At 62.0% G+C, this 82,157-nt stretch carries 75 protein-coding genes; 20 read left to right on the forward strand and 55 right to left on the reverse strand.

Going from position 1 to position 82,157, the window contains the following annotated elements; all coding sequences use genetic code 11:
* Nucleotides 1-559: MFS transporter (locus K0F85_RS28515; protein ID WP_257572476.1), on the reverse strand; the 559-nt coding region annotated here is incomplete at its 3' end.
* Between the two features lie 187 nt (nt 560-746).
* On the opposite strand from K0F85_RS28515, the gene K0F85_RS02600 reads away from it, so the two are divergent.
* Nucleotides 747-1,559, forward strand: a complete 813-nt coding sequence (locus K0F85_RS02600; RefSeq protein WP_219114403.1) for a FadR/GntR family transcriptional regulator — start codon at nt 747-749, stop codon at nt 1,557-1,559.
* A gap of 11 nt (nt 1,560-1,570) precedes the next feature.
* Here the strand turns inward: K0F85_RS02600 and K0F85_RS02605 are convergent, their stop codons facing one another.
* On the reverse strand, nt 1,571-2,197 hold the full coding sequence (locus K0F85_RS02605) for a flavin reductase family protein (RefSeq protein WP_219114404.1): 627 nt from the start codon (nt 2,195-2,197) through the stop codon (nt 1,571-1,573).
* 172 nt (nt 2,198-2,369) lie between these two features.
* Here K0F85_RS02605 and K0F85_RS02610 point away from each other — a divergent pair, with 172 nt between their 5' ends.
* Nucleotides 2,370-3,125, forward strand: a complete 756-nt coding sequence (locus tag K0F85_RS02610) for a hypothetical protein (RefSeq protein ID WP_219114405.1) — start codon at nt 2,370-2,372, stop codon at nt 3,123-3,125.
* Between the two features lie 30 nt (nt 3,126-3,155).
* Here the strand turns inward: K0F85_RS02610 and K0F85_RS02615 are convergent, their stop codons facing one another.
* The 19 genes from K0F85_RS02615 to ndk all read right to left on the reverse strand — a co-directional run bounded on the left by K0F85_RS02615 (nt 3,156) and on the right by ndk (nt 21,893).
* Nucleotides 3,156-3,461 (reverse strand): NIPSNAP family protein, encoded by a 306-nt coding sequence (locus K0F85_RS02615; RefSeq protein WP_034789018.1) that lies wholly within the window; start codon nt 3,459-3,461, stop codon nt 3,156-3,158.
* Entirely contained in the window at nt 3,458-4,384 is a 927-nt protein-coding gene (locus K0F85_RS02620; protein ID WP_219114406.1) for a WD40 repeat domain-containing protein, read from the reverse strand. The genes K0F85_RS02615 and K0F85_RS02620 overlap by 4 nt, the downstream gene beginning before the upstream one ends.
* Nucleotides 4,381-4,890, reverse strand: a complete 510-nt coding sequence (locus K0F85_RS02625; RefSeq protein ID WP_219114407.1) for a GNAT family N-acetyltransferase — start codon at nt 4,888-4,890, stop codon at nt 4,381-4,383. The genes K0F85_RS02620 and K0F85_RS02625 overlap by 4 nt, the downstream gene beginning before the upstream one ends.
* 70 nt (nt 4,891-4,960) lie before the next feature.
* Nucleotides 4,961-5,506 (reverse strand): phosphoribosyltransferase, encoded by a 546-nt coding sequence (locus K0F85_RS02630; RefSeq protein WP_092795180.1) that lies wholly within the window; start codon nt 5,504-5,506, stop codon nt 4,961-4,963.
* A gap of 66 nt (nt 5,507-5,572) precedes the next feature.
* Nucleotides 5,573-6,886, reverse strand: coding sequence for an adenylosuccinate synthase (locus K0F85_RS02635; RefSeq protein ID WP_034752021.1), 1,314 nt, complete (start codon nt 6,884-6,886; stop codon nt 5,573-5,575).
* A 3-nt stretch (nt 6,887-6,889) separates the two neighbouring features.
* Nucleotides 6,890-8,062: an ATP phosphoribosyltransferase regulatory subunit gene (locus tag K0F85_RS02640; RefSeq protein ID WP_219114408.1), complete on the reverse strand. Its 1,173-nt coding sequence runs from the start codon at nt 8,060-8,062 to the stop codon at nt 6,890-6,892.
* 274 nt (nt 8,063-8,336) lie between these two features.
* On the reverse strand, nt 8,337-9,224 hold the full coding sequence (gene hflC / locus K0F85_RS02645; protein WP_219114409.1) for a protease modulator HflC: 888 nt from the start codon (nt 9,222-9,224) through the stop codon (nt 8,337-8,339).
* On the reverse strand, nt 9,224-10,513 hold the full coding sequence (gene hflK / locus K0F85_RS02650; RefSeq protein WP_219114410.1) for an FtsH protease activity modulator HflK: 1,290 nt from the start codon (nt 10,511-10,513) through the stop codon (nt 9,224-9,226). The genes hflC and hflK overlap by 1 nt, the downstream gene beginning before the upstream one ends.
* A gap of 2 nt (nt 10,514-10,515) precedes the next feature.
* Complete coding sequence (gene hflX / locus K0F85_RS02655) at nt 10,516-11,739, reverse strand: GTPase HflX (protein ID WP_219114411.1); 1,224 nt, start codon at nt 11,737-11,739, stop codon at nt 10,516-10,518.
* Nucleotides 11,740-11,853: 114 nt separating this feature from the next.
* On the reverse strand, nt 11,854-12,090 hold the full coding sequence (hfq, locus tag K0F85_RS02660; protein ID WP_008450615.1) for an RNA chaperone Hfq: 237 nt from the start codon (nt 12,088-12,090) through the stop codon (nt 11,854-11,856).
* A 241-nt stretch (nt 12,091-12,331) separates the two neighbouring features.
* On the reverse strand, nt 12,332-13,678 hold the full coding sequence (gene der, locus K0F85_RS02665; protein WP_070221915.1) for a ribosome biogenesis GTPase Der: 1,347 nt from the start codon (nt 13,676-13,678) through the stop codon (nt 12,332-12,334).
* Nucleotides 13,679-13,682: 4 nt separating this feature from the next.
* Nucleotides 13,683-14,828, reverse strand: a complete 1,146-nt coding sequence (bamB, locus tag K0F85_RS02670) for an outer membrane protein assembly factor BamB (protein WP_219114412.1) — start codon at nt 14,826-14,828, stop codon at nt 13,683-13,685.
* A gap of 85 nt (nt 14,829-14,913) precedes the next feature.
* Complete coding sequence (locus tag K0F85_RS02675; protein ID WP_219114413.1) at nt 14,914-15,582, reverse strand: tetratricopeptide repeat protein; 669 nt, start codon at nt 15,580-15,582, stop codon at nt 14,914-14,916.
* 54 nt (nt 15,583-15,636) lie between these two features.
* Complete coding sequence (gene hisS / locus K0F85_RS02680) at nt 15,637-16,998, reverse strand: histidine--tRNA ligase (RefSeq protein WP_219114414.1); 1,362 nt, start codon at nt 16,996-16,998, stop codon at nt 15,637-15,639.
* 69 nt (nt 16,999-17,067) lie between these two features.
* A complete protein-coding gene (gene ispG / locus K0F85_RS02685; RefSeq protein ID WP_219114415.1) occupies nt 17,068-18,366 on the reverse strand; it encodes a flavodoxin-dependent (E)-4-hydroxy-3-methylbut-2-enyl-diphosphate synthase in 1,299 nt (432 codons plus the stop codon).
* A gap of 39 nt (nt 18,367-18,405) precedes the next feature.
* Entirely contained in the window at nt 18,406-19,320 is a 915-nt protein-coding gene (locus K0F85_RS02690; protein WP_306982522.1) for a helix-turn-helix domain-containing protein, read from the reverse strand.
* 67 nt (nt 19,321-19,387) lie between these two features.
* On the reverse strand, nt 19,388-20,119 hold the full coding sequence (gene pilW, locus K0F85_RS02695) for a type IV pilus biogenesis/stability protein PilW (protein ID WP_257572477.1): 732 nt from the start codon (nt 20,117-20,119) through the stop codon (nt 19,388-19,390).
* Between the two features lie 56 nt (nt 20,120-20,175).
* Nucleotides 20,176-21,351, reverse strand: a complete 1,176-nt coding sequence (rlmN, locus tag K0F85_RS02700; protein WP_219114418.1) for a 23S rRNA (adenine(2503)-C(2))-methyltransferase RlmN — start codon at nt 21,349-21,351, stop codon at nt 20,176-20,178.
* A 125-nt stretch (nt 21,352-21,476) separates the two neighbouring features.
* Nucleotides 21,477-21,893: a nucleoside-diphosphate kinase gene (ndk, locus tag K0F85_RS02705; RefSeq protein WP_034752036.1), complete on the reverse strand. Its 417-nt coding sequence runs from the start codon at nt 21,891-21,893 to the stop codon at nt 21,477-21,479.
* Between the two features lie 222 nt (nt 21,894-22,115).
* Between ndk and K0F85_RS02710 the strand changes: the two genes are divergently transcribed.
* Nucleotides 22,116-22,802: a Bax inhibitor-1/YccA family protein gene (locus K0F85_RS02710; RefSeq protein ID WP_034752039.1), complete on the forward strand. Its 687-nt coding sequence runs from the start codon at nt 22,116-22,118 to the stop codon at nt 22,800-22,802.
* A gap of 112 nt (nt 22,803-22,914) precedes the next feature.
* Here K0F85_RS02710 and K0F85_RS02715 read toward each other — a convergent pair whose 3' ends face one another.
* The 28 genes from K0F85_RS02715 to K0F85_RS02850 form a co-directional block, all read right to left on the reverse strand.
* Nucleotides 22,915-23,961, reverse strand: coding sequence for a cupin-like domain-containing protein (locus tag K0F85_RS02715; protein WP_219114419.1), 1,047 nt, complete (start codon nt 23,959-23,961; stop codon nt 22,915-22,917).
* Nucleotides 23,962-24,037: 76 nt separating this feature from the next.
* Nucleotides 24,038-25,966: a glycosyl hydrolase family 18 protein gene (locus K0F85_RS02720; protein WP_306982532.1), complete on the reverse strand. Its 1,929-nt coding sequence runs from the start codon at nt 25,964-25,966 to the stop codon at nt 24,038-24,040.
* A 396-nt stretch (nt 25,967-26,362) separates the two neighbouring features.
* Nucleotides 26,363-27,706 carry a 23S rRNA (uracil(1939)-C(5))-methyltransferase RlmD gene (gene rlmD / locus K0F85_RS02725; protein WP_219114420.1) on the reverse strand — a complete coding sequence of 448 codons (1,344 nt, stop codon included), beginning with the start codon at nt 27,704-27,706 and terminating at the stop codon, nt 26,363-26,365.
* 132 nt (nt 27,707-27,838) lie between these two features.
* Nucleotides 27,839-28,870 carry an RNA polymerase sigma factor RpoS gene (gene rpoS / locus K0F85_RS02730; RefSeq protein ID WP_219114421.1) on the reverse strand — a complete coding sequence of 344 codons (1,032 nt, stop codon included), beginning with the start codon at nt 28,868-28,870 and terminating at the stop codon, nt 27,839-27,841.
* 8 nt (nt 28,871-28,878) lie between these two features.
* Nucleotides 28,879-29,790, reverse strand: a complete 912-nt coding sequence (locus K0F85_RS02735) for a peptidoglycan DD-metalloendopeptidase family protein (RefSeq protein ID WP_219114507.1) — start codon at nt 29,788-29,790, stop codon at nt 28,879-28,881.
* Between the two features lie 42 nt (nt 29,791-29,832).
* Nucleotides 29,833-30,723, reverse strand: coding sequence for a protein-L-isoaspartate(D-aspartate) O-methyltransferase (locus tag K0F85_RS02740; protein WP_219114422.1), 891 nt, complete (start codon nt 30,721-30,723; stop codon nt 29,833-29,835).
* Nucleotides 30,720-31,457, reverse strand: coding sequence for a 5'/3'-nucleotidase SurE (gene surE / locus K0F85_RS02745; protein WP_219114423.1), 738 nt, complete (start codon nt 31,455-31,457; stop codon nt 30,720-30,722). Before surE ends, K0F85_RS02740 begins: the two co-directional genes overlap by 4 nt.
* 94 nt (nt 31,458-31,551) lie before the next feature.
* Nucleotides 31,552-34,017 (reverse strand): tetratricopeptide repeat protein, encoded by a 2,466-nt coding sequence (locus K0F85_RS02750; protein WP_219114424.1) that lies wholly within the window; start codon nt 34,015-34,017, stop codon nt 31,552-31,554.
* Nucleotides 34,018-34,037: 20 nt separating this feature from the next.
* On the reverse strand, nt 34,038-34,643 hold the full coding sequence (locus K0F85_RS02755) for a toll/interleukin-1 receptor domain-containing protein (protein ID WP_035820738.1): 606 nt from the start codon (nt 34,641-34,643) through the stop codon (nt 34,038-34,040).
* A gap of 267 nt (nt 34,644-34,910) precedes the next feature.
* Nucleotides 34,911-36,947 carry an ATP-dependent DNA helicase gene (locus K0F85_RS02760; protein WP_374198632.1) on the reverse strand — a complete coding sequence of 679 codons (2,037 nt, stop codon included), beginning with the start codon at nt 36,945-36,947 and terminating at the stop codon, nt 34,911-34,913.
* Between the two features lie 61 nt (nt 36,948-37,008).
* Nucleotides 37,009-37,209 carry a YdcH family protein gene (locus K0F85_RS02765; protein WP_034752051.1) on the reverse strand — a complete coding sequence of 67 codons (201 nt, stop codon included), beginning with the start codon at nt 37,207-37,209 and terminating at the stop codon, nt 37,009-37,011.
* 158 nt (nt 37,210-37,367) lie between these two features.
* Nucleotides 37,368-38,090, reverse strand: coding sequence for a hypothetical protein (locus K0F85_RS02770; RefSeq protein WP_257572479.1), 723 nt, complete (start codon nt 38,088-38,090; stop codon nt 37,368-37,370).
* Nucleotides 38,091-38,106: 16 nt separating this feature from the next.
* Nucleotides 38,107-39,204: a cell division protein ZapE gene (gene zapE / locus K0F85_RS02775; protein WP_219114426.1), complete on the reverse strand. Its 1,098-nt coding sequence runs from the start codon at nt 39,202-39,204 to the stop codon at nt 38,107-38,109.
* Between the two features lie 70 nt (nt 39,205-39,274).
* On the reverse strand, nt 39,275-40,705 hold the full coding sequence (gene lpdA, locus K0F85_RS02780) for a dihydrolipoyl dehydrogenase (protein WP_219114427.1): 1,431 nt from the start codon (nt 40,703-40,705) through the stop codon (nt 39,275-39,277).
* Nucleotides 40,695-41,078, reverse strand: a complete 384-nt coding sequence (locus K0F85_RS02785) for a PspC domain-containing protein (protein WP_219114428.1) — start codon at nt 41,076-41,078, stop codon at nt 40,695-40,697. The genes lpdA and K0F85_RS02785 overlap by 11 nt, the downstream gene beginning before the upstream one ends.
* A gap of 94 nt (nt 41,079-41,172) precedes the next feature.
* On the reverse strand, nt 41,173-42,429 hold the full coding sequence (gene odhB, locus K0F85_RS02790) for a 2-oxoglutarate dehydrogenase complex dihydrolipoyllysine-residue succinyltransferase (RefSeq protein ID WP_219114429.1): 1,257 nt from the start codon (nt 42,427-42,429) through the stop codon (nt 41,173-41,175).
* 87 nt (nt 42,430-42,516) lie between these two features.
* On the reverse strand, nt 42,517-45,369 hold the full coding sequence (locus K0F85_RS02795) for a 2-oxoglutarate dehydrogenase E1 component (protein WP_219114430.1): 2,853 nt from the start codon (nt 45,367-45,369) through the stop codon (nt 42,517-42,519).
* A 257-nt stretch (nt 45,370-45,626) separates the two neighbouring features.
* Nucleotides 45,627-46,601 carry a LysR family transcriptional regulator gene (locus K0F85_RS02800; protein WP_257572480.1) on the reverse strand — a complete coding sequence of 325 codons (975 nt, stop codon included), beginning with the start codon at nt 46,599-46,601 and terminating at the stop codon, nt 45,627-45,629.
* A gap of 97 nt (nt 46,602-46,698) precedes the next feature.
* On the reverse strand, nt 46,699-47,238 hold the full coding sequence (locus tag K0F85_RS02805; RefSeq protein ID WP_219114431.1) for an NAD(P)H-dependent oxidoreductase: 540 nt from the start codon (nt 47,236-47,238) through the stop codon (nt 46,699-46,701).
* A 211-nt stretch (nt 47,239-47,449) separates the two neighbouring features.
* Nucleotides 47,450-47,791, reverse strand: a complete 342-nt coding sequence (locus K0F85_RS02810) for a helix-turn-helix domain-containing protein (RefSeq protein WP_219114432.1) — start codon at nt 47,789-47,791, stop codon at nt 47,450-47,452.
* A gap of 152 nt (nt 47,792-47,943) precedes the next feature.
* The gene (gene gltA / locus K0F85_RS02815) at nt 47,944-49,248 is read right to left on the reverse strand and encodes a citrate synthase (protein WP_219114433.1); all 1,305 of its coding nucleotides are present in this window, start codon (nt 49,246-49,248) and stop codon (nt 47,944-47,946) included.
* Between the two features lie 122 nt (nt 49,249-49,370).
* Nucleotides 49,371-49,652, reverse strand: coding sequence for a succinate dehydrogenase assembly factor 2 (locus K0F85_RS02820; protein WP_034752073.1), 282 nt, complete (start codon nt 49,650-49,652; stop codon nt 49,371-49,373).
* A 115-nt stretch (nt 49,653-49,767) separates the two neighbouring features.
* Nucleotides 49,768-50,478, reverse strand: a complete 711-nt coding sequence (locus K0F85_RS02825) for a succinate dehydrogenase iron-sulfur subunit (protein ID WP_219114434.1) — start codon at nt 50,476-50,478, stop codon at nt 49,768-49,770.
* Nucleotides 50,479-50,487: 9 nt separating this feature from the next.
* Nucleotides 50,488-52,269 (reverse strand): succinate dehydrogenase flavoprotein subunit, encoded by a 1,782-nt coding sequence (gene sdhA / locus K0F85_RS02830; protein WP_219114435.1) that lies wholly within the window; start codon nt 52,267-52,269, stop codon nt 50,488-50,490.
* Nucleotides 52,270-52,271: 2 nt separating this feature from the next.
* Nucleotides 52,272-52,637 carry a succinate dehydrogenase, hydrophobic membrane anchor protein gene (gene sdhD / locus K0F85_RS02835; RefSeq protein ID WP_102121570.1) on the reverse strand — a complete coding sequence of 122 codons (366 nt, stop codon included), beginning with the start codon at nt 52,635-52,637 and terminating at the stop codon, nt 52,272-52,274.
* A gap of 2 nt (nt 52,638-52,639) precedes the next feature.
* Complete coding sequence (gene sdhC / locus K0F85_RS02840; protein WP_034752080.1) at nt 52,640-53,062, reverse strand: succinate dehydrogenase, cytochrome b556 subunit; 423 nt, start codon at nt 53,060-53,062, stop codon at nt 52,640-52,642.
* An 84-nt stretch (nt 53,063-53,146) separates the two neighbouring features.
* Complete coding sequence (locus K0F85_RS02845; RefSeq protein WP_219114436.1) at nt 53,147-53,353, reverse strand: hypothetical protein; 207 nt, start codon at nt 53,351-53,353, stop codon at nt 53,147-53,149.
* 15 nt (nt 53,354-53,368) lie between these two features.
* The gene (locus K0F85_RS02850) at nt 53,369-54,256 is read right to left on the reverse strand and encodes a GntR family transcriptional regulator (protein WP_219114437.1); all 888 of its coding nucleotides are present in this window, start codon (nt 54,254-54,256) and stop codon (nt 53,369-53,371) included.
* Between the two features lie 304 nt (nt 54,257-54,560).
* Between K0F85_RS02850 and K0F85_RS02855 the strand changes: the two genes are divergently transcribed.
* From K0F85_RS02855 to K0F85_RS02875, 5 genes are all read left to right on the forward strand, one after another.
* The gene (locus K0F85_RS02855; protein ID WP_034789110.1) at nt 54,561-55,550 is read left to right on the forward strand and encodes a malate dehydrogenase; all 990 of its coding nucleotides are present in this window, start codon (nt 54,561-54,563) and stop codon (nt 55,548-55,550) included.
* Between the two features lie 111 nt (nt 55,551-55,661).
* The gene (locus K0F85_RS02860; protein WP_219114438.1) at nt 55,662-56,660 is read left to right on the forward strand and encodes a CoA ester lyase; all 999 of its coding nucleotides are present in this window, start codon (nt 55,662-55,664) and stop codon (nt 56,658-56,660) included.
* A 13-nt stretch (nt 56,661-56,673) separates the two neighbouring features.
* Nucleotides 56,674-57,228 (forward strand): hypothetical protein, encoded by a 555-nt coding sequence (locus K0F85_RS02865; protein ID WP_219114439.1) that lies wholly within the window; start codon nt 56,674-56,676, stop codon nt 57,226-57,228.
* Nucleotides 57,229-57,316: 88 nt separating this feature from the next.
* Nucleotides 57,317-60,037: an aconitate hydratase AcnA gene (acnA, locus tag K0F85_RS02870; RefSeq protein WP_219114440.1), complete on the forward strand. Its 2,721-nt coding sequence runs from the start codon at nt 57,317-57,319 to the stop codon at nt 60,035-60,037.
* Nucleotides 60,038-60,250: 213 nt separating this feature from the next.
* Nucleotides 60,251-61,504: a DUF2863 family protein gene (locus K0F85_RS02875; RefSeq protein ID WP_219114441.1), complete on the forward strand. Its 1,254-nt coding sequence runs from the start codon at nt 60,251-60,253 to the stop codon at nt 61,502-61,504.
* A gap of 143 nt (nt 61,505-61,647) precedes the next feature.
* On the opposite strand, the gene K0F85_RS02880 is transcribed toward K0F85_RS02875, so the two are convergent.
* Together K0F85_RS02880 and K0F85_RS02885 are read right to left on the reverse strand one after the other, a co-directional pair.
* Entirely contained in the window at nt 61,648-62,112 is a 465-nt protein-coding gene (locus K0F85_RS02880; RefSeq protein ID WP_219114442.1) for a CYTH domain-containing protein, read from the reverse strand.
* A 12-nt stretch (nt 62,113-62,124) separates the two neighbouring features.
* The gene (locus K0F85_RS02885; protein WP_219114443.1) at nt 62,125-63,246 is read right to left on the reverse strand and encodes a M14-type cytosolic carboxypeptidase; all 1,122 of its coding nucleotides are present in this window, start codon (nt 63,244-63,246) and stop codon (nt 62,125-62,127) included.
* A 302-nt stretch (nt 63,247-63,548) separates the two neighbouring features.
* Here K0F85_RS02885 and K0F85_RS02890 point away from each other — a divergent pair, with 302 nt between their 5' ends.
* Entirely contained in the window at nt 63,549-64,211 is a 663-nt protein-coding gene (locus K0F85_RS02890; RefSeq protein WP_219114444.1) for a TetR/AcrR family transcriptional regulator, read from the forward strand.
* A gap of 88 nt (nt 64,212-64,299) precedes the next feature.
* Here the strand turns inward: K0F85_RS02890 and K0F85_RS02895 are convergent, their stop codons facing one another.
* Nucleotides 64,300-65,796 (reverse strand): acetyl-CoA hydrolase/transferase family protein, encoded by a 1,497-nt coding sequence (locus tag K0F85_RS02895; protein ID WP_219114445.1) that lies wholly within the window; start codon nt 65,794-65,796, stop codon nt 64,300-64,302.
* A 159-nt stretch (nt 65,797-65,955) separates the two neighbouring features.
* On the opposite strand from K0F85_RS02895, the gene K0F85_RS02900 reads away from it, so the two are divergent.
* The gene (locus K0F85_RS02900) at nt 65,956-66,849 is read left to right on the forward strand and encodes a LysR substrate-binding domain-containing protein (protein ID WP_219114446.1); all 894 of its coding nucleotides are present in this window, start codon (nt 65,956-65,958) and stop codon (nt 66,847-66,849) included.
* A gap of 60 nt (nt 66,850-66,909) precedes the next feature.
* Here K0F85_RS02900 and fucP read toward each other — a convergent pair whose 3' ends face one another.
* Nucleotides 66,910-68,214, reverse strand: a complete 1,305-nt coding sequence (fucP, locus tag K0F85_RS02905) for an L-fucose:H+ symporter permease (RefSeq protein WP_219114447.1) — start codon at nt 68,212-68,214, stop codon at nt 66,910-66,912.
* A gap of 436 nt (nt 68,215-68,650) precedes the next feature.
* Here fucP and K0F85_RS29185 point away from each other — a divergent pair, with 436 nt between their 5' ends.
* Both K0F85_RS29185 and K0F85_RS02915 read left to right on the forward strand, forming a co-directional pair.
* On the forward strand, nt 68,651-68,884 hold the full coding sequence (locus tag K0F85_RS29185) for a DUF3563 family protein (protein ID WP_219114448.1): 234 nt from the start codon (nt 68,651-68,653) through the stop codon (nt 68,882-68,884).
* Between the two features lie 111 nt (nt 68,885-68,995).
* Complete coding sequence (locus K0F85_RS02915) at nt 68,996-69,523, forward strand: NADPH-dependent FMN reductase (protein WP_219114449.1); 528 nt, start codon at nt 68,996-68,998, stop codon at nt 69,521-69,523.
* A 58-nt stretch (nt 69,524-69,581) separates the two neighbouring features.
* Here the strand turns inward: K0F85_RS02915 and K0F85_RS02920 are convergent, their stop codons facing one another.
* The gene (locus tag K0F85_RS02920; RefSeq protein WP_219114511.1) at nt 69,582-69,803 is read right to left on the reverse strand and encodes a hypothetical protein; all 222 of its coding nucleotides are present in this window, start codon (nt 69,801-69,803) and stop codon (nt 69,582-69,584) included.
* Between the two features lie 131 nt (nt 69,804-69,934).
* Here K0F85_RS02920 and K0F85_RS02925 point away from each other — a divergent pair, with 131 nt between their 5' ends.
* The 8 genes from K0F85_RS02925 (at nt 69,935) to K0F85_RS02960 (ending at nt 78,464) form a co-directional block, all read left to right on the forward strand.
* Entirely contained in the window at nt 69,935-70,993 is a 1,059-nt protein-coding gene (locus K0F85_RS02925) for a diguanylate cyclase (RefSeq protein WP_219114450.1), read from the forward strand.
* An 81-nt stretch (nt 70,994-71,074) separates the two neighbouring features.
* The gene (locus K0F85_RS02930; RefSeq protein ID WP_219114451.1) at nt 71,075-72,091 is read left to right on the forward strand and encodes a YafY family protein; all 1,017 of its coding nucleotides are present in this window, start codon (nt 71,075-71,077) and stop codon (nt 72,089-72,091) included.
* 64 nt (nt 72,092-72,155) lie between these two features.
* Complete coding sequence (locus K0F85_RS02935) at nt 72,156-72,569, forward strand: hypothetical protein (RefSeq protein WP_219114452.1); 414 nt, start codon at nt 72,156-72,158, stop codon at nt 72,567-72,569.
* A gap of 239 nt (nt 72,570-72,808) precedes the next feature.
* Nucleotides 72,809-73,600 carry a TorF family putative porin gene (locus K0F85_RS02940; RefSeq protein ID WP_219114453.1) on the forward strand — a complete coding sequence of 264 codons (792 nt, stop codon included), beginning with the start codon at nt 72,809-72,811 and terminating at the stop codon, nt 73,598-73,600.
* A gap of 57 nt (nt 73,601-73,657) precedes the next feature.
* Nucleotides 73,658-75,736 (forward strand): methyl-accepting chemotaxis protein, encoded by a 2,079-nt coding sequence (locus tag K0F85_RS02945; RefSeq protein ID WP_219114454.1) that lies wholly within the window; start codon nt 73,658-73,660, stop codon nt 75,734-75,736.
* Nucleotides 75,737-75,882: 146 nt separating this feature from the next.
* Nucleotides 75,883-76,476 carry a hypothetical protein gene (locus K0F85_RS02950; protein ID WP_219114455.1) on the forward strand — a complete coding sequence of 198 codons (594 nt, stop codon included), beginning with the start codon at nt 75,883-75,885 and terminating at the stop codon, nt 76,474-76,476.
* Between the two features lie 199 nt (nt 76,477-76,675).
* Nucleotides 76,676-77,296, forward strand: coding sequence for a hypothetical protein (locus K0F85_RS02955; RefSeq protein WP_219114456.1), 621 nt, complete (start codon nt 76,676-76,678; stop codon nt 77,294-77,296).
* Nucleotides 77,297-77,435: 139 nt separating this feature from the next.
* A complete protein-coding gene (locus K0F85_RS02960) occupies nt 77,436-78,464 on the forward strand; it encodes an acyl-CoA dehydrogenase (protein ID WP_219114457.1) in 1,029 nt (342 codons plus the stop codon).
* A 76-nt stretch (nt 78,465-78,540) separates the two neighbouring features.
* Here the strand turns inward: K0F85_RS02960 and K0F85_RS02965 are convergent.
* A partial coding sequence (locus K0F85_RS02965) for a putative Ig domain-containing protein (protein WP_219114458.1) occupies nt 78,541-82,157 on the reverse strand: 3,617 nt, incomplete at its 5' end.

Below are 82,157 nucleotides of genomic sequence, written 5' to 3' on the forward strand. Positions count from 1 at the left end.
GCCAGCCGGAGAAGGTTTCCATGATCCAGCCAGACAGGGGGCCGCCGATCAGGCCCGCCACCGGAATGGCGGCCATGAAGGTGCACACCATGCGCGCGCGGCGCTCGGACGGATACCAGTAAGTCAGATACAGGATGATGCCGGGGAAGAAGCCCGCCTCGGCGATACCGAGCAGGAAGCGCATGATGTAGAACTGGGTCGGCGTGGTGACGAACATGAAGGCGCCCGAGATAATGGCCCAGGTGATCATGATGCGGGCGATCCACACGCGCGCACCGATCTTGTGCAACATCACGTTGCTGGGCACTTCGAACAGGAAGTAGCCGAGGAAGAACACGCCGGCGCCCAGGCCATACACGGTTTCCGAAAATTGCAGGTCGGCCAGCATTTGCAACTTGGCGAAGCCCACGTTCACACGATCGAGATAAGCGACGATGTAGCACAGCATGAGGAAGGGGATGATGCGCCAGGTCACCTTGCGGTAGACGGCATCGTCGATGATTTTCTGGCTGGCGGCCGCGCCAGCCGGCTGCCCGGGCAATGCTTGTGATACTTCCATGCTTGTCTCCTGATCGCTGAGGGATCGACCGTGCCGGGTTTTTATGGTCCACAGGAGGTGGCTGGCAACTTGTCTAAAATTTGTATGGATGTATATTATGTGTGTGTTTTGTGTGTGTCAAGCTGTATATTCCATATAATGGCAAGCAGGCAAGCCCCATGAGAACCGCTAGTACAAGGATGCACCGATGGACCGCACGTTCAGCTTTACCCTTCCCCCGCCGGAACCCGCCGCTGGCAGTTTCACCACCGGCACCCTGGGTGCGCGCGTGGCGGCCCGGCTGCGCCAGCAAATCCATCACGATGGCCTGGCCGGCGGCACGCGTTTGCCATCGGAGCAAGCGATGGCCAGCCACTTTGGCGTGAGCCGCACGGTGCTGCGCGAAGCCATCGCCCTGCTGCAGGCGGACGGCATCGTCGTCACGCGCAAGGGCAGCGGCACATTCGTGTGCGCGCAGGATGGCGCGAAGGCCGGAGAAAGGGGCGACGCGCTGACGGAGCAGTCGGTGCAATCGCTGCTGAACCTGATCGAAGTGCGGCAGGGACTGGAAGCGGAAATCGCCGCGCTGGCGGCCGTGCGGCGCACGCCGGGCCAGCTGGCCGATATCGAACATGCGCTGCGGCGCATCGAGGAAGCGGTGGCGGCCGGCGTCGATGGCGTGGAAGAAGACGTGCGCCTGCACCTGTGCATCGCCGAAGCGACGGGCAATCCCTACTGGCCGAAATTCGTTGCCATGTTCGCCGACCCGATCCGCGCGGCCGTCAAGGTGACGCGCGCGAATGAAGCGCGGCGCACGGATTTTTCCATCGAAGTGCGGCGCGAACATGAAAAAATCGTGCAGGCGATTGCCGACGGCGACCCGCAGCGGGCACGCCAGGCGGCCATGGAACACATGCAGCACGCGGCCGAGCGCGTGCGCCTGGCCGACCGCGAATTCTGGCGCGGCGACGGCGGCGCGCTGGCGCGCACCCTGGGGCGCGATCCCATCATGCAGAAATAGCCTGCTCCCGTTCAGGGGTAGCTTGGCCGGCGCATCTGGAACAGGCTGTCTGCACCGATTTCAAAATAATCGGCCGGCCCGCCGCCGCGCAGGATGGGCGCAGCGGCGGCCGTGTCGTACACGCCGTCCTTGAGCAGATGGCGCGCGATGTGCACGCCCACCACTTCACCGAGCACCAGCCAGCTGCCGACACCTTGCCCATTCAAGCCTTGCAGTTCGATGATCTGCGTCGTCCGGCATTCGAAGGACACGGGGCTTTCGGCCACGCGCGGCACGTTCACGATGCGCGAGGCGAGCGGACGCAATCCAGCCAGCGCAAATTCGTCGACCTCGGGTGGCGCCGGCGCGCAGCTGGTGTTCATCGCCACGGCCAGCGGACGGGTCGCCAGGTTCCACACGAATTCGCCCGTCTGCTCGATATTGCGCAAGGTATCCTTGCGCCCGATGCTGGAAAAACCGATCAGCGGCGGCGTGTAATTGAAGGCATTGAAAAAACTGTAGGGGGCGAGATTGAACACGCCCGCGCTGCTGCGGGTGGCGATCCAACCGATGGGACGCGGCCCCACGATGGCATTGAAGGGATCGTGCGGCAAGCCGTGGCCCTGAGCGGGTTCATAAAAATAGCGATCGTCGGTCATGCAATTCCTGTCGTGTAGCGTGGGAGCCGGACTGGCAGCTTAACAAAATCAGCGCATGGGCGCATTTCCCGGTACCTCGGGGGGCGCTATCCGCCTACTGCGAGAAAGCTGTTTACAGCGCTGTTGCAAATTTGCATACTGGTGTTACCTTACTTGTGGGAAACATGAACAGATGAGCACCGGCCCTGCGCAGCACCGCTTTGCTTTCCATCAACACCGTCACGGCTGGACCATCGCCGCCATCGCCGCCTTGCACCTGGCGCTGTTCTGGACGGTCACGCGCCCCGTGCACCAGAGCATGGTTCGCGATGACCGGGTCTGGCTGCAGCTGATGCCGCCACTGCCAGCAGCATCGGGCTTCGTTGCGCGCGCCAAGTCTGAGTCTGAGTCTGAGTCTGAGTCTGAGTCTGAGTCTGAGTCTGAGTCTTACCCTGCGCCGCCGCCCTTGCCGGTGCTTCCTGTCGATCCCGCTAGCATGGCCTCAGCACCCAGGACCGCACTTGCCACCACGCCGCCGGACAGGCCACAAGACGACGCCCTGCCGGCCACAACGGCGCCTGCGGCATCCAAGGCCGGCGCCCTGCCTCTGGCGCAACTGGCATTGCAGGCAGCCGGCGCCATCGACCGCCAGCTGCGTGCCGAGCATCCGCAGCAATTCGTGGCGCCGCCCGATACGGCGCAGACGCGCCTGGCGAAAGGCTTCGCCGAAGCGCATGCGGCGGTCAAGCCGAAGTGGTTCGAAGCGGCGCGCATCGAGCTGTTCAGCGCGCCCAACGATCCCAAGCGCATCTACCGCGTCATCACGGCGACCGGCGAATACTGCATCTATTTACCGGACAAAGGCAATATGACCTTGAACCTCAGCGCGCGATCCGGCTATGCCGGTTTTGGCGAAGGGACTGCGGCGCCTTGTCCCATCAGGTTTTAATGGTGGTCGATGGAGGGCAAGCGCACCGTTTCAGCCAAACACAGGCCGGAAAAAACTGCGCTCATAGCTGACGATGCAGCGCGTCTCCTCGGCGTAGCGGAAGGCAGCCTGGCATTCGGCGTCCTGCATCGAGTCGCTGCGGTACTGTTCGTACAGGGCCAGGCTGGGAAATGAGAACATGGCCAGCGCCACGTTGCTGGCGCCTTCGGACGGCAGGAAGTAGCCGTGGTGCTGGCCGCCGAAACGTTCCACCAGCGGTATCCACAGCTTGCCGTAGGCTTCGAATTCCCGCAGTTTGTACGGGTCGATGATATAGCGTAAATAACAGGTGATCATGCGGTTTCCTCGTGTACGTTCAAATCCATCAACATACCCGCTTCCCAGGAGCCGATGGCGGCCAGTGGCGAAGCTGGCAGAAAGTCCAGCGCGCAGGGATAGGTAAAAGCGTGTTGTGCCAGCACGTCGAGCCCAGGCCAGCCGTAAAACAGCAGCTTGCCCTTGCCGATGCGCCCCAGCGCGCTGCCGTCGGGCAGCCAGCGCAAGCCGTCACCCGTGCCGCCGCCCGCCTCCACGGCCACCCTGGCCAGGCAGCGGCCGTCGGCCAGCGCGTACATGGAGAGGAACTCCTCGCCGCCTGTATGGTGCAGCACGGCCAGATATTGCCCGTCCGGCGACGGCGCGCAAGACATCAAGCGTGGCAGCGACAGCACCATGCGCCCGCCGCCGTCCTGCAAGGGCCAGTCCCACACGCTGCAGTAGTCGGGCGGCTGCACTTGCCCCTCGTCCACCGATTTGACGCCATGCTGTACCAGCAAGCGCCGCCCGCCATCGATGGCATGGACAGCCCGCAACATCTCGCCCGCATGCGCCTGCGTGAAGAGCAACTCGCCCGTCGCCGCCGCGCGCATCCGCAGGCAGCCATCCCAGCCGCCGTCGGCCAGATACCGGCCGCAAGGCGACCACGCGGGACCGCAGCCTTCGCCATCCTTCCTGTTCTGGAAGTTCAGCAGCAACTGGCCCGTCTGGACATCCACCACGGCCATCTGCCCCGTGGTGCTCTTGATGGCCAGCCGGCCGCCGTCAGGCGAGAAGGCCATGCCCGACATGTGCGCGATGAATTTGCCGCGCCACAGCTTGCTGCGCGCCGCCACGTCCCACAGGACCAGGTCGCGTCCCAGCACGGCCAGACGCGTACCATCGGGTGAAAAGCGCACGCCGTAGCTGCAGCCCAGCCTCAGGGCCTTCTGCATTGCCGTCATGGGCGCGGCAGGCGGTACACGACGCTATCGATATCGTAATGGCGTTGCATGCCCACGTATTGCATGCCCAGGCGCGTCATGACCTTGATCGAGGCGGCGTTGTCCGGGTGCGCCACGGCCACCACTTCGGGCGCGCCGACGACGTTGAAGGCGTGTGCGACGATGGCGGCAGCCGCTTCGCTGGCATAGCCCTGGCCCCAGCCAGCCCGGGCGAGGCGCCAGCCGATTTCGTGCGGCTGCGCCTTGTCGCCACCGATATGCTGCAGGCAGGCCAGCCCCACCAGCACCTCATCTCCGGTACGGATCAAGGCCCACCACGAATAACCCCACTCGGTCCAGCGCCCCATGATGCGGGCAACGGCGGCGCGCGTGTGCTCTTCCGTCTCCGGCTGGCCCGCATTGAGATAAGTCATCACTTCGGTATCCGAGTTCATGGCATGCATGGCGTCGTAATGCTTGTCGGTGACGGGTTCGAGGCGCAGCCGCGCCGTGTGCAGGATGGTCATGCCAGATTCCTTCAGATGAAAAAAAAGACGATACACGATCGTCTTTTTTTCGCCAACACGCAAGCAGTGATTACTTGCTCGACTCGCCCTTCTTGATCCACGCCGCCAGCTGGTGCGGACGCAGGCCGTCGTAGTCTTCGAATGGCTGGTGGATCCACGGGTTGTGTGGCAGCTCATCGAGGAAATAGTCGGGACGCACGACGGAGCAGCCCTTCAACCAGATCACGGCCGATTTGACTTCGGTCACGCCCGGGAAGTTGTCCTTCAGGTGACGCGTGACCTTGTCCAGCGTGACGCCCGAATCGGCCAGGTCGTCGACCAGCAGGATGCGGCCGGCCAGCGGGCCCTTGGTCATGGTCATGTACTTGGCGATATCGAGGTCGCCCTGGGTGGTGCCCTTGTCTTCGCGGTAGGAGCTGGTAGACAGGATGGCCAGTGGCAGGTCGAAAATGCGCGAGAATACGTCGCCAGGACGCACGCCGCCGCGCGCCAGGCACAATACCTGGTCAAATTTCCAGCCCGATTCGTGGACCTTGAGCGCCAGGCGCTCGATCAGGCGGTGGTACTCTTCCCAGTTGACCCAGAGATGTTGATCGTTCGATTGTGGGGTAGTCATGATAGTGAACTCTTATTATTAGCGTGATTAAAAAAATCCGCCTTGCGGCGGATTGTGTCCAGCAGCTTACTCGAAGGGGTGGCGCAGGACGATCGTTTCTTCACGATCAGGACCGGTCGAAACCATGTCCACCGGCACGCCGACCAGTTCTTCGATGCGCTTGATGTAAGCGCGGGCCGTTGCCGGCAAGGCCGCCAGCGATTTCGCGCCGACCGTGCTTTCCGTCCAGCCTGGCATCTCTTCGTAGACAGGCACGCAACGGGCGGCTTCTTCAGCGCCCGATGGGAAGATGTCCGTGGCCACGCCGTCGATGGTGTAGCCGGTGCACAGTTTCAGCGTCTCGATACCGTCCAGCACGTCCAGCTTGGTCAGGCACATGCCCGTCACGCCGTTGATCTGCACGGAACGGCGCAGCAAGGCGGCATCGAACCAGCCGCAGCGGCGGGCACGGCCCGTCACGGTGCCGAATTCATGGCCGACTTGCGCCAGGTGGTGGCCGACGCCGGCATCCGTAGGCAGTTCCGAAGGGAACGGGCCGGAACCGACGCGCGTCGTGTAAGCCTTGGTGATGCCCATGATGTAGTGCAGCATGCCTGGGCCTACGCCCGAACCGGCAGCGGCATTGCCAGCCACGCAGTTCGACGAAGTGACGAATGGATAGGTGCCGTGGTCGACGTCGAGCAGGGAACCCTGCGCGCCTTCGAACAGCAGGTTGGCGCCGGCCTTGTGCGCCTTGTACAGCGCGCTCGACACGTCGGTGACCATCGGACGCAGACGCGGCACATAGGCCAGCGCGTCGTCGAGGGTCTTCTGATAGTCGACTTTCGGCGCTTTCAGGTAGTTTTCCAGCACGAAGTTGTGGTAATCGAGGTTTTCAGCCAGCTTTTCGGCAAAACGCTTCTCGTTCAACAGGTCGGCGATACGGATCGCGCGGCGCGCCACTTTGTCTTCGTAGGCCGGGCCGATGCCCTTGCCGGTAGTGCCGATCTTCGCATCGCCACGCTTGGCTTCACGCGCCAGGTCGATCGCGGTGTGGTAAGGCAGAATCACAGGCGCCGCGTCCGACACTTTCAGGCGCGAGGCGACTTCGACGCCGACCGCTTCGAGCTTGTCGATTTCGCGCAGCACGTCCGGCACGGAAACGACCACGCCGTTACCGATGTAGCAGGCGACGCCTGGACGCATGATGCCCGACGGGATCAGTTGCAGTGCGGTTTTGACGCCGCCGATGACCAGCGTGTGGCCTGCATTGTGGCCGCCCTGGAAGCGCACCACACCCTGGGCGTGATCGGTCAACCAATCGACGATCTTGCCTTTACCTTCATCGCCCCATTGGGTGCCGATGACAACAACGTTCTTTGCCATAATTTTCTTTGACATCACTCAACCTAAGTTTTTAAGAATCCAGCTACTACCATTATCGGCAAGTACCAGCACGCGATCGCACTCGAACTCGTCTTGTTCATTACTGTGACCCGGCATACTCTGGATCACGACCTCGCCCGCCTTGCGCAACTCGGCGATTTTTTCCTTCAGTTCTGGTGCGCTGCCCCACGGCGCGCGGATCGAATGCTTCCGTTCCGCGGTCGGCAACAGGCGCGCCAGTTCGCGCAAATCGAGCGAGAAGCCGGTCGCGGGACGTGCCCGGCCGAACGCTTCGCCGACGTGGTCATAACGGCCGCCGCGCGCAACCGCGTTCGGCAAGCCAGGTACATACAGCGCAAACATCGCGCCGCTTTCATATTGGTAGCCGCGCAGGTCGGCCAGGTCGATCGCCACTTCGGCGCGGCCCAGGGCCTTGGTTTCCACAGTCGCGGCAAGCGCGGCCAGTTCGGCCAGTGCCTTGAGCACGCCCGGCAGCGGCGGCAGCACTTCGCGCGCACGCGCCAGCACGTCGATGTCGCCATACAGACCAGGCAAGGCCAGCAGCGCATCGCGCGTCACGGCGTCGTAGTCTGCCGTCAGGGCGCGCAGGCCAGGCGCATCTTTCGCGCGCAGCAAGGTGTACAGCGCAGCCTCGTCGCGCACGGCGGCGGCGTCTTGCGCAATGATAGCGCGCAACAGGCCGACGTGCGACAAATCCAGGCGGACCGAGTCGAAACCGGCCAGTGCCAGCGAAGCGAGCGCCAGTTCCTGAATCTCGGCATCCGCTTCCAGGCCGGCGTGGCCATAGATTTCGGCGCCGATCTGCAGCGGCTCGCGGGTGGCGTGCAGACCCGAAGGACGGGTATGCAGCACGCTGCCGGCGTAGCACAGGCGGGTCACGGTGGCACGGTTGAGCAGGTGCGCGTCGATGCGCGCCACTTGCGTCGTCATGTCGGCGCGCAGGCCGAGCATGCGGCCAGACAGCTGGTCGACCAGTTTGAACGTGCGCAGGTCGGTATCCTTGCCAGCGCCGGTCATCAGCGATTCCAGATACTCGAGCAGCGGCGGCATCACCAGTTCATATCCGTACAGACGGAAATTATCCAGCATGAGGCGGCGCAGCTCTTCGATCTTGCGCGCTTCCGACGGCAGAACATCGGCAATATTTTCGGGCAAAAGCCAATTCGGCATGAGGGAGCGAGATACGGAAGAAAGTTGAAAAAATGCATCATGCGAGGCAGCGGCGGGCGCACCAGGCAAGAGGCCGAACCTGATATTTTACGCGAAAACATGGGGCTTTAGGGATAAGTTGTCCGAAACGCTGGCGCACAGCCCTAAAAACACCGCATTTACGCCTTCCCGCAACAGCATGGCGGGCACAAAAAAACGGGGCCGGCATTGACGCCGACCCCGTTGCTGCTGTCACCCGTCCTCGCGGACGGATGCAGCCTGGATGCTGCCGTGCTTACTTCTTGGGCGAACCGGCTGCGCCGCCGCCCTTGAAGTACTTGAAGAATTCCGAACTCGGATCGATGACCATCACGTCGCCCTTGTCCTTGAAGGTGGCGCGGTAGGCTTCCAGGCTACGGTAAAACTTGTAGAACTCCGGATTCTTGCCAAACGCTTCCGCATAGATCTGCGATGCCTTGGCGTCGCCCTCACCGCGGATCTTCTCGGCTTCGCGATACGCTTCGGCCAGGATCACCGTGCGCTGCTTGTCGGCGTCGGCGCGGATTTTCTCGGAGTCGGCCGAACCGGTCGAACGCAGCTCATTGGCCACGCGCACGCGCTCGGACTTCATGCGCTCATACACCGAGTTGTTGATCTGCTCGACGTAATCGACGCGTTTCAGGCGCACATCGACGATGCCCACGCCGATGGCCTCGGCTTCGGCCGCCACCTTGACCTTGATCGCCTGCATCACCTTGCCGCGCTCGCCCGAGATCACTTCGCGCACGGTGCGCTTGGTGATTTCATCGTTCAGGGCGGCCTTGACGATTTGCGACATGCGGTTGCGGGCGCGGCTTTCATCGCCGCCGAAGCTGCGGAAATAGGTCTTCGGATTGACGATGCGCCACTTCACATATGCGTCGACGAGGATATTCTTCTTCTCGGCCGTGATGAAGCGCTCCGGCTCCGGCGTATCGAGCGTCAGGATCCGCTTGTCCAGGTAGATGACGTTCTGGAACGGCGGCGGCAGCTTGAAGTACAAGCCTGGCTTACTGATCTCGTCCTTGACCTCGCCCAGGGCGAAGACGATGGCGTATTTACGCTGATCGACGACGAACACGGTCGAGGACAAGAGCATGATCGCGATGAAGCCCGCGATCAGGGCGGCAACGATACGGTTCATTAGCGGCTCTCCCGTTCACGCGAAGAGCGGCTGTCGCGACGCGAATTGACTTCTACTGTCTGCATGGCTTCCTGTGGCATTACGGTATTGGCTGCGGGTGTGGCCGCAGCGGCGCGCGCTGCCGCGGCCGAGGCGTCCGACGCCGCCTGCTGGGCGATCAATTTGTCGAGCGGCAGATACAGCAGATTGCTGCCCGTCTTGGCGTCAACCATGACCTTGCTGGCACTGCTGAACACCTGCTGCATGGTTTCCAGGTACATGCGGTCGCGCGTCACGGCCGGCGCCTTCTGGTACTCGACCAGCACTTGCTTGAAGCGCGACGCATTACCTTCCGAGTTCTCGGTCACCATGGCCCGGTAGGCCTCGGCTTCCTGCACCAGGCGGAATGCTGCGCCGCGTGCTTTCGGAATCACGTCATTGGCGTAGGCTTGGCCTTCATTCTTCTGGCGCTCACGGTCCTGGCCAGCCTTGACGGCATCGTCGAAGGCGGCTTGCACCTGCTCCGGCGGCTGCACGGCCTGCATCGTCACATTGTTAATCAACACGCCAGATTTGTAATCTTCAAGAATCTGCTGCATCAATTTTTGCGTGTCAAAGGCCACTTTTTCGCGGCCTTCATACAGCACGAAGTCCATCTTGCTGCGGCCGACCACTTCGCGGATCGCCGTCTCGGCGACCTGGCGCAAGGTGTCTTCCTGGTCGCGCAGGCTGAACAGCCATTCCACCGGATCTTTCAAGGTGTACTGCACCGCAAACTGGATATCGATGATATTTTCATCGTCCGTCAGCATCAGCGACTCGCTGGCCTGCTTGTTGCGCAGCGACGTGCGATAACCGACTTCCACCGTGCGCACCTGCGACACGTTGACGGTTTCATCGGTCTGGAACGGGTACGGCCAGCGCCAGTTGAGACCGGCAGGCGCCGTGCGCGTGTATTGACCAAACGTCAGCACCACGCCGCTCTGGCCCTCTTGCACGATGAAGGCGCCGCTGGCGAGCCAGATGAAGACGGCGATCACGCCGACCACGCCGGCGGTGATGCCGGCACCCTTCATGTCGGGACGCGGACCACCGCCGCCGCCATTGCCGCCGTTGTCGGGACGGTTCTTCTGTCCGAAAAAGGCGTTCAGGCGCTGATTGAAATCGCGCCATAACTGATCGAGGTCCGGCGGACCTTCGCCGGGCTTTTTGCCTTCTTGGGCTTTCTTGCCGTCGTCCTTGCGATTGCCCCAGCGGGGATCGTTCAGGGATAACTTCAAGCCTGTTTTTTTGAGTAGGGAGACAAGCATAACTATCGTGTTCCGACTTGGGAGTGGGTGGAAATCCTATCGTCCTCGCCAGGCTCTTCGTCCTGGTCCGGGGCGGCGCAATCGTGCTGGTCGTACTGACCGTCCAACTGATCTTCCTGCGGTGCTGCGTCGTGTTGATACAGGTGCGCCGAACCGGGCGCCTTCCTGGCCATCTCGACTATCGCATCGCGCAGCAGGTCGAGCCCACTGCCCTTCTGCGCACTGACGAACACGCGACTGATCGTAGCATATTCGTCACGCTCCACCGAAGGCTCCAGCCCCGCAGCATCAATCTTGTTCCACACGAGAATCTGCGGAATATGATCGGCGCCGATCTCTTTCAAGACCAGGTTGACCTGCTCGATCTGCTCCATGCGTACCGGCGACGCAGCATCGACGACGTGCAGCAGCAAATCGGCATGGATGGTTTCTTCGAGCGTGGCGCGGAACGCTGCCACCAGTTGATGCGGCAATTCGCGCACGAAGCCGACCGTGTCGGAGATCACCACATTGCCCACTTCCTGGCCCAGGTAAACCCGGCGCGAGGTGGTGTCGAGGGTGGCGAACAACTGGTCGGCGACATACACGCCGGCCTTGGTCACGGCATTGAACAGGGTCGACTTGCCGGCATTGGTATAGCCGACCAGTGACACCGAGAATGTGTGATTGCGGCCGCGCGCGCGGCGCTGTGTTTCGCGCTGCTTGTGCAGCTTTTCCAGGCGCGCGCGCAAGGCCTTGACGCGGTCGCCGATCAGCCGGCGGTCGGTCTCGAGCTGCGTCTCGCCGGGACCGCGCAAGCCGATACCGCCCTTTTGCCGCTCAAGGTGGGTCCAGCCGCGGATCAGGCGTGTCGCCAGATGCTGCAACTGGGCCAGCTCGACTTGCAGCTTGCCCTCGTGGCTCTTGGCGCGCTGCGCGAAGATATCGAGGATCAGGCTGGTACGGTCGAGCACCCGCACATTCAGGCGCTTTTCCAGATTGCGCTGCTGGGCAGGTGACAGGGCGTGATTGAAGATGACGATTTCCAGGCCATCGTTGACGACGACGTCGCCAATTTCATCGGCCTTGCCGCTGCCGACGAAATACGCGGAATCGGGACTGGAACGCTTGGCCGTGATGGTGGAAATCGGGTCTGCGCCAGCCGAACGCGACAACAGCATGAGTTCCTCCATGCTGGCGGCGAAGTCGCTGTGACCGAAGTCAACCCCGACTAGTGCCGCGCGCATGATGGCATCAAATGAGTTGCGGCGGACGCCGACGCCGATGCAAACGCATCAGCGCCGCTGGCGCGGACGGGGGCGATGGAGGGTGAAAGGCGCTGGGCCGTCAAGCTCAACGCTTTACTCCGCTTCAGATTCAATATTGAGATTGACGGCACGGGCCGGCACCACTGTCGAGATGGCATGCTTGTACACCATCTGTGTCACCGTATTGCGCAGCAATACGACATATTGATCGAACGATTCGATATGGCCCTGCAATTTAATGCCATTGACCAGGTAGATCGAGACAGGAACATGCTCTTTGCGTAATGCATTGAGGAATGGGTCTTGTAACAGTTGCCCTTTGTTGCTCATAACAGCTCCGTTGTTTATGTTGTTGTGTAAGAATTGGAGGCGACTCGCTTGATTTCAAGTGCTCTCACACCTTTCAAAGAGAGAAAGATGCGTCATAGCTACTGTAACCTGTTTTCGCGATCGCTGTCGCGCACGGCGCATTAACACTTTATTATTTTCGTGCAAAAGCCATTCAATCGGCTATCGGCGCCGCATTATCTCTGCGGCGCCTTAATATGCACTTAATTCAGCCGTTAAATTATTACTTGCTTGGCGTGCGCGCAAACGGGTTTTTACCCGTGCGCAATTCGATGCGCAGCGGCGTGCCGACCAGGGCAAACGTATCGCGGAAATGTTTTTCCAGATAACGTTTGTAAGGATCGCCAACGGCGTCGAGCGCATTACCGTGTATCACGATCACAGGCGGATTCATGCCGCCCTGGTGGGCGTAGCGCAGCTTCGGACGAATCGAGCCCTTGCGGCGCGGTTCCTGCTTCTCCACGGCCTCGATCAGGGCGCGCGTCAGCTTCGGCGTCGACAAGTCGCACATGGCGGCTGCATACGCGGCGTTGAGCGACTTCATCAGCGGACCGATGTTGGTGCCCTTCAGCGCCGAAATGAAATGCATCTGCGCGAACGACAGGAAGTCGAGCTTGCGGTCGATATCGATCTTGATTTCATCGCGCTGGTGCGATTGCAAACCATCCCATTTATTCACGGCCACTACCAGCGCGCGGCCCGATTCCAGGATGAAGCCGGCAATATGCGCGTCTTGTTCTGAAATATCCTGCTGCGCGTCGAGCATCAGCACCACCACGTTGGCTTCGGAAATCGACTGCAGGGTTTTCACCACCGAGAATTTCTCGATCGCCTCAAACACCTTGCCACGGCGGCGGATACCGGCCGTGTCGATCAAGGTGTATTGCTGGCCATCGCGCTCGAACGGGATTTCGATCGAATCGCGCGTCGTGCCCGGCATGTCGAAGGCGATCACGCGCTCTTCGCCCAGCAGGGTGTTGATGAGCGTCGACTTGCCCACGTTAGGACGGCCGACGAGGGCAATCTTGATGCCGCGGTCGGTCTTTTCCAGTTCTTCAGGCTCATCCGGACGCTGCGCGAATGCCAGGTCCAGCATCACTTCGACGAGGTCGTTGACGCCGTCGCCGTGCGCCGACGAGATGGCATACGGATCGCCCATGCCCAATTCATAGAATTCGGAGACGACGGCCGTATAGCGCATGCCTTCGCTTTTATTGACCACCAGCAAGACCGGGCGACCGCTCTTGCGCAGGAAGTCGACGATGGTCTTGTCGTGCGGGGTCAGGCCTTGACGGCCGTCCACGATGAAGACCACCACGTCGGCCTCGGCCACGGCCTGCTTGGTCTGCAGTGCCATCTGGTGCATGATGCCTTCCTTGGCGACGGGTTCGAAACCACCCGTATCGATGACCAGGAAGGGACGTTCGCCGACACGGCCTTCGCCATAGTGACGATCGCGCGTCAACCCAGGCAAATCCGCCACCAGCGCATCGCGCGAGCGGGTCAGACGATTGAATAAAGTCGATTTCCCAACATTGGGTCGACCTACTAGTGCAATTACCGGCTTCATTGTATTACTCGACCGCGAGAGCGGTCACTGTCCCTGATTGGGTTTGAAAAATCAAATTCGAACCGGCAACGACGGGAGCCGAAACAATCGGGCTACCGTCGGTACTGACACGACCTATTAATGCGCCATCTTCCCGTGACAGGAAGTGGATATAACCTTGATAGTCGCCGACGGCGACGCTGCGGCCGTAGGAGGCCGGCGTCGACAGGCGGCGGCGCGCCAGCGCCTCGTTCTTCCAGGCGCTCTGACCACCGTCGCGGCTGAATGCCACCACGGCGCCCTGGTCATCGGCAACAAACACGAACCGCTGGTCGACGGCCACGCCCACATCGGACGAGATCGGCTTAGTCCAGCGCGGCACGCCCGTGGCGGCATCGAAGCAACCTGCCTTGCCCTGGTACGTGACGGCACACACTTCGCCTTCGAACACGACCGGCGTGCCGGCGATGTCGGAGACGCGCTCCAGTTCGGTGGCGCCGCGCGGTTCGCTGACGACGATCTCCCAGCGTACCACACCGGTGGCCGCCGTCAGTGCCAGCAGCTTGCCGCCCGGCTGGGCCACGTAGATATTCGTACCGCCCAGCACCATGCCCGGCGCATTGCGCAAGGTCAAGGCCGGCGTAGCGCGCTGCACCGTCCATTTGCGCTCGCCCGTCTTGGCATCGAAGCCGACGATGCGGTTGTCCACGCTGCGCACCACGACCACGCCATCGCCTACGACGGGCGCCGTCAATACTTCGCTGGACGCCTGCGCCTTCCACAACTGATTGCCATCGACATCGAAAGCCAGCACGGCACCCTTGGCAGCACCCACGGCCACCAGCGCGCCATCGCTGCCGGCGCCGGACGTGATGTCGCTGCCGGCCTTGATGCGCCACGTTTCACGGCCGCTGGCCGCATCCAGGCGCGCCAGCGCGCCATCGGCGCTGACCACGTACAGGCTGTTGCCGGCCAGCGCAGGCGTAAAGGCGTACACACCAGCCTTGCCGATCGAATACTTCCAGGCGTCGCGCACGGCGATGCTCGATTTTAACTCGACCAGCTTGGCCGGTTCGACTTTCGGATCTTTCGAGGCGAACGGGTTCCAGGACGAGCAACCGGCCATCAGGGCCAACAGACTTGCAGCTACCAGCTTTTCAGTGACACGCATAAGTGTTATCCAACCTTTTTCTTGTACTTTTGAGGGCAAGGCAGGCGACGCAAAACGCCGCGCGGCCATAGCATCAGTGTTCCTGTCAGGCGGCAGCCTTGTCAGCCTTGGCCTTGTCTTCCGGCACCGTACCGCCGATCGCTTCCAGTTTGACCTGGATCAGTTGACGGCCTGGATTGTTCTTGTCCGTCGCGGCTATCGCGGCCAGGTAAGACGTACGCGCCTCTGCCAGCTTGTTTTGCGCCACCAGGATGTCGCCCTTGCGGTCGGCCACGGCGCCGGCAAATTGCGCCACGGACGCCGTCGCCAGCACTTTCAACGCGTCATCGTAGGCTTTTTCGTCCAGCAGGACGCCGGCCAGGCGCAGCTTGGCGATGGCCTTGTACTCTTCCGTGCCATGCTCGGCCACCCATTGCAGCTGGGTCTTGGCCGTTTTCAGGTCATTCGCGTCGAACGCCACCTTGGCAGCGGCCAGGGCGCTCATCTGCGCATACGCCGTGCCGCTGAAACGCGATTGCATGTCGCCGGCAGCGCGCATCACCTTGGCAGTGTCCTTGGCGGCGATGGCGTTTTGCAGTTCGTCGTACAACTGGCCCGCTTGCGCAGCCTGGGTGCGCTGGTAGTACTGCCAGCCAGCCCAGCCGCTGTAACCTGCCAGCGCCACGATCAGGACCCAGGAGGTCAGATTGCCATTGCGCTGCCACCAGGCTTTGAGGGTTGCCAGTTGTTCTTGTTCTTCGTGATCGTATGCCATGGGTCGTCAGTTTTAATGAGTAGTTGATCGAGGGTAGTACGGTCTTGCTGCAAATCAATGGTGGTGATGCACATGGCCGCCAGGACCGTGGTCATGGCCGCAATCGTGCTCGCCGATGATCTGGTCCACCACGTAATCGACGACATCGTCGAACGGCACCGTATTTTGCTGCGCGCCAGCATCGGCTTCGCGCATGGCTTTCACCGTCGCGACATTGTTGGCGATTTCATCGTCGCCCATGATCACGGCAAACGCCGCACCGCTGGCATCGGCCTTTTTCATTTGCGTCTTGAAGCTGCCGCCGCCGTTGCTCGCTGCGCAATGTAGCACAACGTCCAGGCCCGCATCGCGAATCCGCTCTGCCAGCACGAAGGCTTGCAAGCCTGCCTGCTCGCCCTGGTGCACCAGGTAGACGTCGCACTGGGCCGGTTGCTCCGGCTCAGCGGCATCCTTCATCAGCAGCACCAGGCGCTCGACGCCCATGCCGAAACCGACGGCTGGCGTCGATTTGCCGCCAAACATTTCCACCATGCCGTCATAGCGGCCACCGGCACATACCGTGCCTTGCGCGCCCAGCTTGTCGCTGACCCACTCGAACACCGTGCGGTTGTAGTAATCGAGGCCGCGCACCAGGCGTGGATTGATGGTGAAAGGAATATTGTTGTGGTTCAAGATCTTCTGCACGCCGTGGAAGTGGGCCAGCGATTCCTCGCCCAGGTAATCCAGCAGCTTCGGCGCGCCATTGACCAGCTCCTGCATGGCAGGGTTCTTGGTATCGAGGATGCGCAGCGGGTTGCTGTGCAGGCGGCGCTTGGCTTCTTCGTCGAGCAGCTCGCTGTGGCCTTCCAGGTAGGCGATCAGATCGGCGCGGTGGCGCAGGCGCTCGGCCGCGTCGCCGATCGAATTCAGTTCCAGGCGGATGCCTTCCAGACCCAGGTCATCCCACAGGCGGCGCGACAGCATGATGATCTCGGCATCGATATCCGGGCCCGTAAAACCGATGGCTTCCACGCCGAACTGGTGGAACTGGCGGTAGCGGCCTTTCTGCGGGCGCTCGTGGCGGAACATCTGGCCCTTGTACCACAGGCGTTTCGGACCTTCATAGACGAGGTTGTGCTCGACCACGGCGCGCACCACGCCAGCCGTGCCTTCGGGACGCAGGGTCAGGTTGTCGCCGTTCATCGAATCGGTGAACGAATACATTTCCTTTTCCACGATATCGGTCACGGCGCCGATGGCACGCGCGAACAATTTTGTTTCTTCCACGATCGGCGTGCGGATCTGCTGGAAGCCGTAGCTTTGCAGCACGGATTGCGCCGTGTTTTCAAACAATTCCCACAGCGGTGCGTCAGCCGGCAGAATATCGTTCATGCCTTTGACTGCGGTGATTTTATCGGCTTTTTTATTTTCTGACATGGTATCTACTTTTATTGGCTACGATTGCTGTTCAATTTTTGGGGTATTCAGGGGTATCGGCTTGCAAGCCTATACCGCTACGCTGGCGAGCGACATGTCGCTCGAAACCCCAGCTACGCCATAGTGACTCTGTACATACTTCAAGACGATGTCCTGGAATTCCTCGACGATGCGTTCGCCGCGCAGGGTGACGACTTTTTCGCCGTCGACAAACACGGGCGCGGCCGGCGACTCGCCCGTACCGGGCAGGCTGATGCCGATATTCGCATGCTTCGATTCGCCGGGACCGTTGACGATGCAGCCCATGACGGCCACGTTCATCGCTTCCACGCCCGGATACGATTTCTTCCACTCCGGCATCTGCTCGCGCAGATACGTCTGGATATTATCGGCCAGTTCCTGGAAAGTGGTCGACGTGGTGCGGCCACAGCCCGGGCAGGCAATCACCATGGGTGCGAATTTGCGCAAGCCCATGGTTTGCAAGATTTCCTGGCCGACGATGACTTCGCGCGTGCGGTCGCCGCCCGGTTCAGGCGTGAGCGAGATGCGGATGGTGTCGCCGATGCCCTCTTGCAACAGCACGGCCAGCGCAGCGGTGGACGCCACGATGCCCTTGCTGCCCATGCCCGCTTCCGTCAAACCCAGGTGCAGCGGATAGTCGCAGCGCTGGGCCAGTTCGCGGTACACGGCGATCAGGTCTTGTACGCCAGAAACCTTGCACGACAGAATAATCTTGTCGCGGCCCAGGCCCAGCTCTTCGGCGCGCACGGCGTTTTCAATCGCCGACGTCACCAGCGCTTCATACATGACGGCTTGCGCCGGCCATGGGTCGGCACGGCCCGCGTTTTCATCCATGATGCGGGCCAGCAAGGCTTGATCGAGGCTGCCCCAGTTCACGCCGATGCGTACCGGCTTGTCGTACTTGCAAGCGGCTTCGATCATTTGCGCAAATTGCGTGTCGCGCTTGGCGCCCTTGCCCACATTGCCCGGATTGATGCGGTACTTCGACAGCGCGCGCGCACAATCGGGGTAATCGTTGAGCAGGGTATGGCCGTTGTAATGGAAATCGCCCACCAGCGGCACGTCGATGTCCATCTTGTCGAGCTGCTCGCGGATATACGGCACGGCGGCAGCCGCCTCGGGACGGTCTACCGTCAGGCGCACCAGTTCCGAACCGGCACGCGCCAGCTCCTTGATCTGGATGGCCGTGCCAATGGCGTCGGCCGTATCCGTGTTCGTCATCGACTGCACCACGACGGGGGCGTCGCCGCCCACCCAGATCTGGCGCTGGCCATGCGAGATCAGCACCTTGCGGCTGTCGCGCCGGCCGGATGGACCGGAGCCGATCGCTGTTTTCGAGGTAGCCATAAATATTATCTTCAGAGTTTGCTTGAACGATTACTGCGTTTATTTGATGCTGACACGGGAAATCGTGCCACCGGCAACGGTCGGCAAGTCCAGCTTGGCGCCGCGCAAGGTTGCCTGCACGACACCCGGCTTACCCACCACCAGGGTGGCCGGTCCCGTGATATCGAACGTTTCCGTGCTGCCCGCCTTGACCATCCGCGAAATCAGCGGCGTGCTGCCAGGGCGGCGGATTTCCACCCAGGAATCCTGCTCCACCTTCAGCACCAGCGCATTCGCGCCCACGGCAGCGGCGGCCACGGGCGGCGTGGCGCCAGGCGTTACCGCTGCCGCAGGGGCAGCGGCTGGCGGCAAGGCGGCGGCCGGCGCCGAAGCGACAGCGGCGGCGGGTGCACCGGTCTGCGTATCGTTGCCTGGCGGCGGCGGCACGGAAATCAAGGGCACGGACGGCGACTGCACGGGCGTCAAGTCCTGGCCCGGCTTGATCAGGGTCGTTTCCACGGGCCCCACTTCAGCATGCGCCGTTTCTTTCTCGGCATGGGCAGAGAGCAGGCCTGCCGGCACATAGCCGAGCTTGTACGCGCCAAAGGCAGCCGCCACGACGACGACGACGGCACCGGCGATCCAGACGGTGGCCTGGTTCGACGAGCGCTGCGTCATCGACGGGAAGCGCGATTCGGAAAACGTGGCGGAAATTTCACGCCGCACGGGCGCTGCCGGATCTTGCGCCGGCGCCGGATGGACTTCGATCATGGCCACCAGCGGCGCCGCGTCGAGACGCACCACCTTGGCGTAGGCGCGCACGAAACCGCGCACCACAGCCACGTTCGGCAAGGCCGCCATGTCGCCCTCTTCCAGCGCGATCACCTGGCGTGGCGCCAGCTTGAGCTGGTCGGCCACCTGTTCCACTGGCCAGCCCAGCGCTTCGCGCTGCGCCTTCAACTGTGCGCCTGCCAAGGCAAGATTGCCCTGGGGCTGCTGCTGAGGCGTTTCTGCCCACTCTGAATTCATTGGTATCCCTGTCTCACTCATCAAACGCCCCATTTTGATAAGCAGCATATTCGGGGGAGCCGGCATGGTGGTTGCGCAAATGCGCCGCCAGGTCAGCTTCCGCGCCCACATCCCCGAGCTTATGCTGCACCTTGATCCCGAGCCACAGCACATCGGCCGTCTGGCTCTCCATTGTTGCTGCCTTACCGAGGCGCTGCCAATAATCAGCCGCCTGCCGGTAGTCTTGCTGTTGGTAATACACGCGCACCAGGCCGGCATAGGTGATTGCCGTAGCAGGTGCGATGCGCTCCGCCTTGAGCCAGTAGTCAGCGGCGCGCGGGTAATCTTTCATGACCAGGCTGCACGCCGCCGCATTGTGCAGCGCAAGTTCAGGCGTGCCATAGGCGACATCTTGCAATGCGGCATCGAAATACGCCAACGACTGCGCCGCGCGCCCGGTCTGGCACAGAAACAGGCCATAATTATTACTCAACTCGGGATTGTGGGGCGCGAGGCGCAATGCGTAAAGAAAATCTTTTTCAGCAGCCACGGGTTGGCGCAGGGCAGCAAAAATCAGGGCGCGCATGCCGCGCACCTGGGCGTTGCCCGGCACCAGTTGCACCGCCTGCTCTGCTTCGGCCAAGGCCACCACAAACTGCTCTTGCATATAATAGGCGCTGGCCAACTGCAAGCGCAAGGCGGCGCGCTGCTCGACAGAGGCAGCCTGCTCCTTGTCTGCGGTGGAAGCACAGCCGGCCAGCAGCACGCCCAGGCTGACAACAGCCACGGCAAGTGCGCCAGGATAAGCCATGCCTCCCCGCATCAGGAGCGGATCTCCACGATCTTGCCGAAGTTGGCGCCAAATTTCTGTTGGTACTCAGTCATCTTTTCCATGCGCTCCTGCACCCGCGTGCGATCCTTGACTTCGCCGGCCAGCTGGCCGCAGGCCGCATCGATATCGTCGCCGCGCGTCTTGCGCACGGTGGTGATGATGCCGCCATCCATGAGCACCTGGGCAAATGCCTTGATACGCGGATTCTTCGAGCGGAACAGGCCCGACTCGGGAAACGGGTTGAAGGGAATCAGGTTGAACTTGCAGTTCACGCCGAACTCGCGGTCTTGCACCAGCGCCAGCAGTTCGCGCGCATGTTCGTCGCTGTCGTTGACGCCATCGAGCATGCAGTATTCGAAGGTAATGAAGTCGCGTGGAGCAAATTCCAGGTAGCGCTTGCACGCCGCCATCAATTCCTTCAGCGGATATTTCTTGTTCAGTGGAATCAAACCGTCGCGCAAGGCGTCGTTCGAGGCGTGCAGCGAGACGGCCAGTGCCACCGGCACTTCCTGCGACAGCTTGTCCATCATCGGCACCACGCCCGAGGTCGACAGGGTGACGCGGCGGCGCGACAGGCCGTAGGCATTGTCGTCGAGCATCAGCTTCAGGGCCGTGACGGTCGGTTCAAAGTTCAGCAGGGGCTCGCCCATGCCCATCATCACCACGTTGGTGATCTGGCGCTCGCCTTTCGGGCCAGGCTCGATGCCCTTGGTGCGGCGCAATTCAAATTCGGCCATCCACAGCTGGCCGATGATTTCGCCCACGGACAGGTTGCGGTTGAAGCCTTGCTTGCCCGTCGAGCAGAAACGGCAGTTCACGGCGCAGCCGGCCTGCGTCGAGATGCACAGGGTGCCGCGATTTTCTTCCGGAATGAACACGGTTTCCACGGCATTGCCATTGCCCACATCGACCAGCCACTTGCGCGTGCCGTCAAGCGACGTGTGATCGCTGATGATGGCCGGGGCGCGCACTTCGGCGCGCGTGGCCAGCTTGTCGCGCAGCGACTTGGCCAGGTCCGTCATGGCGTCGAAATCGGAGGCGCCGAACTGATGTATCCAACGTTGCAATTGTTTCGCACGAAACGGCTTCTCTCCCAACTCGGCGCAGTAGGCGATGAGTTGCGCGGGATCGAGGTCCAGCAAGTTGGTGAGTGTCGTCGTATGCATGATCATGTCTATTCTAAAAATCCGTCCCCGCGCGCATCCGGAGCGAAAACTCCACAGCGCAGCGGGAACAGGGGGTGATAAGTTATTTCACAGATAACGCCAGGAAATAACGTTATCTAAGGCAATTAAGCCTTCAGTTCTGGGAAGAAGTAAGCGATTTCCACTTTAGCAGCTTCGACAGCGTCGGAACCGTGTACGGCGTTAGCGTCGATCGAATCGGCGAAATCGGCGCGGATCGTGCCTTTTTCTGCTTTCTTCGGATCGGTCGCGCCCATCAGGTCACGGTGGGCCAGAACGGCGTTTTCGCCTTCCAGGGCTTGAATCATGACTGGACCGGAAACCATGAAGTCGACCAGATCCTTGAAGAAGCCGCGTTCCTTGTGCGCTGCGTAGAAGCCTTCAGCTTGTTCGCGCGACAGTTGGGTCATACGCGCTGCAACGATTTTCAGGCCAGCGTTTTCAAAACGGGAGTAGATTTGACCGATTACGTTTTTTGCAACTGCGTCTGGTTTGATGATCGACAGGGTGCGTTCGATTGCCATGTGTGAAAACTCCAATAAAAAGAAAGGTTTAAAACGATAAATTGATAACTCAATCAACCTTTGATTTTACCATACTCCACCCCATATCACCCAGACAGGCTGGTTGGCATCTTGCGGCCCTGCCTGAGTTTAATTAAATCTTAAGCTGGTTTTTTTGTAAAAACCGGGGTCCATGCTATCCTTGGGGAAAGTAGTAATTTGAATTGACAACACGGAGGCACTATGAATCAGAACATGCAACGCACCTTTGACCTGTCGGGAGGCATGCAGCAAGTCCGCCACCAGGTCTTGCGCAATACCTACTGGCTGCTGGCACTGTCCATGATACCGACCGTGCTGGGCGCCTTCATCGGCGTGCAAATGCATTTGCCGATGCTGACCGGCGGCATGGGTTTCATCATCTTCATGGCCGTCGCCTTCGGCTTCATGTACGCGATTGAAAAAACCAAGAACTCGGGCCTCGGCGTTGCCGTCCTGCTGGGCTTTACCTTCTTCATGGGCCTGATGCTCACGCCTATCCTGACGCGCACGCTCGGTTACTCGAACGGCGGCATGCTGATCATGACGGCATTCGGCGGCACGGCCACCATCCTGGCCGTGATGGCGACCATCGCCACAGTGTCGAAGCGCGACTTCTCGGCCATGGGCAAATGGCTGTTCGCCGGCGTGATCGTGCTGATCCTGGCCTCGGTGGCGAATATTTTCCTGGGCCTGTCGGCTCTGTCGATCGTGATCTCCATGGTCGCCATCGCCATCTTCTCGGCCTACATCCTGTATGACGTGCAGCAAATCATCAACGGCGGCGAGACCAACTACATCTCGGCCACCCTGCGCATCTACCTGGACGTGTACAACATCTTCACCAGCCTGCTGTCCTTGCTGGGTTTCGCCGGCGGCAGCCGCGACTAATCACTTGCGATTCAACAAAAAGCCGACCCTCGGGTCGGCTTTTTTACGTCTGTGAAAAAAGCCGCCTGTACGGCTGCTGTTCGCGGCAGGTTCGCACCAATCGGCATCGCCATCAAAAGTCGTGATTCGACGGATACTTGCTGTAGAAATCGTTATCCCATTTGAAGTTGGTGAAGGCCACTGTCACCGATATATCGAGCGCTTCGACAAAATGCCAGCAGCCGACGGGCAGAAACAGGATCTCTCCCGGCGCCAACACGCATTCGCGCACTTGCACGTCGGCCATCAGCGGATAGCGCTGCAAGTCGATGTCGCTCCCGTCGACAGGCGTAAAACAGTGGCGCTGGTTGTACACGCGTGCCACCTCGCAGGCAGCCATGATGCGCAGCCGCTTGCGCCCTCTTACCTGCGCCATGAAGTTGTTGGTCAGGTCGTGATGAAACGGTGTCACCGTGCCGGCCGGGCCAAACCATAAAAAGCCCGTGGGGGCACCTTCCTGCTTCAGGTATTCAGGCAGTTGGCCGATGTCATCCCACAGCTCGCGCAGCGCTTGCCGGTTCTGCGAATTGTTATTCGCCGTCATATAGAAATCGTTGCTCACGCCGCTGTCCTCGACCAGGCTGGCGTACTCGCCAAAGGCCATCTTGCGCTTGTGCGCCACGCTGTTCATTTCGTACTGCGCGTCCGCCTCGCGGCCGAACTGCACTTCCACTTCGCGCTGCGCATATTGTGCGCGGAAGTAGGCCGGGCTCCATTTGGCCATGGCCGGCCAGTCGTCCAGCATGCCGGTGATGATCACGGGCTGGTTGGTGGAATAGTATTCGTCCAGAAACGCTTGCGCCGTCAATTTGTCGCGGCGGGGAATCTCGCTCGGACGCAACTGGTTCAGCTTGCGCTGGATATCGATCACCCAGTCGCGCTTGGCCAGGCGGTTCGACAGGCGCACGGCGCCCGCCAGGTAGGGGCTATGCAGTGCCAGTTCCACTTCGCGGCGCGCCAGGGGCTCGGCGATGCCAGCCTGTTGCAGCACCGGCATCAGCGCCGAAGGATGACTGCCCAGCATGAGGTTTTCCGCGATCCAGCTGCGCCACTCACGGCTCAGTTCCTGCTCCGGCTGCTGCTCTTTCTGCTTGACTCCGAATGTCGATACCGCCGCCATCGCCCGTCTCCTGGATTTATGTGAATAAGCGACCGGACAGCATGGCTATCCGGCCGCGTCTTACCCTACATCAACATTACCGCACCTTCCACACCTCGGTCGCCAGCACGCCATTCGCGTCGCCATCGAGTTCCCACGAGAACGCACCGCGCAAGCCCTGGTCCTTGACGTATTTCACCTTGGTGCCGATGACGGTCGGGTCATCATAGCTCCACCACTGGCCGCCCGCACCCGTGTACAGGTACAGTTGCTTGGTCACGGGATGGTAGTAGCGCGTGCCGGCCTTGGCGACGAGGATTTTATAGTCCTCGATGCCCGACTCGTACGTGCCTGGCGCCGTGCCGGTGGCCGCCTGGTACAGGCCATCGCCATTCGGTCCTGGCGCCACGCCCGTCCAGCCGCGGCCATAGAACGGTATGCCCAGCAGCAGCTTGTCGCGCGGCACGCCGGCGGCAATCATGTACTGCACCGCCTTGTCGCCCACGTATTCGCGCGCCATGCCCGTCGACGGATCGGCAGGGTCGGCAAACAGCTGGGCGTTGAAGTTGGTGCTCGTTTCCCAGCCGCCGTGGAAGTCATAGGTCATCAGGTTGATCCAGTCCATATACTGCGAGTACAGGGCCGGTTCCGTGTTGTCGATCTTGTCCTTGCCGGCGCCGACGGCCGCCGTCAACAGGTAGCGCTTGCCGTTGGCGGCACCGAGCGCATCGAGCTGGCTGCGGAATTCCGCCATCAGCAAGGTGAAGTTGCGCTTGTCGTTGGGGCTGACCGTGTTGTACGGCTGGCCGCCGCCGACCGGGTATTCCCAGTCGATGTCGATGCCATCAAAGATGTTGGCTGCCGCGCCCACGCCGCCGCGCCCGCCCTGCACCGGCAGGTTGCCCTTGATATAGATATCGATGCAGGAACGCACCATCTGCTTGCGCAGCGCATCGGTGGCCGAACCGACGGAGAAGTTCTTCGACCAGCTCCAGCCGCCCAGCGAGATGAACAATTTGAGATTCGGGTGCGCCGCCTTCAGCTTTCTCAGCTGCAGGAAGTTGCCCGACAGAGGAGCATCCCACGGGATGGCCTGGCCATCGACGGTACGCTTCGGCGTGCGGATGTAGTCGGCCTCGGCATCGCCGCCCGTGCCCGCTTCCGGCGAATTCGGATTCGTCGCGCCCGGCTCCGTCTTGGTGATCATGGCGCATTCATAGCCACCGTTCTTCGGATAGATGTTGCCGAAAGCATAGTTGATGAAGGTCAGCTTGTCAGCCACGCCGCTGGAATGCACGTTCGCCACTTCGTAGTCGCGGCCATACACGCCCCACTGCGCGAAGTAGGAACCGACTTCGCGACCCGTTGGCGTTGGCGTAGGTGTAGGCGTTGGAGTTGGAGTCGGCGTTGGGGTCGGCGTCGGAGTCGGCGTCGGCGTCGGCGTCGGCGTGATGCTGCAGATCTCCTGGCTGGTCCATGGCTTGCCCGTGCCGGCGGCGCCGCTGCTGGTGGACGGGTTGTCGCCCTGGGTCCAGTAGTTGGCGCGATAATTCGTGCCCGCGTAGCTGACGGTAGCGCCGGCGCTGTAGGCCGTCCCGGCCACCCACGCCAGCGCGCAGCTGCCACCGGTTGGCGTTGGCGTTGGCGTCGGGGTGGGCGTAGGTGTAGGCACCGGCGTCGGGGTAGGCGTCGGGGTGGGAGTAGGCGTCGGGGTGGGAGTAGGCGTTGGCGTTGGTGTGGGCGTCGGCGTGGTGCCGCCATCGCAAGTACCGCCGGCACTCCACAGGCTAGGCGTGGAAACGGGATTCCAACCCGAGCCCACGTGATCGGTCTGCGTTACCAGTGCGGTGTAGTTGGCGCCCAGGTAAGTGACCACCGTGCCAGCATTGTAAGTGCCGCCCTCTTGCCACGGCACGCACGCGACCACCGTGCTGGCCGCCAGCAATTGCGAACCAGCCGGTGCGCCTGCGTCGTCGCCGCCCCCGCACGCTGCCAGCACGCCACCGCTGGCCAGACATACCATCATGTTCCTGATCGTTTTTTTGAGTATTAAATTTTCCACGCTGTCTCCTGTTCAGGTTTGCGGAAATACCGCTCTGCTTCAATGAAAAGCTACCCTGTGATCTTGTTTTTTGCAGTTGCAAGAACAGCATGCTGCCGAAAAAATAGGCGGTCAAGTGGTTTTGAAGTGGACTCAAAGTGGGCAATACCACTTCGCGCGAAAAGCGCGGCGGCAACGGCGACTGGCGTGTTGTCCTACTGGACAATGAAAAAACACAGGGGGAGAATGAAAAAAGACGCTTGAAGAGGGAAATACAGACCAGTTTTATAACTCGCTGCAAGTGGTATTGGGGTAGCGTGCCGTGCCGTTAAATACGGCAGCGGCGGGTGCCTGCCTGGCCACCCGCCGCGCAAGGCAGACTTATTGAGGCAAATCAAATACCGCCATCGACTCCACGTGCGAGGTATGCGGGAACATGTTGACCACGCCCGCCTTGCTCAGCACATAGCCCGCTTCCAGCGCCAGGATGCCGGCGTCGCGCGCCAGGGTCGACGGGCTGCAGGACACGTACACGATGCGTTTCGGCAGCAGGTCAGGACGCACCTGCGACAGGCCGACCAGCGCCTGGCACAGGGCCATGGCGCCATCGCGCGGCGGGTCGACGAGAATGCGGTCAAACTTGCCCAGGGCGATCAGGTCGTCCGTCGTCACTTCGAACAGGTTGCGCGTCGAGAACGAGGTTTTTTCCGCCAGGCCATTGGCCAGCGCATTTTCCAGCGCCCGCTCCGTCAGGGTGGTGCTGCCTTCGATACCCACCACTGCGCTGCCTTGCGTGGCCAGCGGCAAGGTGAAATTGCCCAGGCCGCAGAACAGGTCGGCCACGCGGTCGGTCGGCTGCACTTCCAGCAGGCGCAGGGCTTTCGACACCAGCACGCGGTTGATGTGGTGGTTCACCTGGGTAAAATCGACAGGCTTGAACGGCATCTTAACGCCGAACTCGGGCAGCAAATAATGCAATTGCTTGTCGAGCGGATAGAACGGCACGGCCGTTTCCGGGCCTTTCACCTGCAACCACCATTGCACGCCGTATTCGTCGGCAAAGGCCTTCAATTTCGTTTCATCGTCTGCCGTGAGCGGCGCCATGATGCGCAAGACCATGGCGGTGACGTCTTCACCCACGGCCAGTTCGATCTGCGGCATCTGGTCGAAGATGGACAGCGAACCAATCAACGCACGCAGGGGCAGCAGCATGGCGGAGATGTGCGGCGGCAAGATTTCACAGCTATCCATGTCGGCAACGAATGCCGATTTCTTTTCATGGAAACCCACCAGCACGGCGTCTTTCTTCTTGACGTGGCGCACCGACAGGCGCGCGCGATAACGGTAGCCCCAGGTCGGGCCATACATGGGACGCATGATGCTTTGCGGACGCACCTTGCCGATATGCCACAGGTTGTCTTCCAGCACGCGCTGTTTGATCGCCACCTGCGCCGATGGCTCCAGGTGCTGCATCGAGCAGCCGCCGCAATTGTCGAAATGCTTGCACTTGGGCGTCACGCGCATGGACGATTCGCGGTGCAGCGCCGTCATGCGGGCCATTTCCCAGTTCTTCTTTTTCTTGAACGTCACAAAGCTGACGCGCTCGCCCGGCAGCGCGCCTTCGACAAACACGACCTTGCCCGGCGAGCCGTCTTCGTTCTCAATATGGCCAACGCCACGGGCGTCCATGTCGAGCGATTTGATTTCGATGATATTTTCTTGCATAGCGATCAATAGGTAAGAGTGGGCCAGGATGCAAGGCCGCGCTGGAACTTGAAAGAATAGGGGAAAGGTCAGGCGCCGCGAGCGGGGCGTATGATAGCAGATGCGGCCCCGGAAATACCGGGACAGGGTGCCTTACAGTAAGGAGTCGCGCACGACGCCGCGTGCGGCCATCGCCCGTTTGAGCTTGATCAAGGCTTCCTGCTGGATCTGGCGCACGCGCTCGCGCGTTACGCCCATTTCCTCGGCCAGGGTTTCCAAGGTGGCCGGGTCGTCATTGTCCAGGCCGAAACGGCGCATGATCACCACGCGTTGCTTGTCGGGCAGTTTGGTCAGCCAGTCGCGCACCAGCACCGTCATCTCGTGGTGTTCGGCACGCGCGTCGGGACTGTCTTCGCTGGCGCCGGGCAACATATCCATCAGCGACGATTGCGGGTCGTTGTCGAGCGGCGCGTCGAGCGAAGTGGCATGCTCGGACAGGGCCAGGATATCCTGTACCTCTTCCACGGGACGGCCCACCAGGTGGGCGATGTCTTCCGCAGTGGCATCCTTGCCATCGTGGTGCTGGGCTTCCAGGTGGTATTTGCCGCGCAAAATTTGATTCAGTTCGCGCACCATGTGCACGGGCAAACGCACCGTGCGCGCCTGGTTCATGATGGCGCGCTCTATGCTCTGGCGTATCCACCAGGTGGCGTAGGTGGAAAAGCGGAAACCGCGTTCGGGCTCGAACTTGTCGATGGCCCGCATCAGACCGATGTTGCCCTCCTCTATCATGTCGAGCAAGACCACGCCGCGGTTGATGTAATGCTTGGCGATCGACACGACCAGACGCAGGTTGTGCTCGATCATGGTTTGCCGGGCTTCGAAATTGCCCTGCTTGGCGAGGGTGGCGTAATGCACCTCTTGCGCCGCCGTCAGCAGGGGGCGCGTACCGATCTGGTTCAGATAGTGCTGCGTGGTATCGGTCGACAGCTCGGCGGCCAGCACTTTTTTCAATTCATCGACACTTTCGACCAGCACGCTGACGCTGGCCACCTCGCCGCCCTCGCCCGCGTCGACGGCATCAACGCCGTCGAGTTCGCCGGCATCGTCCGTCACGACTTCGTCGACCCCGTCTTCCGGCAGTTCCGGCTCATCGTCCAGCTGATCGTGCGGCGCGTGTGTCATTGCTTTACCTAACGGTTAGGCAGGAATTTCGAAGGATCGACAGGCTTGCCCTGCTGGCGGATTTCAAAGTGCAGCTTCACGCGGTCGGCATCGGAATCGCCCATTTCAGCGATCGCCTGGCCTTTGTTGACGTTCTGGCCTTCCTTCACCAGGATGCTGCGGTTATGCGCATACGCCGACAATAAACTATTACTGTGCTTCACGATGACAAGATTACCATAACCACGGATTCCGCTCCCGGCATACATGACTTTTCCCGCGCCGGCGGCCACGACCTGCTGGCCCGCCTTGCCGGCGATATCGACGCCCTTGTTCTTGCCTTCGTCAAAAGTGCCGATGACCTTGCCTTCGGAAGGCCACATCCAGCTGATCTTCTCGTCGCCAGGCGCCGAGGCCGCCGGGGCTGCTGCTGCTGCGGCCGGTGCGGCGGCTGCAGCCGGGGCCGGCGCAGGCTTGGCGTCGGTGCTGCCGCCATCGGCGCGCAGCTCGGCCAGGGTGGCGTCGGAATACGCGCGCTTCTCGCCGCGTGGGCCTGTTTTCTTCGGCACGACAGGTGCCGCCGGCTTGACTTCCGTCACTGGCGGCATGACGATGGCCGACGTTTGCGCGCCGCCCGTGTCTCCATTCGGCGGCAACACGCGCAGCACCTGGTCGACCTTGATGTCGTTCGGGTTGCTCAAGTCATTCCACACCACCAGGTCGCGGTAATTCTGGCCGTACTCGAGGGCGATGCGCAACAGGGTGTCGCCGCGCTTGACCGTGTAATAGGCCGGGTCGCGGTCGCGCGGATCGCTGGCGGCGGCACTGCTGCTCGATGGATGGCGTTCCACGACGGGCGCCTGGACGCCCGTGGTGCCGCAACCGCTCAACAGCGCGGCCAAAGTGATGCTACATAGAAGTACGTTACTTTTCTTAATCATTCGCATGTAATTGTATGTCCTGCTTGCTAGCTGATCCGGGGATCATATGGTGCCCGGGCGCAAAGGTACGAAATGGCAATCTTCCAGGGTTTGGCTAGTCCATTCCATTTTCCCCACCCGGGTAATGAGTTGTAAGTGTTGCAATTTAGCCCCCACCGGCGCAACCAGACGCCCGCCGGGCGCCAGCTGTTCCAGCAAGGCTTGCGGGACTTCCGGGCCGGCTGCGGCAAGGATGATCCCATCGAAGGGCGCCGCCTGCGGCAGGCCAAGCATACCATCTCCGTACTGCAAGCGCAGATTTGACACGCGCAGCGGGCGCAGATTGGCCTTCGCCAGCTCGTGCAGGGGCCGGATGCGCTCGATCGAATACACCTCTTTCGCCACCAGCGACAGCACGGCAGCCTGGTAACCGCAGCCGGTGCCGATTTCCAGCACGCGCTGCAAGCTGCCGCCCTGGCGCATCACTTCGATCATGCGCGCCACGATGTACGGCTGCGAAATAGTCTGGTGGTGGCCGATGGGCAAGGAGGCGTCGATATACGCCTGCGACGCCAGCGCCTCGTCCATGAACATGTGGCGCGGCACGGCTTGCATGGCGTCGAGCACCACCTGGTCCTTGACGCCCTGTTTCGCGACACGCGCCACCATGGCCCGGCGCACGGCCTCCGAAACGAGCGGATTTTGCCGTGGCGGCGACACCACCGCCGGCTGCGCCCGCTCATTGGCGATGGCCTGCGCGCGCGATGGCGTGATGGCCGCGTGCGTGCCATACGGCTGCGCAATCCCCCGCGCCGCGTTTTGCGCCGCATTCTGCGTCGCCGTCTGCGGCGTGGCGATGCGCGACTGGGCCAGCGACTGCCCCCCACCCGGCCTGGCGGGCTTGCCGGCCAACGAGTCGAGGGAAAGGGGAAAAGTACGCGGCTTATCGGTCATGCCAGGCCTTTTGCCAGTGCATCGAGTTGGGTGGCATGCGTCAGGTCGATCTGCAGCGGCGTGATCGACACTTGCCCATGTTCAACCGCATGGAAGTCCGTGCCCGGGCCGCCTTCCTTGGCGGCGCCGGCGGGGCCGATCCAGAAAATTTCACGACCCCGCGGATCGAGCGCGCGTATCACGGGCTCGGCCGAATGACGCTTGCCCAGGCGCGTGGCCACCATGCCTTGCAATTGCTCGTAAGGGATGGCGGGGATATTCACATTCAATAAATACGGTTTCTGCAGGGCGTCAAACTGGCGCTCGACGATTTCCCTCGCCACGCGGGCGGCCGCGTCCAGGTTGGCCCAGCCGAACTGCGACTGGGAAAAGGCGATGGCGGGAATGCCGAACAGATAGCCTTCCGTGGCAGCGGCCACGGTACCCGAATACAGGGTGTCGTCGCCCATGTTGGGGCCGTTGTTGATGCCGGACACCACCAGGTCGGGGCGCTCGATCAGCATGCCCGTGAGCGCCACGTGCACGCAGTCGGTGGGCGTGCCGTTAACAAAATAAAAGCCGTTGGCAGCCTTGTGCACGGACAAGGGCCGGTCCAGGGACAGCGAATTGGAGGCCCCCGAACGGTTGCTGTCAGGCGCTACCACGACAATCTCGGCAATGGGCGCGAGCGCGTCGGCCAGGGCCGCAAGGCCAGGCGCCAGGTAACCGTCGTCGTTACTGATAAGAATTCTCATACCGAGATTTTACCTGAAGCAATGCCAACACTGCGCGTACCGCACGCTGATAGTCGGCAATATTTGTGCCGCCGCGAGGCCATGGCATGCGGCGTCAGCGCTGCTCGATGCGCGCCTCAGATAACGCCCCTTCCAGCGCCTGCACTTCATCTTCTTGCAAGGCCAGCAAGGCATTCAGGTCGCCTTGCAATTTGTACATTCTTTTTAGCTGTGCCATGCCGCGCCTGCGCAACTTGCCTGGCACGCCGGGGCGCAGCAGGCAGGGCTTCAAATGGTCGGCCAGTTCGCCCGCCTGCGCATACTGGTCGCGCTCTATCATGCCTTGCAACATCGAGATCATGCTGGCCAGGGTATCCGGCTCGGCCCCTTCGTGCCCGTTGGCGCGGCCGGCGAGGATGGTTTCCTGCAAATGCCGCGCACCGTCCAGCACGCTCTCCACATGCCGGGTGACGGGCGCATTCAAGAGCCGGTCGCTGCCGCTGAGCACGGCGTCTTCCAGCCGGTGCGCCGCCTCGCTCTCGCCCTGCTGCTGCAAGGTGCCGGCCAATTGCGTCTTGCTGTGCAAGGTATCGAGGTGGTCTTCGCCCAGCAGACGCGCATGCACTTCCAGCACCTGCTCTTGCACGCTGCGCGCCGCATCGAGTTCACCGCGCCGCAGCAGCGCCTCGGCCAGCTTGCGCTGACTCATCAGGGTTTCCGGATGGTCGAGCCCGCGCGTGCGCTCGCGCGCCGCCACCTGGTCTTCATGCAACTGGCGTGCGCCGGCCCAGTCGCCCTGCCCGGCCACGATGTCGGCCAGCAAATCGCGCGTGGCCAGGGTGGCCGCATGGTCGCTGCCCAGGCGCCGCTCCTGTGCCTGCAGCACGGCAACGAACAGGCGCCGCGCAGCTTCCAGCTCGCCTTCGCGCCCCAGCGCCTGCGCCAGGGCCAGCTTGCTGCGCAAGGTATCGCCATGCTCGGCGCCAAACAGGCGTTCGCGCGCCGCCACCACCGTGAGCAGCACTTGCTGCGCCTGCGCCAGCCGGCCCATGCGCAGCAAGGTGGCGGCGCGACCATCCATCGCTTCCAGGGTCAGCGGATGCTCGCCGCCCAACTGGCGCGCATAGCTTGCCAGCACTGCATCCTGCAGCAGCAGCGCCGCCGCCAGTTCCCCCTGCAGCAACAAGGTTTGCGCCAGGCAGGCCCGGGCGGCCAGGGTGTCGAAATGGTCGCTGCCAAGCACGCGCTCGCGTACGTCGAGCACGTCTTCTTCCAGGAAGCGGGCTTCATCGAGCTTGCCCAGCTGGCGCAGCAGGCGCGCCATGCCACTCTTGCACGCCAGGCTGTCGGGATGCTCTTCGCCCAGCAGCTGCACGCGGATCTCGACGCTCTGGCGGAAGGCATCGAGCGCCTGCCCGCTGCGCCCATCCTTGCGGTACAGCTCGCCCAGACAGGCCAGGTCGCGCGCCAGCGGCAGGGCAACGGCGCGGCCCGGCTCGAGCAGCAAGGCCTGGCGCGCTTCGCTGATGGCGCCCAGCAAGGCGATTTCACGGCTCGACTGCCAGGGGAAATAGCCGCCCGTCAGCCAGTGCAGGAAGGCTTCGAAGGTGCGCGTGAGGGAAAAGCGGTCGCCGCCCTGGTCGATGCGTACGGCCAGCTGCTCGCCATAGGCAAAGGTTTTCGTCTGTTGCAGCTGGACTTCGTCGAAATAGCTGTCGAGGGCGATCTGCGGCAAGCCGTAGGAGGCGCGCAGCAGGCGCTCGAACAGGGGCTGAAAACCGGCGATGCCCTTGTGCGCGTCGCCGCGGCGCCACTCGGCCCGCTGCGCACCATCGCCCATTTCTATGCGCGAGGGCAAGGGGTACACGAGCAAGGGACGCTGTTCGTCTTCATGGCTGCGGCGATACTCGATGGCCCGCGTGACGAGCGCATCGACGCCTTCGAGACTTTGCCTGTTAGGCGTGAAGACCACCACCAGCTTTTTCGGCAGCAAGGTGGTGCAGATGCCGGCGCTGTCCGTGCGGCCCGTGCGCGAATCGACCAGCACATAGCGGAAATGCCGGGCCAGGGTATCGGCGAAGCAGCGGAACAGTGCCGGGCAGCTGTCGAACAGCCGATCCCAGCGCATCTGCGCCAGGCGCTCGCTGTAGCTGGCGTCGAAGCGCCCCGCGCGCATCAGATACAGTGGACTGCCCTGGTCGACGCGCACCACGTACTGCTGCCAGTCGATGGCGTCGAGCACGCGCTGGGCCAGCGCCGCATCCTCGCGCCCCGCCTCTTGCCCGCCGGCGCGCGCGCCCGCCGTTTCCAGTCGGATGCGCTCGAGCTGCTGGCGACACGCCTCGAAGAACTCGAGCACGCCAGGTCGCTCCTCGTGCTGCTCGAAATAATGGTGCAGGCCCGGCGCTTCCATGTCCCAGTCCAGCATCAGCACGGGCACGCTGGCGTTTTCGCGGCGCGCCAGCAGCACGGCGATGTTCGACAGGGCCATGGTGCGACCGGTGCCGCCCTTGTAGGAATAGAAGGTGACGACTTCGCCAGGGGCGCTCAAAGGTGGCAGGGACAGGCGCTGGCATTCCATGACAGGACCTTTTACGTGAACTAACGTGGAAAGTGCGGAGGCGGAATGGCGCGCCACTCCGGTGGAATAGCGGGCAACACGAAACGGCTGCAATCGTGGCCGGGCGGTGTTGAGCGCTTGAGCAAGTGGTAATGCGTGGCGATGCGCTGCACGATGCGTTCGATGTCGGGCAGGTATTGCGGATTCGACTTCAGGTCGCCGCTGGCCAGGGTGTAGCCGGAGAAGTCGACGTACAGGCCCGACTCCGTGATTTGCGGCGGCAAGCCGTCCGGATGGCGCGTCATGATGATGGGGATGATCAGGTGGCTGGGCAAGTCATACCAGGCGCGCCGCTCCTGTTCGATCAGTTGCATGGCGGCAAATTCGCGCCGCGTATAGCCGTGCGCTTCATATTTGGGCGTGTACAGCACGATCATGCAAACGCTCTGGCACATGGCGCGCGCCACGCGCAGGTCGATATCGTCGCCACCGCCCAGTTGCTCGCTATCGATGAACAGCACTTCCTCGCGGTCCAGGTGCGGCTCCAGATAGCAAGCCAGCGCCTCGATGAGGTCATTCTTGAACTTGTTCATGAACGCATATTGGCCGTGCGCGTAGCTCAAGAAACAGCCGTAGCGGATCTCCATGGCATCCCCCTCCCCGTGCGGCCCTGCCATCGCCGCGCCTTGATCCAGCAAGGCATGCGCTCACTGTAGACCGCTCGGCAACAGCCCTGTTTGCGCTGGCGCAAAGATGTGTCTGGTGTCCTGGAACTCCGGGAAAAAGCCAGAAACTGGCGCGATCACGCTTAGTTCTGGCATGCCAGGCGCGCAGGCAGGCGCCGCGCAAGAAGCGCTAGTGGCTTGATAACAAAGGGAAATACGCCGGCGCGCGGGTGGCGCCGGCGACGACGGCTAGGCGCCCTTGGCGGGCAGGTTGCGGAAGAACTCCACCACTTCGGCAGTATCGCGCGTGCGCTTGAACGGTGGCAGGCTTTGCCAGATACGCTTGCCGTACGGCTTGGAAATGAGGCGCGGATCGCAGATCATCAGCACGCCACGGTCGCCCTCGTCGCGGATCAGCCGGCCCGCGCCCTGCTTCAGGTTGATGATGGCTTCCGGCAGCGAATGGTGCATGAAGCCGTTCTTGCCCTGCTTTTCCATCACTTCGATGCGCGCCGCCAGCACCGGGTCGTCGGGCGGCGCGAACGGCAGCTTGTCGATGATCACCAGAGACAAGGCATCACCGCGCACGTCGACGCCTTCCCAGAAGCTCTGGCTGCCGATCAGCACACCATTGCCGGCCGCGCGGAACTGATCGAGCAATTCCGTGCGGCCCTTGTCGCCCTGCACGAACAGGGGAAAGTTCAGGCCCCGCTGCTTGAATTCGTCGGCCAGGCGCTCGGCGGCGCGCTTGACGGCGCGCAACGTGGTGCACAGGAAGAAGGTGCGCCCACCTGCCGCCTCGATGATGGGCAAGGCGCAGTCGATGACGGCATCCGTGTAGCCCAGCGAATTGGGTTGCGGCAGGTTTTGCGGCACGAACAGCAAGCCTTGCTGGCCATAGTCGAACGGGCTCGGCCAGGTGTGCGAGGGTTCGCCCGTCAAGCCCATCTGTTCGGAAAAATGCTTGAAGTCGTTCTTCACGGCCAGGGTGGCGGAAGTAAAAATCCAGCTGCGCGGCGTGCCTTCGCGCTGGTTGTTGAAAATCGGCGCAATCGACAATGGTGTTTTATGCAACTGCAAGGAGCTGGAAAACGCTTCCACCCAGAACACGGCTTCTTCGCCGGCCGCCACTTTCGCCTTCGGATCGAACTTCCAGCCGCTCAGCTGTTGCGCCAGCTCGACGCCGCGCACGCGGCACTGCTCCAGGGTTTCCGCCCGTTCCGCCTGGGTTTCCAGCACGGCCACCATGCCGTCAAGCTCATCCTTGAGGGTGTCGAGCGCGGGGAAAAAATCGCTCGAGGGGGCGATTTGCGGCAACGACAGGCGCACGATATCCTGCGGGAAGGTCAGACGCAGGTCGCGCGCCGCCTTTTCCACCACCGTGACGGTTTTGGCCCAATCGATGCCGCGCGCGTGCGCCAGGCCCTCGGCCAGCACGTCGCGGCACAGTTCCAGGATTTGCGAGGTCGACACCGTGTTACCGAAGAACAAGGTCGCCGTATCGGGCAACTGGTGCGCTTCATCGAAGATGATGGTGTTGGCCGAAGGCAGCAATTCCGCCACACCCGTGTCTTTCAGCGCCACGTCGGCAAAGAACAGATGGTGGTTGACCACCACCACGTCAGCCTGCTGGGCTTCCTTGCGGGCCTTCATGACGAAACAATCCTGGTAATACTGGCACTCGGCGCCCATGCAGGTATCGCGCGTGGACGTCACCAGGTTCCAGATCATGGCGTTTTCCGGCACCTTGGCCAGCTCGGCCTTGTCGCCCGAACTGGTCATCTTGATGAAGCGTGAGATTTCGCGCAAGTGCCCGACGTCGTCGCGCGACGTCATGCGCCCGTTCTGCAGGGTGCGTTCCAGGTGGTAATGACAGACGTAGTTCGAGCGCCCCTTGAGCAAGGCGACGGAAACGGGTGCCTGCAGCGCGGCGCGCACGGTGGGTATATCGCGCAGGAACAATTGATCCTGCAAGTTCTTCGTGCCGGTGGACACAATGGTCTTGCCGCCCCACATCAGGGCCGGCACCAGGTAGGCAAAGGTTTTGCCCGTTCCCGTGCCCGCCTCGGCGATCAGAGTCGTCTGGCTGTCGATGGCGTGGGCGATGGCCTTGGCCATTTCCGTTTGCGAACGACGCGGCTTGTAGCTGCCCACGGCCGGACCGAGCGGGCCGCCGGCGCCAAACAGGCGCTCGATGTCGGCATCGTGCTTGCCAGGCGCGGCCTGGGGTTCGGCTGGCAGACTGGCTTGCAGATCGGCAAGCTGGTCATCTGAACTGGCGGGCAATAAATTGTGATCGGTCAAAATATACTTAGGTGTAGGCTGGACTGGACGCTACTGGCGCCCCTCAGGCGGGAACATCGGGCACCAATTGCATTTTCAGCAAGGTGATGTGGTCCTTCAATTGCAATTTGCGCTTTTTCAGGCGGCGCAGTTGCAGCTCGTCATGGTGACCATCGAGTATCAGCAACTCTATGACGGCATCGAGGTCACGGTGTTCCACGTTGAGTTCTATCAGGCGCCGCTCTATTTGCTGTGCATCGCTCATGTGTTGCGTTCCAGGCAGTGTTGGTAACAGTGTTGTCAAACCGGCGCGCGCAGCGTACACAGGCAGCCATAGACGCCGGCATCGCCGGCGCGTGCATAGTTTAACCTGCCGCGCGTGTTAGGGCACGCCATTTCGGGCACGCCCCGCGCACGGTGGTGTTAATTGGCAGGCGGCACAGGCACAGCAACGGCCGGCGTGCTGGCAGCTGCGGCGGCCGCCTTGGCAGCCTTGGCCTGCGCTTCGGCCTGGCGCTCGGCCAGCCGTTGCGCCACGCGCTTCTGGCGCGCCTCGGCGTCAGCCTGCTTGCGGGCGTAGGCTGCCTCGCGGGCCGCGCGGCGCGGCGCTTCTGTAGCGTCATCGGCAGCCTGTTTCGCCACCTTCGCCGCTTGCGCAGCCTCGCGCTCGGCAACGCTCTTGCCTTCCGGTTTGGGCGGCGCCGGTTCGGGCGCAACGATCTTCACGGGCTTGGGCGTGGCTGCGGCGCGCTGCTCGGCGTCCAGGCGCGCACTTTCCTGCGTCCTGGCCAGGTCGATATCGCGCAGGCGCACGGACTCGGCGCGCTTGAAGTAGTTCGCTTCCGCTTCGACGGCACGCAGGCGCACGAGGACCAAGCGGCGCTTTTCCTTGGCCTGGTCCAGGCAGTTATTCACGAAAAACTTGTTGTAGCATTCCAGTTCGCGCGCGGAGAACTCGTTTTCAGCGGCCTCGCGTTCGCTGGCGACCTGCTTCAGCTTGGCGTCCGCTTCTTCCACAGACAAGGTGGCAGGCACCTGCGGTGCACCGACCTCATCCAATGCAGCGGCCCCCTGGTGCGCGCAGGCCGACAATGCCATGGCCAGTCCCAGCGCCGCACCCAGCTTGTATAGTGTATTTGCCATCATGTTCATTATCCCTGCATCAAACGATCGCGTCGGCCGCGCCGCGCTGTTCTTTTTCCATGTATTCGCGCGATTGCATCTCGATGATACGCGAAACGGTACGGTGAAACTCGTTGGCCAGCATGCCATTCGTGTATAGCTGGTCCGGCGCCACTTCAGCCGACATGATCAGCTTGACCTTCTGGTCATAAAATACGTCGATCAGCCAGGTAAAGCGGCGCGCTTCGGACGACTGCGCCGCCGACATGGCCGGTATGCCGGACAATATCACCGTATGGAAGCGGCTGGCGATTTCCAGGTAATCATTTTGCGAGCGGGGGCCGCCGCACAGCGTGGCGAAATCGAACCAGATGATGCCGCCGGCGCGGCGCAGGCAATGGATTTCGCGGCTCTCGATGCGGATGCGCGCGTCTTCGTCCGCCGTCTCGGCGATGCGCGTGTAAGCGTCGCGCAAGGCCTTGTCGGTGGCGGCACCCAGCGGGGTATAGTAACTTTCCACCTGTTCCAGCGCGCGGCCGCGGTAATCGACGCCGGCATCGACGTTCATCACGTCGAGCTTATCCTTGAGCAGCGCGATGGTCGGCAGCATGCGGTCGCGGTGCAGGCCGTCCGGATACAGCAGGTCCGGATCGTAATTCGAGGTCATGATGAAAGACACGCCATTGTTGAACAGGGCCGACAGCAAGTTGTACAGTATCATCGCATCGGCGATGTCGGAGACGTGGAATTCATCGAAACAGATCAAGCGGTATTTCTTGGCGATGCGCTTGGCCACCTCATCTAACGGGTCGGCCACGCCTTTCAACTCATCGAGCTGCTGGTGCACGCCGCGCATGAATTCGTGGAAGTGCAATCGCGTCTTGCGCACGAGGGGCACGACCGAGTAAAAACTGTCCATCAGGAACGATTTACCGCGCCCCACGCCACCCCACATGTACACGCCTTTCGGCACGGCAGGACGGTTCAGCAGGCGCTTGAAGGTACTCGAGCGCTGGCCCTTGTAGGCCACCCACTCGTCATAGCACAGCTGCAGGCGGTCGACCGCGCGCCGCTGGGCGGCATCGGCCTTGAAATCGCGCTTCTGCAACGCGTGCTGGTAAAACTCTTCTACGTTCATGGGATTCGCTTTAACGCACAGGGGCGCCGGCGGAAAAAATCCGCGAGCGCCCCTGAAGGACTAACTACAATTAAAAGTTCAACGTGCGCTTGTCAACCGCCAGTGCCGCTTCCTTGGTCGCTTCCGACAGGGATGGGTGAGCGTGGCAGATGCGTGCGATGTCTTCGGCCGAAGCCTTGAATTCCATCGCCACGACGGCTTCGGAAATCAGTTCGGAAGCCATCGGGCCGACGATATGCACGCCGAGGATTTCATCGGTGGTCGCATCGGCCAGGAATTTCACCATGCCCGATGTGTCGCCCAGCGCGCGCGCACGGCCGTTGGCCATGAACGGGAAGGTACCGGCCTTGTAGGCGATGCCTTCGGCCTTCAGGGTTTGCTCGGTCTTGCCAACCCACGCGATTTCCGGCGAGGTGTAGATCACCCAGGGAATCGTGTTGAAGTTGGTGTGACCGTGCTGGCCGGCGATACGCTCGGCCACGGCAACGCCTTCTTCTTCCGCCTTGTGCGCCAGCATCGGGCCGCGCACGACGTCACCCACTGCCCACACGTTCGGCAGGTTGGTCTTGCAGTCGCCGTCGACGGCGATGAAGCCGCGTTCGTCCAGCTGCAGGCCGACTTTATCGGCACCCAGGCCATTCGTGTTCGGCGTACGACCGATCGAGATGATCAGTTTGTCGAACACGGCTTTTTGCGCTTCGCCCTTGGCGTCCACGAATTCCACGGTGACGTCTTTCTTGCCTGGCGTGATCGCACCGATCTTGCAACCGAGGTTGATCTTCAAGCCTTGCTTGATAAACAGCTTCGACGCTTCCTTGGCGATCTGCTCGTCGACGGCGCCGAGGAAGACCGGCAGGCCTTCCAGCACGGTGACGTCGGAACCCAGGCGGCGCCAGACGCTGCCCATTTCCAGACCGATCACGCCGGCACCGATGACGCCCAGCTTGGCTGGTACGGCGTCGATGGCCAGTGCGCCCGTGTTCGACAGGATCAGTTTCTCGTCGAATGGTGCGCCCGGCAGTTCGCGCGCGTTCGAACCCGTGGCGATGACCACGTGCTTGGCGCTCAGGGTCTCATTGGCTTCACCCGTCACGCTGATCTCGTACGTGCCAGCGGCGGCAGCGGCAAAGGCGGCGCGGCCGTGGAAGAAGGCGATCTTGTTCTTCTTGAACAGGTACAGGATGCCGTCGTTGTTTTGCTTGACGACCGTGTCCTTGCGCTTGAGCATCTGGCCCAGGTTCAGCTTCAGGCCGGCGACGTCGATGCCGTGCTCGGCGAAGCTGTGGCCCGCGTGTTCGAAATGCTCGGACGATTGCAGCAGCGCTTTCGACGGGATGCAACCGACGTTGGTGCAAGTACCGCCAGGCGCGGCGCCGCCCTTGGCGTTCGACCACTCGTCGACGCAGGCGACGGAAAAGCCCAGCTGCGCTGCGCGGATGGCGGCGATGTAGCCGCCAGGGCCCGCGCCGATGACAACTACGTCAAATTGTTTAGTACTCATGTTTTGTTATTCCAATCTCTTCGTCTGGTACGAAAATCCACAATAGAAGGTAAATCACCACGCCGAAGCCGAAGGTCAATGTAAACAGGACGAAGACGAGGCGCCAGATCCACGCTTCCATGCCGGAAGCGCGGCCCAGTCCACCGCAGACGCCGCCAAGCCAGCGGTCGTTGCGCGAACGGCGCAGGCGGTTGAATTCCTGCACCAGGTCGTTCGCCGGGCCGGAGGCGGCATCGGCGCCGGACGTGCTGCCCGGCTTGTCCAGGTTGATATTGCTCAGGAGCTTGGCTTTCGCTTGCGCGAATTCCGCGTCGCTCAGGGCGCCCGCCAGGTGCAACTCGTGCAGACGCTTGATTTCTTCAGAGACGTTCATGGGAATCCTCTTTCAATGAGATCAGCCAGCTGCGTCTTCTGGCAAGGGGTATCAACTACATTGCCCCGGCGGCGACGCCGGGGGACTACAGTGCTTACAGGTCCAGCAACAGGCGTGCAGGATCTTCCAGCGCTTCTTTCATTGCCACCAGGCCCAGGACGGCTTCGCGGCCGTCGATGATGCGGTGGTCGTAGGACATGGCCAGGTAGTTCATCGGACGTACCACGATCTGGCCGTTTTCGACGACAGCGCGGTCCTTGGTCGCATGCACGCCCAGGATGGCCGATTGCGGCGGGTTGATGATCGGGGTCGACAGCATGGAGCCGAAGGTGCCGCCGTTCGAGATCGAGAACGTGCCGCCCGTCAGGTCGTCCAGGGTCAGCTTGCCTTCCTTGGCTTTCGCGCCGAATTCACCGATTTTTTTCTCGATGTCGGCGATCGACAGCTGGTCCGCGTTGCGGATGATAGGCACGACCAGGCCGCGCGGCGAACCGACAGCGATACCGATGTCGAAGTAGCCGTGGTAGACGATGTCGTTGCCGTCAACGGAGGCATTGATGATCGGGTACTTTTTCAGGGCAGCGACGGCGGCCTTGACGAAGAAGGACATGAAGCCCAGCTTGACGCCGTGCTCTTTCTCGAACTTGTCCTTGTACTTGTTGCGCAGGTCGATGACCGGCTGCATGTTCACTTCATTGAACGTGGTCAGGATGGCGTTCGTCGATTGCGATTGCAGCAGGCGCTCGGCGATACGCGCGCGCAGGCGGCTCATCGGCACGCGCTCTTCAGGGCGGTCGCCCAGGCTGGCGGCCGACGGCGTGGCAACTTGTTGCAGCGCTGGCTTGGCAGCGGCTGGTGCCAGAGGCGCGACAGCTGGCTTGGCGGAAGCGGCCAGGGCGTCGCCCTTGGTCACGCGGCCGTCTTTGCCCGAACCGGCGACGTCGCCAGCGGACAGGCCTTTTTCCGACAGGATCTTGGCGGCGGCAGGCATGGCGACATCGCCTTTGCTTGCGCCAGCTGGTGCGGACGCGCTAGCGGCGTCTTGCGCGGCGGCGGCCAGCGCTGGTGCGGCAACGGCCGACACTTCCATCGGGCTGACCTTGGCCGAGCCGTCGGTATCGATAATGGCGATGACTTCGCCGGCAACGACGGTGGCGCCGTCAGCCTTGATGATCTGCACGATCACGCCAGCGGCCGGCGCTGGCAGTTCCAGCACCACTTTATCGGTTTCGATATCGATCATGTTTTCGTCGCGCGCGACTGGCTCGCCGACTTTTTTGTGCCATGCAAGCAAGGTCGCTTCTGCGACCGATTCCGACAATTGGGGAACTTTGACTTCGATTTGTGCCATGTAAAACTCCGTTTATTTTGTTATTGCGGCGCCGCCCTTGCGTAGCAAGGGCGGCGCTCCGTCACGATGTATGCGAGCTCCTGCCACTTACTTGGTCAGGATAAAACCCTTCAGCTTCGAGAATGCCGTTTCCAGCAGATCTTTTTGCTGGGCGTAGTGCTTGTCATAGTAACCGACAGCAGGCGACGCCGAAGCAGGACGGCCGGCGTAGGCCAGACGCTGACCCGATTCCAGGCCTTCGAAGATATTGTGCTGGATCTGGAACCAGGCACCCTGGTTTTGCGGCTCGTCCTGCGCCCAGACCACTTCGACCAGATTCGGGAACTTCTTCAGTTCAGCAGCGAACGACTTGTGCGGGAACGGATACAGCTGTTCCAGGCGCACGATGGCCGTGTCGGTCTGGCCACGGGTCTTGCGTGCGTTGACCAGGTCGTAATAGACCTTGCCCGAGCAGGCGACCACGCGCTTGACTTTCTTGGCGTCGATTTTGTCGTCGACTTCGCCGATGACAGTCTGGAAACCGCCCTTGGCCAGGTCGGTCAGCGGCGAACCGGCATCCTTGTTGCGCAACAGCGACTTCGGCGTCAGGATGACCAGCGGCTTGCGGAACTGGCGCACCATCTGGCGGCGCAGCAAATGGAAGATCTGCGAAGCCGTCGTCGGCTGCACCACTTGCATGTTGTTATCTGCGCACAGTTGCAGGAAACGCTCAGGACGCGCGGACGAGTGCTCAGGACCCTGGCCTTCGTAACCGTGCGGCAGCATCATGACCAGGCCCGAAGCGCGGCCCCACTTCACTTCGCCGGAGCTGATGAATTGGTCGATCACCACTTGCGCGCCATTGGCGAAGTCGCCGAACTGGGCTTCCCAGATCGTCAGGGTGTTCGGTTCAGCCGTCGAGTAGCCGTATTCGAAGGCCAGTACGGCTTCTTCCGACAGCACCGAGTCGATGACGGTGAACGGCGCCTGGTTGTCCGAGACGTTTTGCAGCGGAATGTAGGTACCCGCATCCCAACGCTCGCGGTTCTGGTCATGCAAGACAGCATGGCGGTGCACGAAGGTGCCACGGCCGGCATCCTGGCCCGTCAGGCGGATAGCGTAACCGGACGATACCAGCGAAGCGTAGGCCAGATGTTCGCCCATGCCCCAGTCCAGGTTCATTTCGCCACGGCCCATGGTGCCACGGTCGCCCAGTACTTTTTCAACCAGCGAGTGGACCTTGAAGTCTTCCGGCACGGTGGTGATGCGGGTGGCCAGGCGTTTGAGTTCCGTCATCGGCACGGCGGTGTCGGCCGAATCGGTCCATTTCTTGTTCAGGAACGGCAGCCAGTCGACGGCGTACTTGTTCTTGAAGTTCGAGATGACCGGATCGACGGTGTGCTTGCCGGCGTCCATGGCGTCGCGGAAAGCGGCCACCATCTTGTCGCCGCCATCGGCAGGGATCACGCCTTGCGCTACCAGCTTGTCCGCGTACAGCTTGCGGGTGCCCGGATGCTGGCCGATCTTCTTGTACATCAGTGGCTGCGTCAGTGCCGGCGTATCTTGCTCGTTGTGGCCAAGCTTACGGTAGCAGATGATGTCGAGGACGATGTCCTTCTTGAATTCCATGCGATAGTCGAGCGCGATCTGCGTCGCCAGCACCACGGCTTCCGGATCATCGGCATTGATGTGCAGGACCGGTGCTTCGATCATCTTGACGACGTCCGAGCAGTACAGGGTCGAGCGGGCATCGCGCGGATCCGAAGTGGTGAAACCGATCTGGTTGTTGATCACGATATGCACCGTGCCGCCGGTATGGTAGCCACGGGTTTGCGCCAGATTCAGCGTTTCCATGACCACGCCCTGGCCGGCGAAAGCGGCATCGCCGTGCACCAGGATAGGCAGCACTTGCGCGCCCTGCGCATCGCCGCGGCGATCCATGCGCGCCTTGACGGAACCTTCGACCACGGGGTTGACGATTTCCAGGTGCGACGGGTTGAATGCCAGCGACAGGTGGACCGGGCCGCCTGCGGTGGAGATGTCCGACGAGAAGCCTTGATGGTACTTTACGTCGCCGGCAGGCAGGTCATCGCCATGCTTGCCTTCGAATTCTTCGAATAGTTCCTGCGGCGCCTTGCCCAGGGTGTTGACCAGCACGTTCAGGCGGCCGCGGTGGGCCATGCCGATAACGATTTCCTGCACGCCTTTTTCGCCGGCGCGCTGGATGGTTTCATCCATCGAGGCAATGAAGGTTTCGCCACCTTCCAGGGAGAAGCGCTTCTGGCCCACGTAGCGGGTGTGCAGATAGCGTTCCAGGCCTTCAGCCGCGGTCAGGCGGTCGAGGATGTGGATTTTTTTCTCTGGGGTGAAATTCGGGGTGGAGCGGATCGATTCCAGTTTCTCTTGCAACCAGCGCTTTTCGGCCGGATCGGAGATGTACATGAATTCGGCGCCGATCGAACGCGTGTAGGTATCGCGCAGATAGTTGAGCAGATCGCGCAGGGTGGCAGTCTCGGGGCCAAAATAGGTATTGCTGATGTTGAACACGGTGTCCATGTCCGCGTCGCTGAAACCGTAGAAGCTCGGCTCGAGTTCAGGGATCATCGGACGTTCCTGGCGCTGCAGCGGGTCCAGATTGGCCCAGTGCGAACCGAGGTAGCGGTAAGCGGCGATCAGTTGCGTGGCGGCGACGCGCTTGCGGCCCATTTCAACATCGAAGGAAGCGCTCACTGTGCGAATCGGACCGGCTTTTGCGCGCTCGGCGAACGAGGCAACGACGGAGGCATGCGCCACGTCAGGCTTGTTGGTGCCATCGACGGCAGGCACGTGCTGCATGGCATCGAAGTAAGAACGCCAGTTATCGGGTACCGAGCCTGGATTGTTCAGATACGCCTCGTACAAGTCTTCCACGTACGGAGCATTCCCACCGAACAGGTAGGAGTTGGTCGTTAATTGCTGCATATATTGCTCACCTTTCTTCGCGCTTCGCGAGGAATTAGCGGGTTAATCTAACCTTCCGCGACACGGCCTGACCGGTTAGCGGATTGCACATCAAGTTGTGGGGGAAGGGCTTTTTTATTACGCCAGCATTCTGCATACCGTCATTTAGAATAGCACGCGGTATTGTAACGCAACAACCACTAGTTGAATTTTATTTGGCAAGCAAATGTAAGCTGTGTTGTTGATTTTCCCGGGCTTGCAGCCCGTTACTGTTGCGCTTATACAATTCCGCTGCTGGCACCGGCACGGCGCTGGCGCGCAAGTGGTCTGACTGATAACGCCGGCGCCCCGATGGCCGCCAGCCACCCGGCATCACCGGCAAACCAGTCCACCAGGAAATCGAGCATGGTGCGCAACAGCGGCGACATGTGCTGGCGCGAGGTGTAGATGCCGTAGATGCCCATGTCCTGCGGCACGTAAGCTGGCAAGAGTTCCACCAGTTGGCCGCTGGCGATCAGCGGCGCGGCCGAATAGCGCGGCTGCATGGCGATGCCAGCCCCCGCCACCGTGGCCACCAGCAGCACCAGTGACTCATTCGCCGACAGGCGGCCGCTGACGGGGACAGTGAGCGCTTCCCCGGCATGCGTGAATTGCCACAGGCTCTTGCCGAAATACGTATAGGTCAGACAATTATGCAAGGCCAGGTCTTCCGCCCGGCGCGGCGTGCCATGCGCGGCCAGGTACGCTGGTGCGGCGCACACCACCGAAGCGCAACTGGCCAACTGGCGCGCGATCAGGTTCGGTTCGAGCGCATTCGTGATGCGGATCGCCAGATCGATGCGCTGCTCCACCAGATTGACGGCGCGGTTCTCCATCTGCAGGTCGACGGCGGCGCGCGGGTAGCGCTGCAGGTAAGCGGTCACTGCGCCGGCGAGCGCCGCCTGCGCAAGGGATTGCGAGCAGCTAATGCGCAGCAAGCCGTGTGGCGTGTCGACTCCCTCGGACGAGGCGACGGCCATGGCGCCGGCCACCTCCAGCATCTGGCGGCAGCGCGCCAGAGTGGCCTCGCCTGCATCCGTCAGGCTCAGACGGCGCGTGGTGCGATGCAAGAGGCGCGCCCCCGCCCACTGCTCCATCTCGGCCAGGTAGCGCGTCACCATGGCGCGCGACATGTCGAGCGCCTCGCTGGCAGCCACCATGCTGCCCCGCTCAGCGATGGCGACGAATACTTGTGCGGCGGTGATGCGGTCCATCTGCTGCTCTCCATTCATTGTTGGGTCCCTGCGACCAGGTATGGCAATCTACCCTATTTTTTGCGCCCAGTCGCCTGGCCTTACCCAGGCGGCGGCCTTACAGCGCTGCCAGGAAATGCTGATACTCTTGCGCGCTTTGCGCCAGCCGGTCCGCATAGCCCGCTTCCTTCGGCCCATCTTCCGCGCCATAGAAGGCAAAGAAGCGGCGGTTGTCGGCGCCGATATACGCCAGGGTGACATCGAACGGCGCCAGCAGCTGCGCCATGGTGACGTTCCACTTGCCTTCCGGCGTGAAGTCTTCCTGGCGGATGCCTGCCGTGACGGCCAGCGCCACCTTCCTCCCACTGAAGGCATCGCCGCCCGTGCCGTAGGCCCAGCCATATGCCAGCACCGCGTCGAGCCAGCGCTTCAGCAAGGGCGGGCAGTTGAACCAGTACACGGGAAACTGCAAGACCACATTGCCATGCGCCTCCACCAGCGCCTGCTCGCGCGCCACATCGATGTTTTCATCCGGATAAGCCTGCTGCACATCATGAATCGTGTAACGGTCGGGATACTGCGCCAGTTCCTGCAGCCAGCGCTTGTTGGCCACCGAGGTGGCGATGGAGGGATGGAAGACGATAACGAGGGTTTTCATGGTTGCTTTCAGGTCGATGGGAACGCCAGCGCGCATGCATAAAAAAGCAGGCGAGCCGGGGCCCTACCCCGAGGCGCGTCATTGCACCTCCAGAGGCAGAGCCAGCATAGCCATAGTGAGTATGTTTCACAAGTACGCACATTTACTACCTATACAGTAAGAAAAGTAAGCAACAGGACCGCAAAAAACCGTTTTAGTACGCGCCTGCGTATCAGACTGGCTGGTGCCGCTCACCCCACTCGCACAAGGTATGCAGTACGGGGATCAGCGAGACGCCCTTGCTCGAGAGGAAATATTCAACCTTGGGCGGTACTTGCGGGTATTCCTTGCGGATGATCAGCGCGTCGGCTTCCAGTTCCTTCAGGACGACGCTGAGGGTCTTGAAGGCGATGCCGCCGAGATGGCGCTTGAGTTCGTTGTGCCGCAGCACCTTGTTTTCCGCCAGCGCGTACAGGATCAGCATCTTGTATTTGCCGCCGATCAGCGACAAGGTATAGCCAAATCCCGTGTCGTTCAGGGCCACGCCGCTGGGGGCGCATGTTTCTTCATTCATCACGTTCTGCTTCTAGCTTTCCTGGGTGGTGCTACACAGCGTAGCAGCTTTGCGCTGCGCCGGCCATGCCGGGCGCGCATAAAAAAAGCGAGCCATGCGGCTCGCTTTTTTGCACCGGGCCGCAAGGCCCGGCAAGAACACGGCGCCGTAACTTAGGCGCGCTTGTCCAGTGGCAGTACTTCGCGGGTCGTAGCACCGACGAACAGCTGGCGCGGACGGCCGATTTTCTGTTCCGGGTCGGCGATCATTTCGTTCCACTGGGCGATCCAGCCGATGGTACGGGCCATGGCGAAGATACCGGTGAACAGCGAGACAGGGATGCCCAGCGCCGATTGCACGATGCCCGAGTAGAAGTCGACGTTCGGGTACAGTTTGCGCGATACGAAGTAGTCGTCGTTCAGTGCAATCTTTTCCAGTTCCATCGCCAGCTTGAACAGTGGATCGTCTTGCAGACCCAGTTCTTGCAGCACTTCGTAGCAGGTTTCACGCATCAGCTTGGCGCGTGGATCGAAGTTCTTGTACACACGGTGGCCAAAGCCCATCAGCTTGACGCCGGAGTTCTTGTCCTTGACTTGCTCGATGAAGGCAGGGATGTTCTCGACGGTGCCGATTTCCTTGAGCATGTTGAGTGCCGCTTCGTTGGCGCCACCGTGGGCAGGGCCCCACAGGCAGGCGATACCGGCAGCGATACAGGCGAACGGGTTGGCGCCCGACGAACCGGCCAGACGGACGGTCGAAGTCGATGCGTTTTGCTCGTGGTCTGCGTGCAGGATCAGGATTCGGTCCAGGGCGCGCACCAGCACGTCGTTGACCTTGTACTCTTCGCACGGATTGGCGAACATCATGTGCATGAAGTTGGCGCTGTACGACAGGTCGTTGCGTGGGTACACGAACGGCTGGCCGACCGAGTACTTGTAAGTCATGGCGACCAGGGTTGGCATCTTGGCGATCAGGCGGATGGCCGACACTTCGCGGTGATGCGGGTCGTTGATGTCCAGCGAGTCATGGTAGAACGATGCCAGCGCGCCGACGGTGCCCACCAGGACCGACATCGGATGCGCGTCGCGGCGGAAGCCACGGAAGAAGAATTGCATCTGTTCGTGCACCATCGTGTGCTTGGTGACGGTATCGACGAACTTGGCTTTCTGCGCCGCGTTCGGCAATTCGCCGTTCAGCAGCAGGTAGCACGATTCCATGAAGTCGGCGTTAACGGCCAACTGTTCGATCGGGTAACCACGGTACAGCAGCTCGCCCTTGTCACCGTCGATGTAGGTGATCGACGAGTTGCAGGCGGCCGTCGACATAAAGCCTGGGTCGTAGGTGAACTTGCCGCTACCGGCGTACAGTTTGCGGATGTCGACGACGTCCGGACCAACCGTGCCTTTGTAGATTGGAAATTCAAGCGATGGGCTGCCATCGGAGAACGACAGGGTAGCTTTTGTGTCAGAGATATTCATGGGCTCTTCCTTCTCGGGAGTGAGTCGAAATTAAAATCAAAAATTCTGGCTGCAATTCGCACCGCAATTCGGCAGTGCTACAGCGCGCCACTCGCACCGTTTGCAATATATCGCCCAGGCGTCTAGGCAATGCGCAGTCGTTGCAGCAGTGCGCGCACATGCGGCAGATCGACTTCGCCTTCCGGCTCTTTACGGGCCAGTACCAGATCCATTAACGCATTGTCCGATAAATCCAGCAAACGCGTCAGCGCGTCAACTTCTTCATCGGTCAATTCGGTTTCATACGCATCGAGAAAACGGGTCAGGATAATGTCGTTTTCCAGCAGGCCACGGCGTGAACGCCAGCGCAGGCGGGCGCGGTTGGCCGGGTCGGCCTGATGCGAGGACAAAATTGATTCTGTCATTTGGTTTACCACTTTACGTGTGCCTTGCGGCACGGTGCTGCTTTGCAGGCGCCGCCTGCAGGCCAGAGGATACCCCCTTCCCGCAAACGGCGCCCGGCGGACGCGAACAGGGGAATCAGATCGCGCGGCGGACCATCAATTCCTTGATCTTGCCGATCGCCTTGTTCGGGTTCAACCCTTTCGGGCAGACGTCGACGCAGTTCATGATCGAATGGCAGCGGAACAGGCGGTACGGGTCTTCCAGGTTATCCAGACGCTCAGCGGTGGCTTCGTCGCGCGAGTCGGCGATGAAGCGGTAGGCTTGCAGCAGGCCGGCCGGGCCGACGAATTTGTCCGGATTCCACCAGAACGACGGGCACGACGTGGAGCAGCACGCGCACAGGATGCACTCGTACAGGCCATCGAGTTCTTCGCGCTGTTCCGGCGACTGCAGGCGTTCTTTTTCAGGCGGGATCGAATCGTTGATCAGGAAAGGCTTGATCGAATCGTATTGCTTGAAAAATTGCGTCATGTCGACGATCAGGTCGCGGATGACCGGCAAACCTGGCAACGGACGCAGCACGATAGGCTCGGACAGCTCGTTCAGGTTGGTGGTGCATGCCAGGCCATTCTTGCCGTTGATGTTCATCGCGTCCGAACCGCACACGCCTTCGCGGCACGAGCGGCGCAGGGCCAGCGAGTCATCGACGTCCGCCTTGATGCGCTGCAGTGCGTCGAGCAGCATCTTGTCGGTGTCTTTCAGTTCGACCGTCAGGTCTTGCATGTACGGCTTGGCATCCTGGTCAGGATCGTAGCGGTAGATTTTGAATTTAAGAGTGCGTGCCATGGTATAGCCTTAGAAAGTACGTGGTTTCGGTTTGAAGGTATCAACCGTCAGCGGCTTGGTCACGACTGGCTTGTATTCCAGTCGGTTGCCTTCCGAATACCACAGAGTGTGCTTCATCCAGTTGTCGTCGTCACGTTGCGGGTAGTCATCCTGGGCGTGGGCGCCGCGCGATTCCTTGCGGGCAGCTGCCGAAACGATGGTCGCTTTCGCCGTCTCGATCAGGTTGTCCAGCTCCAGCGCTTCCACGCGGGCCGTGTTGAAGACCATCGATTTATCCTTGAAGGAGACGTGCTTGCGGCGCTCGTCGAGCTTCATGATTTCTTCGACGCCCTTGTTCAGCATCTCGTCGGTACGGAATACGCCGCAGTACTTCTGCATCGTTGCGCGAATGTCGTTCGCCACGCCCTGCACGGTTTCCGTGCCGGTCGAGTTTTCCAGGCGCGCCAGGCGGCCCATGGCAAAGTCGGCTGCATCGGCTGGCAAAGGCTTGTTTTCCTTGGCTTTCAGGCCGCTGTTGACAATGTGGTTGCCGGCCGCGCGGCCGAAGACCACCAGGTCGAGCAGCGAGTTCGTGCCCAGGCGGTTGGCGCCGTGCACGGAAACGCAGGCGCATTCGCCGATCGCGTACAGGCCGTTGACAACTTTCGCCGAATTGTCCGGACCGGTCGGGGTGACGACCTGGCCGTGGATGTTCGTTGGGATGCCGCCCATCTGGTAGTGAATCGTCGGCACGACAGGAATCGGTTCCTTGGTGGCGTCGACGTTGGCGAACTTGTGGCCGATTTCCAGGATCGATGGCAGGCGCTTGGCGATGGTGTCGGCGCCGATATGGCGCAGGTCCAGCATCACGTGGTCCTTGTTCGGGCCGCAGCCGCGGCCTTCCTTGATTTCCTGGTCCATCGAACGCGAGACGAAGTCGCGCGGTGCCAGATCCTTCAGGGTAGGCGCATAGCGCTCCATGAAGCGTTCGCCTTCGCTATTGATCAGGATGCCGCCTTCGCCGCGCACGCCTTCGGTGATCAAGACGCCTGCGCCGGCCACGCCGGTCGGGTGGAACTGCCAGAATTCCATGTCTTGCAGCGGCAGGCCTGCACGTGCCGCCATGCCCATGCCGTCGCCCGTGTTAATGAAGGCGTTGGTCGACGCGGCGAAGATGCGGCCAGCGCCGCCCGTTGCCATCACCGTCGTTTTTGCTTCCAGGATCATGCATTCGCCGGTTTCCATTTCCAGCGCAACAACACCAATCACATCGCCTTCGGCGTCACGGATCAGGTCGATTGCCATCCATTCGACGAAGAAGTGCGTACGCGCACGCACGTTGCGCTGGTACAAGGTATGCAACAGGGCATGACCCGTACGGTCGGCTGCCGCGCAAGCGCGCTGCACCGGCTTTTCGCCGAAGTGGGCCGTGTGGCCGCCGAAAGGACGCTGGTAGATGGTGCCGTCAGGGTTGCGGTCGAAAGGCATGCCGAAGTGTTCCAGTTCGTACACAACCTTCGGTGCTTCGCGGCACATGAATTCGATGGCATCCTGGTCGCCCAGATAGTCGCCACCCTTGACGGTGTCAAACATATGCCAGAACCAGTTGTCTTCGGCCATGTTGCCGAGCGATGCGCCGATACCGCCCTGCGCCGCAACGGTGTGCGAGCGGGTCGGGAAGACTTTCGACAAAACAGCGACGTTCAGGCCGGCTTCAGCCAGTTGCAACGACGCGCGCATGCCGGAACCGCCGGCGCCAACGATTACCGCATCAAAGCGGCGGGTAGGGATTGCAGATTTATATGCTGCCACGATTACACACTCCAGAGTATCTGTACCGTCCAACCGGCACAAGCGATCAACCACAGCATGGTGGCAATTTGCAGAGTCAGACGGAGGCCAGCGCTTTTCACGTAGTCCATCCAGATGTCGCGTACGCCGACCCATGCGTGGTAGAACAGCGCCAGGAAGGTCACCAGGCTGAACAATTTAAACCACTGCTGTGCGAACAGACCAGCCCAGCCTTCATAGCTGAAGTTGCTGCCGGTCAGGAAAGAAATAAGCAGGATGGCAACATAAGCCACCATGACGATGGCGGTGACGCGTTGCGCCAGCCAGTCGCGCAAGCCGTAATGGGCACCGACGACGAGGCGTTTCGGTCCGATATTATTGTCTGCCATGTTTAAAATACTCCAAACAGTTTCAAAGCGACCAAGGCCGTCAACACCAGGCTCACGACCAGCACGGAGCTAGCGGTCTTGCGTGCCGAATCTTTTTCGATAGCGACGTGCACATCCATGAACAAATGGCGGATACCGGCGCAGAAGTGGTGCAGGAAGGCCCAGACCAGGCCCAGGGTAATGAGCTTGACGAACCAGTGCGAGGCGATGCCCTGGAAGTAGGCGTAGGACATTTCGGAACGCAGGCTCAGCTCCAGCATGTACAGTATGCATGGCAGCAAGGCGAAAATGATGAAACCGCTGATGCGATGCAGGATCGAGACGATGGCGCCGACAGCCATACGGTAGTTCGACAATTCGGTAACATGAATGTTACGGAATTGCGGCCGTTCTTTTTTTGGTACTTCTCTTACGGCTTCAGACATAACAAAAACCTCCCCTTTGAATTTCAACTAAATATTGAAGCCGCGATTTTCGCCGATTTTCGCAACCCACACCAATATCTATTGTTACATATAACCAAAATGGTTTTTTACTACAAAATACCGCGCTACTTTCCGTAGTTCACGTAATTTAATTACAGAATCGCCGGCAAAACACGGCCCGCCGGGGCGGGCCATGCTGTCGCTGCGCTTTCCGTTGTCTCCGGTGCCCGCCTTGCGGCAGGCATCTTGCAAGCGATGCACTTCAGCCTTGCTGCTTGTGCGGACACCCATGGGCGCCCCGCCGCTTCAGCTGAGTTCATTCTGATAATGATGACGACCGGTCAAGTACAAGCCGCGGCGCAGTTCGACCGGCTTGTCGCCGTAGGTAAACGACACGCGCTCGGAACTGAGCAAGGGCGTGCCGAGGTCGATATTCAACAGTTGCGCGGCGCCCGCATCGGCGCACACGGCGCGGATCTGCTCGGACGCGCGTATCATGCGCGTGCCAAATTCCGTTTCAAACAGGCCATACATCGGGCCCTTGTATTCCACCAGCCGCTCGGCCGTCAGCCCCTTGAAGATCAGGCCGGGCAGCCACAGTTCCTCGACGATGGTCGGCACGCCGTCGAAATACTGCACGCGCTTGATGAAGATGACGGCGTCGCCAGACTTCAGGTCCATCAGGCGCGCCACGTCGGCCGGCGCGCGCACGCGCTTGACTTCAATAAACTTGCTTTCGGGATAGTGCGGCACGCCTTCGTCCGGCACCAGGCGCAGGAAGCGGAAATGCGCGCGCGCCTCATGGTGGGTGGAAACGAAAGTACCCTTGCCCTGGCGGCGCATGACAAGATTCTCGGCGGCCAGCTCATCGATGGCCTTGCGCACCGTGCCCTGGCTGACCTTGAAGCGCCCTGCCAACTCGACTTCGCTGGGAATCAGTTCGCCCGGCTTCCACTCGCCCGATTGCAGGCTCTGCGTGATGAGCGCCTTGATCTGCTGGTACAGGGGACTGAAGGTGGGCGATGCTGTCGCCGCAGGCGCGACCACGGCGGCGGCAGTGGTATTAGGGCTGGCGACAGGGGTGGCGGTGCTGCCCGCTGCGACAGCAGGCGTGGCCGGGGTGCCCGCGGTCGGACTGACCGCCCCGCTTACAGCAGTGGCATTGTTGGTCAGATTGGACGAGGCGGAATTCATAGTCCGACATTTCAACACAAATCACTGCCCGCGTCCAGTAAAACACTCGCAGTTATCTGTCTTATATAAGACATAAGATATGATTGACAGATACAGATCAGAGGCCTAAACTGCCCCCGATAAAACTTGTGAGCCAGCGTTTTATGTTGTCGGCCAGCCACTCTGGCCTCGTGCAACACAGGCGTGACGGCGGCGTTCACCAGCAATTCGGTGGCGCGGGCCGGTTTTGGTATCATTATAGTTTTTCCGGATAAGCGTAAGCCTAGCTTCAAGCCCGTTTTCTTTCCCACTTTGGAGATTCATCATGGCTAAAACCCCAATGCGTGTTGCAGTGACCGGCGCCGCCGGCCAGATCGGCTACGCCCTGTTGTTCCGCATCGCCAATGGCGACATGCTCGGCAAAGACCAGCCTGTCATCCTGCAACTGCTTGAAATCCCGGACGAAAAAGCCCAGAAGGCGCTCAAGGGCGTGATGATGGAGATCGACGACTGCGCCTTCCCGCTGCTGACGGAAATGACCGCCCACTCCGATCCGCTGACGGCATTCAAGGATGTCGACGTGGCCGTACTGGTAGGCGCGCGCCCACGCGGCCCAGGCATGGAACGCAAGGACCTGCTGGAAGCGAACGCCCAGATCTTTACGGTACAAGGCAAGGCGCTCGACGCCGTCGCTTCGCGCAATGTCAAAGTACTGGTGGTCGGCAACCCTGCCAACACCAACGCCTACATCGCCATGAAATCGGCGCCATCGCTGCCAGCGAAAAACTTCACCGCCATGCTGCGCCTTGACCACAACCGCGCGCTGTCGCAAGTCGCTGCCAAGACCGGCACCGCCGTGAAAGACATCGAGAAGCTGACCGTCTGGGGCAACCACTCGCCAACCATGTACGCCGACTACCGTTTCGCCACTGTCAACGGCAAGGCTGTCAAGGACTTGATCAACGACCAGGAATGGAATGCCAACACCTTCCTGCCGACCGTAGGCAAGCGCGGCGCTGCCATCATCGAAGCACGCGGCCTGTCGTCGGCAGCGTCGGCAGCGAACGCGGCCATCGACCACATCCATGACTGGATGCTGGGCACGGCTGGCAAATGGACCACCATGGGCGTACCTTCGGATGGCTCGTATGGCATCCCTGAAGGCACCGTGTTCGGCTTCCCGGTCACCACCGACAACGGTGAGTACACCATCGTTCAAGGTCTGGAAATCGATGCATTCTCGCAAGAGCGCATCAACCTGACCCTGAAAGAACTGACCGAAGAGCGCGAAGGCGTGAAGCACCTGCTGGCATAAATCCAGTATTGGCGGCGCGGCCTGAGCGCCGCCCGCCAAGAAGGCCGCCCCGCGAGATTCGCGGCGCGGCTGTTTTATCAAGTAGTTTTTACCTGCAGAAATGCCTTAAGCATGCACCCTTCCGAGGTTTTATTCCAAGGCAAACGCCAGCCGCTGTTGCTCGCCGCTTGCGACCACTACGCCGGCTCTGAAAAGCTGATGCGTAAATCGATTGCTTTGCAACAAGAGCTTGGGCCCCTGTTCGACATCACGTTCGACTGCGAAGATGGCGCCAGCGCCGGCAATGAAGAAGCCCACGCCCACATGATCGCCGGCCTGCTGGCCAGCGACGGGAACCAGTTCAACCGCATCGGCGTGCGCGTGCACGACGTCGACAGCCCGTTTTTCGCGCGTGACGTGGAAATCATCTGCGCTGCCGCGTCCCGCCTGGCCTACATCGCCGTGCCCAAGGTGGGCGGCGTGCAGGATGCCATGCTGGCCATCGACCTGATCAACCTGCATGCGCGCCGCGCCGGGCGCGACAACCTGCCCGTGCATATCCTGATCGAAACGCATGGCGCGCTGCGCGACGCCTACGCGATCGCCGCCTTGCCCCAGGTCGAATGCCTGTCCTTCGGCATCATGGATTTCGTTTCGGCCCATTACGGCGCCATTCCCGCCGCCGCCATGCGCACGCCGGGCCAGTTCACGCACCCGCTGGTGGTGCGCGCCAAGCTGGAAGTGGCGGCCGCCTGCCACGCGCACGGCAAGGTGCCGTCGCACAATGTAACGACGGACGTGCGCGATTCGGCCGTGGTGGCGAATGACGCCCAGCGCGCGACAGCCGAGTTCGGCTACACGCGCATGTGGAGCATCCACCCGGACCAGATCAAGCCCATCATCAAGGCCTTCACGCCGCGCCTGTCGGAAGTCAACGAAGCCAGCAACATCCTGAATGAGGCGCTGCGCGCCAACTGGGGACCGATTGCACAAAATGGCCGCTTGCACGACCGCGCCAGCTACCGATATTATTGGACCGTTTTGCAACGCGCCAAACTGGCAGGCCTCGGCCTGCCCGAGGCGGCCGCTGCATTACTCAACACCCCCTCTTCCAGCACCACTGAAAACTGACAGGAATTACACGATGTCCCTCTCCAAATTAGCCATTGCCTGCAGCGTCGCGCTGGGCGCCATGACCCTTACGCTGGCGCCCGCCAGCTTCGCTGCCACGGCCAGCAAAGAGCCGGCAAAAGCCAAGGCTGTGAAGGCCAAGCCGAAAGCCAGGGCCGTCAAGGCCAAGGCAGCCGCCAAGGAAGCGCATCCGCTCGCCATGTCGGTGCTCGACAAGGAAGAAGCCGATGAGCCGGACACCGTTGGCTCGGCCTCCACCGATTTCAATTGTGAACTTGGTAATAAAATTACCATCTACACCAATGCTACTGACGACAAACACATCGCCCTGCGCTGGAAGAAGCGCCTGCACCGCCTGAGCCGCGTTGGCACCACCACCGGCGCCAACCGCTTCGAGAACCGCTTGTACGGTCTCGTCTGGATCGGCATCCCGGCCAAAGGCATGCTGCTCGATTCCAAGCAAGGCCGCCAGCTGGCCAATGAGTGCAAGGATGCGGAGCAAGCCAAGCCGGCAACAGTAGTGGAAGCGGCGCCATCGCTGGGCGTGCTGCCGGCAAGCGGCGGCTGATGTGCGTAGCAAGGGCCTCTTCGGGGGCTCAGTCATGTTTTGTAATTTGAATCATCAATAAATAGACGATACCCAACAAGGAGAGGTCATGTCCCGCAACACTCTGAACACGCTCAAGGACTTTAATATTTCGGATAGCAAGAAGGGCAAGCTGTACTCCCTGCCTGCGCTGGAAAAAAGCCTGGGCATCAATGTCTCCCGCCTGCCAGTGTCGATTCGTATCGTGCTCGAATCGGTATTGCGCAACTGCGACGGCAAAAAAGTCACCGAAGAACACGTCAAGCAATTGGCGAGCTGGGGCCCGACCGCCGAGCGCACCGACGAGATCCCGTTCGTAGTGGCGCGCGTCGTGCTGCAAGACTTCACCGGCGTGCCATTGCTGGCCGACCTGGCAGCGATGCGCAACGTGGCCGCCAAGATGGGCATCAACGCCAAGAAGATCGAACCGCTGGTACCGGTCGACCTGGTGGTCGACCACTCGGTGACCATCGATCACTATCGCGAAAAGAAAGCGCTGGACCTGAACATGAAACTGGAATTCTCGCGTAACAACGAGCGTTACCAGTTCATGAAATGGGGCATGCAGGCCTTCGACACCTTCGGCGTCGTGCCACCAGGCTTCGGCATCGTCCACCAGGTCAACCTGGAATACCTGGCGCGCGGCGTGCACTACGCAGGCAAGAAAGCCGGCGACGTGTACTACCCTGACACCCTGGTCGGCACCGACTCGCACACCACCATGATCAACGGTATCGGCGTGGTCGGCTGGGGCGTGGGCGGCATCGAGGCGGAAGCCGGCATGCTGGGCCAGCCGGTCTACTTCCTGACGCCTGACGTCATCGGCGTGAACCTGTCGGGCGCGCTGCGCGAAGGCTGCACCGCCACCGACCTGGTACTGACCATCACCGAATTGCTGCGCAAGGAAAAAGTCGTCGGCAAGTTCGTCGAGTTCTTCGGCGAAGGCACCGAATCGCTGACCCTGACGGACCGCGCGACGATCGCCAACATGGCACCGGAATACGGCGCGACCATGGGCTTCTTCCCGGTCGACGAAGCAACCATCGATTACTTCAAGGGCACCGGCCGCAGCAAGGCTGAAATCGCCGCGTTCGAAGGCTACTTCAAGGCGCAAAACCTGTTCGGCATTCCAAAAGCCGGCGACATCGACTACACCCGCGTGGTGGAACTGGACCTGGCATCGGTTGCTCCGTCGCTGGCCGGCCCGAAACGCCCGCAGGACCGTATCGAAATCGGCAACGTGAAAGCGAACTTCGCCGAGCTGTTCGCCAAGCCAACCACGGAAAACGGCTTCAACAAGAATCCGGCCGACCTGAACACCGTGTACGAAACGACGAATGGCGTGAAAGTGTCGAACGGCGACGTGCTGATCGCCGCGATCACCTCGTGCACCAACACCTCGAACCCGAGCGTGATGCTGGCTGCCGGCCTGCTGGCCAAGAAAGCCGTGGAAGCCGGCCTGAAAGTCGCGCCGCACATCAAGACCTCGCTGGCCCCTGGCTCGCGCGTCGTGACCGAGTACCTGACGGCCGCCGGCCTGCTGCCTTACCTGGAAAAACTGGGCTTCGGCGTGACCGCCTACGGCTGCACCACCTGTATCGGCAATGCGGGCGACCTGACGCCTGAACTGAACGCCGCCATTGCCACGCACGACATCGTCGCGTCGGCCGTGCTGTCGGGCAACCGTAACTTCGAAGCGCGTATTCACCCGAACATCCGCTCGAACTTCCTCGCTTCGCCACCGCTGGTCGTCGCCTACGCCATCGCCGGCAACATGACGCGCGACCTGATGACCGAGCCTGTCGGCAAGGGCAAGGGCGGCAAGGACGTCTACCTGGGCGACATCTGGCCAAGCTCGGCTGAAGTGTCGGCCATGATGAAGTTCGCCATGAACGCCAAGGTGTTCAAGGACAACTACGCCGACGTCAAGGGCGCACCAGGCAAACTGTGGGAGAAAGTCACCACCGTTTCCGGTCAAGTATACAACTGGCCAAAATCGACCTACATCGCGGAACCACCGTTCTTCGACAACTTCTCGATGACGCCAGCGGCTGTGGCCACCGGCATCGAAGGCGCGCGCGCACTGGGCGTGTTCGGCGATTCCATCACCACCGACCACATCTCGCCAGCCGGCTCGATCCAGGAAAATGGTCCTGCAGGCAAATGGCTGAAGGAAAACGGCGTCCTGAAAGCGGACTTCAACTCCTACGGCTCGCGTCGCGGCAACCATGAGATCATGATGCGCGGCACGTTTGCCAACGTGCGTATCAAAAACCGCATGATCCCTGCCAAGGCAGACGGTTCGGCAGTCGAAGGCGGCATCACGGTTCACCAGCCTTCCGGCGAACAGATGTCGATCTACGATGCAGCAATGAAATATGTTGGTGAAGGCACGCCAACCATGGTCTTCGGCGGCGAAGAGTACGGTACCGGCTCGTCGCGCGACTGGGCCGCCAAGGGCACCCAGCTGCTGGGCGTGAAAGCCGTGATCACCCGTTCGTTCGAGCGCATCCACCGCTCGAACCTGGTGGGCATGGGCGTGTTGCCGCTGCAATTCATCGGCGACGACAGCGTGCAAACCCTGGGCATCACCGGCAATGAAACCTTCGACCTGAAAGGCCTCGAAGGCGAAATCAAGCCACAGCAACTGGCCACCCTGGTGATCCACCGCGCCGACGGCAGCAGCGTCGACGTGAAAGTGCTGCTGCGCATCGATACGCCGATCGAAGTCGATTACTACAAGCATGGCGGTATCCTGCCATTCGTGCTGCGTCAACTGCTGGCCGAGTAATCAGCCCAGCTGTGAGGTAAGATAAAAGCGCCGGTTCCGACCGGCGCTTTTTTTCGTCCCGGCGCCCCGTTTTTCCTTGAAATTTAGACTATTGGCATGATCTAGGGACAGCTTACGCATTGCGTGTGGCTGAATCCTCTACAATACGGTTATAAGGGTTTATCCTTGTTTGACTGATCCACTTTTTTCACTTTACGAGACTCTTATCCCGCCATGCGTCGTCCTTCCAAAGATTCATCCCATAAACTGACTGCCGACAGCCAGCGCCTGGTCACCTTTGCCCAGGCGATTGTACAGGCAGCCAGCCGTCTCGAAGAGCGGTCCTGGGAACACAGCCTGGATACGCAGCTCCAGAAATTACTCAAAACCGGCCACCAGGACACCATCGACAACACCCTGGGCAGCCTGTTCAAGGAAGACTTGAACGCCTACGACGTACTGATGGACTGCGTTGAAGCCATCAGCGAATCGACCGTCATCACGCATGAAGACGTGCGCTACGACGCTCTGCTGGTCGCCGTGCCCATCCTCGCGTGGACGCGCTTTTCCATCGCCTCCGGCCCCATGGCCGGCGACGCGCACGGTGTGCTGTCGGCGCATTTCGCCGCCCACCTGCTGGCCGATGGCACGAAGATGGCCATGGCGCCGACCCTGTATTCGATCGACCAGCTGCCGCGCAGCCACGTCGAAACCTATGCCAAGACGCAGAAGCTGGCACTGGCCGCCCTGAAAGGCACGGCCGTCAAGCCGTCGCCCAAAGAGGCGGAAACGGCGCCCTTCCTGGCCGATACGCGCTATTTGCTGGTGGCCGTGGTGGCGCCCAGCGGCGCCCCGCTGTTCCGCTGGCAGACGCCGTCGAGCCAGCTCGACTTCATCGCCGAGCGCAGCGCCGCCCTGGAGCAATGGCGCACGCAGGCAACGCCGACGATTGCCCGCCTGCTGCCCGGCTGTGGCCTGGAACTGCTGTTGCCGGAAGCGTATTACGTGGCCTGCCGCGAAGCGGACAAGCTGATACGTCCCGTCTCCGTGCGCGCCGCCGTGCACTACCTGACGCACACCCTGGCCATCGAGCCATCGGAACTGCGCGCCGTCATCGCCGGCTTCGGCGAAGAAGCGGCCGATGGCCAGGTCGATGAGTACCGCATCGCTTTCACCCTGCGCCAGGCGCCGGACGTCATCTACGGCATCGTCTGGCCTTTGTATGGCCAGGAAGACGAGGATGGCACGCCCATCGAAGGCCTGATCCAGGTCGGCATCGCCGCGCTGGACAAGCAAAAGACGCCCGTCGATGAAATCATCGAGCACCTGAACGCCGCCGGCGTGACGCAGATCAAACGCCACGCGGAACGTTTTGTCGGCGAGTACTGCGACGATTGCGGCGCGCCCCTGTTTGCCGATCCGGTCGGCGAGCTGGCGCATGCGGAAATGCCGGAAGATACGCCGCAAGGTACCGAGCACTTCCATTAATCTGATGACACGCTCTTCAAACCTACTGCGCAGCCCGCTACGGTTTGAAGAGGTGTCGATACCTTGATTAATAGTCGTTTAAAAACAAAAAGGCGGAACCCCGGTTCCGCCTTTTTCATTGCAACAAGCTTTTTAACGCGCCATCACCACCGTGAAAACGGCTGGCGGATCAAATTCGCGTTATAGTAACGCGCATCGCCCGACACTTCGGCGCCGACCCAGTCGGGTTTCTCGAAGGGCTGGTCTTCCGAAGCCAGTTCGATCTCGGCCACCACCAGGCCCGCATTGGCGCCCAGGAACTCGTCGACTTCCCACACCATGCCAGCGTAGCCGATGCGGTGACGGTACTTTTCGATCAGCGGCTGTTCGCACAGGCCGTCGAGCAGTTCGGCGGCGTCGGCCAGCGGGATAGGATATTCCCACTCGCCGCGCGTCGCGCCCACGTTCGCCCCCTTGATGGTCAGCATCGCCTGCTCGCCTTCGATACGCACGCGCACCACGCGCTCGCGCGCGGACGATAAATAACCCTGGCGCAGCAGGACCGGCTGGCCCAGGCCGCGCCAGGCATCGCCTTGCAACAGGAACTTACGCTCGATCTCGACGCCCATGATCAACGCCGCTCAATCCAGCGACAGCAGGATAGGCTGCAGCATGGCCGCGCCCAGGGCTGCGCTGCGCGCGCCATTCCAGCCCACGGCCGGATCAGGCAAGTCGGCGTTTTCCTTGAACGGCATTTCCAGGGTCAGTGCCAGGCAGCCGAAGTGGTGGCCGATGTATTTCGATGCCAGGGTCAGCATGTCCGACTTGTACTTGCTGGCCGCATAGCCGAATTTATCCTGGAAGTCGGGGCTGGCCTGCTTGTAGCGCTCGATGAAGGCTTTCTGGTGCGCCGCTTGGGCAGGCGTAAAGTTTTCCAGCATTTCATTGCCGGCCACAAAATTGTACGGCAGCGCTTCATCGCCATGGATGTCGAAGAACATGTCGACGCCCGTTTCGTGGATCTTGTTTTTCACGCACAGCACTTCCGGGCTGGACTCCAGCGATGGCGTCATCCATTCGCGGTTCAGGTTGGCGCCAGCCGCATTCGTGCGCAGGTTGCCGCGGATGGAACCGTCCGGGTTCATGTTTGGCACGATGTGGAACACGGCGCGCTGCAAGAGCTTGCGCGCGATCGGATTGGCGTCGTCCAGCAGCGAGTCGATGAGGCCTTCGACAAACCATTCGGCCATCGATTCGCCCGGATGCTGGCGCGCGATGACCCAGATTTTCTTTTCCGCCTGCGGGTTGCCGATGGTGACCATGTTCATGTCGCGGCCATCGACCGTGCTGCCCAGGTCAGAGACGCGCGCCAGCGGATGCTCGGCCACTTCGCCCAGCAGGCGCAAATGGCGTTCCCACGAATACGGCTCGAAATAGGCGTAGTACACGCTGTCGAGTTCCGGCGTGTGCGAGATCGTCATGACCTGGCCGTCGAACGCGGTCGGCACGCGGAACCAGTTTTCGCTGTCGTAGCTGGCCACGGCCTGGTAGCCTTCATAGCCGGCCGGATAGGTGGCCTGGCCCGCGTTCAGGATGCGCAGCGTGCATGCCTGGTCACGCGCGCCCTGCAGGCGAAAGTGGAACCACTGGTGGATGTCGGCGTGGCTATCCTTGCGCAAGTTCAGGTCGATGGCGTTGGCGCTGGTGGCGTTCACCACCTCGATGGCGCCCGAGTCGAAGTTCTGGCTGATTTTAATGGTCATGTAATGATCCCGTCCTAGGTAAGTGTTCCGGCGTCGCCTCGTGGGCCACCGCCGTTGCGCCAAAAAACGCAGTGTAAGCTATCCCGCTATTTTCCGCCCTTTGCCCCCGTTCGCAAAGCCTGGGCAGGCGATTTATGCACCAATCCGGGGCATCGATGGAAAAGTGCCGGGCAAAAAGGGCGAAAAATCGGTCCGCTGTCGCCAAGACCGGACAAAAAACTGAATTGTAACAATGCCAGACACATTGGCAGCGCATCGCCCCCCTATAATTCTTGCTTTCATAGAGTCGCCAGGAAAGAGTCGTGGACAAGAAGTTGACCAATATTCAGGAAAGAAAATTACGCGAGGCCCAGGCGCGGCGCGAGCACATCATCGACGTCGTCAAGGATCTCATCAAGAAGGGCGGCGCGCGCGCCGTCTCCATCCGCAAGGTGGCCGAGGCGGCCGGCTTTTCCACCACCGTCGTATACGCCCTGTTCCGCGACAAGGCCACCCTGATCGCCCAGGCCATGGACAAGGACTTGCTGGAACTGGTGCGCGCCATGCGCACGGCTTGCGCCAGCAGCACTGACCCGTGGGAACGCATCCGCCTGGTCGGCCGCGCCTACATCGAATACGGCTTCCAGCATCCCGACGAGTATTCACTGATCTTCATGGAATTGCGCCCGCATGCGGAGATCGACGCCGTTGACGTCGAGCACGGCAATATCGAGCAGGACCCGTATGCCTATGCGCTGCACCTGTTCGGCGAACTGGCGCAGGCGGGCCAGGTGCGCCAGGACGAGCCGGCGCTGCACACGATGACGCAAATCTTCTGGCAATCGCTGCACGGCCTCGTGTCGCTGCGCATCGTCATGGATGCGGGCGACCCGTGGACACCGCACCTGGAAATGAACGTGCATATCGACGACTTGCTGGCCGTCGTCACGGCAGGCATCGGCCTGCGCTTTGCGCCTGCACACTAACACTTGCTTTGGCGCAAGCGGCGCCAGGTGAAAAAAATGGGCAGGCGCGGTACGACACCGCCCTGCCCTGTCTTGATGCTTGCGCCGCTTACTGCGCTGCCAGCATGCTCTGCGTTTCCTGGTAGCGCGTATGCCACGACAGCGCCTGTTCCAGCAGGTGCGGCGTGTGGCCGCCGCGCTGGCATGCCGCGTCGTAATACGCGCGCAATTGATCGCGGTAATCGGGATGCGTGCAACGCTCGATGATCAACGGCGCCCGTTCGCGCGGCGCCAGGCCACGCAAGTCCGCATAGCCCCACTCAGTGACGAGCACGTCGACGTCATGTTCCGTATGGTCCACATGCGAAACCATGGGCACGACGCTGGAAATGCGTCCGCCCTTGGCCGCCGATTTCGACACGAACATCGACACTTGCCCGTTGCGTGCAAAGTCGCCCGAGCCGCCGATGCCGTTCATCATGTGCGTGCCGCACACGTGCGTGGAATTGACGTTGCCGTAGATATCAAACTCCAGCGCCGTGTTGAGGGCGATGATGCCCAGGCGGCGCACGATTTCCGGATGGTTGCTGATCTCTTGCGGACGCAGCACGATCTTCGAGCGGTAATGGTCGATATTATCCATCAGCTTTTGATGCACGGCGGCCGACAGGGTGATCGACGAGGCCGAGGCAAATGCCAGCTGGCCCGAATCGAGCAACTCGATGGCGCTGTCCTGCAGCACTTCCGAATACATCGTCATGTTCTGGAAGGGCGAACCGATCAGGCCATGCAGCACGGCGTTGGCGATGGTGCCGATGCCCGCCTGCAGGGGCAGCAATTCCGGCCCCATGCGCCCGGCCGCCACTTCGCCTTGCAGGAAGGCGATCACATGGCCGGCGATGGCCTGCGTTTCCGCGTCGGGCGGCAAGGCGTTCGACGGGCTGTCTGGGCTGTCCGTGATGACGATGGCGGCGATGCGGGCGGGGTCGATGGCGATGGCCGTGCTGCCCAGGCGCTGGTCGACGCGCGTGAGCGGGATCGGTTCGCGGCCCGGCAAGCTTTGCGGAATATAGATGTCGTGCAAGCCTTCCAGCGCCAGCGGCGTGGACAGGTTGATTTCGATGATGACTTGCGTGGCCTGCTGGGCGAAAGCGGCGGAATTGCCGACCGACATGGTCGGAATGATGGCGCCGGCCGCCGTGATGGCAGTCGCCTCGATGACGGCGATATCGACGGCAGCCAGGTTGCCCGAACGCAGCTGCTCGGCCGTTTCCGACAGATGCTGGTCGATGAACATGACTTCACCCTTGTTGATCTTGCCGCGCAAGACAGGGTCGACCTGGAACGGCATGCGGCGCGCCAGCACGCCCGCCTCGGCCATCAGGCCATCGCTGCCATTGCCCAGCGAAGCGCCCGTGATCAGGGTCAGGCTCAAGGGGGCTTGCAGGGCGCGCTCTGCCAGCGCGCGCGGCAGGGCCTTGGCGTCGCCGGCGCGGGTAAAGCCGCTCATGCCGACACGCATGCCGTTGTGGAACAATTTGGCTGCCTCATCGGCGCTCATGATTTTGCTGAGCAAGCCCGGGTGGCGGATACGGTCCTCGTACATCGTGATGCTCCTGATATTCTTAATATTCTCAAACTGGATGGCTGTCATACGCCAGCCCCATAAGTCGATTCAGTATAAAATCCTGGCTACATGCATGGCATGAATTAATTTCGCCAAACCCAGTCGATATTTTCATGCTACGCCGAGGCGAGCACCATCTTGGATATCCGTTCCCTGCGCTATTTCGTCGAAACCGTGCGCCTGTCGAGCTTTACGCAGGCGGCCGAATCGCTGCACCTGACCCAGTCCACCATCAGCAAGATGGTGCGCCAGCTGGAAGACGAAGTGGGCGCGCAGCTGCTGGTGCGCGACGGGCGCAAGCTGACCCTGACAGACACGGGCCGCATCGTCTACCAGCACGGGCAGGAAATGCTGGCCAATATGCGCCAGCTGACCCTGGAGGTGCGCGACACCCAGGCCTTGCAGCGCGGCAGCCTGACGGTCGGCATCCCGCCCATGATCAATGTGTTGTTTACACCCGTATTGAAGGCCTTCCGCGCACGCCACCCCCACATCAGCCTGACCCTGCAAGAAGACACGGGCCAGCAGATAGAACGCAAGGTGGCGGCCGGCGAACTGGAAATCGGCATGACGGTGCTGCCGGCCGACCCTGAACTCGACCTCGTGGCAGTGACCATCGCCAGCTACCCGATCTGGGCCCTGGCCGAGCCGGGCACGTTCCAGAAAAAACGCACGACACTGCCCTTCAAGGCGCTGGCCGAGCTGCCGCTGGTACTGTTAAAGGATGATTTCGCCCTCACCCGCAGCCTGCGCCAGCATTTCGCGCAGGCGGGCTTCACGCCGACCATCGCCGCGCAGAGCGGCCAGTGGGACTGGCTGGTAGCGATGGCGTCGGCAGGCCTGGGCGTGGCCCTGCTGCCGGAACCCTTCATCCACCGACTGGCCGGCGAACCATTGGAGGCGGTACGCATCGTCGAGCCGGAGGTGGCATGGCAGGTAGCGCATGTCTGGAGCGGACGCTATCTGTCGCACGCGGCGCGCGCCTGGCTCGAGGTGTGCCAGGACGTATTGGGCACGCCATTCGCGCACTGAGGAAGTGACGCAAAAAAGGGTGGCCGAGGCCACCCTTTTGCTTGATCACGACAGCGCAGCTTACTTGGCGGCGTCGTCGTTGTACATGCTGGCGTATTTCCAGCCGAAGTACAAAATGAAGGTGTAGCACAGGGCCGGCACGAGGAAGGACAGTTGCAGGTTGATGTGATCGGCCAGGAAGCCCTGGATGAATGGCACGATGGCGCCGCCGACGATGGCCATGCACAGGATGCCCGAACCTTGACCCGTTTGCGCGCCCAGCTTGTTCAGAGCCATGCTGAAGATGGTCGGGAACATGATGGAGTTGAACAGGCCGACGGCGATCAAAGCCCACATGGCCGTGTGACCGCTGGAAAACACGGCGACGAGGATCAGCGCGATCACCACGGCGGCGTTGAAGGCCAGGGTCTTGCCAGGGCTGACATAGCGCATCACGGCAAAGCCGACGAAGCGGCCCAGCATGGCGCCACCCCAGTAATAGCTGACGAAATAGGCGGCGTCGGCGTGGCTGAGGCCAGCGATGTTGCTCTCGCCCAGGAAGTTGATCAGGAAGCTGCCGATGCTGACTTCACCGCCCACATACAGGAAGATGGCCAGTGCGCCCAGCACCAGGTGGCGGTGCGACCAGATCGAGACCTTGTGGCCATCCTGCGCCAGGGCTGCGGCATCGTCGGCATGCGAAATCTTCGGCAATTTTGCCAGTGCGAACAGCACGGCCAGTAGCACCAGGGTAGCGGCCAGCACCAGGTAAGGACCTTGCACGGAAGCCGCTTCCTTGGCGCGGTAGGCCAGTTGCTCGGCTGCCGGCAGCAGGTCGAACTGCTGCACCGTCAGCACGGTGCCAGACAAAATCAGCATGCCGCCCAGGGCTGGCGCGACCGTGGTGCCCAGCGCATTGAACGCTTGCGTCAGGGTCAAACGGCTGGACGCCGTCTGCGGGTCGCCCAGCTCCGTCACGTAAGGATTGGCCGCCACTTGCAGTACGGTGATGCCGGCCGCCAGGATGAAGAAGGACAGCAGGAACAGCGCATAACTGCCGGTGGACGCCGGGTAGAACATGGCGCAGCCGGCGGCGGCGATCAGCAAGCCGGCGACGACGCCGCGCTGGTAGCCGATTTTCTTGATCAGCATGCCGGCGGGCAGCGAGACGATGGCGTAGGCGCCAAAGAAGCAGAACTGCACCAGCATCGCCTGGACATAGGTCAAGGTGTAGATCGAGCGCAGATGGGGAATCAGCACATCATTAAGCGAGGTCAGCAGTCCCCACATGAAAAACAGTACCGTGACAATGATCAGGGCGCCCGTATTGTTTTGCGTGCCGGCCTGCGCGGATTGCACGCCCTGGCCTTGCTTTACGTATTCCATACCTTCTCCATTTTTCAATTCCAAGTTGATCTTGCCAGGCATGGAAGCGTTTCCACCCGGGCAGCACCAGAGCGCGCAAGGACCACGCAGATATCAGCGTGGGCCATGACTGCCATCATCGATACGGGGGCAGGCATGGCGTCTCTTGCGCGCGGCAGGCGCACGGCCGACCGTTTCTCGTCGAACGATGTCTTGTGGGCGCGGCACGCCTGCGGCCTGCGTCTGAAAACAACATCCAGAACAAAAACAGTCTTGTAGTAAAACTACGATACTGCGCCCGCATTATGCCTTAAAGCCCCGTATTGCGCAGCTTTCCCGCCTGTTATTTGAAAAATGAATAGCTGACATTTGAAATCAAAAGTAGCCTTATAACTTGAAATCGCTATACTTATATTGCAGTGCAGCACAACGCGGCACGCCACACTAGGAGTCTGCCATGTCTACCGCATTTAGCTATCACACCACACAAAACAGCAATATCGTCGCCACCCTGGTCCACGCCGCCAAACGCGTAGGCGCGTGGCTGAACCATAGCAGCGACCGCCGCGAGCGTGCTTACGAAGAAGCCTATCTGGCCGAATCGACCGACCGTTACGATCTGGAATACCGCATGCGCGAACTGGCCCGCGCCAACCCGCAGCCTAGCTGGATGAGCGGTCTGAGCCGTTAAGAGTGGGGCCGTCCCCAACCACTCATCGCAGTCCATCATAGGCTGTTGCAACATCGATAGCGCCATCCTGCTCGCCTTGCGCTTGAGCACAGGATGGGCTATACAGGCACAATGCAAACACCGATCACCATCCTCGCCATTGCCGGCAGCCTGCGCGCCGCCTCGCTGAACACCGCTCTGCTGCACGCCATCGCGCGGCTTGCCCCACCACAATTCGATATCCGCCTCTATCAGGGACTCGGTGAATTACCGCTGTTCAATCCCGACCTCGACGCCGACAGCCTGCCGGCAGTAACGGGCTTGCGCGACGCCATCCTGGCGGCCGACGTGCTGATGCTGGCCAGCCCCGAATACGCGCATGGCGTGAGCGCTCCCATGAAAAACGCGCTGGACTGGATGGTCGGGAATGAATCGTTCATCGACAAGCCGCTGGTGCTGCTGAACGCCTCGCCGCGCGCCACGCATGCGCAGGCGGCCCTGCGCGAAACGCTGCGCACCATGTCGGCGCGCCTGATCGAGGAGGCCTGCATCAGCCTGCCTCTGCTGGGGTCGGGTCTCGATGCGGACGGCATCGCTGCAGACCCGGCATTGCGCCGGCCCATCCTCGATATGCTGCAGTGCATCAGGTCATTTTCATGACCCTCTGCACGTTTCACTATCAATTCATCTAGTTTTACTACGTACTTCTACGGACCGCTCAGCGCGGGATCATGCCGGTAAACACGTAGGCCTGCAGCATGCTGATGCTGCCGATGATCACGGCAAACAGCAGGCTGTGCTTCAAGGTAAAGCGGAACAGGTCCGATTCCTTGCTCAACGAGATCATCTTCGCCGTCGCGTGGCCCTTGATGCGCCGCGCCGCCAGCCAGCCCGAAGAAGCGCGCACGGCCATGCAAGGCCACATCGATTTCGTGCGCATGCGTGTCACCAGCGAGGCATAAGAGTCACTGGTAGGACCAATCTAACAGGCAGCATGCTAGTGCAACGCGTCGTGCCTTGTCGCAGGGCCGGACAAGAATGGAGTCCCGATTCGCTATCCGACAGGTTTCCATGCATTTGCACCATGCAACTGACGCTATCCGAACGCAGGCGGCGCATTCGCCTCTGGCGCCCGCCTGCGAGACACACGCCTGGCCCTTGCTGTGCCTGCATGCCGGCGCCAGCGCCGTATTTTCCGCCGTGCTGTTGCCGCCCGCCGGCTGGCCACTGGCCCTGGCCTGCTGCCTGCTCACCGTGGCCATGCTGCTGCGGGCCTTGCGCACCTCAGCACTACAGCCTGGCCGCAGCACCGTCTCCGGCAGCGCGCTGCTGATGCTGGACCTGGCCATATTCCTGCTCTGCTATGCCTTGCGCGAAACCGATGCCAGCTGGCACGCGAGCGCCTTTTGCATCCTGCTCGCCGCGCCCTATGCCGGCATCACGCGGCATCTGCTGGGCGGCGCCAGCCTGGCCATCGCGGCGAGCCTGGTCTGGCTCTGTCTGCAAGATGCGCTGCAGGCCGGCAGCGCCGCCACCTTGCTGCTGCTGAACCTGACGGGCATCTGCATCGGCCATGGCCAGCAGCGCCAGCGCCGCGCGCACGTCCTGCAACACGCCATCCTCGCCGAGCAGGCCGTGCGCGACCACCTGACCGGCTGCTACAACCGCCGCTACCTCGATGAACACTTGCTGGACGCCGAACTTGCGCGCTCACAACGCCATGGACTGTGCCTGACGGCCATCCTGTGCGATCTCGACCACTTCAAGCGCATCAACGACGTCCACGGCCATGCCGCAGGCGATGCCGTGCTGCGCGCCTTTGCCGGCCGGCTCGGCAACGCCACGCGCCATGGCATTGACAGTGTGGTGCGCCACGGCGGCGAGGAATTTCTGCTGATCCTGCCTGAAACGGACCTGGCAGGCGGCGTGCGCCTGGCCGAACGCCTGCGCGACGGCCTGGCGCAGCACATCGGCACGACGGCCAGCTTCGGCGTCGCATCCCTCGCGTGCGTGCCCGACAGTCAGGTGCCCGGGGCTGCCGCCCTCGTCGCCGCTGCCGACAAGCTGCTGTACCAGGCCAAGCACGCGGGGCGCAATTGCGTCAGGGCGGCCATGCTGGACGCCCTGTAATTGCTATCGGATCAATGTTACCATTCGTTAACTTATGCACTAATCAGTACACATCCTGCCACAGAATTGAATGGAACCACCATGTCTGAACACGCGCCGCGCCCCTCCACCATCATGCGCCAATGGCAAATGCTGCGCCTGATACCGCCGGCCCCTCGCACCATCACCGCCAACGAATTGCACGACAAACTCAAGGCCATCGACTTCGCCATCGGCGTGCGCACGATCCAGCGCGATTTGCTGGACCTGGCCGAGATATTCCCCCTGACGAATGCCGACAGCAAGCCGTTTGGCTGGTGCTGGATGGAAAATGCAGCGCGCATGGACATGCCGGGCCTGTCGACGCCCGCCGCGCTGACCCTGGCCCTGATGGAACAGCACATGCGCCATGCGCTGCCGCCATCCACCCTCGACAGCATGCAGCCGTACTTCAGCGCGGCGCGCCAGACCCTGAACGCCGCCAGCGCGCGTGCCAGCGCATCCGCCTGGCTGGGCAAGATACGCGTCATCGCTCCCATGCAGCGGCTGCTGGCGCCCGTCATCGACGAAGCTTGCCAGCGCGCCGTGTATGAAGCGCTGATGCAGAGCCGCCAGCTCAAACTGAGCTACAAGAAGCGCGACAACGACAAGCTCGTCAGCTATGACGCCGTCCATCCGCTGGCCATCGTTCAGCGGGGCCAGCTGATCTATCTGGTATGCCTGTTCGCCGACTACAACGACGTGCGCACGCTGGTCTTGCATCGCGTGCAGCAGGCGGAAATCCTCTACCTGCCCGCACGCACGCAGCAGGGCTTCGACATCGACGCCTATATTGCCTCAGGCGCCATGGGCATCCGCGATGGCGAACCGCTGCGCCTCGAAGCCGTGTTTGCGCGGCGCAGCGGCGAGCACCTGTACGAGACGCCGCTGAGCACCGACCAGCAATTGCAGGAACGCGAGGATGGCTCGCTGCACCTGAGCGCCACCGTGCCCAGCACGCGCGAACTGCAATGGTGGTTGCTCGGTCTGGGCGATGGCGTGGAAGTGCTGGCGCCCGCCGCGCTGCGCGAACAGATGAAAAGCACCATCGCCAGCATGGCCAGCCGCTACGCCAGCTAACGACGGGGCCCTGGCGGCGGCAAAAACTGCTACCATCGCGCGCCGCCACTCCTTTCGCCCGCACATGACCGTCCTCAGCCACACCCATCCGCTGGTGCGCCAGCTGGAAACCGACTTGCTGCCCCTGTTCCACGCCGCCCTGCCGCCACTCGCCGCCGCCGCGCCACAGGTGCTCGCCTCCGTGTTCGCCTTTTCCAGCGGCACGGCCAGCGCCTTCCAGGATTATCATTTCGGCATTTCCTGCCTGTGCGAGGAAGTGCCCGACGACCAGCCAGAGGAAGTGGCCCTGCTGGTCAGCGTCTCTGGCCTTGAGGCCAGCGCCCGGCTGAGCGCCAAGGTCGTCTGGGGTCAGCCCTCGGGCCTGGTGGAAATGCAGGCCGAACTGCAGGCTGGCGAGCTGCAGGCCTTGCATGCTGCCCTGCCCGGCCTGCTGGCCTGCTTGCAACAGGCAGCCAGCCGTGGCAGGCCGGGAATATGACAGGCGCATGAAAAAGTTCCAGGAAACAACAACTTACGATTTCCGCAGCGTAACTTTATTGACTTCCACTACTCCAACAGCCTATCCTTTCAGTTACGTTTGGTGAGAATGTATGCATGTTCATGCGGGCATGCAGACGGCATCGCCTTGCTTCCTCAAAAGTCCATTCCGCATTTTTATTGCAACATTCATGGCAACGCGCTGGACAGCCGTTGCCAGCAAATACGGAGCCGACTGCCATGCCATCGAAGCACCATTTTCCGACACTATCCTTGCTGGGCTGCCTCTTCCTGCTGGCCGCCGTGCCCGCGCAAGCCCAGACCGCCGACAGCCCTGCCGCCACCTTCAGCGTCAACGCCAGCCTCAGCTCGCAATACATTTCACGCGGTTTTCGCCAGACCTGGGGCAAGCCTGCCGTGCAGGCGGGTGCCGACTACGTGCACCCCAGCGGCTGGTCGCTCGGCACCTGGGCTTCCACCGTCAGCGACCGCTATGTCCAGGATGCGAGCATCGAATGGGACCTGTACGGCGGCTACGGCGGCACGGTGGGTGAGCTGGGCTACAGCGTGCTGGCGTATTATTACAAGTATCCGGGTGCCGTGTACCGCGCCACGGGCGTCAAGTACGACTATGGCGAACTGTCGCTGGGCCTGAGCTACAAGATGCTGTACGCCAAGTACAACCATACCGTCACGCCCGACTTCTTCGGCATCACCAATGCGCGCGGCACGGGCTACCTGGACGTGGGCGCGAATGTCGACCTGGGCAATGCCTGGACCTTGAACTTGCACGCCGGCGATGGGCGGGTGGCGGGCACCGGCAATGCCATCTGGAACTGGCGCGACGCCAAGGTCGGCGTCACCAGGGCCTTCGACGGCGGCTGGAGCGCCAGCGCCGCCGTGACGCGGGCGTGGGGCGCCACCGATGCCTACGACCATTACACACTCGGCATCCCGAATGCGGCCGGCCAGTTCGACACGTCGAACCCTGCCGCGACCACGCTGGTCGTGGCCATCAGCAAGACGTTCTAGGCGCATCATGCGCGCCGCCGATGACAGAGATCCCCCAGCCTACCAAGGAACAGCCTCATGCAACTTTCACTCAACAGTAAAATCTGCGTCGCCGCCACCGCGCTCGCCATCCTCAGCCTGGGCGTCACGGCGGCGGTGATCGGCTACAAGAGCAGCGCCAACGCCGAGGCGGCCGCGCTGGACCTGGCGCGCACGTCGGCACGCGAAGTGGCGGGCGCGCTGCAGGCGCGCATCTCCAGCAACCTGGCCAGCGTCTCCAGCCTGGCCGGCGCCATGCGCGGCACCAAAAGCGCCAGCCTGCCCATGCAGCGCGAACAGATCAATGAACTGACCAAGGCGACCTTGACCAGCTCGGAGGACTTGCTGGGCGCGGCCGTGACGTGGGAGCCGAACGCGCTCGACGGCAAGGATGCGGAATTTGCCGACCAGAAGCCTAACTATGACGCCAGCGGCCGCTTCATGCCCTACTGGACGCGTGGCGCCGGCGGCAAGCTGCAAGTCGAACCCATCGTCTTCGACCCGAAACCGGGCGCCAACGACTGGTATGACGTCCCCAAGCGCACCGGCAAGACCTACTTTACGGAACCGTATATCTACCCCGTCGATGGCAAGGATGTGCTGATGGCCTCGCTGGTGGCGCCCATCATGATCGACGGCAGCTTCAAGGGCACGGCGAGCGCCGACTTCATGCTCACGCGCCTGGCAAAAATCCTGGCCGACCTGAAGGTGATCGAGGGCGGCAAGCTGGCCCTGATCTCGAACGGGGGCCTGTACGCCAGCCATCCCGGGCCTGAACGGCTGGGCAAGAAGGCGGACGACGTGCCTGCGGCCGGCCTGGAAAAGGTGCGCCAGGGACAGCCGTATGAATACGAGGATGGCCAGGGTTACATCCATTTGCTGCAGCCGCTGCAGATCCACCCGGATATCGCGCCCTGGAGCGTGGAACTGAGCTTCCCGAAAAGCGTGGCCACCGCCTCGGCGCGCGAGCTGATGACTTACACCCTGATCGTGGCCCTGCTGTGCGCGGCAGCCACGGCCGGCATCTTGATCCTCGTCGTCAACCAGCTGACGCGCCCGCTGCGCACCCTGGGCCGCACCATGACAGACCTGTCCAGCGGCGACGCAGACCTGCGCGTCAAGCTGGAAGTCAAGGGCACCGACGAACTGGCCGTCATCGGCAAGGGTTTCAACCAGTTCGTGGAAAAGATCCACGCCGTGCTGCTGCAAGTGCAAGCCAGTGCCGACAACGTGGCGCGCGCCAGCGCGGAAATTGCGCAAGGCAATAACGACCTGTCGGCACGCACGGAGCAGCAAGCCAGTTCGCTGGAAGAAACGGCCGCCTCGGTGGAAGAACTGACGGGCACCGTCAAGGAAAACGCCGACCATGCGCGCCAGGCGAATCAATTGGCCGCTTCCGCGTCCAGCGTGGCGCAAAAGAGCGGCGAAGTGGTCGGCAAGGTGATAGAAACCATGACCTCGATCAATGACTCCTCGAACAAGATCGTCGACATCATCAGCGTCATCGATGGCATCGCCTTCCAGACGAATATCCTGGCCTTGAACGCGGCCGTGGAAGCGGCGCGCGCGGGCGAACAGGGACGCGGTTTCGCCGTTGTCGCCACGGAAGTGCGCAACCTGGCGCAACGCTCCGCGGCAGCTGCCAAGGAAATCAAGCTGCTGATCGACGACTCCGTCGGCAAGGTGGCCGCCGGCAGCAAGCTCGTCGACGAAGCGGGCGCCACCATGGAGCAGGTGGTCGACAGCGTGCGCAAGGTCACCGCCATCATGGCCGACATCAGCGTTGCCACCACCGAGCAAAGCGACGGCATCGCCCAGGTCAACCAGGCGCTGGCGCAGATGGATGGCGTGACGCAGCAAAACGCGGCCCTCGTCGAGGAAGCGGCAGCGGCCGCCGAAAGCCTGCAAGACCAGGCCAGCCACCTGGCCGAGGTGGTCAGCGTGTTCAAGCTGGGCGAGCAGGTGCGCCAGGCGGCACCGGCAGCAAGCGTGGCTGCGCCGCGCGCCGTGGTGCCAAAAGCACCGGCTCCCGCCAAGCGCCTCGCCGTTACCAAGCCGCAAGCAACGCAGCGCGCGGCCGCCCAGGCCCCGGCTGGCGACGACTGGGAAGAGTTTTAAGCGGAGCGGGGCGACGCCGGGCCGCGAAGACCCGCTCTTCGCGGGCGGCGCAGCAGCATGGTGAGTTTTCGTGAGTTTCTGCAGTGAAATATTTCGTATAATCTGGCGCGCTTGCGGCACGCCACTTTGTCGATTATTGGAAACACATGAAAAAAACCCTCGCAGTACTTACTTCTTCCACGCTGCTGGCCGCTTGCGGCGGCGGCGCGTCCACTCCTGCCGAGCAAACCGCAGCCCCCCTGTCCGTCTATGCAGGCAGCTGGCAAACTCCCTGCCAGGACAAGGCGCTCGAGACGATGACCATCACCAGCAAAGCCGATGGCAGCCTGGAGATCGCCGACAAGATCGAGCACTTCGACACCGCAGACTGTTCCGGCACGCCATTTGCCACCCAAAGCCCCTCTGCCACATCCAGCATTAGCTATGGCAGCACGGCCGAGGTGCAGGTCCAGCTTAATCCTGCTGGCGCCACGACCGCCACCCGCATCGACAAAATCACGCTCAACAGTCCCGCCTATACGAACGTATTCACCGGCAAGGACCTGCGCTATTCCGTCGAGCTGGGTGAGCCGGCCTGGTGCGTCATTCACCCGGACAGGCCACGCTCCTGCGTCGCCGACGCGAGTGCGGAACCTGCCAGCACGCAAACGGGTGGCTTGTACCTGCAGGGCAACAAACTGTATCTGCTACTGCCTGATGCAGCTGTCTACAAGACAAACTTCGTCTTGACCCGCAAGTAAGCGCGCTGCGCCAGATGCCACCACCAGCCGGGCTGGCATCTGGCATGACCGTCCACCTGATGCAGGTGCGTACTGTTCGGAAAGATATTGATCCAAATCAAGTCACCAATAGATTCGGTGAGAATTGCCCCCCCATCCGCCCTCCTATAATCAGGCCGCGCTTACGGCACGCATCGCTGCCGGATGAAAAGGACCATGCATGAAAAAAGTATTGGCGGTATTGGCCAGCTCGGCCGCAGCACTCCTGAGCGGCTGCGGTGGTGGCGGTAGCGGCTCGACACAGCAACTTGCCGGCGATTCCGGCACCACCTCGCCTTTGGCCGCGTATATCGGCACGTGGCAGTCGGCCTGCGACAATCACGACCGCCAATTGCTCGTCATCGCATTCAAGAGCGACGGCAGCGGTGCGCTGGAACTGACGCCGACCGGCGAAACCTACTTCAAGGCCGATTGCTCCGGTGCCGTCATCGCGACAGACGGCATGAGCGCAAAGGTCACCGGCAAGCCGGACGGGACAGCCGACATGCTGATCAGGCTGGCGGAAAATGCCGCGCCAACGAGCTTGCGCGTCGATAAAATCACCTCGTCGGTCCCGGCCTATTCCTTCACGCGCAGCGGCACCGGCGTGAAATATGTGCTGCGAGGAAACCAGCCGCAGTGGTGCGTCGACGTGGACAATGGCGAATCTTGCCTGTGGGACGAAGGCATGCAGCCGGCGCTAAGCGTCCCCGGCGGACTGTCCTTGCGCGGCAACGACCTGTACACGGTGATGCTGGACAAGGGCGCGTATGTCCTGGACATGCACTACGTAAAAAAATAGGCGGGTGAACAGCTGCGGGGCTGCCCGGCCCTGCGGCGGCGGCCACAGCATGGACGCGTGGCCGTGAGCGGGTGTCTGTGCAGAATTGAACATACATTGCGAAAATAAAAAGCTATCCTGTAAAAAACAGGAGCTTGCCATGTCATACCCTGCCTTCACCCTGCCTTCCCACGCTGCACTGGAAGCCCTGCTGCAGCCTCAGGACAGCGCTTTCCACCCCATCGAAGGCTTGCGGCGTTTGCGTGACGCGGGACTGGACCAGCTGCCCCTGCCCGGCCACGGCGCCACCTTGCAGCGCTGGCAAATGCTGGCCGCCATTGCCGCCATCGACCTGTCCCTGCTCAAGCTGTATGAAGGCCATACCGATGCGCTCGCCATCCTGGCGGAAATCGGTGGCCCCGACGTGCCAGCCGGCAGCAGCTGGGGCGTCTGGTGCGCGGACCTGCCGGGGGCGCGCGTCCGCTTGCGGCAAACGACCGAGGGCCGCCATGTGCTCGATGGCCGCAAGGCCTGGTGTGCCGGGGCGAAGGGCCTCAGCCATGCCTTGATCGGCTGCTGGGACGGCGATGGCCAGGCTTGCCTGGCTTCCGTGGCACTGTCGCAACAGGGTGTGCACGTCACGAATGAAGGCTGGCAAGCCATTGGCATGCCTGCCTGCGCCAGCGTCGACGTGACTTTTTCCGCCGCGCGCGCCTTTCCCGTGGCCGCGCCGGGAGCGTACCTTCAGCGCCCCGGCTTCTGGCATGGCGGCGCCGGCATCGCGGCCGCCTGGTATGGCGCGGCCTGCGCCGTCGCCAGCCACCTGCATGCACGCGCGCAACACGCCGCGCCCGACCCCATCCGCCTGGCACAACTGGGGCAAATCGATTGCGCGCTGCGCGCCACCGGCGCCCTGCTGCGCGAAGGCGCGGCCGAGATCGACGCACAGCCGCAGCGCGACGCCATGGGCCTGGCGCTGCGCCTGCGCCTGGCAGCGGAAGATACCGCCACCCTGGTCTTGCACCTAGCCACGCGGGCGCTGGGCGCCGGCCCCTTGTGCCGCGATGCCCGCTTCGCGCGCCTGGCGGCCGACCTGCCCATCTATCTGCGCCAGAGCCATGCGGAACGCGACCAGGCCCTGCTGGGCGGCATTGTCGCCGGCGCCGAGGAGCATCCGTGGATGCTGTGACAGCGCGCCGGTAAAAAAATCGCCAGCCCGGATTGACTCCGGGCCGGCGATCTGGTCTTGCCTGCTGCCTGGCTGATTACTTGAGCGGCATGGCGATGCCGAACATCACCGACTGGGTCCGCCCGCTATCGATGTTCAGATTGCTGTTGTAGTCCAGCGTAATGGTCATGCCATTCGACAGCAGCAGCTTCACGCCCAGCCCCGCCGTCCAGTTGCCTGTCTGCTGCGGCAACGTGCGGATCACGTACACGGGACCATCGGCCACCAGGTCGGCATATGCCATGCGTGCATCATCGGCGCCCTGGAACTGGTGCCGGTACTCGAGCCGCGCGCGCGGGAACCACGTGCCCAGGCCGCCCACATAGATGCCTTCGGCCCGCACACCCAGCGCGCCGATGCGCGAACGCACGGTTTGCTTGAAGTAGCTCAAGGCGTTGATGCCCGCCGCTTTTTCCGTGTACGGATCGAGCTTGGCCGACATCAGTTCCACGCGGCCGTATGGCGACCACATCCAGGTCTCATGGCGCATCTCGATACCGCCTACAACAGCGCCGAACACCTGCTTCCCGTCGCGTTCACCGGTGGCGAAACCGCTGCCATCGCTCAGGTAACGCGAGGCGTCGTATTGCAAGGTGCCGTAGCCGAGCACGCCGTCAAGGAAAACGCCCTTGCTTGGACGCAGGCTGCCATACACGGCCGCCACGGCGCTGTCGGCCGTGCTGCGGCTGCCGTTCTGGCCCACATCGCTGCGGTCATGGCTGAAACCGGCACCCACGCCCAGGGTCGCCAGATCGCTGAGGCGATAATCGCCGCCCACGCTCACGCCGTTCGTGCGGAAACGGAAGCCCGTGTCGCGGCCATTCACATAGTGCTGGCCGAAGTCGACCGCGCCACCAAGCCACAGCGACAAGGCCTGCTTCTGCGTGTCCGGCTTTTGCGGCATGTCCGGCAAGCCATTCGTAGCCAGGCTGACATCGGCGCCGCCCGCCTTGTCGCTACTGAAACCACTATCATGCTGGCGCAGCGAAGCCTTGCGCATGAACGGTTTCACGGCCGTGCCGAACACGCGGTCCGCTTCCTGCTCCTGCCAGCGCGCCAGTGCCGCCGTCGGGTTGCCACTGTCGTTTGGCGGCGTCAGGCTCAGGCCAAAGTTTGATCTTCCCCAGCCATCGCCATGCAGGCTTTCCAGGCGCTGCGTGAAATTCGACAGCTGCGCGCTGGCGAAACGCCGCGCCGCATCGGCTTGCGCCGCCTGCAGGCCGATCACTTCCGGATCGACCGACGGGTCGCGGCGCGCCGTCACGGTCACGTTGACCACGCCCGGCTTCGAGGTGGCAAAGGCATTGCTCAGGGTGTAGCTGACGACGGCCGCGCCGGCAAACTTGCCCGAGGCCGCAAAGCTCAGTTGGTACGCTGGTTTGCCTGCCGTACCTACGTCGCGCACCACCGCCTTGCCCGCCTCCGCCGGCGTGACGCTGAGCACATTGGCCGCCGTGAACGGACCGCCCGTGGCGCCCGCCGTCAGGTCGACCGTCACCGTCAGCCCGGCCACCACCGTGGCGCTCTGGCTGGCCACTTGCGGCATCGGATTGACGCTGATGGTCGCGTTCACCGGCGCCGAGGTGCCGAACACGTTCGACACGGTGTAGCCGATACTGATGTCGCCGCTGGTATTGATGCCTGGCGTGTAGACGATGTCCAGGCCATTGACGACTGCCGTGCCGCTGGCTGGCTGCGTGGTGATGGCCACTGCCGTGAACGGCCCGCCGCTGGCGCCTTGCGTCACAGGCAGGGTCACCGGCGTGCCGGCCAGTACCGTCGCCATCTTGGCGACAGGTAACGGCACCGGTTGCGGCGCCACCGTCAGGCTGAACGTGGCCGGCGCCGATACGCCACCGGCGCCTGTCAGCGTATAGCTGAAGCTGTCCGGACCAAAGTAATCCTTGTTCGGCGTATAGGTGACGATGAAGCGGGTAACAGCAGGCGCCGCAGCAGGCGCCGCAGCAGCGACACTGCGCGCCATGCTTGCCATGCGTGCGGAAGAAACAATATCGACCCGTCCGTGGCTAGGTGGCGTGACGATGGTCACCGCCGTAATGGGACTGCCGTCGGCGGCATCAATGGTCAGGCTCACTTCCTGGTTGGCCGAGGTCGCCGCCACCTCATTGACCACGGGAGGCGGCGCCTGGCTCACCTGCAGGGTCAACGCCTGCTGCACGCTGAACTGGTGCGCGTCCACCGCACGTAGCGTGAAAGCGAAGCTGCCAAAGGCGCTTGGTGTGCCGCTCAGCACGCCGCTGGCAGCATCGAGCACCAGGCCTGCAGGCAAGGCCCCGCTGCTGACCGAATATGCATACGGCGCGACGCCGCCGGCAGCCGTGAACTGCTGGCTGTAGGCGTCACCGGCGCGTATCGCCACCAGACTACCCGGCGTCAGGGTCAGGGTCGGTGCCGCCACTGCCAGGGTATAGCTGTTGCTGGCGCTGAACGGCGCGCCCACGCCCGTGCTGCTGTCGCTGGCGCGCAGGCTGAAGGTGAAGCTGCCCGCCACATTCGTCGTGCCGGACAGCACGCCCGTGGCCGTGTTCAGGCTCAAGCCGGCAGGCAGGCTGCCGCTGCTGACGCTAAAAGTGTAAGGCGCCGTGCCGCCTGCTGCCGTCAGGGTAGCGCTGTATGGCGCTTCCGCAAGTGGATTGGGCAAGGTGGCCGGCGTCAGGCTGAGCGTGGCCGAGGAAACCACGATGGTATAGCTTTGCGTGCCGGTAAACAGATGCGCATCGGCCGCTTGCACGGTCAGGGTGAAACTGCCCCCCGCCGTCGGCGTGCCGCTCAGCAAACCACTGCTGTTCAGGGTGAGACCGGCCGGCAGGCTGCCGCTCGACACCGTATAGGCATACGGACCGACACCGCCGCTGGCCGTCAATTGCTGGCTGTATGCCGTGGCCACTGTCGCTGCCGGCAGCGTGCCCGGCGTTACCGCGATCACCGGCGCACCGACGCTCACGGTATAGCTGTTGCTGGCGCTGAACGGCGCACCCACGCCCGTGCTGCTGTCGCTGGCGCGCAGGCTGAAGGTGAAGCTGCCTGCCACGTTCGTCGTGCCGGACAGCACGCCCGTGGCCGTGTTCAGGCTCAAGCCGGCAGGCAGGCTGCCGCTGCTGACGCTAAATGTGTAAGGCGCCGTGCCGCCTGCTGCCGTCAGGGTAGCGCTGTAAGGCGCTTCCGCCAGTGGATTGGGCAAGGTGGCCGGCGTCAGGCTGACACTGGGAACGCTCACCGTTACTGTCACGGTAGCTTGCACCGAAGTGCCGCCGCTATTGCTGGCCGTGTAGGTAAAGCTGTCTGGCCCGGAATACCCTGCCGTCGGCGTGTAGCTGATGCTGGTGCCGCTGACCGTCGCCGTGCCATGCGCGGCGACGGACGCCACGGCCACCGACGTCGCCGCGCCGCCGCTCAAAGTCAGCGGGATCACGGTGGCGCTGCTGCCATAGGCCACCGTGGCACTGACATTGCCGGCAATGGGCGCGTTGGGCGTCACCGTGATCGTCACGGTAGCTTGCGCCGAAGTGCCGCCGCTATTGCTGGCCGTGTAGGTGAAGCTGTCTGACCCGGAATACCCTGCCGTCGGCGTGTAGCTGATACTGGTGCCGCTGACCGTCGCCGTGCCATGGCTGGCGGCGGATGCCAGGGCCA

Source organism: Janthinobacterium sp. UMAB-56, from assembly GCF_900095265.1.
In the GTDB taxonomy this organism is placed as follows: Bacteria; Pseudomonadota; Gammaproteobacteria; order Burkholderiales; family Burkholderiaceae_D; genus Janthinobacterium.

Excerpts from the sequence above, each read along its gene's own strand:
- K0F85_RS02600 (WP_219114403.1), top strand. The coding sequence starts at position 747 with ATGGACCGCACGTTCAGCTTTACCCTTCCCCCGCCGGAACCCGCCGCT.
- K0F85_RS02605 (WP_219114404.1), bottom strand. The coding sequence starts at position 2,197 with ATGACCGACGATCGCTATTTTTATGAACCCGCTCAGGGCCACGGCTTG.
- K0F85_RS02610 (WP_219114405.1), top strand. The coding sequence starts at position 2,370 with ATGAGCACCGGCCCTGCGCAGCACCGCTTTGCTTTCCATCAACACCGT.
- K0F85_RS02615 (WP_034789018.1), bottom strand. The coding sequence starts at position 3,461 with ATGATCACCTGTTATTTACGCTATATCATCGACCCGTACAAACTGCGG.
- K0F85_RS02620 (WP_219114406.1), bottom strand. The coding sequence starts at position 4,384 with ATGACGGCAATGCAGAAGGCCCTGAGGCTGGGCTGCAGCTACGGCGTG.
- K0F85_RS02625 (WP_219114407.1), bottom strand. The coding sequence starts at position 4,890 with ATGACCATCCTGCACACGGCGCGGCTGCGCCTCGAACCCGTCACCGAC.
- K0F85_RS02630 (WP_092795180.1), bottom strand. The coding sequence starts at position 5,506 with ATGACTACCCCACAATCGAACGATCAACATCTCTGGGTCAACTGGGAA.
- K0F85_RS02635 (WP_034752021.1), bottom strand. The coding sequence starts at position 6,886 with ATGTCAAAGAAAATTATGGCAAAGAACGTTGTTGTCATCGGCACCCAA.
- K0F85_RS02640 (WP_219114408.1), bottom strand. The coding sequence starts at position 8,062 with ATGCCGAATTGGCTTTTGCCCGAAAATATTGCCGATGTTCTGCCGTCG.
- hflC (WP_219114409.1), bottom strand. The coding sequence starts at position 9,224 with ATGAACCGTATCGTTGCCGCCCTGATCGCGGGCTTCATCGCGATCATG.
- hflK (WP_219114410.1), bottom strand. The coding sequence starts at position 10,513 with ATGCTTGTCTCCCTACTCAAAAAAACAGGCTTGAAGTTATCCCTGAAC.
- hflX (WP_219114411.1), bottom strand. The coding sequence starts at position 11,739 with ATGCGCGCGGCACTAGTCGGGGTTGACTTCGGTCACAGCGACTTCGCC.
- hfq (WP_008450615.1), bottom strand. The coding sequence starts at position 12,090 with ATGAGCAACAAAGGGCAACTGTTACAAGACCCATTCCTCAATGCATTA.
- der (WP_070221915.1), bottom strand. The coding sequence starts at position 13,678 with ATGAAGCCGGTAATTGCACTAGTAGGTCGACCCAATGTTGGGAAATCG.
- bamB (WP_219114412.1), bottom strand. The coding sequence starts at position 14,828 with ATGCGTGTCACTGAAAAGCTGGTAGCTGCAAGTCTGTTGGCCCTGATG.
- K0F85_RS02675 (WP_219114413.1), bottom strand. The coding sequence starts at position 15,582 with ATGGCATACGATCACGAAGAACAAGAACAACTGGCAACCCTCAAAGCC.
- hisS (WP_219114414.1), bottom strand. The coding sequence starts at position 16,998 with ATGTCAGAAAATAAAAAAGCCGATAAAATCACCGCAGTCAAAGGCATG.
- ispG (WP_219114415.1), bottom strand. The coding sequence starts at position 18,366 with ATGGCTACCTCGAAAACAGCGATCGGCTCCGGTCCATCCGGCCGGCGC.
- rlmN (WP_219114418.1), bottom strand. The coding sequence starts at position 21,351 with ATGCATACGACGACACTCACCAACTTGCTGGACCTCGATCCCGCGCAA.
- ndk (WP_034752036.1), bottom strand. The coding sequence starts at position 21,893 with ATGGCAATCGAACGCACCCTGTCGATCATCAAACCAGACGCAGTTGCA.
- K0F85_RS02710 (WP_034752039.1), top strand. The coding sequence starts at position 22,116 with ATGAATCAGAACATGCAACGCACCTTTGACCTGTCGGGAGGCATGCAG.
- K0F85_RS02715 (WP_219114419.1), bottom strand. The coding sequence starts at position 23,961 with ATGGCGGCGGTATCGACATTCGGAGTCAAGCAGAAAGAGCAGCAGCCG.
- K0F85_RS02720 (WP_306982532.1), bottom strand. The coding sequence starts at position 25,966 with ATGATGGTATGTCTGGCCAGCGGTGGCGTGCTGGCAGCGTGCGGGGGC.
- rlmD (WP_219114420.1), bottom strand. The coding sequence starts at position 27,706 with ATGCAAGAAAATATCATCGAAATCAAATCGCTCGACATGGACGCCCGT.
- rpoS (WP_219114421.1), bottom strand. The coding sequence starts at position 28,870 with ATGACACACGCGCCGCACGATCAGCTGGACGATGAGCCGGAACTGCCG.
- K0F85_RS02735 (WP_219114507.1), bottom strand. The coding sequence starts at position 29,790 with ATGATTAAGAAAAGTAACGTACTTCTATGTAGCATCACTTTGGCCGCG.
- K0F85_RS02740 (WP_219114422.1), bottom strand. The coding sequence starts at position 30,723 with ATGACCGATAAGCCGCGTACTTTTCCCCTTTCCCTCGACTCGTTGGCC.
- surE (WP_219114423.1), bottom strand. The coding sequence starts at position 31,457 with ATGAGAATTCTTATCAGTAACGACGACGGTTACCTGGCGCCTGGCCTT.
- K0F85_RS02750 (WP_219114424.1), bottom strand. The coding sequence starts at position 34,017 with ATGGAATGCCAGCGCCTGTCCCTGCCACCTTTGAGCGCCCCTGGCGAA.
- K0F85_RS02755 (WP_035820738.1), bottom strand. The coding sequence starts at position 34,643 with ATGGAGATCCGCTACGGCTGTTTCTTGAGCTACGCGCACGGCCAATAT.
- K0F85_RS02765 (WP_034752051.1), bottom strand. The coding sequence starts at position 37,209 with ATGAGCGATGCACAGCAAATAGAGCGGCGCCTGATAGAACTCAACGTG.
- K0F85_RS02770 (WP_257572479.1), bottom strand. The coding sequence starts at position 38,090 with ATGATGGCAAATACACTATACAAGCTGGGTGCGGCGCTGGGACTGGCC.
- zapE (WP_219114426.1), bottom strand. The coding sequence starts at position 39,204 with ATGAACGTAGAAGAGTTTTACCAGCACGCGTTGCAGAAGCGCGATTTC.
- lpdA (WP_219114427.1), bottom strand. The coding sequence starts at position 40,705 with ATGAGTACTAAACAATTTGACGTAGTTGTCATCGGCGCGGGCCCTGGC.
- K0F85_RS02785 (WP_219114428.1), bottom strand. The coding sequence starts at position 41,078 with ATGAACGTCTCTGAAGAAATCAAGCGTCTGCACGAGTTGCACCTGGCG.
- odhB (WP_219114429.1), bottom strand. The coding sequence starts at position 42,429 with ATGGCACAAATCGAAGTCAAAGTTCCCCAATTGTCGGAATCGGTCGCA.
- K0F85_RS02795 (WP_219114430.1), bottom strand. The coding sequence starts at position 45,369 with ATGCAGCAATTAACGACCAACTCCTACCTGTTCGGTGGGAATGCTCCG.
- K0F85_RS02800 (WP_257572480.1), bottom strand. The coding sequence starts at position 46,601 with ATGGACCGCATCACCGCCGCACAAGTATTCGTCGCCATCGCTGAGCGG.
- K0F85_RS02805 (WP_219114431.1), bottom strand. The coding sequence starts at position 47,238 with ATGAAAACCCTCGTTATCGTCTTCCATCCCTCCATCGCCACCTCGGTG.
- K0F85_RS02810 (WP_219114432.1), bottom strand. The coding sequence starts at position 47,791 with ATGAATGAAGAAACATGCGCCCCCAGCGGCGTGGCCCTGAACGACACG.
- gltA (WP_219114433.1), bottom strand. The coding sequence starts at position 49,248 with ATGAATATCTCTGACACAAAAGCTACCCTGTCGTTCTCCGATGGCAGC.
- K0F85_RS02820 (WP_034752073.1), bottom strand. The coding sequence starts at position 49,652 with ATGACAGAATCAATTTTGTCCTCGCATCAGGCCGACCCGGCCAACCGC.
- K0F85_RS02825 (WP_219114434.1), bottom strand. The coding sequence starts at position 50,478 with ATGGCACGCACTCTTAAATTCAAAATCTACCGCTACGATCCTGACCAG.
- sdhD (WP_102121570.1), bottom strand. The coding sequence starts at position 52,637 with ATGGCAGACAATAATATCGGACCGAAACGCCTCGTCGTCGGTGCCCAT.
- sdhC (WP_034752080.1), bottom strand. The coding sequence starts at position 53,062 with ATGTCTGAAGCCGTAAGAGAAGTACCAAAAAAAGAACGGCCGCAATTC.
- K0F85_RS02845 (WP_219114436.1), bottom strand. The coding sequence starts at position 53,353 with ATGGGTGTCCGCACAAGCAGCAAGGCTGAAGTGCATCGCTTGCAAGAT.
- K0F85_RS02850 (WP_219114437.1), bottom strand. The coding sequence starts at position 54,256 with ATGAATTCCGCCTCGTCCAATCTGACCAACAATGCCACTGCTGTAAGC.
- K0F85_RS02855 (WP_034789110.1), top strand. The coding sequence starts at position 54,561 with ATGGCTAAAACCCCAATGCGTGTTGCAGTGACCGGCGCCGCCGGCCAG.
- K0F85_RS02860 (WP_219114438.1), top strand. The coding sequence starts at position 55,662 with ATGCACCCTTCCGAGGTTTTATTCCAAGGCAAACGCCAGCCGCTGTTG.
- K0F85_RS02865 (WP_219114439.1), top strand. The coding sequence starts at position 56,674 with ATGTCCCTCTCCAAATTAGCCATTGCCTGCAGCGTCGCGCTGGGCGCC.
- acnA (WP_219114440.1), top strand. The coding sequence starts at position 57,317 with ATGTCCCGCAACACTCTGAACACGCTCAAGGACTTTAATATTTCGGAT.
- K0F85_RS02875 (WP_219114441.1), top strand. The coding sequence starts at position 60,251 with ATGCGTCGTCCTTCCAAAGATTCATCCCATAAACTGACTGCCGACAGC.
- K0F85_RS02880 (WP_219114442.1), bottom strand. The coding sequence starts at position 62,112 with ATGGGCGTCGAGATCGAGCGTAAGTTCCTGTTGCAAGGCGATGCCTGG.
- K0F85_RS02885 (WP_219114443.1), bottom strand. The coding sequence starts at position 63,246 with ATGACCATTAAAATCAGCCAGAACTTCGACTCGGGCGCCATCGAGGTG.
- K0F85_RS02895 (WP_219114445.1), bottom strand. The coding sequence starts at position 65,796 with ATGTACGAGGACCGTATCCGCCACCCGGGCTTGCTCAGCAAAATCATG.
- fucP (WP_219114447.1), bottom strand. The coding sequence starts at position 68,214 with ATGGAATACGTAAAGCAAGGCCAGGGCGTGCAATCCGCGCAGGCCGGC.
- K0F85_RS29185 (WP_219114448.1), top strand. The coding sequence starts at position 68,651 with ATGTCTACCGCATTTAGCTATCACACCACACAAAACAGCAATATCGTC.
- K0F85_RS02915 (WP_219114449.1), top strand. The coding sequence starts at position 68,996 with ATGCAAACACCGATCACCATCCTCGCCATTGCCGGCAGCCTGCGCGCC.
- K0F85_RS02920 (WP_219114511.1), bottom strand. The coding sequence starts at position 69,803 with ATGCGCACGAAATCGATGTGGCCTTGCATGGCCGTGCGCGCTTCTTCG.
- K0F85_RS02925 (WP_219114450.1), top strand. The coding sequence starts at position 69,935 with ATGCATTTGCACCATGCAACTGACGCTATCCGAACGCAGGCGGCGCAT.
- K0F85_RS02930 (WP_219114451.1), top strand. The coding sequence starts at position 71,075 with ATGTCTGAACACGCGCCGCGCCCCTCCACCATCATGCGCCAATGGCAA.
- K0F85_RS02935 (WP_219114452.1), top strand. The coding sequence starts at position 72,156 with ATGACCGTCCTCAGCCACACCCATCCGCTGGTGCGCCAGCTGGAAACC.
- K0F85_RS02940 (WP_219114453.1), top strand. The coding sequence starts at position 72,809 with ATGCCATCGAAGCACCATTTTCCGACACTATCCTTGCTGGGCTGCCTC.
- K0F85_RS02945 (WP_219114454.1), top strand. The coding sequence starts at position 73,658 with ATGCAACTTTCACTCAACAGTAAAATCTGCGTCGCCGCCACCGCGCTC.
- K0F85_RS02950 (WP_219114455.1), top strand. The coding sequence starts at position 75,883 with ATGAAAAAAACCCTCGCAGTACTTACTTCTTCCACGCTGCTGGCCGCT.
- K0F85_RS02955 (WP_219114456.1), top strand. The coding sequence starts at position 76,676 with ATGAAAAAAGTATTGGCGGTATTGGCCAGCTCGGCCGCAGCACTCCTG.
- K0F85_RS02960 (WP_219114457.1), top strand. The coding sequence starts at position 77,436 with ATGTCATACCCTGCCTTCACCCTGCCTTCCCACGCTGCACTGGAAGCC.